Raw genomic sequence first — 111869 nt, forward strand, 5'->3', positions numbered from 1 at the left:
CACGGCGACGTGCTTCTGCACCGCGGCGAACGACATCTCGTATTCGGAGGCGAGGGTCGAGACCGACTGCTCACGCTCGATCGTCCGGCGCAGGATGTCGCGCCGGGTCGACGTCGCCAGTGCGTGGAAGACACGGTCGACCTCCGCTTCGCTCAGTTCTCTTTGTGCAACCATTTGGTTGTACGTTATGCCCGCGGAGCGGGTGTGTCAAGAGGGAAAGTGTGACTTGCGGCTTTAGATCGGACTAGATGCTTTACATCGGACTACCCGAGGCTGAGCCGGACTGAGTCCGATCTAAAGCAGAGTGCTGGGGGCCGCCTCCCTTCGGAGTGGCAATGAAGCCAGCTGCGGTCGCGAGGAAAGTCAGATCGTCAGGCCGACTCATGCAGGACGACGGTCAAAACGCGCGCACATCCAGACCCCGAATACGGATGGTTGGCGGTCGGCAGAACCTGCGCCGAAACCCATACACCACCCGTTTCGGCGCCCTAACGTTTCGGCAGGGGGTTACGGCGGGGCGACGCTCGGCGTGTCGCACTTCCCCTGTGACTTGCGGCGATAAGTGTCGTGGTTCCCGCGTCGATTATCGTCCGATGAGGAGTGCTTCTTGGGCGGCGTCGACGGCCTCGGGGATGAGGTGCGTCTGCTTGTTGATGTCGAGTATGCGGTTGAAGAAGCAGATCGCCGAGTTGGAGAAGGTGAACGAGATCCTCCGGTCAACGAGCATGTTTTTCGCGACCGAGCTCGGCCGCCCCTCGTAGAGATGATCGCGTTCGTCGACAAGATGCGTGGTCGTTTCGGGGTCGAGCTCGTGTGCCGTGTGTTGCGGCAGGCCGAGGTGGGGTTCCTCACCGCCCGCGGATACCGGGCCACGAAAGCGCGTTCGGCGTCGGCGCGGCAGCAGCGCGATGAGCTATCGCTGGAAGCCCTCCTGAACGCGACCTCCAGCACGGTCGAGTTCGATCTCGATCTGAGTCGCAAAACGATCGTGCTGACTCTCCGTTAGGGGAATGGACAAAGCGGAAGCGCGATCTGGATCGAACTCTGTGAGCCGTCGCGGGAGGTACTTGCCCGCGCCGATCCAACGCGAGTTCGAGAGCAGTATGAGTTCAGCCGTTTTCTCGTAGAGGAGGGCCGCAAGTATGTGACGTTCAACCGGGTCGGTTGCGTCTCGATAGTCATCCAGCAAGTCCGTTATGACGTAGCGACGGAACGTTGCTTCCGTAGGGTCAAGGGTCGGCCCAGCCTCGTATTTGCAAGACCACTCGTGTTTGTACCTCTCGTGTTCGGTTGCGCCACGGACAGCGATCCCATCAATAAGCATCTGGACAATCACTGGTCGATGCTGTTCGAACCCGCGGTTCGCCCAGACCGTGAAGCCCGCTTCGGTATACGCGAAGACCTCAAAGATCTCGTCCTCGAAGCGGTACGCCGCCGCCAGACTCGTGCGGTCGTCGGCGAAGATCTCTTCACCGAGAAGGAGAAGGTCGATGTCGCTGGTCGAGGTCCTCGTTCCGCGAGCCGTGCTTCCCGCGAGCAGCGCGACACTCGCGTGCGGAAAGTGGTGCGAGACGAAGCGTTCGACGATAGCGAGATAACTCATGAGATAAGAGCATAGGAGCTGGGCTCAAAGCCGCGTCACACCGCTTAGGCTTCCGCCGGAAACGATCGTTTGTGACGTGCCAGCGCTTGCTCCGCGAAAAGCGGGGTCAGAAACGTCCGCCGATACTTAGTTTCGACGGACGTTTGCGGTGCGGTCGGTGACGATGGGTTGGCCCGTGGGTTCAGGGCGGGCTTTGCGCGCTTGGAGTGTTGCGGCCGTGAGAGATCCAATGGCGATGGCAGAGAGGGTTACGGCTGCTGCTAGCAGACTTGCGCCTCCGAGCCATCCGGCGATCGGGTAGGTGATCAGGAAGCAGGCATGGGAGAGCGCGAACTGTGCCGTGTAGACGAGGTTCCGGTTCTGCGGTGTCGAGGCTTCGGCCAGCAACCGGGACGACGGCGTGTTCACCAGGGAGGTGCCCATGCCGAGCAGTATCCAGGTGAGAAGAGACGCGGGCCAGCCGGCTGTGGTGGCGGTGAGTAGCCCGGTGAGTGCCACGGCGGCGAGCAGCCCCACGACGATGAGCGGGTGCGGCGTCGCATGGCGACCTCTGCTGCCCGGTAGGTGCGCAACGTCTCGAGGGTTTGTCGGGCGAGGGCCTTCTGCTCCGAGACGTCGTCCTGCCAGTAGTGGCGCGTCGCTGAGCTCGCCGTCTCCGGCCGCGCAGGGATGGATAGAGGCTGCGTCGCGTTCGGGTCGAACGGGTGCGCGTCACTCATGCGAGGGAGAGGAAGAGCTTCTCCAACTCGTCCGGGGTGCTGGTGCCATCGGCGTCGGGATCGGTCATGCAGTCGCGCAGCGCGGTGGAGATGACGAGGAACCCTGCCCGGTCGAGAGCCTTCGAGACGGCCGCGAGCTGCTGGACGACGTCGCGGCAGTGTGCGTCGCTTTCCACGGCCGTGATGACGGCGGCGAGCTGCCCTTGAGCGCGCTTGAGCCGGTTGACGACCTTCCGCTTGGCCTCAGCGTCGTGGGCGAACTCTGCGATGGGGGTTTCGATTGCGCTCATCTTCGTTCCTTCCGGGGAGTTGACAATCACGATACCCCCTGGGGTATGCTGAGTCCACTCCAACCCAATACCCCCAGGGGTATTACAGATTGAGGATTCACATGTGCAGAGCAACGAAGTGCCGAACCTGCGGGAAGACCACGTGGACTGGCTGCGGGCAGCACGTCGCGTCCGTGCGCAAGGGCGTGCCGGCGTCGGATTGGTGCAACGGCCAACACACCCGCGGTGAGGTCCAGGCCGCGCAGTCGCAGCGTGGCGGGTTCCTCTCCCGCCTGTTCGGGAAGTGACGCGCATGGCCACGATCGATCTGACCGGTGAGAGCTTCGGCGGCACGGTCGCGGGGGAGGGCATCGCCCTCGTCGACTTCTGGGCGGCGTGGTGCGGCCCGTGCCGCGCGTTCGCTCCCGTGTTCGAGGCCGCGTCCGAACGTCACCCCGACGTCGTCTTCGCGAAGGTCGACACCGAAGCGGAAGTCGGTCTCGCCACGGCGAACCGCATCACTTCCATCCCCACGCTCATGGTCATCCGTGACGGTGTCCTGGTCTACAAGCAGCCCGGCGCGCTCCCCGAACCCCAGCTCGAGCTTCTGATCAGCAAGGCCCGCGAACTCGACATGGACGACGTGCGCTGGCAGATCGCCGAATCGCCCACCGCGGCCTGAAAGGACCCCCTATGTGTGCACAGATCACCTGCTCAACCTGCGGCAAGCCCACCTGGGCCGGCTGCGGACAGCACATCGAACAAGCCCTCGCGGGCATTCCCCGTGACGAGCGCTGCAGCTGCGCTCACTGACAGCGACACGAAAGCCGAACCATGCTCCTCGAACGCCTCTATGACGACGACCTCGCCCACGCCAGCTATGTCATCGGCTGCCAGCGCACCGGCGAAGCGATCGTGGTCGACCCGCGCCGCGACGTGCAGGTCTACCTCGACCTCGCCGCGAAGAACGGCATGACCATCACCGCCGTCACCGAAACCCACATCCACGCGGACTACCTCTCCGGCACCCGCGAGCTCGCCGCCCGCACCGGAGCGACGATGTACGTCTCCACTGAGGGCGGTCCCGACTGGCAGTACGGTTCGGGGTTCCAGGACGCCACCCGGATGATGCACGGACACCGCATAACCATCGGGAACATCACCGTTGACGCGGTCCACACCCCCGGGCACACCCCCGAGCACCTGTCGTTCCTGGTCACCGACGGCGCCGCCTCCTCCGAGCCGGGATACGTCCTGACCGGTGACTTCGTGTTCGTCGGTGACGTCGGGCGACCAGACTTGCTCGATGAGGCCGCCGGCGGTGTCGACACCCGCTTCGACGGTGCTCGCGACCTGTTCGCCAGCCTCCGCGACCGTTTCCTCACCCTGCCCGACTACGTGCAGGTGCTCCCCGCTCACGGGTCGGGATCCGCATGCGGCAAAGCGCTCGGCGCCGTCCCCAGCTCGACCGTCGGCTACGAACGGCGCTTCGCGTGGTGGGCACCGTACCTCGCGGCCGGCGACGAGCAAGGGTTCATCGACACGCTGCTGAACGATCAGCCCGACGCGCACGCGTACTTCGCGCGCATGAAGCGGCAGAACCGCGTCGGGCCGGCCCTGCGCGGCCAGCTCAGCCCGCTGACCGAGTACTCGGCGTCCGAGCTTCACGAGGACATCGAGGGCGACCGAGTCATCGTGGTCGACACCCGCCACCACTCCCTCGTCCACGAGGGCACCGTGCCGGGCGCGCTGAACGTCCCCGGGGTCGCGAAGGCAGCCAGCTACGGCGCATGGGTCTACGACCCCGACACCGAAACCCGTCCGCTCGTGCTGCTCATCGACTCCTCGAACACCGCAGCCCAGTTCCGGGACCACCTGCTGCGCGTCGGTATCGACCAGGTCGACGGGTTTACCACCACCCTCGACGGTCTTCCCACGGTGCAGCCTAAGACGATCGCCCCGACCGACCTCGACCAGGTCGACGCGGCGCTCCTCCTCGACGTCCGCAACCGCACCGAGTACACCGCGGGCCACATCCCCGGCGCCAAGCAGCTCTCCGGCGGCCGTGCCCTCTGGCACACCGACGAACTGCCCGCCGGCAAAATACTGACCTACTGCCAGAGCGGGGTCCGCAACAGCGTCGTCGCCAGCGCCCTCCGCCGCGCCGGGCACGACGTCATCGAAATCGAAGGCAGCTACAACGCCTGGGTCGCCGCCACCGCACCCCAGACCACCGCCGCCTGACCCGACAAGGAGCTCGAGTGAGTACGTCCATCGTCATCGCCATGACCCTCGCGGTCCTGGTCGGTGTCGCACTCGGGCTCCTCGGCGGCGGGGGCTCCATCCTCACCGTCCCCATCTTCACTCTCGTCCTCGGCACCGGAACGAGAGAAGCGATCGTCTCCTCCCTCTTCGTCGTCGCCACCACCAGCGCGGTCTCCACCGCGTTCCGGATCGGTCGACGCGAGGTGCGGTGGAAGGTCGCAGCGATCTTCGCCGCGACCGGGCTGGTCGGGGGCGTAGCTGGCGGGGTGGTCGGCCAATTCCTTCCGGAACCTGTCCTCACCATCTTGTTCGCGACGATCATGATCCTCACCGCGATCGCGATGATGCGGCCCCGACATGAGCACGCTGAACCTCGTCAGACGCCGCCCGTTGTCCGCGGGATTCGAACGGCAGCCACGGGCCTCGGGGTCGGAGTTCTCACGGGAGCTCTGGGAGCTGGCGGCGGGTTCCTCATCGTCCCCGCCCTTACCTTTCTCGGCCTCCCCATCGCCGCAGCCGTGGGGACGTCGCTCCTGGTCATCGCCGTGAACTCGTCCGCTGGGTTCCTCACGCAGATCAGCACCGCGGCTATCCACTGGCCCACCGTCCTCACCTTCACCGCCCTCGCCGTCGCCGGTTCCTTCATCGGGCTGGCCCTTTCGCACCGCCTCCCCGCAGCCAGCATCCGCACCGGGTTCGGGGTCCTGGTGCTGGCCGTGGGGCTGACCATGCTCACCACCCTCATCATCCAGGCCCTCTCCGCCTGACCACCGCAGAAAGCCCTTCATGCCCAACGCGACCGACACCGCGCCCCGCACCGGGGAACACGTCGACGGATACGAGGTGCCCGTCCTCGACGAGCACGCCATCCGCATCGCCGCCGGCATCCTCCTCGCCGCCGGCATCACCGCCCTCGCCCTCACCCTCGTCTCGGGCAGCATCCGGCCGCTGCAAACATTCGGCCTGTTCTTCCTCGTCGACATGACAACCCGCATCCTGATCAGCGACCGGCTGTCTCTCACCCTCGCCCTCGCCCGGGCGCTGAGGCGTCGCTGTCGCCCGCTCTGGGTCGGCGCGCCGCAAAAGGTCTTCGCATGGTGGCTGGCGCTTGGCATTGCCGCCGTGTCATGCGTAACGATGAGCGCCGGAATCGTCCCCCTCACCGTGACACTCGGTCTCTGCGGGATCTGCTTCACTCTCCTCTTTCTGGAAGCCGTCTTCGGGTGGTGCGCGGGATGCGCCCTGCACCAACGCCTCACCCGGCAACCCACCCGCCACTGCACCAACGGCGCCTGCGACAGATAAACCCCCACCCAAAGCTCGAAAGGACGCTCTCATGCGCCGCCTCGCCCTCACCACCCTCACCGTCATCGCCGCAATCACCCTCACCTCCTGCGCCGCCACACCCGCACCGCAGGCCGACCTCGACCCCAACGCGGTCATCATCGACGTGCGCACCCCCGCCGAGCACGCCACCGGACACCTTGACGGTGCCCTCCTGCTCGACGTCACCGCAGGCGAACTGCAACCCGCACTGCCCGACCTCGACCCCGAAGCCGCCTACCTCGTCTACTGCCGGTCAGGCAACCGGGCAGGAGCCGCCATCGACCTCATGAAGGAGGCCGGCTTCACCGACCTCCGCAACCTCGGATCGCTCGAGGACGCAGCCAGTGCAACGGGACTCCCCATCGTCCAGCCCTAAGACGTGCGCGCTCGTCCCCCCACGAGCGCGCACCCCTGCGCGCCTCGCGCGCACACCGCATCGCTCGAGCTGGTCTCGCGATGCACAACCTACGCTCCCACAGGTGCCGAAAACGATCGTTACCGGTCAGTTCGCGCGATGACGTCCAGGAAGTCCCGTATGTGAGGGGGCGGAGTCGTCCCGGCCCAGATGGCGGTGAGCGGGCGGGTGATCTGGAGATTGTTGATCCGAACTCGCACGAGTCGGCCGGCGCGGGCGTCCTCGGACACGGCGAGGGAGCTCAACGCGCCGGGGGCTATGCCGGCCATAATCGCGCTGCGAACGCCGAGCGTGGTCGTCAGCACGGCTGCGGGCTCGGCTGCGAGGGGAAAGCCCGCCTCGGTGAGGGCGTTCTCGAGCGCTTGTCGGGTGCCGCTGCCGGTCTCGCGGAGCACCAACCCAGTGCCCGCCAGTTCACGGACGGACACCTGGCGGGTCTTCGCCCATCGGTGACCGTGCTGCACAACGACTTCGATGGTGTCGTAAGCGACGGTGACTGACCGGAGGCCGGCGGGAACGACAGGGGTCTCGATGAGCCCGAGGTCTGCGGTTCCCTCGCGTATGGCCTCGACGACCGTGCTGCTGTTGGCGGCTGTGAGTTGAACGACCGGGCCGTCATTGCCGTGAGAGATGCGCCACCGGGCGATCCATTCCGGTAGGAGGTGTTCTGCGATCGTGAGGCTCGCGGCGATGCGCATCATCTTCCCGCGATCCGTGCGGAGCGAGTTGACAGCATCCGAGAACTCATCGGCCGCCGTCAGCAGCGTTGTTCCCCAGCCGACAATCAGCTCGCCCGCCGGAGTCAATCGCGAACCCCGTGCAGAACGCACCAGGAGTCGCACGCGCAAATCTTTTTCCAGTTTCCGGATGCGCAGAGACACCGCCTGCTGACTCACGCCCAACTGCGTGCTTGCCGCCGACATGCTGCTTTCCTTCGCGACGAGCGCCAAGGCTCGCAGTGCCTCCAAGTCCGGCTCGTGGCGCATCTTCCGCCTCCCAAGCACAAGCATAACTTGTATGGCGGACGGTATCTGCCTCTACTCGCACGAGCGGTCCGAGGAAATGATGGATGCATGACCCATGCCCAGGACGTTGCGACTGCCCGACCGGAACACACGCTGCTTGCCCGAGTCCGCGCGCTGCTGCCCGGGCTTGTCCTCTGCCTCGCCGCGGCCGGAGCATCGTACGGGGTCAGCCTGCTGCTGCCGGGAGTCAGCCCGCTCATTATCGCGATCGTGCTTGGCGTACTCCTGGCCAACGTCGTCCGGCTGCCAGCGGCAGCCTCCGACGGCATAGACTTCTCCGCGAAAAAGCTCCTGCGCGCCGGCATCGTCTTCCTCGGACTCCAACTGGTACTGACAGACATCCTCGAACTCGGAGCCCCGATGCTGGTCGTCATCGTGTGCATTGTCGCCGGCGGACTGTTCGGCACCGTTCTCCTGGGGAAGCTGCTACGGGTTCCATCCGGGCTCTCGCTGCTAATCGCCTGCGGATTCTCCATCTGCGGCGCGGCAGCCGTGGCGGGCGCGGCAGGGGTCACCGATCCGGACGACGAGGCCGAGGAAGACACCATCACCGCGGTCGCCCTCGTGGTGATCTTCGGAACGCTGATGATTCCCCTCGTCCCACTGATCACGGACCTGCTTGGCCTGGGCTCCGAGACGGCCGGGATGTGGGCAGGGGGTTCCATCCATGAAATCGCGCAAGTCGTCGCCGCTGGAGGCATCATCGGTGGCGGAGCGCTCACGGTCGCGGTCATCGTCAAACTCGCCCGAGTGCTGCTGCTCGCCCCTGTCGTGGCCATCCTTAGCATCCGGCAGCGCCGTCTCAGCCGTACGGCAGGCGAACCCAGTCAACAGAGGTCGAGTTCGAAGCTGCCGCCCATCGTCCCGCTGTTCATCATCGGGTTCATCGCCATGGTGCTCCTGCGTTCCTTTATCCCTCTGCCGGACTTCGTGCTGACGACCGGCGGGCTGCTGCAGACAGGGTTGCTGGCTGCAGCGATGTTCGGACTCGGCTGCGGCGTCAAGATTCGGAACCTCATCAAGGTGGGCCTCAAGCCCTTCGCCCTGGCCGCGCTCTCCACCCTCCTCGTCGCCACCATCGCCTATTGCGGAGTCACCCTCGCCGGCTGAACATGGCTGGCACCAGGGCGTCACTACGCGCCGCAAACGATCGTTTTTGGCGTTACTGGCCCGGTGGCTCCTTATGAGGCGCCGCAAACGATCTCCGGAATCCCCTTTCGGCAGGGAACTTCGGCGCACCACGTCAAAAGGCCTTGTATCGGTGATCGCTCAGACAGAACTAGCTGACAGCTGGAGGTGTGGGTGGCGTTCAGTTTGCGTCTGCGCTGCTGGGCTGATGTTCCACCGCTGGCGCGCGTCCTTCTTGGTACACGGAGGGTTCCGGTTCGGGGTGTCGTCGCCCCTGGACGATGAATAGGACGATGCCGAGGGCGACGACGACGAAGGATGCCCAGACGTTCGCGGGGATACCGATGAGGGCGTCGCTGGTGGGGTCGATTCTGATGGCCTCGAGCCAGCTGCGTCCGAGGCCGTACCAGATGAGGTAGAGGGCGAAGGTGCGTCCCCACCGGAATCGGTATTTGCGCTCGAGGAGGAGGATGATCGCGACGCCGATCAAGTTCCAGATGATCTCGTACAGGAACAGCGGGTGGAACAGTGTTCCGTCCGGGAGGCCGTCCGGGAACATGGTGTCTGTCGGCAGGATCTCGAGCCCCCAGGGAAGGGTGGTGGGGAGCCCGAAGAGTTCGTGGTTGAAGTAGTTGCCGATCCGACCCATGGACTGCGCGATGAGCATCGCGGGCGCGAGAGCGTCGGCGAAGGACCAAAGCCGGATGCCGGTTCGTCGGCAGCCGATGTACGCGCCGACAGCGCCGCCCAGGAGGGACCCGTAGAGGGCGTTGCCGCCGTCCCAGATGGCGAAGATGTTTCCGAGGTTCGCGCCGGGATAGAAGTAGTCTCCGACGTGGGTGAACACGTGGTAGAACCGGGCTCCGATGATGCCGATCGGGACCGCCCAGATGACGATGTCGATAACCACGCCGTCCTCCGCGCCGCGTGCTGACAGGCGTCGTTGGGTGATGATGACGGCGGCGATGATCCCGGCGATGATGCACAGCGCGTAAGTGTGGATCGTCAGGGGCCCGAGAGTGAACTGTGCCCAGGATGAAGGCGGGCTGGGAAGACTGGTTGGAAGCACTGCGTACCGCTCCTCATCTGGCATCGGTTCGAATGCCCTCATACATCATCGTCTAGGTCCAGGCTCGCCGGGACCGCACCTACCGGAAGGGTTCTCCTCTTACGTGGTCGTGGCTGACTCAGTGACCGGCGCCGAGGTTGCCGGCGAGGCGGCCGTGGAAGGCTGCTGCGGTGTCGTTGAGTCCTTCGATGGTGACGTTCGTTCCGTGGTTTTCGTACTTGGTGACGATCGCGTCGAGGGCTGCAACGGTGGATGCATCCCAGACGTGGGACCGGCTCATGTCGATGACCACCGTGTCGGGGTCGTCGGCGTACTCGAACTGGGTGGTGAGGTCGTTGCTGGACGCGAAGAACAGCTCTCCATCGACGGCGTAATGCGCTGTGGCGCCGTTGTCGCTGAGGGTGCGGGTGACACTGACGAAGTGGGCGACCCGTCGAGCGAACATGATCATCGCGGCGATGACCCCGAGGATGACGCCGACGGCGAGGTTGTGCGTCCAGACGGTCGCGATGACGGTGATGAGCATGACGGCGGTCTCGCTCTTCGGCATGCGCTTGAGAGTGCTCAGGCGGATGCTGTGCCAGTCAAAGGTCGCGATCGAGACGAGGATCATCACGGCGACGAGGGCTGCCATGGGGATGATCGACACCACGTCACCGAGCGCGAGCACGAGGACCAGCAGGAAGACACCGGCAAGGAAGGTCGAGATCCTGGTGCGGGCGCCAGAGGCTTTGACGTTGATCATCGTCTGGCCGATCATCGCGCAGCCTCCCATGCCACCGAACGCGCCGGACAGGACGTTCGCGGCGCCCTGGCCGAGTGCCTCGCGGGTCTTGCGGGAGTGGGTATCGGTGATGTCGTCGACGAGCTTCGCGGTCATCAGCGACTCGAGCAGGCCGACCACGGCCATCGCCAGCGCGTAGGGGGCGATGATCTGCAGCGTCTCGAAGGTGAGCGGCACATTCGGAATGAACAGCTCCGGCAGGCTCTCGGGGAGTTCTCCCTGGTCGCCCACGTTCGGCACGTTCCAGGCGAAAACGACGACTGCCGCGGTGAGCAGCACGATCGCGACGAGTGGCGCCGGGATGACCTTCGTGATCCGCGGCATCAGATACATCACCAGCAGGCCGACCGCGACGAGCGGGTAGACCAACCAGGGAACGCCGATGAGCTGCGGGAACTGCGAAGTGAAGATCAAGATCGCCAGGGCGTTCACGAAGCCAACCATCACCGAGCGCGGAATGAACCGCATGAGCTTGGCGACACCGAGCAATGCGAGGACGATCTGGATGAGTCCGCCGAGCAGGACCGTGGCGATGAAGTAGTCCATGCCGTACTCACGAGCGACGGGTGCGATGACGAGCGCGATCGCTCCGGTGGCCGCGGTGATCATGGCAGGCCGTCCTCCGAGGAACGCGATCGCGACGGCCATGATGAAGGACGAGAACAGCCCGACCCGGGGGTCGACGCCGGCGATGATCGAGAACGCGATCGCCTCCGGGATCAGGGCAAGTGCGACGACGAGGCCAGCGAGGACTTCGCGGGTGAGCAGTCGCGGGCTGCGCAGAGCCTGCATGACGGTGGGTTCGATGCGGTAACGCGACGCGGAGTCGCGGGTGGGGGTGACGGCAGTCATGTGCCCTCCGGGTGTTGGGCTCTCTCGTGAGAGCGCGGGAAACGAACGGGAGCGCAGCGGCGCGCAGGCGTCGGTCAGGCCGACACGGGAAGATATAGGGAGCGGGCGCGAGAGCCGCGCCGATCTAGACTCTAACGTAACGTGAGTGTTGTGGGGAAAGCAATGGAAGACGAACACGTGACCGTCGAGACGATGCGGATCGGCGAGGTCGCCGAGCGCACGGCGCTCTCATTCCGCTCGCTTCGACACTGGGACGACGTGGGGCTCGTGCAGCCGTCCGCGCGCACGGAGGGCGGGTTCCGGCTCTACACCGAGAAAGACGTCGAACGCATCCTCATCATCCGCAGAATGAAGCCGCTGGGATACACCCTCGATGAGATGCGCGAACTTCTCGACGTCGTCGACGCCCTCACCGTCGAACCCACGGACGCTGCGTTGCGCGCTCGCCTTGACGACATCCGCGAGAGCGCCGATCTGCGCCGGCAGAAGCTCACTGAACAGCTCGCCATGGCCGATGAGTTCGTTCAGCTGCTCGGCCAGCTGTAGCAACGACTAGCACCCTGCACTCAGGCTGATGTCGATCGAACGGAACGGGGCTCATGCCTGACTGGCTCGTAGGCGTGGCCGGCGTCATCGGCGGCCTGGTGCTTCTGTGGGTGGCCCTCGTGGTGTTCCTGTTGGTCCAGCAGCGCCGTGCCGGCAACGATGTCGACTGGCGCGACATCGCTCGACTCGCCCCCGATATCGTGCGGCTCATCAAGCGCCTCGCCACCGATACCCGCGTGCCGCGCGGCACCCGCGCGTGGCTGGTCGCATTGATGATCTATCTCGTGCTTCCGATCGACCTCATCCCGGACTTCATCCCCGTGATCGGGTACGCCGACGACGCGATCATCGTCGCCGTGGCACTCCGGTACGCCGTGCGGCACGCAGGACTCGTCGCGATCGAGAGGAACTGGCCGGGTACGCCGGCAGGGCTGCGCAGCGTCCTTGTGCTTGTCGGTCTCGCAGACGCGTGAGCGAGGGGGCCGCAGCAGCCCGTTCGGCCGCAGAGCTGGTGACTCGAATCGGGAGGCTACGGACATTCGACAGCGGATCTTCCCCGGCCGCGTCTAGAGGCTTTTCGTGGCATGAGGGCGAACCGCCCCAGTGGTGTCGACAGCTCGAGCTTGAAGGATGACGCTGATCAGGGCGACGACGGCCACCAGAGTCAGGGCGACTGCTGCGCCGGTGAGGTTCACCGCTCCCAGCCACCCCGCGATCGGGTAGGTGAGCAGGAAGCAGGCGTGGGAGAGCGCGAACTGTGCCGTATAGACGAGGTTTCGGTTTGCGGGCGTCGATGCGTCGGCGAGCAGCCGCGACGACGGCGTATTCACGAGCGACGTCCCCATGCCCAACAGCACCCAGACGCCGAGCAGCGGGATCCACCCGGCTCCGGTGTTCGTCGCGATCATCGTCACCGTGACGGCTGCGACGAGGCCGATCATGATCACCGTGGCTCCGACGACCATGGTGCGGATCACGCCGATCTTGTCGACTACCCAGGGGATGTTCACCGCGACGATGAGCGAGCCGACGCCGTAACAAGCCAGCGCGAGTGCGAGCGCGGCATCACCCAGATGGAAGACGCCGCGGGCATAGACAACGGAGTTCACGAGGACGATCGCCGTGCCGGCCGCGACCAAGATGTTCGTGAGCATCAGGAAGCGCAGGGTCGGCGAGCGAACGAAGACTTTCGCACCCAGGGGTGGCGCTGCCAGAACGTCATCGTCGGCCCCTCCGCAGTCGGGGCGGGTAGCCGCGACAGCAGCACGAGAATTGCTGAGCACGCGAACCCCACGGAGGTCCCTACGAACAAGTTGTTGTAACTGATCACTACGAGCAGCGCCGCAGCGATCGTGGGACTCAGGAGCGCCTCCAGGTCGTACGCCAGACGAGACAGGGACAGCGCGCGGGTGTAGTCCGCCGCCTCGGGCAACACCGCAGGGATCAGCGATTGAAACGCGGGGGTGAACGTCGCCGACGCGGATTGCAGAACGAACACCAGCACGTAGATCTGCCAGGCCTCGGTCACGAACGGAAGCAGCAGCGCGATCGCCAGACGCACGACGTCCGCGGTGATCAGCACTGCTTTCTTCGGCAGCCGATCGACGACCGCCGCGATCAAGGGAGCGACACCGACGTAGGCGACCATCTTGATCGTCAAGGCTGTACCGAGCACCGAGCCAGCGGCGTCGCCGGCGATATCGAACGCGAGCAACCCCAACGCGACGGTGAGAAGACCCGTGCCCAATAGCGCGATCACCTGCGCGGAGAACAACTTCGCGTAGGTGGGGTTGCGGAGAACCCGCAGCATCAGCGGGTGTCCTCCGGCGCGGGGTGCTCGCCGCGATGATGGGCCGGATCATTGCTCAACGAGTGCTGTGCCTGGAAGATCGCGTCAGCCACCAACTGCCTGGCATGTTCGTTCGCGAGCCGGTAGAACACCTTCGTGCCCTCCTGACGGGCCAACACAATCCGAGCCAGGCGCAGCTTCGCAAGATGCTGAGAGACAGCAGCGGGTGACTTGTCAACAATGTCCGCGAGATGGTTGACCGAGAGCTCCGCATCGCGCAACGCGAGGATGATCCGCACGCGACTGGCATCAGCAAGCATCGAGAACACCTCGACCGCGAGCTCGACGTACTCACTCTCCGACGACAGCGAACACTTCGTATCTGCATTCATACGCAGATTATTGCATACAGGCGACGGGGCGGGCGATGCGCAGGCGTGCCGAGAGCGCAGTCCTCAACGGTTCGCTTTTCCGGGTGAAGCGAGCTGCGAGGCAATTCTTGCGTGAGCAGCGCTGGGCGGCGCATGCAGCGAGGCTTGGGGCGCTACTCGGAAAGGAGTATGAGTTGTTCATGACTTCTCCCGCTCGGTTGTTGCTAGCTCGTCATGGTCGTACTGCGTTGAACGCCGAGGGACGGTTGCGGGGACTTGCCGATCCCCCGCTGGATGAGGTGGGTGTCCGTGAGGCGGAAGGCCTGGCGGATGCGCTCGCGCCAGCCCGCTTCTTCGTGGTGTTGTCGAGCCCATTGGTGCGCGCGGTAACCACGGCGCAGCACATTGCGCTGGCTGCTGGCGTCCCACATCGGATCGACGAGCGGCTCAACGATCGTGACTACGGCCCGTGGACCGGGCACCTGAAGGTGGACGTTGTCGAGGAGTGGGGGAGCGTCGACGCAGCGCCGGGAGTGGAGTCATCCGAAGCCGTCTTATCGCGGGTCCTGCCGGTGCTGCAGGAGTTGTGGACGTCTTCGAGCAGTGCCGTCATCGTCACTCACGACGCGATCATTCGACCCGTGATCGATCATCTTGATCGGGGGCGGCAATTGTCGGTGCCGACCGCGTCATGGTGCGTCATGGTGGCGGGGACATCGGGCTGGGAAGTCGTCGACGTGGATCAGGTCGCACCTAGACGGGAGCGCTAGTTCATTCGCGCCATCGTGTGGTCGGATGCTGATGACAATCGTGCGTAGCGGTGCTATCGTGGCGAGAACGCGAGAGCGTTTCGGCGGTGGGGCTCGCCGACCCAAACCTCGGATATCCCGACAACAGTCCCTATCTCAGCACTTTTACGTGCGCGGAGATAGGAGACCCTCGTGGACCAGGCCGGCGCTTCAGCCCCCGTTCTCGTCATCGGCGTGATTCCGATGCAGGCTCCGGCCGTCATCGATGCCGCGATCAGCGTTGCTCTTGCGCTTCGTGCCCGTGTTGTGTGTGCGCATGTCGACACGACCCGTTTCGTCGTGGACGAACACCCCGACGGGTCCACCACATCAAGGCCGGTTGATTCGGACGCGTACGATGACGATCCCTCTCCGTTTCCCTACACGCTCGCAGAGCACCTGAGAGATCGGTTCGCACGTGCCGGTGTGGAATGGGACAGGTGTGAGCTGGCGGGCAATCCGGCGACCGCTCTCTCCCATCTCGCAGAGCGCGAGAGCGCGATGATGATCGTGGTCGGGACTCGCCGTCCCGGGATCCGTGGGGCGATGGCAGAGTTCTTCGACGGATCGGTGGCGGCGCATCTCGCTCACCAGCAGCACCGCCCGGTCCTTGTGGTACCGCAGGCCCCGGTGCGTGATGGCGCGCTGCCGTGGGAGTCGACATGAGCGGGACAATCGTGTTGCTGCGTCATGGAGAGAGCACTGCCAACGCCGCGGAGACTTTCACAGGCGTCTCGGATGCTCCCCTGACGGCGAGGGGGCGTCGCGAGGCTGCACAGGCGGCCCGCTTGCTGCGCGCAACGGGGATGACCGTCGGCGCAACGTTCGCCTCTGAGCTGACCCGCGCCACAGACACCGCCGCGATCCTCGCTCAGGAGGGTGTGGGGCCGGATGTTGCGTTGCGGGACTGGCAACTCAATGAGCGCAACTACGGCGCTCTGACGGGGCGAAGCAAAACGGAGATCCTCGCCGAGCATGGCCCAGCCCTGTTTCGCGAGTGGCGGAGGTCTGTTCACGCGGCTCCACCACCATTGACCGCCCGACAGATCGAGATCCTGCGCCGGAAGGAGCCGTTCCGCCACCTTCCCGCTGCGGCCCTCACGGCCACCGAGTCCCTCTTTGACGTGATCGCCCGTGTTCGGCAGTTCCACGGGGAACGAGCACGACCGCGACTGCAGGTGGGTGTGAACGTGCTGGTCGTCGCCCATGGGAACTCGTTGCGCGCCTACTGCGCGGTTCTCGATGACCTCACCGAACCAGAACTCGAGGACCTGAACCTCCCTACCGGCCAGCCCCTCGTCTACCGGCTGACCGCTGACGGCGCCCCACGGGTGCGCGGCGGCGAATACCTCGATCCGATCACCGCACGGCAGGCAGCCGCCACCGTGGCCCGATAAGGAGGAACGTGACATGAACGACTACACCGGTGCCCACCCGCACACGCTTGCCGGCGGCGGGGACTACATCACTCACCACGGCGATCGGCCCGTAGGGTTCGAGATGGTCGCCGCTTCTCAGATTCTGGATTCCCGCGGATACCCGACGGTCCAGGTCACCCTGACGTTGACCGATGGGGACACTGTCGAAGCATCAGCCCCGGCGGGCGCTTCCACGGGGGAGCATGAGGCGGTCGAGGTGCGGGACGGCGGCCATGCGTTCTCGGGGCGTGGAGTGCGTCGAGCCGTCGCGAACGTCGACGAGGAGATCGCGCCCTTGCTCACCGCCCACGGGTGGACCTCCCTGCGCGACCTGGACGCGGCCCTGCGTCAGCTGGACGGCACTGGCTCGCTATCGAGGCTCGGAGCGAACGCGGTGATCGCCGTGTCGATGGCGGCTACCCGCGCGTTCGCACATGCTGCAAGCGTTCCGCTGCACCGCTACCTCAGCCACCTTTCCGGCGCGGAAGAGCGGCTCCCCGTGCCACACTTCAACGTGATCAACGGCGGCGCTCATGCTCCCGGCGGTCTACCGTTCCAGGAGTTCATGATCGCCCCGGTGGGTGCCGCGAACGAGGAGCATGCCCTGCAGATGGGGGCGGAGATCTATCACGCCCTCGCGGGACTCGTGCGTAGTCGTTTCGGAATGGCCGGGTTGGGTGACGAGGGCGGATTCGCGCCGCCCATCGACGATCCTGAACAGGCCCTCGACCTGCTGATGGATGCGATCGCCGCCGCCGGATACACGCCCGGGCTCGACCAGGTCGCGATCGCGATGGACCCGGCGGCGAACGGTTTCGCGGTGGACGGCGCCTACCGCATCGGCTCCCGCACAATGAACAGTGAACAACTCGGCGACTACTACACAGGACTCGTCAACACGTACCCCATCCGCAGCATCGAAGACGGATTCGCAGAAAACGATCACCCCGGCTGGGCCCTACTGTTCGAGCGCCTCGCAGACAGGATCCAGCTCGTCGGCGACGACCTGTACGTCACCGACCCGGCCCGCATCCGCGACGGTGCAGAGCACCACTACTCGAATGCTGCGCTGATCAAACCCAATCAGATCGGCACCGTCACCGACACACTCGCCGCGATCAGTGCCGCCCGAGAAGCCGCCATGGCCTGCATGGTGTCCCACCGCTCCGGTGAGACCCTCGACACCTTCATCGCCGACCTGGCCGTCGGTACCGGGGTCGGCCAGATCAAATCCGGTGCCCCCGCTCGCGGCGAGAGACTCGCAAAGTACAATCGCCTCGCTCAGATCGAGGCCTCCAACGCCCATCTGTCGTTCGGACTGCGATGACCGCCGGTGCACAGACGCCAGATACGTCTCCGTTGCCGCTGGACAGCGACATCGAGGTCGACGACGCACGCACACCCGCGCCCCGCCCGGTCCATCTCCACTGGCGCTATCTTGGGCTCGTCGCGCTCGGCGGAATGATCGGCACCGGATTGCGCGAGGCGCTCAGCCTCGCGATCCCTCCCGTGGCAGGCATCCCCTTCACCACAGCAGCGATCAACATCGTCGGTGCGTTTGTGCTCGGGTTCCTCCTCGAGACGCTCGCGCACCGCGGCGAAGATGCCGGCCGTCGACGAGTTCTCCGGTTGTTCGCAGGCACCGGGATACTCGGTGGATTCACCACCTATAGTGCGCTTGCCACCGACACAGTCCTCCTCCTCCAAGACACCCCCGCTGTCGGGCTCGCCTACGCGGTCGGCACCTTACTGATCGGCGGTGCAGCGACCGCAGGCGGGATCATCAGCGCGGGAGCGATCCGACGAAAGGGCGCACGATGACGCCCTGGCTGTTCCTCGCCATCGCCGCATCGGGCGGCATCGGCGCGGCACTGAGATTCCTCATCGACGGGCTCATCCGCACCCGCACCATCGGCTCGTACCCGTTCGGCACAATGTTGACCAACGTGACCGGATCCTTCTTTCTCGGTCTGGTGACCGGATTGGCCGCAACCGCAGCCCTTCCCGAGGACCTGCGGTTGCTGGTAGGGACCGGTCTCCTCGGCGGATACACCACCTTCAGCACAGCGAGCTTCGAAACCATCCGCCTCGCCCAGGACAAACGCACCATCGCGGCCGCGACCAACGGGATTGGCACACTCGTCCTCACCGTCGGCGCGGCCGCCGTCGGATACACACTCGGCGCGGTTCTGTGAGAGATCAAGCCAACTCCTACATCGACCATTCGCGGATCGCTTGGTTGCTTCGCTTGGTTGCCCGACATCCGATCACCGTGTTCATCTGGTACCGCATCGCGCTCGGATTTTTCGTCGCCGCACCTCCGGCAACCGGCGTTCTCTCTCTAACGTGACCCATGTCGCTCCTTACAACCGGGCTCACCGTGCTGCTGCTCACCGCCGTGACATTCGTGATCGTCGGACGGTTGAATATCCCGCAACCCTGGTTGCAGCCGTGGGCGATCGTCCGCGCCTGCGTGCAGCTCGGCATCCTCAGCCTTCTGCTCAACGTCATCATCACCGAGCCATTGTGGGTGGGGGTGTTCCTTGTTGTCATGGCCGGTGCCGCTACCGGTGTGGTAGCGGGTCGGCTCCGCGTCGGATGGCGGCGCATCCCCGCCATCGCCTTGACGATCACCGTCGCCGCCTTGGTCCCAATCGCGATCATTTTCTCTACCACTGCCGTCGATTTCACGACCCGGTACGCCCTGGCCCTTACTGGCATCGTGATCGGAAACACGATGACAGTCACGACTTTGATGGGGCGGAACGTGCAGCATGCGCTGGTCACGGATCACGACGAAATCGAGGGATGGCTCGCATTGGGCGCGACACCCCGCCGGGCCACGCACCACTCCATCAGAACCGCAGCAGCAACGGCGCTCATCCCCTCGACCGATCAGGCTCGAACCACTGGGATAGTCACTCTTCCCGGCGCATTCGTCGGAGCCGTTTTTGCTGGCGCCTCCCCACTGGACGCTGCACAGTTTCAACTTCTCGTACTCGCCGCCATCCTCACCGCAGCCGCGATCGCCGCCACTCTAGTCACAGCATTCTTTGGTGCGCCCACCCAACTCCCGTCCATTCGCGGCTGACATCGACCGCTCCTCGCTGCGAACGGAAGAGACGCCGAGTCGGCGCTATACGGTGAATACGAACACCACGATTGGATCCATACATGCCTCACACCAATGAACCTGATGAGGGGGTCCCCGGGGAGCTGACGCAAGATAGTCAGAGCCTTCCCCGGCGTAGTACGCCGCTGTGGAGTCGCCTCACGCAGGGTGCGCATGCGCTTAGCGAACGGCTCGGCCCCAACGGGGCGCTGATCCTGATCCTGGCGTTCGGGCTGGTTCTCGTTGTCGCTCTAAGCTTCGCCGCCGCGCAGGTGTACGACAACATCGTCGACGCCGATGGAGTCGCGGGGATCGACCGGCCCCTGCTCGATTTCGCGATGACACTCCGATCACCCTGGCTCGACATCATCCTCACCGGCTACACCGAGATCGCCGGCCCGCTTGGCATGCCCATCATTGCCATCGCTGCAGCCCTAGTCCTTGGTCTTCGTCGCCGATCCTGGACCCCGGTCATTCTGATCGTCGCTGCCGGTAGCGGGTCACTTCTGATGACGGTTGTCGGGAAGAACTTGTTCGGGCGGGATCGACCACCGCTCTCGGATGCTGTTCCACCCTATGAATATTCCGCATCCTTCCCGAGTGGGCACACTCTGAACGCAGTCGCTGTCGTGGGGGTGATCGCTTATCTGATCATCCTGCGGCAAACGAAACACCAAGCCGTAATCATCGGCGCTGCCGCGCTGTTCGCCCTCACCACAGGCCTCGATCGGATCTACCTCGGGCACCACTGGGCAACCGACGTCCTCGGAGCATGGGCGCTCGGTGCTGCCTGGCTCGCTTTGGTCATCACCGCGCACCAGCTGTACCTCACGGTCCGTCGACGCCGCGAGGCTCACGCACCCGACACACCCCTCAGCAGATAAGTCCCGACCCAACCGCCGGGATCGTCAACAGGGGCGAAGCTGAATCCCGTCTGCCGCTGCGGTGACTCTCAAACGACCGTTCATGAGTCATCCGGAATTTTGGTCGGCCAGTTCGGCGAGTCGTGTCTCACGACCCGTGTCAGCAATCTATGTAAAACAAGCGGCGTTCACGTTACACTGAGGCATGGCCACGATCGGTTACGCCCGAGTCTCAACCCGAGACCAGAATCCCGACGGCCAAACGGATGCGCTCAATGCGGCGGGCTGCGACAAGATTTTCGTCGAGCACGCATCCGGCACCCTGGCGAAACGGCCGGCACTGACGGAAGCCCTCGGATATCTGCGCGAGGGAGACTCGCTCGTCGTGACGAAACTTGACCGGCTCGGCCGGTCGGTGAGAAACCTCAAACAGGTCGCGGACGAATTGCAACAGCGCGGGGTCGGTTTGAAGGCACTCTCGCAGGGCATCGACACGACGACGCCGGGAGGTCGCCTGTTCTTCCACATGCTCGCTGCGATCGCGGAGTTCGAACACGACCTCATCGTCGAACGCACCCACGACGGCCTCGCGGCCGCCCGCGCCCGGGGCCGAAAGGGCGGCCCGAAGTTCAAGATGACGCCAACGAAGATCCGGCAGGCCCGGGCGATGTACGACGAGGGCGGCCACACCGTCCAAGAGATTGCCGACACGTTCGGAGTGTCCCGGCCCACGATCTACCGGCACCTGGCCGAGCACGTCGAGCGGGCCTAACGAGGAATCATGGCGCACCTCAGCGACCGGCAGAAAGCCGAGCTTGTGCGCCAACACCAGGACGGGGTGCCCTGGACGCTGCTCGCGGCGCACTCCGGTGTCGCGGTGCGGACCTTGCAACGATGGGCCGCTCGGATGGAAACGGGACAGCTCTCACGGGCACCTCGCAGCGATAAGGGTTCGAGGCGCATCGACGCCGAGCTGGTGAAGGCGATTGAGGCGCTTGCTGTGCGGCGACCCGCGCCGACGATCGCGTATATCCACCGCCGCATCGGTGATATCACCAGGGGCCGAGGACTATCCGTCCCGGGGTACACCACGGTCCGCGAAATCGTGCACGCGCTCGACCCGGGCCTGACTGCTCTCGCGGACGGCGGGGACGCGGCCTATCGAGACAAGTTCGAGCTGGTCTACCGCCGCACAACCTCTGCGCCGAATGAACAGTGGCAGATGGACCACACTCTGCTCGATGTGATGATTCTCGATGACCGGCAGCAGGCCGTCCGCCCCTGGCTCACGATCGTGCTCGACGACTACTCACGAGCGATCGCGGGCTACGCGGTCAGCGTCTCAGCACCCACGGCCGAGCATTCCGCATTGGCGTTCCACCAGGCCATTACTCGGAAACGAAACCCGAAGTGGGTGGTGTCGGGCCTCCCGGACATCCTCTACAGCGATCACGGGTCCGACTTCACCTCGACCAGGATCGAACACGTGTGCCTCGACGTGCACGTGCGCTTGATTCATTCACGGATCGGCGTCCCGCAGGGACGCGGCAAGATCGAACGGTTCTACCGAACGATCACGACCGAGCTGCTGCCGCACCTACCCGGCTTCATCCCGCACGGCACCGGTGGATCGCCCATCACCGAACCCAGGTTGACCTTGCACCAGCTCGACGACATTCTCGAGCGATTCATCGTCGACGAATACAACGAACGCATCCACTCATCGACGGGCGCTGCCCCGCACGAGCGATGGCGCAGCGACAGTTTCATCCCTCGAACACCCGCCCGCCCGGAAGACATCAATCTGCTTCTACTCACCGCAGCGACAACCCGCCGTGTGCAACGCGACGGGATCCGTTTCGCATCCACCCGATACATCTCACCAGTCCTCGCCGCATACGTCGGCGAAGACGTCACGGTGCGATACGACCCCCGCGACCTCGGAGAGATACGAATCTTCCACGACAACGCATTCCTCTGCCGCGCAATTGCCCCCGAGCGCTCCTCGGAAACCGTCTCTTTTGCTGATCTGCAAACCGCGAGGAACGCGCGGCGTCGCGCCCTGAAGCAGCAACTCCGCGAGCTCACCGCTCATGCGGGTTCCCTTCCCGAAGACACGCGCCACCAACCCTTGATCGCAACGATGCTCGACAGCACACCTGACCATCTCGCGACACCTCCCACGCGACACGGATTAAGGACCTACGCCAGTGACTGATCCAGACGCTAAGCCCCAGTCTCTTCTCTTCACGCCTGACGATGACGGACGCCGATTCCTCAACGGTCATTTCGACGAGTTCACCGATGCACCCCCGCCCCGCGCAGATACCTTGCCCACATTCGTGACCACACGTGAGCACCGACGCTTCGCCGAGTTCGCAGACACCGTCCGATCCCACCGCTACATCGGACTCTGCTACGGACCACCCGGCGTCGGCAAGACACGCTCCGCACGCAACTACGCCGGCACCGACGAATGGGAGCAGTGGTACCCGCTCTCCCGCAGCAAAGGCGCACTGCCACCCGTGCCCGAAGCGGTACAACGAAGCCGCACGGCGTTCTTCACACCCACCGTCGCCGCGTCCATCAAACAGATTGATCAAGGCCTGCCCCGGGCATGCCAGCACATCTCCTGGGCCATCGACTACGCCCAGCACGGGCACGTTGATCCTTTCGTGCACGCCGAGTCCCAACACAGCGGGAACACCGAACTGCTCATCATCGACGAAGCCGACCGACTCAAAACCGCCGGCCTCGAACAAGTCCGCGACTTCTACGACCGCCACCGGATGGGCGTCATCCTCATCGGCATGCCCGGCATCGAAAAACGGCTCGCCCGCTACCCCCAGCTATACAGCCGCATCGGGTTCGCTCACGAGTACCGGGCGCTACGCAGTGACGAGCTCACGGCCGTCGTCGCGCAGCGCCTCCCGGACCCCGACCCAGACGACTCCGGTCTCGCACACACCGCAGCTCTCGCCGCAATAGTCCGGGCCACCAACGGAAACTTCCGCCTCGCCGACAGGCTCGTCACCCAGATCAACCGCATACTCGACATCAATAGGCAGACGCACCTCATCCCTGAGGCCGTCGACGCTGCCCAAGAAGCGCTCCTCATCGGACGATAAGCGACGCGGTAAACACGACATTTTCTGGCGCAAGTCACAACTTCCCCAGCACCACCACGGGTGCCCGGCCGCAAACGATCGTTTTCGGTGGTAGCCCGGGCACGACATCAACAGCGAAGTCGAGGATGATTGAGTCGTGGAGATTGAGCTGCTTTATATCGCCGGTTGCCCCAGCTGGGTTGAGGCTGGCCGTCGTGTTTCTGAGGCGCTACGAGAAACAGGCCACGACGAATCGGAGGTTCACTACCGACTCATCCGGACGGAGGAGGACGCGGGCGCAGTCTCGTTCGCGGGCTCCCCCACGATCACCCTGGATGGCAACGATCTCTTTCCGGGGTCGGGGCGAAGCAATGACCTCGCCTGCCGTATTTACAGCACCCCTGCTGGGCTGGCCGGGATGCCAACGGTTGAACAGATTCGAGAGGCGCTCTCCGCTCATGGCGACTGACGAGGACGTTGCGTGCACGTGCTGCGGGCGACATCTGCCACGCAAGAAGCTGCACGCACTCGGAGACGATCGCGCTTTCATCTGTCGACGATGCGGCTGGTGGGTGGCTCTGCGCCTACATCGCGACCGCCCGCCTGCCTAAGCGTGAACTCACTCAACGGCTGCCCACGGCGATCGCGCCGATGTAGAGGGCGAGTTGATGGGTGTCCCACCACCGCACAACGGATCTCACTCGGTGCTCTCATCCCCGGCGCGGATCATGAAAACTGCTCCGGTGATCGCTGCGGCGAAGATTACGATGTCGGCGATGTTGCCGATGAACCAGTTTCCGTAGGCGAGGAAGTCCACGACGTGACCACGGGCGAATCCGGGGTCCCGGAAAAGGCGGTCGCCTGCGTGTGAGGCGGAAGCGCCGCCGAGCGCGCCGATGACGATCGCCCATCTCACGCGTTGCACTCGGAACGCGAACACGATCGCTGTGACCGTGGCGGCGACAGCGAGCAGCGCGAACACCCAGGTGAAGCCTTCCCCGAAGGAGAATGCCGCTCCGGGGTTATAGGCGAGCTGCAAACCCAGCAGGTCACCGATCAGCGGGATGCGCTCACGGTCGGTGAGGGTCGCTTCGGCCCACACCTTGGTTCCCTGATCGATCAGCACGACGACCACGGCGATCAAGAGCGCTCCACCAGTGAGCTGCCGCCGCCGGGTCGACGACAGCTTGCGCGCAGCGGGCGGATGAGCCTCTGACTGGGAGGAGGTCATGCGAGCACCTCGATCAGACGGACGATGACCCCAGATTCGATCAGGATGAACAGGCCCAGGCCGATGAACACGGCCGGTACGAGCCAGTGCTCGACGCGCTCCAGCCCCTCGGTAACAGCCTTGTTGGTGCCGATCAGCCGGCCGGCCGCGCACCAGACCGCGACGAGGATCAGGAATACGACGATCATGATCGCGACGTCGCTGGGGGCGCTGGTGCGGAAGATCGGCGTGTAGAGGGAGATGTTGTCGGCCCCGTTGGCGATCGTGATCCCTGCGACGCCCCATAGTCCGACCGCGGTGATCTTGGAGTCGTCATCATCATCGCTGTTACGGCGCAGGCCGCGAATGAGCGTCCAGATGCCGATGCCGAGCGGGATCAGACCCAGGAAACCGACCCATTCGTCCGGAACGATGGTGAGACCGAGAGCGGCGATCACGCTGATCACGACGAGGGTGATGAACCCGAGATACTGGCCCGCGACGATCTGCCACGGCCGGGGCTTCCCTCGACTGGAAGCCAGGAACAGCACGGTGAGCACGACAATGTCGTCGATGTTGGTTGCCGCGAACAGGCCGATCGCTGAACCGATAGTTGCGAGCATCAGCTTTCCAGTCGTGGCGTGCGGGTGCGTGCGGCGCGCAGACCGTTGAGGATCACGATGACCTCCGCGACCTCGTGGACCAGGACGACGGCCGCGAGCCCCAGGACGCCGAAGAGCGCGAGCGGGAGCAGTGCAGTGATGATCAGCAGCGACAGGATGATGTTCTGGTTGATGATCCGTCGACCGCGGCGGGCGTGATCGAACGCTCGCGGGATGAGGCGCAGATCATGGCCGGTGAAGGCCACGTCGGCGGATTCGATTGCCGCGTCGGAGCCGGTGGCGCCCATCGCGATACCGATGTCTGCGCCAGCGAGGGCCGGTGCGTCGTTGATTCCGTCGCCGATCATCGCGACCGGCCCCGCCTTTGACAGCTCGCCGATCGCGGTTGCCTTATCCTCGGGACGCAGTTCCGCGCGCACGTTGCTGATCCCGGCCTGCGCGGCCAGTGCACGAGCGGTGCGGGCGTTGTCTCCGGTGAGCATCGTCACGCCGACGCCTTGGTTGATGAGCGTCCGGACTACCTCGGGGACTTCAGGGCGCAGTTCGTCGCGGACGCCGATCGCGGCGACGGGGGTTCCATCGCGGTGGACGATCACGACGGTCATGCCCTGCTCCTCCAACTCCGCGACCTGCTTCCCGAGGTCGCCCGCGTCCAGCCAGCGAGGACTGCCGACGGTGATTCTCGATCCGCCGACAGTGCCGTCGATGCCGTGCCCGGCCTGCTCGGTCACATCTGCAGCTGCCGGTGTGCCCGGGGCCGCGGCGGTGATCGCAGAGGCAAGGGGATGCGTGCTGTGCTGCTCCAGTGCGGCCGCCCAGGCCAGCGCCTGTGTCTCGGTCACGCCGTTCGCAGTGAGCACCGCGGTGACCGCAGGTTCGTTGCGGGTGAGGGTGCCGGTCTTGTCGACCGCGACGTGGCGGACCGTGCCGAAGCGCTCGAAGACGGCGCCGGACTTGATGATCACGCCGAACTTGCTTGCTGCGCCGATCGCGGCGACGACCGTCAGCGGCACCGAGATCGCCAGCGCACACGGAGAAGCGGCGACCAGCACGACAAGCGCGCGGGTGATCCACACCTCTGGATCGCCCAGCAGCGACCCGATGATCGCGACGAGCGCTGCGAGGATCAGAACGCCGGGTACGAGCGGGCGGGCGATCCTGTCCGCGAGACGTGCACGCTCGCCCTTCTCGGTCTGCGCCTTCTCGACCAGCTCCACGATCGTGGTGAGCGAGTTGTCGGTGCCCGCAGCGGTCGTTTCGACCTCCAGCGCGCCGGCGCTGTTGATCGCACCGGCCGACACCGCATCGCCGGGCTCGACCTCGACGGGGATCGACTCCCCGGTGATCGCCGAGGTGTCCAGGCTGGAGCGGCCAGAACGGACGATCCCGTCGGTTGCGATCCGCTCGCCGGGACGGACCACCATGACCTGGCCGACCGTCAGCTCTCTCGCGGGCACCTGCGCAGAGACGCCGTTCTGCAGCACGGTCGCTGTCTCCGGCACGAGCTTCAGCAGCGCCCTCAGCCCGCCCCGGGCACGGTCCATCGCCTTGTCCTCGAGCGCCTCAGCAATCGAGTACAAGAACGCCAGAGCCGCAGCCTCCTCCACGTAGCCGAGGATGACCGCGCCGATCACGCTGATCGTCATCAGCAGCCCGATACCGAGCTTGCCCTTGAACAGTTTCCGGATCGCGCCGGGCGTGAACGTCGACGCACCGAGGAGCAGACCGGCCCAGAACAACACCAGCGCCGGGATCTCGAGGCCGGACCATTCAAGGATCAGACCGGCCAGGAATGCGACACCGGAGAAGACCGGCACCATAATCCCACGGTCCCTCCACCAGGGCCGCACAACCTCTTCGGTCTCATCCTCCGCCGCAGTGGCAGGCTGGGCAGGCTCGTGCTCGCAGCCACACGCCGCGCTCACGCGTCCGCCCCCGTCCCACAGCAGCCAGCCACCGTGCACGCAGAGTCCACGCACGGCGCGTGCTCATCGACCGCCAGCGTCACGTCCACGAGCGCGACGAGCGCAGCCGTAAGATGCGGGTCGGCGATCTCGTAACGAGTCTGGCGACCCTCCGGCTCGGCAACGACAATCCCGCAGTCACGCAGGCAGGTGAGATGGTTCGACACGTTCGAACGCGTCAGCTCCAGCTCACGAGAGAGCACAGCCGGGTAGCTCGGTCCACCGAGCAGAGACATTAGGATTCGGGAACGCGTGGGATCGGCCATGGCCCGGCCGAGCCGGTTCATGACATCGAGGCGTGAGGAAATAGTCAGCACACACTGAACTATACAGTGATTGATGACCTATTGGAACGGCTTCACCCCAGGCGACATCTCTGGGGCCTGGGTGTAAGTACATCCGGCTCACACCCCACCGAATACGCCTACCGAAACCCGCTTACGGCGCACGTTTCTGGCATTCGATCTGGTGTGCCTTCACTCACCGCGCCGCAAACGATCGTTTTCGGCAGCTCTCGCGTAAGGCTGAGGCGTAAGGTTGCCTGGTCGACCCGGACCCTGTCGACGGCGGTGATCCGGTCCGCTCGTCATGAGCGCGGTAGCCGGTCCACTCGTCGCAAGGGTGGTGCCGACGCCCCACTAATCGTCGAGACGGTCGAGAATCTCATTCATCTGGTCGATCTCTTCCTGCTGTGACGAGATGATCTGCTCACAGAGATCTTGGATCTCCGGGTCGCTGATGTCTGATTGCTCACACACCAGAATCGCTCGAGAGTGATGCGGGATCATGGAACGGAGGAACTGGTCGTTACCGACGAACGCTTCCGAGCGTCCCATGAAGAAGGCGACAAGGAAAAGCGCGGCGAAACCTACGAGCAAGCTGATGTTCGCGGCCTTGTTCGGGAACATCTTCCACATGACGATGACCATGATGATGCCCATGGGGAAGACCATCATCAGTGCCATGTAGAGGTTGCTGATGTTGAGGAAGAGATCGTCCAGGACGTTGATCATCGCAAACGTGAGGAAGTACATCACAACGAAGCTGAGCGATAGCGAGACGGCGAGCTTAAGGTAGCTCGACATCCCGCCCTGATTCTTCCCCTGGGAGTGGCCGGCCGGCGGGCGTGAACCGTTGTCGGCGTGCTGGCTTGTCATAGCGACTCCAGCAGTGCAACGCACGCCTGTTCGCAGCGTCGGCATGCCTCAGCGCAGATCGTGCAGTGTTCGTGCATGGTGTGCTGTTCACATTCGTTAGCACAGCTCAGGCACGCCGCTCGGCAAGCTTCGAGCGCGGCACGGGTGACGCTGGCGTCGTGCCCGGTGCGACGGGAGAGGATCCGGGCGGTGGTTATGCAAAGGTCTGCACAGTCCTGGTTCGCGCGAATGCACTTGATTAGGTCAGCAACCATGTCCTCGCTGAGGCAAGCGTCGGCACATGCGGTGCAGGCTTGCGCGCACGCGAGACACGCGTCGATGCAGTCGACGAGCTTCTTCTGATCAATTCCGCCCAGATCTTTCGGATACGTGCTGAGCATTTCTTCGGTGACGGTCATGAGAGAACTCCTTTCGTGAGCCACGAAAGTACGCTCGCATCGCCCGCGCACTGAGGCCCTTGAATACCCCGCTGGGGTCTGGTAACCCGGTATTGATAAGCCGCCGCGCTGCGCAGATCAGCCTGTGAGCTGAACAGAGTCGGCGACCACGTTCGCCTAGCGGGAATAGAAGCGAAAACATTGAGTTACATACCCCCAGGGGGTATGCTCGAGGCATGAACGGGTACGACGGAAGCAAGGACGACCTGCGCAAGCGGTTGAATCGCGTCGAAGGCCAGGTGCGGGGGATCTCCCGGATGGTTGATGAGGACAAGTACTGCATCGACATCCTTACGCAGGTCTCTGCGGCGACGAAGGCCCTGGAGACGGTGGCGTTGTCGTTGCTGAGCGATCATCTGAGTCACTGCGTCGCTCAGGCAAGTGCTGAGGGTGGCGACTTCGCAGCGGAGAAGGTTCGTGAGGCCAACGAAGCCATCGCCCGCCTGGTTCGTTCATGACCACACGTCTGTTTAGTAAAGGAGAACACCATGACTGATCGCATCGAGCTGGGACTGACGGATGCGAACGCTGGTTGCGCATGCTGCGCTGCCCCATCGAACACAGAGACAGCCGTCCACGACGATTCTGCGGTCACATCGGAGGTGCTCGTCGACGGGATGACATGCTCGCATTGCGCATCGAGCGTCAGTGAGGAGCTGGGCGCTGTCGACGGTGTCGAGTCCGTCACCGTGGATCTCAACGCGGGTGGCACCTCCCGGGTGACCATCCGCAGCACCGCCCCGGTTGACCCCGCCGCTGTGAAGGCTGCGGTGGAGGAGGCCGGCTACGCTCTCGCGACCAGCCAGCCCTGAGTTGCATCTTTCGGCGTCCGGCTTACCCCGGGCGCACCTGAGCAAGGAGTCTCCGATGAGCCAGCACGACGAACACACCGATCACACCGCGCACCGCAACCACACGGCGGCGGCAACGACGGAGCACGACCATGGGGCGATGAGCCACGATCACGCTGCACCGCACGAAGACACCGGGCACGGCGGCCACGAAGATCACGCCGGTCACGGCGGGCATGGCGGCCACGGGGATCATGTGGGGCAGTTCCGGCGCCTGTTCTGGATCATGCTGCTCCTCGCCGTGCCGGTGGTCGGATTCTCGACGATGTTCTCGATGATCCTGGGGTACCCGCTGCCGGACGCGGCGTGGGTCGCGTGGGTGTCACCGGCTCTCGGAACGGTGATGTACGTGTGGGGCGGTGCCCCGTTCCTGACCGGTGCGGTCGGTGAACTTCGTGCCCGCAAACCGGGGATGATGCTGCTGATCGCCCTCGCGATCACCGTGGCGTTCCTCGCCTCCTGGGGGGCGAGCATCGGGCTGCTGCACCACGAGCTGGATTTCTGGTGGGAGCTGGCGCTGCTGATCGTGATCATGCTGCTCGGCCACTGGATCGAGATGCGTTCCCTCGCCCAGACGACGTCGGCGTTGGATTCCCTCGCCGCATTGCTGCCCGACGAGGCGGAGAAGGTCGACGGAGACACCACTGTCACCGTCGCACCGGCTGATCTGCAGGTCGGAGACGTGGTGGTGGTGCGTCCGGGCGGGCGGGTCCCCGCGGATGGGCGGATCGTGCAGGGTTCGGCCAGCATGGACGAGTCGATGATCACCGGAGAGTCTCGGCCGGTGCGCCGCAGCGATGGTGACCCGGTAATCGCTGGAACCGTAGCCACCGATTCCGGGGTGCGGGTAGAGATCACCGCCATTGGTGAAGACACCGCACTCGCGGGCATCCAGAAACTGGTCACGGAGGCGCAGAGTTCATCGTCGCGGGCGCAACGACTCGCGGATAAGGCAGCGGGGTGGCTGTTCTGGTTCGCGCTCGGCGCTGCCGCGATCACCGCGATTGTGTGGACTCTCGTCGGCCAGCCCGAGGCAGCCGTGATCCGCACCATCACCGTGCTGGTCATCGCCTGCCCGCACGCGCTGGGTCTCGCGATCCCACTGGTCGTGTCGATAGCGACCGAACGCGCCGCCCGTGGAGGTGTGCTGATCAAGGATCGTCTCGCCCTGGAGAGCATGCGCACCGTCGACACGATCCTGTTCGACAAGACCGGCACGCTCACCAAGGGCACCCCCGCCGTGACCGCGATCGATCCCGTCACAGGGGCCGACGCCGATCAGCTGCTCGCGTGGGCGGCGGCCGCGGAAGCGGACTCCGAGCACCCCCTCGCCCGTGCGATCGTCAACGCAGCGAAAGAGAAGAACCTCACCGTTCCGCGATCGACCGATTTTGAATCCTCCCCCGCCGTGGGGGTGCGTGCCCGTGTCGACGGACACGTCGTGCAGGTCGGCGGCCCGTACATGCTCGAGCAAGAACACGCCGTTGAGCTGCCGGTTGCCGACGAGTGGCGCGGTGAGGGTGCGATCATCCTCCACGTGCTCGTTGACGGTCAGGTGACGGGCGCGCTGCGCCTGGCGGATGAGATCCGGTCCGAGTCGCGTCACGCGGTCGATGCGCTCCACGAACGGGGCGTGCAGGTGGTGATGATCACCGGTGACGCCGATGCGGTCGCCGCGTCCGTCGCCGGCGAGCTGGGTATCGACCGGTACTTCGCCGGGGTCCGTCCGGAGGACAAGGCCTCCAAGGTGAAAGAACTGCAACACGAAGGCCGCAAGGTCGCGATGGTCGGTGACGGCGTGAACGACGCCCCCGCCCTCGCCCAGGCGGACGTGGGGATTGCGATCGGTGCCGGAACGGACGTCGCGATTGCCTCAGCGGGTGTCATCCTCGCCAGCGACGACCCTCGATCGGTGATCTCCGTGATTGAGCTGTCGCGGGCGAGTTACCGGAAGATGAAACAGAACCTCTGGTGGGCCGCCGGGTACAACCTGCTCTCCGTCCCCCTCGCGGCCGGTGTGCTCGCCCCCGTCGGATTCGTGTTGCCGATGTCCGTCGGTGCGGTGCTGATGTCACTGTCCACGATCGTTGTCGCGCTGAATGCGCAGTTGCTGCGACGGCTGAACCTCAGCCCGGACGCCGTCGTCGACAAGTAGGCGTCAGGGGCGGCGGCGACGTACCCTGGAAGAAAGGGAGGTGGGACAGTGTTGATGACGATCGCACGGCGCGTGCAAGACCAGCGCACCCTCACCCGCACCCTCCTGACCGTCGTCGCCGTCGCCTTTTCCGTGATCTTCGGGCTTCTGGCGATGCACTCGATGAACACGCACACCATGCCCTCCGGGCACAGTGAGACCATCGCCGTCGCACCCGCGCATGCCGACGCTCACCCCGCGCACGCCTCAGGCGACGCCGCAGCGGTGGTCGAGGCGGGGTGCGCCACGTGTTCTGACGATCACGGCATGGCGTGGATGGCCTGCGTTCTCGCGCTCCTCATTGTCGTCGTGCTGCTCGCCCGGCCGTCCGCCTGGTGGCGAGCCGTCGCGCACTCCCTGGGAACGCCCGTGTCCCGCCTACACCTCCGGGATGCGCTGCATCCGCTGCGGCCTCCGTCTCTCACCGTTCTCTGCATCAGTCGCACGTGACGGCAGGCGCGCCCGCCTTCTGCGGGTAACGCCCTTGCCCAGCCTCTCTCGCTGGGCACCCTCATCGACTTTTGGAGAACCCATCATGAAGACCCGTTTTGCGGCGACCGCCGCACTCACCCTCGCCGCAGTGCTTGGACTCGCCGGCTGCGCCGGTAACACCTCGGGCGGCGGCGACATGCCCGGTATGAACCACGAAAGCAGCAGCTCCGCCCCGGCCTCCGCGGACGCCAATGACGCCGACATCATGTTCGCCAGCATGATGAAGGAGCACCACGCCCAGGCCATCGACATGTCCGACATGCTTCTCAGCAAGGAGGGCGTCGACGAACGTGTCGTCGCCCTTGCGGAAGAGATCAAGGCCGCGCAGGAGCCCGAAATCCAGAAGATGGACCAGTGGCTCGAAGAGTGGGGCGCTGACACTTCCGACATGGAGGGAATGGATCACGGCGGCGGCATGATGTCCGAAGAGGACATGCAGGCTCTCGAGGACGCCACCGGTGCGGACGCCAGCCGCCTGTTCCTCGAGCAGATGATTCAGCACCACGAGGGTGCCGTCGAGATGGCCCAAGAAGAGGTCGACAACGGCCAGAACAGCGACGCGATCGCTCTGGCCGAGACGATCATCGAGGCGCAGACCACGGAGATCGCCACGATGAAAGACCTCCTCGACACACTCTGATCTACCTTCGGGGGTGCGGCGCTCGCCCGCACCCCCGAACTGGCCTTCTCGCAGTAACCCACGCCACCGCGCTGGTGCCATGTCGCGACTCTCATTCGCGTACCGCTCGCGCACCTGCATGCATTTCTTCACGTCGGAGTCTCATGAACCGCCACTCGCCCCTACCCGCTTTCGCGATCGCTCTCGCAGCCGTCGCCCTCACCGGCTGCGCCGTGCCGCAGGCCTCCGGCACCAACGCGGTCCCCCCCGTTATCCAACACATTCACGGTGTTGCCGCTGACCCCCGCGGTGAGGACCTCTTCATAGCCACCCACGGAGGACTCTTCACCCTCACGCCCGAGGGTGCGATCACCGGCCCCATCGGAGGCCACGACTTCGACGCGATGGGCTTCACCGTCCTCGACGACGCCCTCTTCGCATCCGGTCACCCGGGCACACAGACACCCGCAGAGCTCGGCTCCCCGAACCTAGGTGTCATTCGTAGTGACGACTTCGGCGAATCGTGGTCACCGATCGCCCTCACTGGCAGTACGGACTTCCATGTCCTCACCGCCGGACCAGACGGCACTCTCTACGGGATCGCCTCCGATGGCGTCGATCTGCTCATCAGCACTGACGACGGTCTCGAATGGACCCGCGGCGCAACACTTGCCGCGGCAGACCTCGCCGCCACCGGCGACGGTCTCTACGCCGCCGCGGAAGAAGGACTGCTCCTCAGCACCGACAACGGCGCCACCTTCACCCCCGTCGCCGACGCCCCGCTGCTCTACACACTCGACGCCAAACCCAATGGCTCGCTCGCAGGAGTCGGAACCGATGGCGCCCTCTGGTCACAGAACACCGAAGGAACATGGCAACGCCTCGACGCGCTTCAAGGTGCCGCTCAGGCCTTCACCGCGATCGATGACGAACGCTTCATCGTTGTCGACGACCGCGGCATCGTCCAGATCACAGCCGACGACACAACCATCCTCGCCCCCGCCCGGTAGAGAACGCCACCACCAGAACGGCCACCCATGGTCCCCCGCCGCAATCCCTTCCGACGCATATCCGTCTTCATCGCGTGCGCCACAGTCCTCGCCCTGCTTCTCGCCCTTGCGAGCTTCTACCTCATCGGAGCCATATTCAGATGACCCGCCACCTGCACCCAGCTCGGCACCGTCCACGAGCACACGTTCCCACGCGCACCAGCCACATGTCCCCACAGCGGCGTCACGATCGCCTCGTACGTATCGGGGCCTTCCTTCTCCTGGCCGCCGTCGCACTGATCGCAACTCATCTCCTCATCGACACAACCGTTCCAGACCAACGGTCACTCTGGGCATACACGCTCGGAAGCTACGAAACAGCGTTCATCCTCGCGATCGTCGGACTGGCGCTCGTGCTGCGTGAACCCCCGGGAGGCGCGGATGAATCTCAATGACTACTGGACCAACGCCTTTTGGTCCGTCATCCCCACGATCGCCGTCGTCGCAGCATTCTGGTTCGTCCTGCGGTCCATCATCAGAGCCGACCGCAACGAACGAAAAGCACACGCCAAGATCGAGCAACAACTCCGCGCGGAACGAAACCATCCTCGCCAACTCGCATCGGCGGACGACGAGCGAGACCCGCTACCTGAACGCCGGAAACGTCTGCCGAAAGCAGATACCGGCGAACGTTAACGGCGGGCGCACGATGACGGGCGACGCGAACTCGCCGGAAACGATCGTTTTCGGCGGGTCGTCTGCTGCACGCTCCCTCCTGCTGTGCTCACTCGCGTCTTCAGCGGGAGATTTTGGAAAGCGGAGATGGGTCCGAGGCCTCGCTTGCGGCACCACCAGTAGAACCGAATGCGAAACCACGCCGCAAACGATCGTGTACGGCGGGCGGCACCGAACCGTGAGGTTGCTCAACATTTTCTTGCGAGAGGCGAGGGGAAGTCTGCAATGTCGGACATATGAGGGATCGTGGTGACTATGAGCTGACCAGGATCGTGAGGGAACGCTATGACCGGTAACGACGAGCCCGAAGGGCATTCGTCCCCCGATCGCGTTCCTACTCTCATCGCGTGGGCAACGGATCAGGCCTGGCTGGCCGAGGCAGACCGCGATCGCGCCGAGGAACGTTTCGACCGGCTCGCTGGAGACCGCGAACTCGCGACCGCACTCCAGGCCAGCGGATACCGTGGCCGGAACTACGATCTGTTCGCGAATGAGATCGCGAAGTACGGGTGGGCTGTCATCCGCGGGTGGATCTACAAAGGGCAGATTCGTGGCGAGGTGAAGCGAAAAGGCTTCGGCGCACTGGAGCCTGAGCCCCGCCCGGGCTCGATGATCGAAGAGGCCGAGAGCCTGGCGGATGAGACGATCGTGCTCGCCCTCACCGCGTTCCGAGACAAGGTGCTCGTCCCGGGCAAGTGGGACCCCGCCAAGGGAGCTTCCCTGCGCACGTTCTTCGTGGGCCAGTGCCTTCTGCAGTTCAGCAACGTCTACAAGCGTTGGCGTCGAGAAGAGCTGCGTTCATATGCGGAGCCGCAGGCTCCGCCGCCCGCAGCGGCCTGGGCCGACGACTTCGAGGAGGGTCCGTCGACGTCGGCTGCTCCCGACGCGAGCGAGGCGGCGCACATCAAGGACGAGCTGCGTCGTGCATTCGGGAGCATCAAGGACGAGCGTGTCCGCTCAGCCTTTTATCTGAACGTGACGCATGGCTTCACGCACGCGGAGATCGGCGAGAAGCTTGGCATGACCGCGAAAGCGGTGGAGTCGGCGATCGCGCGCGCACGTCAGCAAGTACGACAGAACCGGGAGTCCGCATGAGCAGTGAATTTCGAGGCAAGATCGAGCGCTCGTCCTTCGGGACCCAGAACGCGAAGGCGGCACGCCGAACCGTTTCCGCCAACAAAGCGCAGTCGCTCGTCTCGCGATCGATGACGGGCAAGACTCAATCGAAGCAGTTGAGAGGCCGCGAGGGGAAGTGACCAGCGGCGGACATATACCGAGATGTCGGGATCACAACGGAAAAGAGCCGCCCCGCGGTAACGGGACGGCTCACAAGCCCTGAGAAGGTCAGGTCTCATCCAGAGCACTGACTGTACCGGAGTTGGCAGCCGCAGACTAGCGGCGCTCCATCTCATGGCACCCCGGCACCAATCAGTGAAGGAGTTCCCATGGGAACCGTTCGTCGCTCTGCATCCACCGGTCGTTTCGTCTCCAAGGCCGCTGCGGCCCGCTGGCCCGGAAAGACCACCACCGAACGTGTCGGTTCCGGCACGAGCAACTCGACCACGGTGCACCGCTCCGCGTCGTCGGGCCGGTTCGTCACCGAATCGACCGCCAACCGCAACCCGTGCGGCACGATCAGCCAGCGCGTCTAATCGAACCTGAGGGCCTGCACGTGCACGTGCAGGCCCTCGTTGTGTAAGTCGAGGGCCTCCAGAACCCCGTCGGTGGCGGTCAGTAGTTCACCTTGTCGATGACGAGGTTCCCGTCGAGCATCTCGTGCGGGACGGGTCCTGCACTGGGGGAGCGGGATGGTCAGTCTCACGAGGTCGGGGTCCGCAACGGTCTCCGCGGACGCCAAGGCGTGAGCGCCCGGGACGGCAACGCCGACCGGCATCTCAATGTCTGCCGCAGCGCCGGAGCCGGCAATGTTCACCGGAAGCCGGCGGCGAGTACTGTTCACCCGAAGGCTAGTGGGGGAGCTTTCCCCTCGTTCGTTCAAGTCTGGCCTTGCGTTGCCTAGACCTTGCGACGGAAGCCGGTGGAGTCCCGAGTGACATCGGGCGACCAACGATGCGGTTCTCGCTTCACGTCGGGCCACTCGAGATCAGATCGAACGATATCCGGTCCGCGCCGGTGTGTCGGAAGCCCGTCGAAGCCGACCGGGCTGATCCTGGGCGCAGGCGACGAAGATGTGCCTACCGGCACTCCGCCTCCCTCCGGGAGTGATGATGAAGCCAGCTGAGATCGCACGGATGATCGCTCGTCGACGGTTCTCGAAAGAGTCGGAGCTGCACTGGGTGCCGCGTGATCATCGTTCGGAGACTGGCTATGCGAACAACACCTCGTTCGCACCGGTCGACCGAAGTCTCGGCCGTTTGGATTGGTCTGTCATCGACCCCATGAAGGTTCGAGTATCGAAGGGCGCCAGCCACTTCTTCACAGGATCTGAGTACTTCTGGAGTCGCACCCGCAGCCACGTGTGGTGTGAGTCTCAGTTCGAGCGCGACGAGTTGATGTGGCTCGATTATGGCGGACAGGCCGAAAGGGTGTGGTCGCAGCCGTTTGGCGTGGTGTTCGGCGTCCGCTCGCCGATGGCCGGTCATTGGCATGTGCCGGATTTCCTGTTGCAGATGTCGGACGGCTCTTATGCCGTTCGGGACGTGAGGCCAGAGGAACTCATCGACGAGTATGCGCAACTGCAGTTCGATGAGACGGCGCGAGTGTCGGCAACGCTCGGCTGGCAATATCAGGTGCTTTCCGGCCACAGCCTTCATGCGACCCGCGTGGTCGAATGGTTGTCGGCGTCGCGTCATGACCGCTGCAGGCCGCCTGCTGCCGTCAAGGACCGGATCCTCGAGGCGGCAACTCTCGGCAAGACTCGCCGGGAGTTATGCGAGCTGGCATCACCAGATTGCCCACCTCTTGCTTGCGCTTGGATTGACAACCTCGCCTGGCGCAGGCTGCTCGAGCTCGATCTGTCGGCGGTCTTCAACAGCAACACGCTACTGACTACCGCCCATCGGGAGAGAACGGACGCGATCGGTGTCTGACGAGAAGAAGCTGAAGCTCGGAGACACTTTCGACATTGACGGCGAGAGCTGGGTCTGGGTCCACATCATCCCTGGCCTAGAGGTGAAGCTCCGATCTGAGAGCGCACCCGATCGACACCTGATCATGTCCGTAGACGAGTTCCTGCTCCAGGCCGGAACAGCCCAACGGGATCGCATCGTATCTCTTCGGCCGGACGGGGATGCATGGCCGACCGACGTATGCGATATGGAAGCCCATCTCCTTGAGGCGTTCACTGGCAAGCCGATGGATCCGTTGGCCTCCGCTCCTCGGGCACAATATGACCCTGCACTGACAACTCAGAACGCACGTGTTGACGCGAAGCTGCTCGAGCTAAAAGGCACTTCACTTGGGCGAGCGCGCAGCACCTTTCACCTCCTGTGGAAGACGTACCAGCAAGGCGGTGCAGCCGGACTGAATGCCCGCATGCATCGCAAGGGCGAGCAGCGACTCGCCATCAGCCGGGCAGATCCACGGCTGGTGACGATCATCGATCGATTCCTCGATCGTCAGACGGACAAGTCGACGAGCAGCAAACGCCGGTGCGCTGTCTTGGTGAGGCGAGCGCTCGAGACCACCTACCCCGGCGATCCTTTATGTGAGATCAAGGCTCGCACCCTCCAGGGCTACATCAACGAGCGGGCTGCCGGCCGTTACAGCTTCGACAAAGCGACCACCCGGCGAAACACCGACAACAGCCCCAAGCGTCAGTACTACTCCGGGGCTGCCTATCAACTTGGGGAGCGATGCGAGATCGATTCAACGAAACTCGACGTTCTCGTCTGGGATGAGAACAGCGAGTTCCGGCCGACACTCACCGTGCTTCTCGATGTCGCAAGCCGGGTACCGCTCGCTTGGGCGATTCACGCGGACAGCCCCGGCGGATTCGACCATGCGCTCCTGCTCGCCCGGGCTGTCATCGGTCGCAAAGCCGTACCTGGTTCAGGAGCAGCCACCCTCGCAGGGTCAGCCACGTTGCCGTCCGATCTGATGAAGCAGGTGAACCCCTTCCTCACCGACGATTCTCTGGCCGTCCCATGGATCTTCCCGCGATCGATCACTATCGATGGTGGAGCAGATTTTCGGTCCCGCACGTTCAGAGATGCCTGCAGTGCGTACGGAATCCACAGGGAACTTGCCCCCTCCAGAACACCGACGGTAAAACCACACGTTGAACGCAACTTCGGCACCCTCTCGACAGACTTCGCCGCATGGCTGGCCGGTTTCGTGGGGAACTCCGTCGCCCATCGGGCCGCCAAAGACGACCCCACCCTCACCCTGGATTCGCTTCGCCTCATCCTCGACAGCTGGATAACGAACATCTACCTGAACAGGCCCCACCGTGGCTTGAAGTCGACGAGCTCCCCAGGGCGCATCTTCACCCCGAATCAGATGTACACCGAACTGTTCGCTGTAGGACCCGGCGTCCCCGTGCCCTTCGGAGTTGAGGAGTACCTCGCGCTCTTGCCCACGGAACGGCGCATGATCGGTCGCGCAGGGATCGAACTCCACAATCGCCGCTATGACTCACCCCACCTGGAAGATCTCCGCAATCGCTCCCTCACGGGCGCTGAACCGGGATCCGCGAAAGCCAGGAAATTCCCAGTGAGCTTCGACCCTTACAACGCCAATGCCGTCTGGGTGCGTCACCCAGAAACCGGTGTGTGGATCGAGTGCTGGGACATCGCTCTACGGGAGAAGACAGCACCGATGGTCGCCGAGATCGACATGAAACTCCTTGCGCGATACCCCGACGCCGCAGTCGACGATCCAGACCGCCGCCGCGAGTGGATCGACCGCGTCGAAAGTCGCGAACGAGGAGACAAACGGAAACGCACCCAGCACAAGCGAGAGCAACAGCGCCTCAAGGTCGAAGCGCAACGTGAACCAGGCCCCGCGACAACGACACCGATCCCACTACGGCAATGGGCCAAACCCATCGACATCAGCACCATCGATTGGGCATCCCCCGACATACATCTCGCCCAAGCAGAGGAGCTTGATTCATGAAGATCACCCCACTCGTCCTCCACCATGACCGCAAGACCAGCCTTGCAGGGCTTCGAGAAGCATTCGACGCCGAGCCCGCATCCCCGCCGAAGATCACCTTCCGTCAGTACACAGATCTGGACAGTGAAGCACGAGAGCTATACGACCAAGCTCGCGAAGACTTTCTCCGACTGACGCTGAGGGTGAAGACACGCGAGCAAACGGTCTGCGCTCGCATTCTGGAGGACCTCATCCGGATCAACCCTCGGCTGAAGAACTCGCGGCGCGGGCTGATGATATCCGCGCCGATGTTCTCCGGCAAGACAGAGCTCGCTCTCCTGTTGGCTCGATCCGTAGAACGAAGACACGCAGCCCAACACCCCGACTACCTCAGAGACGGAGACGCACCGGTCGTCTGGGTGGAGATGACCGAACACTCGACCGGGAAAGCTCTCCTTGCCCAGATCGTGGAGTTTCTCGCCCCCACCATCGTTCTCCCCAAACAGATCGCCACCGACAGGCTGCGGAAGCTTGCCGTCGAAGCCCTCCACCGTCACGGCACGAAGCTGCTCGTGATCGACGAAGCGCACAAGCTCGGCGGGACTGAACCCTCCAGTGTCATCAAAGCCCTCCAGAACGAGTCCTGTGCGACCGTCGTCCTGGTTGGAATCAATCTCGACCAAGCATTCAAGACGGGCGACGGCCTGCAAGTCAGCGCACGCTGCGACTTCGTCACACTCGACAAGATCGACCCCGCCGTCCAAGAGGACTTCGAACAATGGATCAAATGGGTCGCCACCTTCGACAGCTTCCTACCGCTCTGCGGGCACGCCCACGGCCTTCTCACCCGCAACGCCGGCACGCTAGTCCACGCCACCGACGGGAAACTCGCCGTTCTCGCGATGATCGTGGACCGCCTCGTCGCGTCCATCTTGCGCGACGAATCGCGCACCTCGGAGACCGTAACCCGCGAGCGACTCTTCGGGGTTCTCGATACTCTCCGGCGCACCACGCTCAACACACACAACGTCACCCTGGACGACCTGGTGGACGCCGCATGATCAGCACGCAGGCGTGGGCGAAACGACCCAAGTGGCATCATCTTGAGACGCCACGCTCCTACGCGCAGCGGCAATGCCGCGCCGCAGGAGTACCGTTCGACTTCGCCGAGAGGGCACTGACCAGCCGAGCGCAACCGAACATCCACCGCGTCTGGATCGACGACGAAGCGGCCGCTCGGACGGTCGAGGCGACGGCAGGGCGCCCAGCCGGTCATTACCTCCGCATGAAGCGTCTAGCGCAACCGGACTCCACACGGGCCTACCCGCAGCGCTTCCTGTGCCGCCTATGCAGTGCCGGGGAGACGATCGAGCAAATTCCCCACGATCGGGAAAACTTCTGTCTCCGACACCCGAGGCAGATGGTGTGGGTCGGTCCCGGAACCGAACCCGATACCCAGGTGATCGTTCCCTTCGATCCCACGCTTCGGAACGCGGAACTCTCCTTCCGTCGACTCGTCGCCACTGGTCGGGTCACCACACAACTGCACGGTCAAGTGTGGGCCATGGTGCGCGACAACGAAACGCTCTCCGCCCAGAACGCAGAGACCGGGCAGAATCCGTGCTTGATGAGCGCGGTACGCGAGATCGATCGCCGCGCACATCTGTACCGCGCGACGGTGCGCGTTCTGCAGATCTTGTCCAATCGTGCACACTGCGCACGATGGCGCACTCAGTCGGCGGCAGATCTACGACTCGACATCACCGCAACGTTGGGCCTCACCAACAGCGACATCCTCGTCGAACGCGTGATTCTCTGGCTCCGCCCCCTCCGCCGCCACACCATCCCCACGAAATTCCGCCCCCTGGAAGCCGCCCTCGACACCGTCGACGTCCCCCGCATCCTCGACACCACCGCCAACTACCCGCTGTGGATCCTCCGCCACCCGAAAGCCATCTCCGAATGGGACTGGGATCGCAACCCGCCCACCCGCGACCCCTGGTCCGGAGTCGATGTCTCTCACAAAGCGTGGTGGTTGTGCGAGGAGGGGCACTCCTGGGAAGCAAGCCCCCACGTGCGAGGCTCTGCCGAGACCAACTGCGAATATTGCATCGGCATGGACTTCTGGCCGGGACACACCGATCTCGGCACCCTGCGGCCAGACATCGCCGCGGAATGGGACACTACCCCAGGAGCCAACCGGGGGGACCCCCATCACGTGAGCGCCACCTCCGCCCGGAAAATCAACTGGAGGTGTACTGCTCACGAGCACACCTGGCCCGCCCAGGTGCGCTCCCGCACCACGCAAGAAAGCAAATGCCCCTATTGCAGCGGTAGCCGGGCGATACCGGGTGAAACAGATTTAGCCACTCTTCACCCCGGCCTCGCAGCAGAGTGGGATCACGAACTCAACGACAGCTCCATCACTCCGGAGACAGTCACCCCCGGATCGGACCGTGTCGTCTGGTGGCACGGCCACTGCGACCACAGCTGGGACGCGGCTGTCGGTGACCGTTGCTCAGGACACGGGTGCCCGTACTGCTCCAATCAACGCACCCTCGCCGGTTTCAATGACCTCGCCACCACTCACCCTCATCTCGCCGAACAATGGGACCGCGTCAACTCCAAGTCCGCTTGTGAGGTCACCGCGGGCTCGGATTACCCCGCAGTATGGCGCTGCGCGCTGAGTCACACATGGGAGCTCCCCGTCTGGGGCCGCACGAAGGACAAGACGGGATGCCCCGTGTGTGCGAATCGCGTCGTCCTCGCGGGGTTCAATGACTTGGGGACTCTCGATCCTCATTTGGCTTCGGAATGGGACCGCACCCCAGGAGCGAACGACCGGACACCGTCCGAAGTGACCGTCAGTAGTTCCTATGAAGCCCAATGGCGGTGCGCAGAAAACCACACCTGGCCAGCGACCGTCGCCAACCGACACGCAGGCTCAGGCTGCCCGTCATGCTCCGGCCGGGTCGCTATCCCGGGAGCCACTGACCTCGCGACACGCAGACCCGATATTGCCGCGCAATGGGATCCCAGCAACGACTGCTCACCGAATCAGGTCACGGTCTCCTCCCACGTGAAAGTGTCGTGGATCTGCCACCGCAATCACTCGTGGCCCGCGACAGTCAAAAACCGGACGTCCGGCTGCGGCTGCCCTTACTGCACAGGAAAGCTACCCATCCCAGGGGAGACCGACCTTGCAACCCTGCGACCCGATCTCGCAGCGCAGTGGGACTCCTCTAACGCCCTCTCGCCCACCGAGGTCACCGTGGGATCGGGGAGAAAAGTCACCTGGCACTGTGCCTGCGGGTATACATGGCCATCGAGAGTTCAGACCAGAACCCGCAGGCCTCACGCCCGCTGCCCCGAATGCCGCAAATAGCGACACTCCAGGTTCCAACGCCATCGAGCTCGCACTTGGCAATGCTGACCCCCTCGAGCACGAAGGACAAAGGCTCACGTGTTCGCTGCTCGCCCAAACGCGAGCGAGTCGAGAAGCGCTGAAGGCCTGACCAAGGTCGCACTGCCGACTCGCCGTTCACGTCAGCGTCGCGGATTGTCGAGCGCGTGCGCTTCTCAGAGGAGCTCGCTCACCAGCTGTTCGATGCGACCACGGATATCGTCGCGGATGGGCCGTACGGCGTCGATGCCCTGGCCAGCGGGGTCGTCGAGCTTCCAGTCTTCGTAGCGCTTTCCGGGGAAGAACGGGCAGGCGTCGCCACAACCCATGGTGATCACGACGTCAGAGGCCTGCACCGCCTCGGTGGTGAGGACCTTGGGCTGCTCGGCGGTGATGTCGATACCAAGTTCCTGCATCGCGTCGACGGCGGTGGGGTTGATCTGATCCGCAGGCATGGACCCGGCCGAGCGCACTTCGATACGGTCGCCAGCGATCTCGCGGAGGAACCCGGCCGCCATCTGCGACCGTCCGGCATTGTGAACGCAGACGAAGAGGACGGACGGCTTGACGGTGGTGTCAGTCATGTTTGCTCCTGAATGGGCGGTAGAGGGGTTAGCGGAGAAGGTCGTCGACGAGAACATGGACGCGTGCGGCGATATCGTCACGGATCGCTTCGACGCCTTCGCGAGACGCGAGAGCGGGGTCACCCACCGCCCAGTCGTCGTACCGAACGCCGGGGATGATCGGGCAAACGTCCCCGCAGCCCATCGTGACGACCACATCTGCCGCGCGCACCGCGTCGTCGGTGAGCGGCTTGGGATACCGATCGGCGGCAATGTCACCTTCGATGTCCGTGAGCAATGATCGCACATGGGGGTGGATGACGTCCGCGGGATTCGACCCTGCGGAGCGCGCAACGACCTTGCCGCCGCTGATCTGATTCACGAGTGCTGCGGCGAGCTGGGAGCGTCCGGCGTTCGCGACGCACACAAACAGCACCTGCGGGACGGAAGAGACGCGGTCTCTGGTGAGGTCAGCGAGGCGCTGCCGGGCGAACCTCTCGGTCAAGGGGATCAATGCAGAGGTGACGCGAGCAGTGCGGGCAAGGGACGTGTACGACTCGCGGACGATGGTGAGCACCACGTCCGCGTCAACCTCCGGAATCTCGGCGGCGAGCTCATCGGCAAGATGAGTCACGCGCGCGTCGAAGTCGGGTCGAGTGCTCGCATCCGTGCGCTCAACGCTCCACGGCTCACTCACGGTCGCAGGTGCGAACGAGTCCAGGAGAGCGGTGACCGCGCCTCGGCGGTTCGGGTTGATGCGGTACCAGACCCAGGTGCCACGCCGCTCGGAGACGAGGACATCCACGTCTTTGAGGACTTTCAGGTGGTGCGACACGGTGGGCTGGGAGACGTCGGCCAGTTCGGCCAGGTCGCACACGCACGATTCTCCGCGGGGATCGGAGGCGATGGCCGACAGCATGCGCAGCCTGAGCGGGTCGGACAGCGCTTTTAGCGTCGCTGCGACCGAGGTGGCAGCGTCGATGCCGATCGCGTGGGTGGCGACGGGACTGCAGGTGTCGCCGGTGGTCGTCAGTGTGACGTTCATGGCTACATCCTTTCAGCGGTGTACGGGTTGGTGTGGAACCAGCGTCGGGCCGCCCACAGGGAGACGTAAACGAGTCCGACGAGCACGGGGACCTCGATCAGTGGGCCGACGACGCCGGCGAGGGCCTGACCGGAGGTGGCCCCGAAGGTGCCGATGGCGACGGCGATGGCGAGTTCGAAGTTGTTGCCCGCGGCCGTGAACGCCAGCGTGGAGGATCGGGCGTATCCGAGCCCGAGCGCCTTCCCGGTGAACAGTCCGATGAACCACATCACGGCGAAGTACGCCAACAGCGGGAGGGCGATACGGGCCACATCCCACGGCCGGTTGGTGACCTGCTCGCCCTGCAGGGCGAACAGCAACACAATCGTGAACAGCAGGCCGTACAGCGCCCACGGTCCGATCTTGGGAAGGAACTTCTCTTCGTACCAGTCGCGGCCCTTCGCACGCTCCCCGATCAGGCGGGAGGCGAAGCCGGCGATCAGGGGGATGCCGAGGAAGACGAGGACATTGAGGGCGATCTGCCAGACCGAGATCTCCAGTCCCTGCGAGTCCAGTCCGAGCCATCCGGGGAGCACGGTGAGGTAGAACCAACCGAGCAGGGAGAAGGCGATGACCTGGAACACGGAGTTGATGGCGACAAGGACGGCGGCGGCTTCCCGATCGCCGCAGGCGAGATCGTTCCAGATGACGACCATCGCGATGCAGCGGGCCAGGCCCACGATGATGAGGCCGGTGCGGTACTCGGGGAGATCCGGAAGGAACGCCCAGGCGAGGGGGAACATCAGTGCCGGTCCGACGACCCAGTTCAGAGCGAGTGAGGAGATGAGTAGCTTCTTGTCGCCGGTGACAGCGGCGACTTTGTCGTAGCGGACCTTCGCGAGGACCGGGTACATCATCACCAGCAGGCCGAGAGCGATCGGCACAGAGATGCCGCCAACCTCAATGTGTGCGAGGAGGTCGGAGACGCCAGGGATGAAGCGGCCGACGAGGATTCCGGCGACCATAGCCAGTCCGATCCACAGCGGCAACCATCGGTCAAGGGTCGACAGGCGGCGGGTCGTCGTTGTGGGGGTGGGTGCGGTTGCGGTGCTCATGCGAGGAGCGCCTCCATCTTCTCTGCGATTACGGGCTTGGCGTGGGCGCCGATGAGCATGTCAACGCGCGCACCCTGGTTGTAGAAGACCAGCGTGGGGATCGAGGTGACGCCGATGGCGGTCACCGTGGCCGGGTTCTGGTCGGCGTCGAGCTTCACGATCTTGACCCGCCCGTCGTACTCGACGGCGAGCTGGTTCAGAAGCGGTGCGATCTGCTTACACGGACCGCACCAGGTGGCCCAGATGTCCACCACGACGGGGATCTCGGAGTCGGTGACTTCGTTGTGGAATGTGGCGTCGGTGACCACGATCGGGACACTCATGCGAGGACCTCCTGGGCATCGAATGCGGGCGCGGTGTCCGTGAGGGCCGCGAGGTAGTGCTGGGCGTCCTGGGCGGCCGCGCAGCCCGTACCGGCTGCGGTGATGGCCTGCCGGTAGGTGTGATCGACCAGGTCGCCGGCGGCGAAGACGCCGTCGAGGGTGGTGCGGGTGGACGGGTGGACGACCCGCACATACCCGTCGGCGTCGGTGTCGACGGAGCCCGCGACGAGCTCGGAGCGCGGGTCGTGCCCGATGGCGACGAAGACCCCTGTCACGGAGAGTTCGCGTTCCGCCCCGGAGACCGTGTCGCGCAGCGTGACCGCCTCGACCTTGTCCGTCCCGAGGATGCCGGCCACTTCGCTGTTCCAGGCGACGTCGATCGTCGGGTGCTCGAGCACCCGCTGCGCCATGATCTGTGAGGCGCGGAACGTGTCGCGGCGGTGCACCACGGTGACCTTCGACGCGAACCGGGTGAGGAACAGAGCTTCCTCCATCGCCGAATCGCCACCGCCGACCACGACGATCTCCTGGTCGCGGAAGAAGAAGCCGTCGCAGGTCGCACACCAGGAGACCCCGTGGCCGGTGAGACGCTCTTCGTCGGCCAGTCCGATCTTGCGGTACGCGGACCCCATGGCGAGGATCACCGCACGCGCCAGGTACGTGTCACCCGATCCGGTGCGCACCGTCTTCACCGGCCCTGCCAGGTCGACCGCGACAGCGTCGTCGAGAAGGATGCGGGCACCGAAGCGCTCAGCCTGCGCGCGCATCGACTCCATCAACTCCGGACCCTGGACACCATCGACGAAACCGGGGAAGTTCTCCACCTCGGTGGTCGTCATGAGCGCACCGCCGGCGGTGACGGAACCGGCAAGCACGACAGGGGCAAGGCCCGCCCGCGCCGCATACACCGCAGCCGTATACCCGGCGGGCCCGGATCCAATGATGATCAGCTCAACCTCTTGAATCGACATGCGTCTATATTGACACTTATCAATGCAACGTGCAAGCCTGGTGTCATACCAACGATCCGGCGAGTGTCTCGCCGGAGGAGAGAAGGATGACGTGACAGACCCTCAGACCGTGCTGTTCATCTGTACGCACAACGCGGGACGCTCGCAGCTGGGCGCGCACCTGCTGGCCCGGCATGCTGGCGATCGACTGATCGCAGACAGCGCCGGCGTACACCCCGCTGCCGCGATCAACCCCGCGGTCGCCGCGACCCTCGACGACCTCGGCATCGACACATCAGCGGCAGTACCGCGCGCCGTCACCCCGGACGACCTCGCGAACGCTGATGTGGTGGTGCTGATGAAGCCGGGCTTGGAACTACCCGGGCCGGTCTCCGGCGAGCTCGTGCAGTGGGAGTTCCCCGACCCTGCGGACTGGTCCGTGGACAGCGACTCGGTTCGTGACCTGCGCGATTCGGTCGATCTCAAGGTGCGGGCACTGGCAGCCCGACTGTTGGAGTAGCCAGGCCCCTCAAGGAAGATCCTCGCAGCGCAGGCACGCTCAACCTTCATCACCACTCCCGCCTGGGCGGTACACCTCAGAGCATGGCAGGCTTGCATCGACCTCAATACCTCTGGCCGTCGCGGCCGTCGCCTTCGGCGAGTTCAGACCATACCTAGACGCGTCGACAGCTCGCGCGCAGCTCGCGAGACGAGCGCGCCAAGCGCCTCAAGGCGGTGCCCGATTCGCGCCTTCGGGGCGCTTACGTTCACGGCTGCGACGATACGTCCCGTGAAGTCGATGATCGGCGCCGAGGCTGCCACCACCCCGAACTCGAGCTCCTCGTCCGATAGCGCGTAGCCCTGCTCGCGGATACGGCCGAGTTCGGTGTGCAGGCTCGCGAGATCCGTCACCGGAGAGTTGCCCGGCGGGGGAGAGTCCAGAACCGGGAATCCGGAGGGGTCAGCCTGGTCGAAACGGCCGACGAGGGGCTGATCCTGCCCGTGGTCGTCATACCAGCGTGCGAGGGACTCCTCGTCCCAGTCGCTCAGCAGCGCACGACCCGAGGGAGTGCGCCACGCGGCCGTGGTGGTGCCCGCCCAGCCGGTCGTGCGCACGTCGTGCGGGCTCAGCTCGCTAAGCAGCGTAAGCACGTTGCCGCCGCGCAGCACGCACAGGTGACTCGTCTCGCGCGTGGACTGCACAAGTCGTCGCAGGATGCTGCGCGAGGCGTGCACGAGCGTCGACGTGGCCGTGTGCGCCGCCAGGGCGTATAGCCGCGGCCCGAGCAGGTAGCGCAGCGACTCCTCATCGCGTTCGACGAGTCCGGTCTCGGCGAGCGTCGCGAGTGTGCGTGACACGACCGCCTTGTCCCGCCCGGTGAGCTGTGCCACCTGCGAGACGCCGAGTCCGCCGGAGCGCAACGCCTCGTCGCCGCCGAGCAGCTCGAGGATCTCGATGTCGCGTCCGAGGCCGGAGGAATTGCGGCGAGGGCCGCCGGAGGTGGTGGTCACGGTAAGAGTGTAGCGTCAGCGGTTGCCATATACACAACGCTCTTTGACGAAATGGCCACAAGGGCTACCGTGAGTCTCATCCCCGGTACCGGCCTCAACGACGAGACAGGAGCCCTCTTGACCGGATTCAACTGGGAAGACCTCATGGCCTTCCTCACGCGTCGCGCGGACGACATTCTTGAGCTCACCCGCGATCACCTCGTCGTCGTCGTCGTCTCAGTCGTCCTCGCGGCGATTATCGGCATCGGCCTCGGCATCCTGGTCCGCAACCGTCGCATCGCCCGCACCACCGTGCTCACGGCCGCCGCTGTCGCGATCACCATCCCGTCACTCGCCCTCCTTGCCCTCCTGAGCCCCGTCCTCGGCCTCGGGTGGCTGCCGACCGTCGTCGCCCTCGTTTTCTACTCGCTGCTCCCGGTGGTGCGGAACACCGTCGTGGGACTCCGCGAAGTACCGGTCTCGGTGCTCGAGTCGGCGCGGGGCATGGGCCTCGGCCCCACCCGCATCCTCTTCACGGTGCAGCTGCCGATCGCCTGGCCGGTCATCATGACCGGCATCCGTGTCGCCGCCCAACTCACGGTCGGGATCGCGGCGATCGCCGCCTACGTCGCCGGCCCCGGGCTCGGCGAGTACATCTTCAAGGGCCTGAGCTCGCTCGGTTCGAAGAACGCCCTCAACTACGCGCTCACGGGCACCGTCGCCGTGATCATCCTCGCGCTCGTCCTCGACGGCATCCTCGTGCTCGTCGCCCGCCTCACCACCTCAAGGGGTCTCCGTGCCTGACATCACAACGAACACCGGCGTTCTCACCTCCCTCGCGGCGCAGCAGGGCGGCGTCGACATCGTCCTCGACCACATCACCAAGCAGTACCCGGGTCAGCAGAGGCCCGCCGTCGAGGACTTCTCGATGCGTGTCGAGCCCGGCGAGCTGATCATGTTCGTCGGCCCCAGCGGCTGCGGCAAGACCACGACGATGAAGATGATCAACCGCATCATCGAGCCGACCTCCGGGTCGATCCGGATCAACGGCGATGACGTGCTGTCGCTCGACGGCAACGAGCTGCGTCGGCACATCGGCTACGTCATCCAGCAGATCGGCCTGTTCCCGCACTTCACGATCGCCGAGAACATCGCGATCGTGCCGAAGCTGCTCGGCTGGTCCAAAGCCCGTATCGCCGAGCGCGTGGACGAGCTCCTGCGCACCGTGCAGCTCGACCCGGGCACGTTCGCACAGCGATACCCCCGTCAGCTTTCCGGCGGGCAGCAGCAGCGTGTCGGAGTGGCCCGGGCACTGGCTGCCGATCCGCCCGTCATGCTCATGGACGAGCCCTTCGGTGCGACCGACCCGATCACGCGGGAGAAGCTGCAGGCGGAGTTCCTGCGCATTCAGGCCGACATCGGCAAGACCATCATCTTCGTGACGCACGATTTCGAAGAGGCGATCCGCATGGGCGACCGCATCGCAGTGCTGAGCGATCGCAGCCAGATCGAGCAGTTCGACACTCCGGCGCGCATCCTCGCCGAGCCTGCCAACGACTATGTACGATCGTTCATCGGCGAGGGGGCCGCCCTGAAGCGTCTCGCTCTGATCCCGGTGACGGACGCGCGAATCGGATCCGCGGATGCCGCAGCCCCGGCCGTCACGGTCGACGAGCACTCCTCGCTGCGCGAGGCCCTCGACACCCTGGTGCTGACCGGCGCCGCGCGCGTCAACGTCACCCGCGCCGGGGCGGTCGTCGGCTCGATCGACCAGGCGGCCATCTCGGCAGCGCTGGGCTCCGAAGGCCCCGCGCGTCGCGCCGAGGAGGCGTGACCGTGACCGGCCCCCAGGTCGTGCCCTCCGCGACCACGATGCTGCGCACGCAGTCCGCGCCCCGACGCGGCATGCCCGTGCTGCTGCGCCGCCTGATGCCGCTCATCGTCGTCGCGGTCGTGCTGGTGCTCACCTACGTGTGGGTGTCGAGCCTCGACCTCGACTCGATCGAGCAGCGCACGCTCAACGCCGACTACATCACGGCCCGCATCGGCGAGCACCTCGTGCTGTCGATCATCGCCTCCGTGCTCGTGGCTGTGCTGGCGATCCCCGCCGGCATCGCGGTGAGCCGCTCCCGATCGAAGGTGTTCCGCGGCGTCGTGATCGGCATCGCGAACATCGGTCAGGCGACGCCGGCGATCGGCGTCGTGATCCTGCTCGCAATCGTCTGGCAGACGGGATTCACGACGGCACTGCTCGCACTCGTGATCTACTCCTTCCTGCCCGTGCTGCAGAACACGATCGCGGGCCTCGCCCAGGTCGATCCCAGCATCCGCGAGTCGGCCCGGGGCATGGGCATGACCCCGTCACAGGTTCTGCGCCGAGTGGAGCTGCCGCTCGCCTCGCCCGTGATCCTCGCGGGACTCCGCACCGCGCTCGTCTTCGCGGTCGGTGTGGCCACGGTCGCGACCTTCATCAACGCCGGCGGTCTCGGCGACATGATCATCAACGGCCTGAAGCTGCAGCGCTATCCCGTTCTCGTCGTCGGAGCGATCCTCGTCGCCTCGATCGCCGTGCTCATCGACTGGGCCGCCGGCGTCGTGGAGGACATCGTTCGACCCAAGGGCCTCTGAGCACCACCACTCCACCACTAATTCACATGCACAGCACACTCCCTTCCCGAAAGGAACTTGCAATGAACACACGCACCATCGCCACCGCCTCGTTCGCCGCCATCGCCGCCGGCGCTCTGCTCCTCACCGGCTGCTCGTCCGGTGCCGGCGGAGGCTCCGGAGCCCAAGGCGACGAGCTGGAAGGTCTCACTGGCGAGATCGGCTCGAAGGACTTTTCGGAGCAGTACATCCTCGCCTACATGACGGCGGAACTGCTCAATGCGCACGGTGCCGACGTCGAGGCCAACACGAAGCTCGTCGGCTCCGCCAACGTGCGTCAGGCGCTCGAGAATGACCAGTTCCTCGGCTACTGGGAGTACACCGGCACGTCGTGGATCACGTACAACGGCAATACGACGCCGGTGCAGGGCGCCGAGGCGCAGTTCGATGCCGTCAAGGGAGCGGACGCCGAGAACGGCATCGCGTGGCTCGACCCCGCGCCGTTCAACAACACCTACGCCTTCGCGATCCGTAAGAAGGAGGCTGACGAGCTGGGCGTGAAGACGCTGAGTGATGTCGCAGCCCTGCCGAGCGCCGATCAGACGTTCTGCATCGAGAGCGAGTTCTCGACGCGCGACGATGGCTGGCCGGGTCTCAAGGCCGCCTACGGCTTCGATGCCCCGGACTCGAACGTCACGATGCTCGACACCGGCGTCATCTACACGGCGACCCAGAAGGGCGACGACTGCAACTTCGGCGAGGTCTTCCAGACCGACGGCCGCATCCCCGCCCTCGACCTCGTGGTGATGGAAGACGACAAGGAGTTCTTCCCCAGCTACCAGGGCGGCTTCACGCTCAAGCAGAGCACCCTCGACGAGTACCCGGCGATCGCCGACGTGCTGGCCGAGCTGAGCCCGCTGCTGACCACCGAGGTCATGCAGGAGCTCAACGCCAAGGCCGATGTCGACGGTGAGGACCCCGAGGACATCGCGATCGACTGGCTCGAGGAGCAGGGACTCATCTGATGACCTCGACCATCCAGCTCGGCGAGAGCTTCGTCGGCGACGGCGTCAACGCCGCACACATCAACACCGTGCTCGGCCACCGCGAGGGACCTGCGGGGACGGCGTGGGCCACTGCCCTCGCCAGCCCCAGCCAGGGGCACGTGCCCTTCGTGGCGGTGCTCCGCCCCTCCCTCCCGGTGAAGCCCCTGACGCTGTTCGTCACGAAGGCCGCACCGGCGGGTGACGAGCACGGCCTCCTCATCTGGGGCCCGGCGCAGGCCGGAGTCGCTGCGGGCGTGGCCGACGCCGTCGCCGACGGTGTGATCCCGCGCGAGGCTGCCGACACGCACGCCCTCATCGCCGCAGTGTGGGTCAATCCGGCGGCCGACGACGCCGACACGGTCTACCGCAACAACCGCGAGGCGACACGCACCGCGCTCGCGAACGGCGCGGCGGGCCTGCCCAAGCTCGACGCCGTGCTGGAAGCCCGGCACGCGCCGACCAATCCGTTCTACACCCCTTCCACCGCATCCGCCTGATCCACAAAGGACACGCATCACCCATGAGCTCTCCCACCCCCGTCCTCGACCCAACGCCGGTCGGGACCCGACCCACCGTCGGGTTCATCGGACTCGGCAACATGGGGTCAGGAATGACCCGCAACCTGCAGGCCGCGGGCTTCCCGCTGGTCGTGACCGATCTGCGCCGCGAGTCGGCGTCCGACCTGATCGAGGGCGGTGCCCGGTGGGCTGAGACCCCTCGCGAGGTCGCCGCCGCCAGTGACCTCATCATCACGATGCTGCCGACGCCCAAGCACGTCGAGGCCGTCGCCTCGGGGCCTGACGGCCTCGTGGTGGGGCTGCCGGACGGCGGTACCTGGATCGACATGTCGACCTCGGTGCCGGACGTGCTGGACGGTGTGCGCGCCGCGACCGCCGGCCGCGGACTGCACCTGCTCGACGCCCCCGTCAGTGGGATGTCAGTGGGCGCCGCGAACGGGATGCTGCAGATCTTCGTCGGTGGTGACGCCGACGATGTGCAGCGGCTGCGTCCCGTGTTCGAGGCGATGGGGGACCCGGAGCGGATCCTGCACGTCGGCGGGCCCGGCGCAGGCTACGCCGTGAAGCTCATGATCAACCAGCTGTGGTTCTCCCACCTGGTCGCGACGGCGGAGGTGCTGTCGGTCGGCGTCGCCGCGGGGGTCGACCTTGGCGTGCTGCGGGACGCGCTCATCGCGAGCCCCGCGAACAGCACCTTCGTCTCACGCGACGTGTTGTCGATCCTCGACCACGGCGACTACGACGAGGGCTTCGCGATCGCCCTCGCCTGCAAGGACCTCGGTCTCTCCGTCGATCTGGCCCGCTCGGTCGGGATGCCGGTCGAGCTGTCCTCCCTCGTCGAGCAGATCTTCCGTCGAGCCCGCGCGAGCTACGGCGACCGCGCCGGGGAGATGACGCCCGTGCGTCTCTACGAGGAACTACTCGGCCGCGACCTCCGTCGGGAGATGCCCGCATGACCGCGGCACGCGAGGCCGAGGTCATCGCCTCCGTCCCCACCGGCCTGCTGATCGGCGGTCAGTGGCGGGAAGCGACCTCCGGCCACACCTTCGAGGTGCACGACCCGTCGACGGGTGAGGTGCTCGCCCATGTCGCCGATGCGACGCCCGAGGACGGCATGGCCGCACTCGACGCTGCTGCTGCGGCGCAGACCGCCTGGGCCGCCACTGCTCCGCGACAGCGCGGGGAGATCCTGCGCCGGGCGTTCGAGCTCGTCACGGCCCGCGCCGAGGACTTCGCACTCGTCATGACGCTCGAGATGGGCAAGCCTCTCGCCGAATCGCGCGCCGAGGTCGCGTACGGCGCCGAGTTCCTGCGCTGGTTCTCGGAAGAAGCACCCCGCATCTCCGGGCGATACGCCACCGCTCCCGACGGCCGCAACCGACTGCTCGTCGCGAAGCGACCGGTCGGTCCGAGCCTGCTCATCACCCCGTGGAACTTCCCGCTCGCGATGGCCACGCGCAAGATCGCGCCGGCACTCGCGGCCGGCTGCACCTCGGTGCTCAAGCCCGCCGCGCTCACACCGCTCACCGCACTCCTGTTCGCCGAGGTGCTCCGCGAGGCCGGAGTGCCGGACGGCGTCGTGAACGTCATCCCCACGACCCGCGCCGGCGCGGTCACGGGCCCGCTCATCACCGACCCGCGACTGCGCAAACTCTCGTTCACCGGATCAACCGAAGTGGGGCGCCGCCTCATCGCGGACGCCGCGCACCAGGTGCTCCGCGTCTCGATGGAACTCGGAGGCAACGCCCCCTTCCTCGTGTTCGACGACGCTGACGTGGACGCCGCGGTCGAGGGTGCCCTGCTCGCAAAGCTCCGCAACGGCGGCGAGGCCTGCGTCGCCGCGAACCGCTTCCTCGTGCACGAGAGCGTGGCGGAGGAATTCACCTCGCGGCTCGTTGAACGCATGGCAGGGTACGTCAACGCCCGCGGCACCGACCCGGAGTCGACCCTCGGGCCGCTCGTGGACGAGTCGACCCGCAAGAAGGTCGCCGACCTCGTGTCCGGCGCGCTGGAGGACGGAGCGAGCATCGCACTCGGCGGCAGCATCCCCCAGGGGCGCGGCTACTTCTACCCGGCGACCGTGCTCGTGGACGTGCCGCAGGACGCCCGCATCCTCCAGGAGGAGATCTTCGGACCCGTGGCGCCCATCACCGTGTTCCGCGACGAGGACGAGGCCGTGCGCCTCGCCAACGCGAGCGAGTACGGGCTGGTGTGCTTCGCGTACACCCGCGACCTGAACCGGGCGCTGCGCCTCGCCGAGCGTCTGGAGACCGGCATGTTCGGCCTCAACACCGGACTCGTGTCGAACCCGGCTGCGCCGTTCGGTGGCGTCAAGCAGTCCGGCATCGGTCGCGAGGGCGGCTTCGAGGGCATCGACGAGTACCTCGAGACGACCTACATCGGCATCGCCGATCCCTTCGTCGGCACCCACTCCTGAAGGATCATCCGTGCACATCACCGACTTCTCCCTCGACCACTTCTCCCTCCGGGGCAAGCGGGCGATCGTCACCGGGGGCAACACCGGTCTCGGCCAGGCGTTCACCCTCGCTCTCGCCAAAGCGGGTGCCGACATGTTCGTTCCGACGCTGTTCGACGACGGCGGCGAGACCGCAGCTCTCCTCGCCGAGGCGGGTGTCGGCTACCGGGAACTCCGCGTCGACATCACGGCGGAGGGCGCACCCGCGCGCGTGATCGACGCATGCGTCGAGGCGTTCGGGGGCGTGGACGTTCTGGTCAACTCGGCCGGGATCAGCCGCATCGCCGACGTCACCGAGTTCGGGCGCGTGCAGTGGGACCCCATGGTCGCGGTGAACCTCACCGCCGCGTTCGAAATGTCGCACGAGGCCGCGAAGCGGATGATCCCGCAGGGCTCGGGCAAGATCATCAACATCGCCTCGCTGTTCTCGTTCCTCGGGGGACTCGGATCTCCCGCGTACGCCGCGACCAAGCACGGCATCGCCGGGCTCACGAAGGCGTACGCCGACGAGCTCGGCGGACACGGCATCCAGGTCAACGCGATCGCCCCGGGATACTTCGCCACCCCGATTACCTCCGAGACGCGTGGGGACGCGGAGGCGAACCGGCGCATCGTCGACCACACGCCGGCGGGGAGGTGGGGGGACGTCGCCGATCTCATGGGCGCGACCGTCTTCCTCGCGAGCCCCGCCTCCGACTTCGTCAACGGGCACGTGCTGTCCGTCGACGGCGGTTACCTGGTGCGCTGACCGCGGCGCCCCCACACCCTCAACGAACAGGACACCTTCCCCATGGTCACTTCACGATCCGCTCTCTCACGTGAGGAGATCGTCACCCGACTGCAGGAGATCCTCGGCACCGACCAGGTCGAGACCGAGGCGCAGGCGCTGCGCGAGGCGAGCGTCGACCGCTTCAAGAAGTACACATCCGTGCACGGCATCTTCGACGGTCCGATCCCCTCCGCGATCGCCTACGCGCGGTCCACCGCCGACGTGTCGGCGATCCTCGCGTTCGCGGACGAGAACCTCGTCAACGTCGTGCCCCGCACCGGCCGCACCGCGACCGAGGGCGGACTCGAGACGATCGTCGAGGATTCGATCGTGCTCGACGGCTCGCGAATGGACGCGATCCTCGACATCGACCCCGTCGACATGATGGTCACGGCCCAGTGCGGCGTTCCGCTGCAGCTGCTCGAAGACACCCTTCGGGCGCAGGGCCTCACGACGGGGCACTCACCGCAGTCGAAGCCGCTCGCGCAGATGGGTGGACTGGTCGCGACCCGGTCCATCGGCCAGTTCTCCACGCTGTACGGCGGGATCGAGGACATGGTGATCGGGCTCGAAGCCGTGCTGCCCGACGGCGAGGTCGTACGCATCAAGAACGTGCCGCGACGCGCCGCCGGACCCGACATCCGCCACATCATGATCGGCAACGAGGGCGCGCTTGCCGTCATCACCGAGGTCACCGTCAAGGTGTTCACCTACCAGCCGGAGAACAATCGTTTCCTCGGGTACCTCGTCGACTCGCTCCCGGCGGGCGTGGCAGGTCTCCGCGAGATCATCGTCGCCGGCTACCGCCCGTCGGTGGCACGCGCGTACTCCGAGGAGGACGCCGCGCAGCACTTCTCGCACTTCGCCGACGGCAAGGCCGTGGTCGTGGTCGTCGCCGAAGGACCGAAGGGCGTGGCCGACGCCACAGCCGCCGGCGTCGAGGAAATCTTCGCCAGCATCCCGCACGAGAAGGTCGACCCCGCACTGATCGAGAACTGGTTCGACAACCTCAATTGGGGGCAGGACAAGATCGACGCCGAGAAGCGCGAGATGCTCGAGAAGGCGCGCCTCGGCTACACGACCGAGGTATCGATCGACTGGTCAGGCGTCGAGGAACTGTTCGAGTCCGTCATGCGCCGCGCACGCACCGAGTTCCCGCGCGCGGCGGACCTGCGGATGCTCGGCGCGCACTCCTCGCACAGCTACCAGACCGGCACCAACTTGTACTTCGTCTACGACTACGACATCGCCTGCGAGCCGCGCGAAGAGATCACCGAGTACCACGAGCCCCTCAACGCGATCGTCGTGGAGGAGGCACTGCGCCTCGGCGGCTCCATGGTGCACCACCACGGCATCGGCAAGTACCGCACGCCGTGGACACATGAGGAGCACGGCAGCGCCTACCGGCTGCTGCGCACCCTCAAGGACGGGCTCGACCCGCGCGGGATCATGAACCGCGGGACCATCTATCCCCTGGACGACGTCGCCACGCCCGAGGCCGAGATGGCGACGCGGGCGTGAGCGCGTCGGCGGCGGGGTACGTCGTCGCGATCGACAACGGCTCGCAGAGCACGAAGGTCCTGATCGTCGACGGCGACGGGACCGTGCACGCGAGCGCCCGTGTCGCGCTGCGGCCGTATTCGTCGCCCGCGCCGGGTCGATGGGAGCATCCGGACGACGACCTGTGGGACTCGATCGTCGCCGCGACGCGCGCCGCGGTCGCCGACTTCGCGGGGGATCCGGCCGAGATCCGCGGCATCGGCCTGTGCACGATCCGCTTCTGCCGGGCCGTGCTGCGCGCTGACGGATCGCTCGCCCAGCCGGTCATGAGCTGGATGGACGAGCGTCTGCCGCGCGCGTACGAGCGTGAAACCGACGAGGCGGTGTACGTCACAACTTCGTCGGGGTACATCACTCACAAGCTCACCGGAGAGCGCCAGGATGCCGCGGGCAACGTACAGGGCAGCTGGCCTATCGACACTGCACACTGGGCCTGGAGCATGGATGCCGCCGAGTATGAGCGTGTGGGTCTGGGACGGGAGATGTTGTTCGACCTGGTCGCTCCAGGCGAGGCACTCGGCACTCTCGCCTCCGAGGTAGCACTGCTGCTCGGTCTGCCCGCGGGAATCCCCGTGATCGCGACGTCGAACGACAAGGCCGTCGAAGCCCTGGGTGCAGGGCTCCAGGACGAGGGGGACGCATTGTTGTCCCTGGGCACGTACGTCGCGACCATGACGCCAGGGGATCGTCCGCTGCCACCGCATCCAGACGTGTGGACGAACTTCTCGTCACAGCCCGGCGGATACCTCTACGAAAGCGCCGGAGTGCGACGCGGCATGTGGACGGTCAGCTGGTTCCGCGACGTCGTATCCGGGTCCATCGAGGCAACGTCGGAAGATGACCTCAACCGCGGTGCCGACAACGTCCCGGCTGGCGCGGGCGGCCTCGTCGCTGCTCTGGACTGGCTCGCGCCCGCGGATGAGCCGTGGCGGCGCGGGGCGCTGGTCGGCTTCGACGGCACGCAGGGACGGTTCCACATCTATCGGGCGATCCTCGAGGCGCTCGCGATCGAGACCGAGAGCGCTGACGCCCGTGCGCGCCGCGCGCTCGGGCGAGACCGTCGTTCCCTCATCGTCACCGGCGGTGGAAGCGAATCGGATCTCATGCTGCGCATCCTGGCTGCCGTATATGGGGTACCCGTGCGCACACCCCGTGTACGTGACGCAGCTGGTATGGGGGCAGCGATCTGCGCGGCCGTCGGGACGGGGCTGCACCCCACCTGGGCTGACGCCATCACTGCCATGGTGGGGACAGGACAAGAAATTCAGCCCGACCTCGAACTCGTCAGCGCGTACGGGGAAGTCCGTCAGACGTACAGACGAGTGATTCCCCGCGTGCGGACGCTGTTCTCCCCATAAGCCACTCACGGCAGATGTCCCGCGATACATGCAGAAGGGGAGCTCGCCCGAGGTGGAAGAGCTCCCCTTCGCGGGGCCGAGGTTCGACGTCCAGGTCTACTTGGAGCCGTATCCAACTGGGTTGCCCAGGGAGGGCGTGCGCGGCGTGCATGCACAGTCGGACAGATCCAGCTCGAGCTGGATGGTGACGGCGAGCGGGGTGCCGTCGCGGGGGTCTTCGATCGTGACGTTCTTCTCGATCAGCTGGTTGGCCATGTGAGTACTCCTTGGGTTGATTGCGCCCCGCGGGGCGCTGGGTGGTGGTTCGAGCGGCCGGTCAGCCGACGGCGACGCGGGTGGGCTCGAGCTGGATGACGGGCGCTGCGCAGCAGCTGCTGCCGGCCCCGTCGAAGTCTCCGGATCCGCCGCAGACGCCGGTGTCGGGAAGGACGAGCTCATTGCGCTCGGCGCCTGCATGGTCGCCCGCGAGGTGGGCGGCGACGCTGCGAACCTGCTCGAACCCGGTGAGAGCGAGGAAGGTGGGGGCGCGCCCGTAGCTTTTCGCGCCGACGATGAAGAAGTCCGGCTCGGGCTGGGTGAGGTCGCGGGCCCCGGTGGCGCCGATCGATCCGCAGGAGTGGACGTTCGGGTTGATCTCTTCCGCGATCCCGGCGACCGCCTCCAAGGACGCATCCAGGTCGATGCGCATCTCCGACAGGATGCTCACATCGGGGCGGAATCCGGTCAGCGCGAACACGCGGGACACCCCGTCGACCTCCTTGCCGTTCTCCGCGACGATGCGCAGCCCCGCCGCCTCGTCGTGGAACTCGGCGACGCGGAAGCCCGTCACCACCTCGACAACACCGGCTTCGATCACCTTGCGCGCTCGGGTGCCCAGAGCTGCACGCTCGGGCAGTTCATCGCCCGCTCCACCACCCAAGACGTTGCCCGTCGTACCGCGACGCAGCAGCCACGTCACCCGGGTGCCTGGGGTTCTGCGCGCCAGCTCGCTCAGCCGGAGGACGGCATGCACTGCGGAGTGCCCGGCACCGATCACGACCAGGTGCTGCCCCGCACACGCGGAGACATCCTCCGGGATGCGGTACGAGATCCGTGAGGCCGCGACCGCGGCCCGCTCGCCGAGCGCGGGCAGCCCGTCCGCCCCGGCAGGGTTCGGGAGCGTCCATGTGCCGCTGGCGTCGATGACGGCGCGCGCGGAGATCCGCCCTTCTGCCCCCTGCGTGTCCCGGGTATGCACGATGAACGGCTGCCCCTTACGGCCGCTGTCGACCATCAGATCCCGGCCCTTGCGGGCGACACCGGTGACGGTCGTCGAGTAGACGACGCGGTCACCGAAGACGCGGGCGAGCGGGTCCAGGTAGCCGGCGACCCATTCGGCTCCCGTGGGGTAGCCCGAGTGCGGTGCGGTCCACCCGGTCGGCTCCAGCAGACGCCGGGCGGCCGTGTCGGTGAGTTCCGGCCAGCTGGAGAACAGGCGCACATGCCCCCACTCGGACACCGCAGCAGCTGGCCCATCGCCTCGCTCAACGACCGTCACGGCGATGCCACGCTCCGTCAGGTGGGCGGCCGCAGCAAGCCCTTGGGGGCCGGCGCCGATGACTACGACGGGAAGCTCGTTCATCACATCTCCTCAAATCGAAAAACTTCAATATGAATAGCCTGCTCCTCCTATCGAAGTTTGTCAATGCGTGCGATACTGGTGTCATGAGTCTTCCTGCCACCCTCGACACCTCGACGTCCTGCTGCGCCCCTCGGGTGACAGCAGCGATCACGGTCGAGGACGCGGAGCGCGTCGCACGGGTGTTCAAAGCGCTCGGGGATCCGACACGGGTGCGCCTGTTGTCGCTGATTGCCGCCGGTGACGGTGGGGAGGCGTGCATCTGCGACCTCACCGCGCCGGTCGGACTGTCGCAGGGCACGGTGTCGCACCACATGAAGTTGCTCGCCGACGCGGGGCTTGTCACCCGCGAGCAGCGAGGGAAGTGGGCATACTTCGCGATCACCGACGGGGCGCTGGACGCCGCCGCGGACACCCTGCGTTCGGTGTGACGGCCCGGGCCCCGGGCTCCCGGTTCGGGGGGCGGCTTGTCGCGCTGTCGCTGGGGCAGGTCATCAGCTGGGGGGTTCTGTTCTATGCGTTGATCGTCGCCTCGCCCGCGATCGCGGACGCGACAGGGTGGCCCGTGGCGCTGGTGACGTTGTCGTTCTCGGGTGGACTCGCTGCGTCGGCGATCGCGGGCGTCGTTGTCGGGCGCTGGCTCGACGAGCGTGGGCCTCGGATGATCATGACCGTGGGAAGCATTGTCGGTGCGGGTGGGCTGGTCATCGTCGCGGCCGCACCGAATCTTGTCGTGTTCACGGCGGGGTGGATCGTGGCGGGGACCGCGCAGGCCGCGGTGTTGTACCAGGCCGCGTTCACGGTGATCGCTCGCCGGTATGGAGACCGCCGCCGGGGTGCGATGACGATCCTCACCCTCGCGGGAGGATTGGCGTCGACCGTCTTCGCTCCTATCGTCGCCGTGTTGCTGACGGTGATGGATTGGCGGTCGGTGTTTCTTGTCCTCGCCGTCGTCCTCGTGGTGACGACCACACCGCTGCACTGGTTCTTTCTCGAGTCGTCCTGGCCGCCCGTCGTCCATGATGCGTCGGCCGATCACCATACGGTGGCGAGCGTGGTGCGCACGCGGCGCTTCTGGATGCTTGAGGCGTCGATGCTCACCTTGGCGGCGGCGCTGTTCAGCGTCACACTCGCGATCATTCCTCTGTTCACTGAGAAGGGGATGACGTACGAGGTCGCCGCTTGGGCGCTGGGGCTGCTCGGCGCCGGCCAGGTGATCGGCCGACTGCTGTATGTCGCCATCCCACACGCCGCCGCACCCTGGGTGGCGTTGGCGGCGACGGCGGGGCTGAGCGTCATCGGGCTTGCTCTGCTCGCGATCGTGCCTGGGCCGCCGTGGCTGCTCATCAGTATCGGCGTGGGGGTCGGAGCCGTGCGCGGTGCACAGACGCTCGTGCAGGGCTCTGCCGTCGCTGACCGGTGGGGCACGCGGAACTACGGCTCGATCAATGGTGTCTTCGCCGCACCGATCACGGCGATCGGTGCGGTCGGTCCCGCACTCGGCCCGCTCATCGCGGTGGCGACGGGGTCGTACTCCGCCATGGCATGGGTTGCTGTCGGGTTCGCCGGGCTTTCACTCATTTTCGCCCGCTTCACCTGATCTCGCCGCCCGGTCAATGCCGCCCGCCTCCGAGCTGCGAGACGCACCGGCGTGGACAGGGGTCGTTGATCCCGCTGCGCGGGTTGACGTGCTCCACGCTTGGGTAGCGATCTGCACCGCATCCCAGGGGGAGCCGAGCGGCGGGGTATAGGACAGGTCGAGGTCGCTGATCGCGTCTACGGACATGCTGTGGTGCAGTGCTGTCGCGAACGTATCGACGCGCTTGGATATCTCGGCGCTGCGCGATCCGAGCAGTTGCGCGCCGAGGAGACGCCCCGATTCGAAGTCTCCGGTCACGCGGATGTGGATGGGGGTGGCACCGGGGTAGTAGCGCTTGTGGTCGTCGGCAGTGACGGTGTGGCTGTGCGGTCGATGCCCCGCGGTTTCGGCTTCGTGATCTCGAAGGCCCGTGCGGGCAGCCACCAGGTCGAACACCTTCACGACCTGGGTTCCCAGGCTGCCGTGGAATCGCGCATCGGCGCCGACCGCGTTCGCGCCCGCGACTCGCCCTTGTTTGTGCGCGGTCGTGCCGAGCGGAAGATACGTGTCGCCGAGAAGGCGATGACGGGTGATCACACCGTCCCCGCCCGCCCAGATCTGCGGGATCCCTGTCTGCATCCGTTCGTCCACGATGACGGCGCCGCCGGCTCCGGTTCGTGCCCCGATTCCGGTGAGGAGCTCCACATTGGGGCGCACACCCACCACGACGAGGACCAGCTCGGCGCGACGCACGAACGGGGCACCGTCGCGGGTGCCCTGGACCGCGAGGAGCCCGCTGTCGCGGCCGATATCGTGCACCTGCATGCCCGTTTCCACCGTGACGCCGTTGCGGTCGAGCTCGTCGCGCACGAGCGCTCCGAGTTCCGTGTCGAGGGTGGAGAGCACCTGGGGTCCGCGTTGCAGCTGCGTGACCTGGAGCCCGCGGATGGTGAGCGCTTCGGCCATCTCGAGGCCGACGTACCCCGCGCCGATGATGATTGCCGTCGACGGTTGATGCTCATCGAGGTAGTTCTCAAGAGCGAAGGTGTCACCCATCGTGTGGAGCGTATGCACCCGTCCGCAGGCCCGAGCCGGTCGGTCCCGTGGATACCCGCCGTCGAGGCGGATGCGCCCGTCCCGACGACGAGCGCATCGTAAGGAATGGCGGACTCCGCTCCACCGTTGTTCCGCACGGTGAGTGTGCGGGCATTGACGCTGATGCCCGTCGCGAGCGTGTTGGTGCGCACCTGGAGACCGGCCGCTTCCAGATCGGCAAGCGTGCGATGTGCGAGCGACTGCCACGGTTGCACCTCCCGCGAGAAGTAGTAAGGGATGCCACAGATCGAGAAGTTCGGGTATGCATCGGCAACGACGACCGTCACATCAGCGGATTCGTCCACCTCTCGGGCACGGAGCGCCGCGGAGATTCCTGCGTCACTTCCCCCGATCACGACCAGGTGCATGTGAGTCCTTTCTGTCGAGACCTCGCCGCCTGCGAAGCCTCACTGACGCGCGCGACGTCCGCGCACCTGATCATCGCGTCGATCACGGCACGATCCGACACCCGGGCGGGAAGATCAACGAACCCTTTCGCCCCCGTTAACCCCGCGTTCATATAGATAGCCTTCTATAACTACGTCGGATAGACAAGCATCTATGTGAAGTGGCGACTCGGCTGCTTCATCCCTCGAATACCTGAGATGAAGGAAGCACACGTGCGAAAGTCCACAGCAAAGATCTTCGCGTCCACCGCATTGGTCCTGGTCGGGGCACTAGCCCTGAGCGGGTGCGGCGGGCAGCCCTCCGGTGGTGACACCTCTGGATCCGGCGCGAGCGGGGGCGGACTGACCGGTTCGGTGAACACCGACGGTTCGTCGACCGTCGCCCCGCTGACTGAGGCCGCCGCTGACCTGTTCCGCGATGAGGAGAGCGGCGTGAACGTCTCGGTCGCGACGTCGGGTACCGGTGGTGGCTTCAAGACGTTCTGCGCCGGCGAGACGGATGTGTCCAACGCGTCGCGTCCGATCAAGGACGAGGAAGCTGCGGACTGCGAGGCCGCCGGCATCAAGTACACCGAGATCGTCGCCGCCAACGACGGCCTGTCAGTCATCGTGAACCCGGAGAATGACTGGGCGGAGGACTTGACCGTTGAGCAGCTCAACCTGATCTGGGGGCCGGAGGCGGAGGGCAAGATCACGAACTGGAACCAGGTCGATCCCAGCTTCCCCGACCAGGCCATCACGCTCTTCGGCGCCGGCACCGACTCGGGCACGTTCGACTACTTCACCGAGGAGATCAACGGCGAAGACGGTGCGATCCGCACCGACTACAGCCCCTCCGAAGATGACAACATCACCATCCAGGGCGTTGCGGGAGACGTCGGCGCGATCGGGTTCCTCGGCCTCAGCTACGTCGAAGAGAACGAAGGTGTCGTGAAGGCAGTCGCCGTCGACGGCGTGATGCCGAGCACCGAGACCGTGCAGGACGGCACCTACACCCCGCTGGGTCGCCCCCTGTTCATCTACGTGAACAACGCCTCGTACGTCGACAAGGAGCAGGTGAAGTCGTTCATCGACTTCTACGTCGCCAACTCCGCGGAGATCGCTGAGCGTGCACTGTTCGTGCCGTTGACCGAGGACCAGGTCACCACCGCCACCGACGAGCTCGCCTCGCTCGGCTGAGCACCGCACGCTCCATGACCGCCATCATTGAACGGCGTGGGGGTCCGGCTTCTGGCCGGGCCCCTGCCCCCGCCAGCAGTTTCGCCGGCCGCCGCCGCCCCGGCGAGTTCCTCATCAAGCTCGCCCTGCGCCTGGCTGCAGCCGTCACCGTCGTGACGACGGTGGGGATCCTCATCGCGCTGCTTATCCCGTCGCTGAGCTTCTTCGCCGAGGTCCCGGTCCTGGAGTTCCTGTTCGGCACCCGGTGGGCGCCACGCTTCGCGGACGCGTCGTTCGGCGTGCTGCCTCTGGTCACCGCGACCTTGTGGACCACGCTCATCGCGCTGCTCGTGGCGGTGCCGTTCGGGCTCGGGGCTGCAACGCTGCTCGCCGAGTACGCCCGCCCCCGCGTCCGCAAGGTTCTCAAACCGTTGCTCGAGATCCTCGCGGGCATCCCCACGGTCGTGTATGGGTTCTTCGCCCTGCAGTTCGTGCAAGGCACCGTCCTGCGGGACTGGCTTCACCTTCCAACCGGGGCGTTCAGTGTTCTCGCGGCGGGCCTCGTCATGGGTGTGATGATCATCCCGACGATCGCGTCGATCGCAGAAGACGCCATGTCCGCTGTCCCGCAGGCGCTCCGCCAGGGCAGCGCCGCGCTCGGGGCGAACCGGATGCAGACCACCCTCCGCGTCGTGTTCCCCGCCGCCCTGTCCGGGATCGTCGCGGCCGTCGTACTGGGCATCTCCCGAGCGGTCGGCGAAACCATGATCGTCGCCATCGCCGCCGGCAACCAAGCGCAACTCGTCACCAACCCGCTCGATCAGGGGCAGACGATGACGGGATTCATCGCCAACGCCGCGCTCGGCGACTCCCGGGTCGGGAGCCTCGAATACAACACCCTGTTCGCGGTCGGGCTGCTGCTGTTCCTCATCACCTTGCTGATCAACTTCATCAGCATCCGTTTCGTCCGCCGCTTCCGGGAGGCCTACTGATGTCCCCCACCTCGACGACCGCGACGCAGCCGTTGCGCGCTTCGGCCCCCATCGCGACCGGCCGCAACGGTGAGATGCGCCCGAGCGCACTGGCGTTCCTGCTGCTGTTGTGGCTCTCCCTGTTCGTCGCGTTCGCGGTGCTCATCACCCTTCTGATCACGATCTTCCTCACCGGGCAGAACAAGCTCTCCACGGCGCTGCTGTTCAACTTCCCCTCCGCCGACCCCGACGAGGCCGGAGCCCGGCCCGCCATCCTCGGATCCGTGTGGGCGATCGGTGCGACCGCCGTGATGACACTCCCGCTCGGGATCGCCGCCGCCGTGCACCTGGAAGAGTTCGCCGACCGGAAGCGGTGGTTCAACCGGTTCATCGAACTCAACGTGCAGAACCTCGCCGCAGTGCCCTCGATCGTGTACGGGCTCCTCGCGCTCGCGTTCCTCTCGATGCTCGGCGTCACCAACAAGAACATCGTCATCGGCGGGGCGTTCGCCCTGACACTGCTCATCCTGCCGGTGATCATCATCGCGACCAGAGAAGCACTGCGCGCGGTCCCGCGAGAGATTCGCGACGGATCTCTCGCACTCGGCGCCACACAATGGCAGACCACGTGGAGACAAGTGCTCCCCGCATCCGTTCCCGGGATCGCAACCGGCTCCATCCTCGCGCTCTCCCGCGCACTCGGGGAGGCCGCCCCGCTGCTCGTGCTCGGCGCGCTGGTGTACATCACCTTCGACCCGAACGGGCTCCTCAGCGGCTACACCACGCTGCCGATCCAGATCTTCAACTGGACCGGCCGCCCGCAAGAAGGCTTCCACGAACTCGCCGGCGCCACCAGCATCCTGCTGCTCGCCGTCCTCATCCTGATGAACGCGCTCGCGATCTTCATCCGCAACAAGTTCCAGAAACGGTGGTAACCATGAGCACTCCCACAGGCAGCGCCGCGACAGCGACGCACACGAACTTCCATGCCGCCGAAACACGACGGCTCGCCGCCACCCCCAGTGGCCTGATCCGCTGCGAAGACGTCAACGTGTACTACGGCGAGTTCCGGGCCGTGACCGGCGTCAACCTCGAGTTCGGGCGTAACGAGATCACCGCGCTCATCGGCCCCTCCGGATGCGGAAAATCAACGCTGCTGCGCTCCCTGAACCGCATGAACGACCTCGTCGACGGTGCCCGCGTGGAAGGCACCGTCCTCTTCCAAGACGAGGACATCTACGCCAAAGCCGTGGATCCGATCGAGGTCCGTCGGCGGATCGGCATGGTGTTCCAAAAGCCCAACCCGTTCCCGAAATCGATCTACGACAACATCGCCTACGGCCCTAGGGTCACCGGGATGAAAGTCGACAACATGGACGACCTCGTCGAAGAGGCACTGACCCGCTCCGCCCTCTGGGGCGAAGTGAAGGACAAGCTCAAGCAATCCGCGTTCGGCCTCTCCGGCGGTCAACAGCAGCGCCTGTGCATCGCGCGGACGATCGCTGTACAACCCGACGTGATCCTGATGGACGAGCCCTGCTCCGCCCTTGACCCGATCGCCACGTCTCGGATCGAAGACCTCATGCACGAGCTTCGCAAGGACTACACGATCATCATCGTCACCCACAACATGCAGCAGGCAGCGCGCGTGGCCGATCGCACCGCATTCTTCACCGCCCTCGCCGACGAGAGCACCGGTGACCGCACCGGCGTGCTCGTCGAATACGACCTCACCCGCAACATCTTCGAACAGCCACAAGACCAGCGGACCGAGGACTACATCAGCGGACGATTCGGATGACCGACACCGGCAGGGATGGGAACCCGCGGTTCGTGCTCCACGGACGCGGACCCGACGTACTGCGCGGGAGCTTTGCCGAGTTCCGCCATGCGGGAGTCCCCGTTACCGTCCACGCAGAAGTCGTCGAAGCGCTCGCTGACCTCGCGCACGACCATCACGCATCCCTCGTCCTCGGCAGCGGAGAACCATTCGAGAAGCTCGCCGCGATCATCCAGATCGCGGGTCCCGTGTGCGACGGTGCCCTATTCCTGGGTATCTCCGATGCGACGGAAACCGCGACAATCGCAGCGGCGATGAGTGCCGGAGTGCGCGGTACCGTCCGACTCCCCGTCACCCCGGACCGACTGCGCGAAGTGTCACGGCTGCATCCACGATCCGCCCCTCCAGATCGCACACTGCGTATCGGGGAATTGACGCTCGACGTCTCGCACAGAAGCCTGCGCTGGCAAGATCACGCGCTGCTGCTACCCGCACGAGAATTCGAGCTGCTGCATCAGATCATCCGCGCCTACCCAGACAGTGTGAGCATCGGCGCTCTAGCACTTTCCTTCGGATCCGACCTCGAAGATCCCCACGCCTCAGTGCGGGTAGCAATGACAAAACTCCGCTCGCGACTGGCCGCCTTCGCACCAGCACAGGCGCTGATCGAAACTGTCCGCGTCGCCGGCTACCGGCTCGCCTCCTGAGCCTCGATGCCCAGTTCCTGAAGAAGGTCAAGAACCCGTGAGCGGACCTCATCACGCACGGCGCGAAGACCGACATCATCGAGCTCGAGCGGATCGGCGAGATCCCATTCCATGTAGCGTCGCCCGGGGAAAATCGGGCACGAGTCGCCGCACCCCATCGTGATGACGTAGTCCGCCGCACGCACGACTTCATCCGTGAGCGGTTTGGGGAACTCGCCCCACAGCTCAACCCCGACTTCGCTCAGCGCCGCAGCCACGCGAGGATGCGCTGTGTCCGATGGAGCAGACCCGGCGGTGCGCACGTGAACACGTCCGCCCGCGAAATGCCGCAAGAACGCCCCCGCCATCTGCGACCTCCCAGCGTTCTGCACGCAGACGAATAGCACCTCCGGGGTGTCCCGTAGTACCAGGCCTTGGGCCGTGGCGAGAGCGTCTAGGCGGTCCGCGGCGTACCGCGCCGTCATCGTCAACAGGTGCTCACGGACCCGCGTCCGTTGGCTCAGCAGCCGATAGCTTTGAGCGACGTATCCTGCGACCGTTTCTCGACTGAACGTAGAACTGAAGCGATACGCGAGGTCTTCAACCACGGTGCCAACCGCACGAGGAAGCGCCATCACGGGATTCTCTGGGGATCCCGCTGTCAGAGAATCGCTGCTGAGCAGACGTCCGAAACGCACCCACGCGTCGATCGTTGGCATCCATGCATCGCTCTTCTCGCGCCGGATGAGACCGGCCATCTGCAATGACCTGAGCGCTTGATCGACACCGGTGGAATCGATACCGAGTTCGCCGGCAAGGTCAGATTCGTGCATACCGGATGCCAAGGCGCTCAGGGTGCGCAGGGTCTCGGGGTTACCGAGTACTGCGACCTGCACCGCGCGATCCCGAGCCGCCTGCTCGTCGAGTGGTCGCCCGACACGGTGCGTGTGCTTCTCGCTCATCGGAGAAAATCTTCGACCGCGGCACGACGCTCGGGATGGACGGAGATCCATCCGAGCTTGCCATCCTGCACCCTCGTGACGAACCCGTCATCAAGGAGTATCCGGACGTGGTGCGTCACCGTTGGTTGCCGCAAACCGAGCATGTCCGCCAGCTGCCCGACAGTCGCACGTTCGTCCGCGGATCCCAGAATGATGCTCAAGATCTGCAGGCGAGTCGGGTCGGCGACAGCTCGCAGCGTGCGGGCAAGTTCCTCGGCCGCACCGCGCTCGAGCGCACCTCCGAGCCGAGGCTTCGGTGCAGGCTGAGCGGTCACGGCATGATTCTAGTTGCCGAACGTTGCGTGCTTCTCAGCTGTGCTTGTGCTTGAGTCGTGCGCGACGGCGGTGTGACTACTTTGCGAACGTGTCGCCTCGAAGCTTCGACGCGGCGTGCAACCGGAGGAGCTCGATACTGAGGGCGGCGCTTGCCGGGCTGCTCTGAGACAAGCTCTTCGCGGCAGCTGCAAGGGCGGGGCGAGCGGCGTCTCTCTCAAGGGCAATCAGCATGTCGACCGAGACTCCGAGCGAACGTCCCCGCCAGACAGCACCAGGCGTCTGCAGTTGCTCGACAAGGAGTAGGACCTCCGCGCCTGGGTTGGATGCCCGGGCGAGAGCACGTGCGAGGATCGCCGCATCAGCGTGGATCGGTCCGGGTTCGGGTCTAATGTACTTCCGACCCTCGGTCAACGTCGTTCGTGCCTGCTTGGCGAGATCTGACATACCGGTGCGATTGTCGCTCAATGCGCGGGTGGCAAGGTTGGACGGGTTCTCGCGGCTGAGCTCGTGCAGGGCATCAAGCACGATGGCGTGCTCTCGCTCGCTTTGTTCCAACGCAGTCGCCAGAAGGTTCGCAACGCCGGCCGGCATGCCATCAGCGAGATCTGCGAACTGGTTCACAGCGGCGCTGAGGAGTTTGCGTCGTGTCGCCGGGAACTCGATCCCGAAGTTGTCTAGGTAGAGGTCGCCAGCGAGGCTCGCGCCGAGGGCTGTGATCGGCGACTCGGCAGATTGAATGTCGTATCGAACGACGATGTCGATGACGTCATCGATGAGGTGCTCTCGACGCTTCAGCAGGCGTCCCGCCGCGAGCAGCCACGTGTTGCGCCAGTGACTCGATGGAACGAGTTCGCGCAGGTTCTGCAAGACGACCTGTTCGTCACCATCGGTGATCGCGCGAGCCGCCATATATTCCTGCAACGATCGCACTTCGAACTCGTACTTCGATGTCTTCGGAGAGACGAGCATGACCAGTCGTTCCGTCGAAAGTTTGAGGAGGGTCGTCGCGATCGACTCCGATTCACTCTCTTCGAATCCGGCCGAGCTGAGCCGGTGGCGAAGAATACGCGAGATCTCGGATTTCGTGAGGACAGCGTCCGAGTTCCCTGGTCGCTCAGTTCGTGCCTGCAACTTGAGCCCGGCCTGCTCGTGAAGATGGTCGATGTGGGGGCGCAGCGACTTCAGTTCCGTGAAGGCTTCGCTTTTCGCCAGTTCACGGTCGTAGACGACGCGATAGTACCGGTCGAACAGCTCGAATCGATCCGTCGGAAGGTCGACTGCCTCTTCAGCGAGAGCCGTCATGATCGTCACCTGCAACGGTGTGGTCATCAGTCGTTGCGTGACTCGTTCGTGGACCGCCGTGATGAGCCTTTGTGCAACCTGCTCAGCGAGGTCTGGATCATTGGCTGCCCGCAACGCGGTGAGAGCTTCCGAGTAGCTGATCGCTTCCGTCTCGGTGAGTTCAGACAGGGTGATCTGCGTGCAGGGAAACGCGTCGTCGAACTCCCGTCGATACCCCTGTGGGCGTGTTGTGGCGACGAAGAGCACGTCCGCCTTCTCCGAGCTCAGCTCGCTCACCAGCGCTGTGACCGCCTCGATGAGCCGGCTGCGGATCTTCGCGTCAGGCACCTCATCAAGGCCGTCGAGCACGAGGCATGACGGCCAGGTGCGCAACCAGTCCAGCAACGCACTCGGGTCCGACTTCTTCCCCCGAATCAGTATGGAATCGGCGATGTAGGTGAGCAACGAAAACGTCGACGGGGAGGATGCGATCACGGCCCCCGCCTTCGCCAGTTCGATCACGAACGGCCATCGACGTTTCTGCGGGTTCGGGATACCCGCCTTCCTGAGCCGTGTGTCGAGGCCATCGAAGGCGCGCTTAGCCCTCTCGCCGTACTCCTCGACGTTCGTGTCAGCGAGGAAGGCGACACGATACGTGTGGGCGATCACTTGGGCGATCGTGCTCTTGCCCTGACCCGGGCCTCCGACGATGACCACCCCATGGGGCCCACGGCCGGCGGTGGTTGACAGGTGGAGGTCGCCGATGCGCACCGTCTCGGCGGCGGTCATCCTCCGCGACTGGCCTTCCGCGTCCGCGGTCACGCCCGCCGTGAAGGGCAGATCGATTGCAATGTCCGCGAGTGTCACTTTCGACGCATCGTTGTACCCCGCATCGCCCGTTCGAACCCATTGCCGGTTGATCAGCTCGGCGACGGCGTGCCCAGCGAGCCGATCCGCCTCGAGAGCCGTCTTCTCGGGGAGCAATTCGGCGACTTGCGCAAGAAAGTCGCCGGTGACGATCTGCTCTAGGTATCGCTGTCGAATAGACGTGTGGGTGTCGAGCATGACGCGAATCTCGTCGTAGTCCCACACGTACCATCCACGCAGCCCCAAGTCTTCTGCGTTGGCGGCAAGAAGCTGGTCGAACTGGTCACGACCGCCAGTGTCTTTCGTCCCGGTCAGCACGACGTTGGTGGAGAAAAGCAGGTACTCCGGCGTCTTCTCGCCGACCCTCTTCTTTACGAGCCAGCCACGCAGCTCGGAGCGGACCTCGTCAAGGAACCACCGCCAGTCAGCCGTCGTTGAGACCGGTTTCTCGTTGTACTTCATTTGAATGACGCCGTAGCCATCCCATTTCGCGCCCGCCCCGACCGGGAAGTCGACGCGGCCGTCGAACGTAGCGTCGCGCTGCGCGTCCCTACCTGAACCAAACGGCCTGACACCATTGCCCAACTCAGCCTTCGCGAGCGCCTGGAGCATGTGCTCGAATTGCTGCCAGCCCATTCGGTTGAGGTTGTAGTGGCCCACGAAGTCCTTCCGGGTCAACGTCGACGCCGAACAGGCGCTCCAGTGACATTCTGCACCAGTGCTGTTCTCCCATCCGGTTGAACCAAGCAAGCAGAGGCGTTCGATAGCGTCGGGGTTCTCTTGGGTAGCGAGCGAACGCGCCCCAACCAGACCCGCAGGCGCGCCCGGGCCCAGCAGACGACGTCTGCGATCTCGCCGACTGTCATCGGCTCTATGGGATGCGCGCCGTCGATTCCCCGGGAGACCTCCCCTTCCAGCGGAGGCTCATCTACGCTGTCGCACATGGATGAAACCAAAGGCCAGCCACGAACCCGCCCTTGGCAGGCACAGCCATCCACCGATGCGATCGCGGCGTTCGTCGACGCCGTCGGCCGGTTGAACGCGGACGGGGACTTCATCGTTCGAGCGCTGACTGACCAGCTCCGCGCAGAGCGACCGATCGCGGATCAGGAAGAGCTGACTCCGCAGGAGGTCAGCTATCTCATCCAGTCCAAGGCGTTCACGCCAGAGTCGCTCGAGGCGACATCGATCGAAGTTGCTCGCGGGGGTCTTCTCGCGAGTGTAGCGAGCACTCTTCTGACGAGCGTGCTCCAGACCGTATCTGCTTCCGCAGCCGCTGGCTTCTTGCATATGGACGAAGAGTCGCTCTTTGCTGCCGCCGACCGCGGCGAGTTGTACATGGTCGATGTTGCACAGTCCCGGCGTTTTCCGTCGTGGCAGTTCAGCCTCTCCTCGCCGGGGAAACTCCTACCGCACCTAACCGAGATCATCGACATCGTAAAAGACAAGGGATGGATGTCGGTATCTGCTCTGATGGCGACGCCGCAGTCGACCATGGTCACCGACGGTCAGCACAGCCCTGTGGAATGGTTCAGGCGTGGCGGCGACGTAGCAGCTCTGGCCCGGATTATCGAAGGTCAGAAGTGGCGATAGAGCTCGTGGCAACGCAACGGCGTAGCGCGCACCGCTCACACGTCGTCTAATGTGTGTGGCCTCGAGCTGCGAGAAACTCCGTCGCCGTCTCAACCTGAAACTGCTCGTCGACGTAGCTTGCCGGAGTGAGGTTTCGGGTTACGAAGAGGGTGCTTAGGTGAAACTCCTCGCCGTCAGGGGGGTCGCCGATCCCGAGACGCGTCGCAATGCTCGCGACGTGGGGCGCTAGTTCGCTCTCCTTGCGGGCGAGCTGAGTTGTGTAGCTGGGCTTGGTCCCGCGGTCTCCTACCTGGTCGCGGAAGAAGGTGCGCAGTTGTCGCGCCGTCTCAGCGAATCCATGCACCGACGCAGGGTCCTTCGCCTCGATCAACCAGATGGTGCTATCGCCAGGGCGTCCGCACACGAGGTCGACCTCGGTGGTGAGAGTCGGCACGCCGAGCCGCGCGTGGTCGTTGGGTTTCACGCGGGCGACCGTGGTGTAGCCGAGTTCCTCTAGCCGGTTCTGAAGGAATCTCTCGAACCGAATATTGCGGCGCGCACGGCGGTCCGCAAGCGCGTTGCTGACAGGCTGAGGAACGTCTCCCGCCCAGGGAAGAACCCCTTGGAGGAGGTGGCGGTAGTAGACCTGAAAGGAGGTCAGCAGGTACTGGGGGCTGACAATGAGTCGTCCATCCGAATCTTGCACCAGCGGTTGCACGAGGAGCCGATGGCGCCGAGTGCGCGTTTGCCAGGGCTTCCACTCCACGGCTTGCATCTGGACGGCCGTGCTCGTGAGCATCTCGATGGCAGCTTCGACACGCGATCTTTGCGACTCATCCGCGCCCGAGCCCAGCGCATCACAGACCCACACTGTGGCCTCGGCCACGGTGACGTGGGCAGTCGTCCTGCCTGGCTCAAACGTCTCCCACTTTGCGAGCGCGGCGAGGGTGGAGAACATGTCCTGCGACGTCGCTCCCCATGCCTGCTGGAACGCATCTTCGACGTGGTCTTCTTCGTTCGCCTGTTGCAGCGAGTCGTCGTCTTGCGTGCCGTGCAGCCGAATGCCCGCAGCTGCACGGGTCAGTTCGTCGTTTCGTAGGCCCCACGCCGATGCGTCGGGATGCGGATCGTCGTCCACGGTCAGCTCGTACATCGGGCTGAGGGTGATGACTGCGGGCGCGACTTGGTGATACATCCGCTCGCTCAATGTGGTCGCGGTGAGGTACGCATCTGCGGCGGCAAGGAGACCGCTCCATGCCTGAGGAGTGATCGGCTTCGTCGCCGCCGGCTTGTCCAGGATGCGCAGGGCGGCTTCCACCACGATCTCGTTACATTGACGAAGCTGAAGTGTCTCCGCCGAGAGTTCGGCCGTGCGGGTGAGCGGATCCCATTCGGTCGAGAGATTCGCTGCGACTCGGGATAGATCGTCTTGCTGATGAATGGCGCTGTCCATCACCCTCGCCAGTTGCTCCATACCCGTCAGCACCACCTCGCTCCCATCGTGGCTCTTGATTCCTTCAGTCAGGGTTTCGAGAGCAAGGGGCGCAAGATGTTCGCGGATAAGTCGATTCGCATCATCCGCTCGGTACTCGCCAGGTTGAACGCCGGCATCGTGGAGTCGTCGCCCCAACGCCGCAACCATACGGCTTTCGTCAGAGGGTCGTAGACGCCACGGATCAGGCAGGTGATTGAGAGTGGTCCGTGCCTGCTTCATCTCCAAGATGAGAAAGGGTTTCGCTGAGCGCCACTGGTCGCGGAGCGCCGCTGCGGTGTCGACATCCATGCCTCCCGCGCGGAGCAGATCGAACACTGCGTCCGCTGTTAGGAGATTCGCCGCCTGCGGATCTCCATTCGCTGAGTCGGCGAAGCCCTCGACATCGATGCGCCACAAAACGTTGACCGGTTCGTCGATGGCACGCACATGCGGGTCGAGATACGGCGTGACCACGCCGGACGATTCACCCGGGACTGCTTCCGATACGTGGAGGTAGAGGACGTATCCGGGCACATCGATCGCCTGGTGCGCGGAACGCCATCGATCACCAAGCGCAGCGAAGCCGTAGATTAGCCCGCCGCATAAGTCGAAGACGAACCGTCGGTGGTCGGTAGATGCTGCCTCTAGAACCCCCCGTGCCACGGCAACGGGGGGTTCGGTGAGAGCGAGCGACCACCCGTCAACACTCGGCGCGGTGTTGACACCGCGGGTGGCGTCATACGTGGGGTCGCCTGCGATTATCGCGACGTTTGCGACGGGCCCCGGGGCGACTTCTGCCGCTCGGAGGTCTCGAATCGGTGGAAGCCCAACCCCGATGAGCGCCACTTCGAGATCCGATAGCTCTACCGCTCGATCCCACTCGGCCTCGCCCGCGTGCGCTTCAAAGTAGACGGCATTGGGTACCACACCACCCTTGAAAAAAGACTTGCCATTAGCTTTCCACGGCTCCCAGTAGTTGATCGCCTCCCACCCGAAGCTCTCAGGGAAATCGGGAGCGCTCAGATCCCGCGCGAATGCGTAAAGATCATCGTCGGACGTGGCAGTTTCCGCAATCCATGTCAGGTCTTCAAGCGCGAGTTTTGCCTCGCCGACCGCCTGCGGCACAGCGATGTGACCGGGCGCCGCGAACACCGTCAACGGGATGACCTCCGCGCCCGACTTGATGGTTCCGCGTCGCCCGCCCGCCATCCGCACCGGCACAGGGCCGGATTGCGCCCTCACCTGTTTCGCCAGCTCCACTGAGCCGATGTATGGCGGCGGCGAGGCCCCCAGGTCGGGGACGTAGATGACCGAGACGGCGATGAAAGTGGACGGATTCACTGGTACCAACCACTGAACGTCAATCCCTCGAAGCGGGATGGCGGCGCCTTCGCTGGAGGGCGGGGGTTCGATCAACTGGTGGGAGAAACGCCACAGGGCTTGACGGATCTGGTTCAGGCAAGAGCTCCGGAGGGCCTTTCGTGCTTGGCTGTCTCGGTCGAGCGCAGACACCAGCTCTCGGGCGGCATGAGCCATGATCTCCGGGATGAAGAGTGGCGGCACCCATCGGTGTCCACCCGCCGTGTCAGCAAAGCGAAGGAACCTTTCGAACGGACTGGAGAGACTCTCCACGTCGAACGCGGCCCTACTTGCGGAGTTCGTCATCCATTCCAACGCCCTTTTGTCAGCCTCACCGAGTTCGATGTGGTCGAGGGGATCCAGGTTGAGGAAGGCCCGCGTCGCTTCATACTCAACGTCCGGCAATGAGACCTCATCGTTGAGCTCCAGGTCCGGGGCTGGTACCCATGCGTCCGCAAGGTGGCGCACGCAGAAATCGCCGTACCTCATCGCCACGTTCACCACGTTCGCGATACCGAATCGAAATCGCCGGTGGAGGCGACCGTCTACCGCTTCCGCCATTCTGAGCGCACGCGTGAGGTCGGCGACCGGCCGTTCGGTGAGGCCAGGCACCGCGCGCAGCGGCTCAGCGCCGACGGCGAGGAAGACAGTTCGGGTGGGGTCGGTGGCGATAAAATCTTCACGCTCCAGTCCGATCCCATAGGTGGTAGCCGCTAGATCGGACAGTGCTTGGATCGACGGCAGCGGTTGGTACTCGTCCGGCGCCGGAGCGGCGGAGGCTCGTAGCGCAGCCGCGAAGCTGCTTCCCAATGTCACCGACCGATGCCTGTTGCCCGGGGACGTGGCGGCGGCGAAAATCAACGTCCAGAGCTCGTCCGGATCGTACGCTGACAAGGCCAGTTCGAGTGCGTCTGGCTCCCGTTGCACGGTGCTCACCGCCGACCGTTGAGATCGAGGCCGCTTGTTTCTACGAGTGTTTTTGCTCTTCCCCACGCAAGCATTCAAGCGTAGGCCAACGACATCCTCGTTGATTGCTACGCGTTGAAAGCGTTGCGCCGGGCAGGAAGGTGGCAAGAGTTGGGGAGCCGCCTTGAAGGCGCACGACATGCCCCCTACAACGCCGCTGCTCCCGGTCCAGGAGCGCTTGACCGCTCTCACCTTCGGCACCACACGGGGATGCATACACGCAAAAGCGCGCGTAAGATAATGCGTGTACGCACTAACTAGATGCCGCCACGAGGAGGCAAGATGGCTGTGAAGAAGAGTCGCACCCGTGCCTCCTCAGCTCGCGTCGCCGCCCGCGAGACGACTGTGAACCGCGGCACCGCGACAGGTCGATTCCTCGACGGGAAACCGAAGCTCGTCGTGGCGACCAAGGCCCCAGAAAAGACCGACGTACAAGCCGGTGTTGAGCGCCTTGCACAGGTGGCGAAGACGTCAAACGTCGACGTATCCGTGTTCAACGCACTCATCGACGAGCTCGCCGATGCCATGACCGACCGTCAATCGACCGAGCTGGGCCTCACAGAGCAGCAAGCCGACTTCCTGATCGAGTCCGGCGATTTCACTCCGGAGGAGTTCGCCGAGGCAGCCGCATTCGTCACCAGCGGTGGGCTCGCCAAACTCGAACGCGAGACTCACGTGCGCGCCCTAACCAACACCTACACCGCATCCGAAGTCGCAGCGCTCCTCGGCATCGATGCCTCCAGTGTGCGTCACCGCCAGAGCAAGAACACCCTGTACGGCTTCCGGGCGGGAAGGATCCGCCTCTACCCTCGATGGCAGTTCATTCCCGGCGAAAAGGTCTCGACGATCCCCCACCTTCCCCTGCTCGTCCGAGCGATCCCGTCCGACTGGGATCCGGCCGACGTCGAAGGCTTCATGACTACACCTCAAGACGACTTGCGGTCGAGCGATGAGTCTGTCGACCCCCAGGAATGGATGACGCCGATCGAGTGGCTGGCTGCCGCGAAGGATCCTGCACCCGTAGTGGACATCCTCGAAGACGCCGACATCACGTGAGCCCGTCGAACGCGAAAGTCCCCGCAACACCCCCGGCGCCGCTCACACTCGACGCTCGTGAGCACCTGAGATCATTCGATGGGATCCTCTGGCGGGTCTTCGCTACAAGAGGTCCTCACCCGCAGGCGTGGGATGAGCTGCGGCACTTCGGGCCGATCAGAACCATGCGCTTTGACCCGCATCCCGAGCCACAGCAGCATCATGCTGATTATGGCGTGATGTACGCAGCTGCTGGATCTACGACAGCTCTCGGCGAGGTTTTTCAGAAGGGCCGACTAATCAATCGGCGCGTTCGTGGAAACACCCTCGCGGCTTGGCGTCCGACGCGTGAGCTTCGGTTACTGGATCTCACCAGCAACTGGCCTGTAATCAACGGGACGACCTCTTCGATCCAGATGGGGCCTAAGCGATACACACGGAACTGGGCGAATGCGATCCATGACCAACTTGGGTCGAGCATCGACGGGCTCTACCACGTGTCATCGATCGACTTCGGCCCGATGGTGACGCTGTTCTCGCCTGCCGAGGACTCGTTCCCGCAGCTGCCGTTGGTGCACACCCGACTGGACTCCTCCAGTGCGAACGTGTACCTCGCGAAAGCCGTGAAGAGACTCGGCTACCGCGTCAAGAAGTAGAACCACCCCAGGACGGCAATCTGCGATCTCGGATTATCAGATGACGCTCGATCCCCCCGTACGCTCAGTGCTATGACACAGCGTTCCACCTTGCAGACTCTCAGCGGTGCTGTCGAAGGATTCCGGGACTTCGCGGCGGCGATCAAGAGTGGAGTGCCCACGGTTCGAAAGGGGTCGATGGCGGAGGAAGATCAAGCCCTCGCAGGAAACATCGTCATCCCTCATGCCATAGTCTCCGGGCTCGTCCTCACCGTTGCAGACCACGTATCCGCCTGGGCGGAGCTTGCCGCCAGCCCCGAAGAGGACGTGTTGCTCCTTCATATGCAGGCTGACTACACCTTGTTCCGTCCTGTGTTGGAGGGGCTCGTGGAGGTGATCTGGATTCTGGATGGTACCGATTCCCCTTCTAGAGTCCGCAGGGCACTTGAGATTGCTCGTATCGAGCACAGGCACGGGCTGAAGCTGACCAACGCTCTGCGCAAAGCGCGAACGCCGGATGACAAGACCGAACAGGGAATAGCAGCACTCGGACGTTTTCTCAGGACCACGGCGAGCAACCTCGGATCCGATCCGGAAGACGTTCTCAGCGCACCATTGATCGATCCCTCCTCGATCACAAGGAAGATAGCGAGTCGCGTTCCGGGCCCCACATTGCAGACCTTCAACTATTGGGCGATAACCTCGGCCCACGCGCACGGGCAGTTCATCACCACTCTGCGCCACGCGATCGAGACGCCCCCATCTACGCCTCAGATGGGCGGGGCTCTGTACGAACCAGACGAGGAGCTGATTGCAGACCTCATCGAGTTCATTGGGACGCTGCTCGAGATCGCAATCAACCTACTAAACGAACAGGGTTACGAGCTTCGACGCTAGAGCTGTCCTGCTTGGCCGACGGGGAACGCTGGGTCGCCGAGATGCGCGCCATGGGGATTCAGAACTCCGTGAGGCGAGATGTCCGACCCGATCCGTATGATCGGATCAGCCCCTTCGTGAGGCAGTGAACTTAGCGCTTTACATCGGACTTAGTCCGATTTCATCGCGATTCTGACAGAAAGTGTCGAGATCGCACTCTCGCGCCATAGACGGGGTGGGTATACTCCCCGATCAACAGAATGGAACACTTAACATGTTACGTAATATTGATTCCGGGCCGACGCAGGGTTCCACGACGGCGGTGCGGGTCTCCGCCGCGGTCGCCCTGACGCTGGGTCTCGTCGCCACCTCGACCACGCCGGTCTTCGCCCAATCCCCGATGGGTCGCGGTGGAGCAGATGCCGCCCATCGCGCACTCGACGATCTCGAGGAGTCGCTGGTGTGGCGATCCGACGCGAAGACCACCTATGGCGCCGTCGTTCCCGCGGTGAACGAAGCGATCCTCGCTCTGGACGAAGATCGCTCGAGGATCCCGCAGTACGAGAGCTTCAAGACGGCGTTGGAGCGGCTTCAGGTGGAATCCACCTATCTGCTCGATCTCGCCACGCAGCCCGGATACCAGCCGGGCGTGCTCGATTCCGTGATGTTCCTTCAGGGTTCGGTGGCGGAATGGCAGTACCGCGTGGCATCGATGGACGACTCTCTGAAGAAGCGCGACAAGACCCGCCCGGCGCGAGTGGAAGGATCGCGTGCCGATGTCAGCGCTCAGACGCAACCGGGCACGGTGTTCCGTGATCTTCCCGGCCTCCCGGAGATGGTCGTGGTGCCGAAGGGCGACTACGTTGCGGGGGCGACAGCGGAGGAACAGCAGATCTGGAACGTCCCGGAGAACCGTCGTGATTTCGAGACGCCCCAGCGCGACGTCACGATCAGTGAGGCACTCGCCTTCGGCACGACCGAGGTGACGGTCGGTCAGTTCAGTGCGTTCGTCAAAGAGACGAAGTATCGTCCTCGCGGTGGAGCTCGATGGTGGAACCCGCAGGATCCTTCCGCCATGCAGTTCAACGCTGCGCTGGACTACCTGAATCCTGGATTCCCCCAGACGGCCGATTCTCCCGTCGTCGCGATCACGCGTGAAGATGCGAGCGCATACGCGTCATGGCTCAGTGCGAAGACGGGGGAAACCTATCGACTCCCCAGCGAAGATGAATGGGAGTGGGCGGCGCGTGGCGGTGCGACCACGACGTTCTACTGGGGTGACGACCTCTCTCGCGTGAACGAGTACGCGAACAGCTTCGACCTCTCGTCGAAGGAGACCAACGGATTCGGCTGGGACAGCACCGGCGTCGATGACGGCTACCCGTACACCGCGCCGGTGGCGAGCTTCGCGCCCAACGGGTACGGGCTGTACGACGTGACCGGGAACGCGCGTGAATTCGTCGCGGACGACTGGGTACAGGATCTCTCCGCCGCAGCGAACGACGGGAGCCCGCATGACGGCGGAGTACCGTTCCCCGTCGTGCGTGGGGGCGCGTGGAACTATCAGCCCCAGAATCTGCGACTGGACTATCGCAGTGCCTACTATTCGTCGGAGACCGCGACCAACATGTTCGGATTCCGCCTCGTGCGCGTGCTCTGAACGGCGACGAAGACCGTCCACCACATGCCGCGGAGCGTCCTCGCCGATCGGTCGAGGACGCTCCGTCGCGACGGGCGCGACCAACGACCGCCCCGGCCAGGCTCGTCGGGCTCGCCTGCTCCGGCAGAGTCCGCTGGTGCCGGCGGCCTCGCGTCGCCGACATCCATTCACGTGAATCCACTCCACATTTTGAGGCGTAGGCTGGAGTGAAGGACGGACCGTCCGAGAAGATCTCCCGGCACCGCGCCCGCCCGGAAGTGGAGTCACTCGTGGCTCAGTACGACGTCTCGAACCGCTCGGCTATCGTGACGGGAGCAGGCAGTGGAATCGGACGCTCGACCGCTCTCCTGCTGGCGAAGAACGGCGCATCCGTCGTCGTGAACGACCTGAACGCGGAGCACGCGAACGCGGTCGTCGAAGAGATCCGCGCGGCCGGCGGCACGGCAGAGGCTTCAGTCGGCGATGCGACGGATGCGGCCTGGATCGCTTCTTCCATCGAACTCGCCAACTCGCTCGCCCCGTTGCGCATCGGCGTCAACAACGCGGGCATCGGCGGCGCCAGCGCTCCGACGGCCGAGTACGAGGACGAGGCGTGGGACAAGGTCATCGCGATCAACCTCAACGCGGTCTTCCGCAACATGAAGGCACAGATCCCCTCGATCCTCGCGAATGGCGGCGGCTCGGTCGTGAACATCGCCTCGATCCTCGGCAGCGTCGGCTTCGCCGGCTCCCCCGCCTACGTCACCGCCAAGCACGGCGTGGTCGGCATGACCAAGTCGGCGGCGCTCGAGTACTCCGCCAAGGGCGTGCGTGTGAACTCCGTGGGTCCCGGTTTCATCGACACCCCGCTGCTCGCGAACATGGGCGACGAGGCGAAGGACTTCCTCGTGAGCAAGCACCCGATCGGACGCCTGGGCCAGGCCGACGAGGTCGCGAACCTCATCGCCTTCCTCGCCAGCGATGCGGCGAGCTTCATCACCGGCAGCTACCACCTCGTCGACGGCGGATACACCGCGCTCTGACAGAATCGACGCTCGGCCATCGGGACCCGATTCTCGATGGCCGAGCGTCAGAAGCGGCGACGCGAACCCCCCGGTTGCGTGGCCGCGCACCTCCCCGCCCGCGAGCTGCACTGCTTTGCCCAGGAGTGCATCGGCGAGGGAGGCGAGCTCGTCGTCAGGCGACGGCGTGCATCACCCTCGCGGAGGAGCTCAGCGGCGTGAAGTCGATGTCGGTGAGGTCGAGGCCCCCGGCGCCGCTCGCCGCCGCCATCATCTTGACCAGCACCGGCCGCTGCAACTCCACGTCGGCGTCGATCGTGAAGCGGACCGGGATCGAGGCGTGCATCCACAGCGTCTCGGTGCGCGAGTCCGACACACGCAGCGTGAGCGGGAACGACTCGCCGCGGCGAAGCTTGGTGACCGCCACGAGACGGAGGTGAGAGAGCACCTCGTCGTCGACCTCGAACGTCTGCGACTCTCCGGCATAGCTGAGCTGACCCATTACTCCTCCTCCGATTTATCTCTCGGAAAATAGATTACTAGTTTAGCTAGCTAATTGGAAGTCGGCTCAGGTCAGGTCCGAGATCTCCTCGGTGAGACGTCGCAGGAACCGTGAGATCACCGCGAGCTGGTCGGGTGTGAACTCGCTCTCGATCCCGTCGACCCGCCGCGAGATCTCGTCGGCGGGAGAATGCAGGTCACGCAACGACGGGCGCACGATCTTCGAACGCGCGTCCTGGGGATGGGTGGAGACGACCACCTGGCCCCTTTCCGCGAGTCGACGGAGCACCGATGTGACCGCGGCGGTGCTCACTCCCAGATGCCCGGCCAGATCCCGCGGGGTCACCGGACGATCGGCGGGCGCTTCCGCGATCAGACGCATGGCGGCACGATCGGTCTCGTTCGGCTGGCGCCCCGCAGCGAGCCGGCGCCCGAGCCGCGCGTCGGCACGGCGAAGCGCATCCACCTCCCGCGCGAGTTCCAGTGTCGCGATCTCCAGCCTCTGCCCCATGTCACCACTCCCCATCTCCGCCGCCCCATGTTACCTCGACGAGCTGATTACTGGACTGTCTAGCAAAATGTGCGATCATCAGGCGCTTCCGACGATGAGAGGATGGAATCACGACGAGAAGGGACGTCATGGTCGATCCAATAGACCTCAAGGATGAGAGATACGTCCGCTACGCCGACCTGCTCGACCAGCTGCACCAGCAGTTCCCCGCAGCCGGTCGCGAGCGGATCGCGCGCATCATCACCGCGGAGAACGATGCGATCACGGGCGGTTTCCTGCTCGTCGTCCCCGCCGAGGTCGCGACAGGGGCTGTCGAGATGCTCGAACGCGAGACGGCGCTCGGCGCAGACGGCGGAGAGGTGGTCGCCTGATGAACGACTCCCAGGAGTACGCACGTTCGGGCTACTGGTATCCGGACGGAGAGAGCGCCAGCACCGTCGACGTGCTCAACATGCTGCGGCGCTACCGCGCAGCCGAGACCGCCATGCGCGCACGCACGCGCTCCTCGATGGGCATGAACGAGACCGACCTCATGGCGCTGCGATTCCTGCTCAGGGAACAGCGCGCCGGGCGGATCGTGCGACCGATCGACATCGCCAGGATGCTCAACATCTCGACCGCATCGACGACCACGCTCATCGACCGCCTGGAGAAGGGCGGCCACGTCCGCCGAGAGGCGCACCCCACCGATCGCCGCGCGGGCGTCGTGGTCCCGACGGTGAGCAGCGACGAAGAGGTGCGCGCCACCCTCGGCGCGATGCATCGCCGCATGCTGACGCTCGTCGACGAGCTCTCCGATCAGGAACGTGCCGTGGTCACCCGGTTCCTCGCCGGGATGACGGCCGCGATCGAGGAGGCGTCCGACCTCGACCAGGAGCTTCGCGACGTGATCCGCGACCAGGAAGGCTCCGAAGCCGCGGAATGACGCCCTACAGCCCCTCTGCGATCTGCTTGATCGCGGCGAGGCGGCGGTCCCACTCGCGCCCGATCACATCGAGCCTCGCGGCGGTGGCGGAGAGCTCGGCGCCGACCACACGGAAACGCACCTCGCGCCCCACCGGCACCGGCTCGACGAGACCCACCTCCTGCAGGACGGCGAGGTGCTTCGCGATCGCCTGCCGAGACACCGGAAGGCGCCCGGCGAGGGCGGATGCCGACGCATCCCCCTCGCCGAGAGCCGTCAGGATGCTCCAGCGCGTCTCGTCCGCGAGCGCCGCGAACATGGGCAGCAGAGTCTCCGTGGTCACGCTTCGCCTTCCACCAGTGCGACCATCTTGTCGAGCTCCAGGTCCCAGCCGGTGCGGTGGGACTCGAGGTTCGAGTGCGGATCCGACGTGCGCTCGAATCCGCTCTCCACGACCGTGAGCCTGGTGCCGCCGTCGGCCTCTTCGAGGGTGAAGGTGAATACGGTCGAGGTCGACTCGTCGATGCTCTCCGGCAGCTTCCCGAGCGCATCGTCGTTGTTCCAGCGGTAGGTGATGCGTCGCGGTTCGTCGTACTCCTCGACGCGCAACGGGATCACGTCGTAGTCGGGGAAGGTCATCGTGCCGGTGGCTCCGACGCCCGCACCCTCCAGCACCGTGCGCCCGAACCAGCGGGAGATGTGCTCGGGCTCGGCCACCGCTCGCCACACCTTGTCGACGGGGGCTGCGATCTGGATGCTCCGCCGAACGGAGAAGGTCTCCTCATCGACGACGGATGCCTCGTTGTGGGTCATGTTCACCATGATGGGCCCTTTCTTGGTCACCTGCATGCTTCGCCGGCCGATCGGCCAGCTGCAACTCTAGAGTTGCACATGCGATCCTCTTGCGCAACCCCCGGGTTGCACGCAAGATCCCCAGCCGCGCCAGGCGGCGGGAGCGTTCCCGAATGCAGGACGAATCGCTGCGAGAACACCCTGCACCCGCCCTCCCGACATCCAAACGACACCCGCATCTCAGAGACGGAGGTCAGCTGCGCGGTCGGCGCTTCTCCAGGAACCCCGCCAGCAACACGGCGACGAGAGCGGCGACCGGGGCGACGAGGAGCCCGGCGCGCAGGCTCTCGTTCTCGGCGATGTATCCCACGAACGGCGGGGACAGCAGGAAACCGAGGCGCAGCAGCCACGAGACGACCGTGAGCCCCACGCCGGGCCGCAGCCCCGGCAGCTCGTCCGCGGCATGCATGGCCGCGGGGATCAGAGTGGCGATGCCGAATCCGACGGCGGCGAAACCCAGGATCGTACCGGGCACGGTGGGGAACGCGAGCGCAAGCGTCATGCCGGCCGCGGCGATGAGACCGCCGACCCTGGCGACCCACCGCTGCCCGAAGCGATCCGTGAGCGGATCGCCGATGATCCGGCCGACGAACTGCGCGCCGACCAGGGCGATGAAGCCGAGCGGCGCGATCGCCGCGGCGGCCCCGAGCGAATCGGCGAGGTACAGCGTCGCCCACGAGTTCCCCGCATCCTCGGCGACGGCACCCGCCATCGCGATGAGGGTCAGCGCGATGATCGCGATCACGGTGCGCGGGGTCACGCCGCGGCGCACCGCACCAGCGAGGTCGACGGGCTCCACTGCCGCCTCATCGGCGACCTCGTCGTCACGGCCAGGGAGGCAGAACCGCAGGGCGACGAGAGCGACCGTGGCGAAGACGACCGTGGAGATGCCCAGGTGCACACCGAGCGGCAGCTGCAACGCGATCGCGACTGCGGCCATCGCGCCGCCCAGGACCGCACCGATCGACCAGATCGCGTGGAAGCCGTTGATGATCGAGCGCCCGTAGCGCCGCTGCACCCGCAGGCCATGGGCGTTCTGCGCGACGTCGGTGATGGCGTCGGATGCTCCACCGAGGAAGAGCGCGACGGCGAACAGCACCCCGGACGGCGCGAGAGCCGCCGACAGCAACCCGAGGCTCGTGAGCACGGTGCCGATGACGGCGATGCGCGACGACCCGAAGCGCCGGATCAGCACCGCCGCGAAGAGCCCGGCAGCGATGGCGCCGGCAGGGAAGGCGGCGATCGCGAAGCCGTAGCCGAGGTTGTCCAACCCGAGCGCGGACTTGATCTCCGGGTAACGCGGCAGGATGTTCGCAAACAGGGCCCCGTTCGTGAGGAACAGCGCGGAGACGGCGATGCGGGCGCGCCGGGACGCCTGATCCGGCACGGATCGTCGAATCGATTCGATTGAAGCCATGTCTACGATCGTACGGGGCGACGAGGGGCTCTGGCCACACGGAATCCGCGCCCGGCTCCACGGACGCCGACGGCCGCCTGCGCACCGCCCTCCTACAGACCGCCGCCGCACCCCGCAACCCCGTTCCGCGCGTCGGACGCCCGGCCTACGCTCAGGACATGCCCGAACTCACCCAGCCCACCGGTCGCGAAGAGACGCTGCGCGCCATCCCCCGCGACGACGGCTCCGCGCCGCGCGCCCTCGTCCTCGGCGCGACCGGATACATCGGAGGGCGGCTGACCCCGCGCCTGCTGAACGCCGGATACCGCGTGCGCGCGCTGGTACGGGATGCGGCGCGGGCGGCATCCTTCCCCTGGGGTCCGGACTGCGAGATCGTCGAGGGGTCGGCGGATGACGCGGACGCCGTCGCCGCGGCCATGGACGACGTCGACGTCGTGTACTACCTGATCCACTCGATGTCTGCGGGCAAGGGCTTCGAGGAGAGCGACGAGCGAGCCGCGACGACAGTCGCCGAGGCGGCGGCCCGCGCGGGCGTGCGTCGGATCGTCTACCTCGGCGGCCTGCATCCGGACGACGCGAAGCTCTCACCGCACCTGCGCTCGCGCGTGCACGTGGGCGAGATCTTCCTGCGATCCGGCGTGCCGACGCTCGTGCTGCAAGCGGGCGTCGTGATCGGATCGGGCTCGGCGTCCTTCGAGATGATCCGTCATCTCACCGACGTGCTGCCGTATATGCCGGCGCCGAAGTGGGTGCGCAACCGCATCCAGCCGATCGCTGTGCGCGACGTGCTGCACTACCTGCTTGGAGCGGCGCGGGTCGACCCCGACGTGAATCGTGCGGTCGACATCGGTGGCCCCGACGTGCTGCGCTACGGACAGATGATGAACGGCTATGCGGTCGAGGCCGGGCTCCGACAGCGTGCGATCGCAGCCCTCCCGGTGCTGACCCCCGGCCTCGCATCGCACTGGGTGAATCTGGTGACCCCGGTGCCGCGGTCGATCGCTCGCCCGCTCGTCGCGTCACTGCAGAACGAGTGCATCATGAAGGACCACGACGTCGACGAGCTCATCCCCCGCCCGGAAGGCGGGCTGACTCCCTACCGCCGCGCGGTCGATCTGGCGCTCGGTCGAGTCCGGGGCGACACGATCGAGACGAGCTGGCAGGACTCCGAGGTCTCCGGCGCGCCCAGCGACCCCCTGCCGAGTGATCCGGAATGGGCCGGACGCACGGTCTTCACCGACTCCCGCTCGGTCACCACGAGCGCCTCCCGGGCGGAGCTGTGGCGCGTGATCCTCGGCATCGGCGGCGAGAACGGCTGGTACTCCTCACCGCTGCTGTGGGCGGTGCGGGGGTGGATGGACCGCATCGTCGGCGGCGTGGGCCTCAGCCGCGGACGCCGGAGCCGCACCGCCGCCCGCGTGGGTGACGCGATCGACTTCTGGCGCGTCGAGGCCGTCGAGACGACGGATGCCGGATCGCTCCTGCGCCTGCGCGCCGAGATGAAGGTGCCGGGCGAGGCGTGGCTGGAGTTGCGTGCCGTGCCCGACGACGAAGGCGCCCGCTACGAGCAGCGCGCGATCTTCTTCCCCCGCGGCCTGACGGGTCGGCTGTACTGGCTCGCCGTCCTGCCGTTCCACGGCGCCATCTTCGCCGGCATGGCCGCACGCATCACGGCCGCTGCCGAAGAGGCGAAAGAGGCGCAGGCATCCGTCGCGGCGACCGGCGATCCCGCCGATTCCGGCCGACCCTCGGAGAAGGTGCCTGGTCCGGCGTGATCGCCTGATCTCCGCGCCGCTCCGCTTCAGTCCGCGCGAGGCTGCTCCGGAGCGACCGCGGCATCCGGAAAGACGGGGCCGTCCTCCAGCGCCGCGTCGACGACCGCATCCACCTCGGCCGGCGGGATGATGTCGATCGCCTCGGTCGCAGCCTCGTACACCTCGGCGAGCGAATCGTCGACGGTCGACTCGTCGATCCAGTCGAGATCGTCCTCGGAGTGGTCGTACGCGACGGGCACCAGCGCGAAGTCGTCGCCGTACTCCTCGAGTCCCGCCATGACGCTGTGCCGCACCGCGGCCTTGGCGTAGCGCTCGCGCAGGATCAGCGGATCACGCCGCAGGTCCTTCATGAACGCGACCATCATGAAGGCCATGATGATCGCGAACGGCAGCGCGGCGATGATGGTCACGTTCTGCAGAGACTTCAGACCGCTCCCCTCCTCGCCGGTCACGAGCAGCACGGCGGCGATCACACCCACCAGCACACCCCAGACCACTGCGACCCAACGCGCCGGCTCCGGCCTCCCCTGCTGCGAAAGGGTGCCCATCACGAGCGACGCGGAGTCCGCTCCGGTGACGAAGAAGATCGCGATCAGCAGGATGAGCACGACGCTGGTGATCATCGAGAACGGGAGGTTCTCGAGCACGCCGAACAGAACCTCTTCCGGCGGATCGACCGTGAGGTTCGCTCCGCCCATCTGCTGCTGGATCGCCGTGGTTCCGAAGATCGCGAACCAGACGAGCGAGATGGCGGACGGGACCACGATGACGACCGACACGAACTGGCGCAGTGTGCGTCCGCGCGAGATCTTGGCGATGAACATGCCCACGAAGGGCGACCACGAGATCCACCAGGCCCAGTAGAAGATCGTCCAGCTCGACAGGAACGTCTGAGCAGCCTCGCCCTGCGAGGCCGAGCGACCGATCATCTGCGGAAGGTCGCCGATGAACTGCACGGCCACCGAGGGGATCACATTCAGGATGAGGAGGGTCGGTCCGACGAAGAAGACGAAGAACGCCAGCAGGAGCGCCACGACGGCGTTGATGTTCGACAGCGCACGGATGCCCTTCGAGACGCCCGACACGGCGGAGGCGATGAAGCAGGCGGTGAGCACGGCGATCGCCGCGATCAGCACGCCGTTGCCGAGCGGCCCCGCGCCGCTGACGATCTCGACACCGTGTCCGATCTGCAGGGCGCCGAGTCCGAGCGATGCGGCGGTGCCGAACAGCGTCACGATGATCGAGAAGATATCGATCGTGCGTCCGAGGGGCCCGGTCGTGCGTCCTTCGCCGAGCAGCGGGGCGAAGATCGAGGAGATGAGCGGGGTGCGACCGCGACGGAAGGCCCCGTACGCGATGGCGCCGCCGACGAGCGCGTAGAACGCCCATGCCTGCGGGCCCCAGTGGTAGAGCACCTGGGTCTGGGCCGTGTGCATCGCGTCGAGGGTGTTCGCCTCGACGGTGCCGGGCGGCGGGTTCTCGAAGAAGTTCAGCGGCTCTGCGGCGCCCCAGAAGACGAGACCGATCCCCATGCCCGCGGCGAACAGCATCGAGATCCACGAGAACATCGAGAACTCGGGCTCTTCGTCGTCACGACCGAGCGGGATGCGTCCGTAGCGGCTGAAGCCGACGAACAGCATGAAGACCAGGATGACCGTGGCGATGGTCGTGAAGAAGAAGCCGAAGTACTCCACCACCCAGTCGAGCACGGTGCGGGTCGTGCCGGCGAGGTTGTCGCCCGCGAAGACTCCCCACGCGATGAAGGCGAGGGTGAGGGCGACCGCGACGCCGAACACGAGCGGGTCGGTGCGATAGGTGCGCCCGGTCTCCTCGACCGAGACACCGGGCACGAGCGCCGGGTGCACGCTGCGGGGAGGGACGGCGGCGATGTCGCGGACGATCTTCCGTGCCGTCTCGGTGGCCTTGGCGGGGAGGCGGTTCGCTCCCGTACCGACGGCATCCGTGCGGGGGCGCGGAGGATTGTGTCCTGCGGAGCGTTCGTCGGGCTTCTCGTCAGGGGTCTCCATGGCATCCCATCCTGTCACGTGAGGTGGCCCGCACGGAGGCGAAAACCCAGACGACCCTCGCGATCCGCGGCGTGTCGGCGCACGGCACGCCGGACGGATGCCGGATGACCTGGGTTTCCCGGGCGTGCCGTTTCTACCGCGAGCGGCGCCCGCCGAACAGCGAGTGCAGCAGCGGGAGCACCGAGGCGCAGATCAGGGTGATGCCCAACGGCGCGACGGAGGGGACGAGCAGCGCTCCGCCGATGAGCATCGCCGCGAAGAGCACTCCCGACGCGATACGGCGGGCGATGCCCTCGAGCCGATCGAGGCGGCGTTCCAGACGGGAGGTGTCGAACGTGACATTGCCGTCGTCGATGCGCGTGATGATCTTGTCGATCCGGCCGGGCAGATTCCACGTGGTGGCCATCGTGCCCATCGCCTGGTTCGCGAAGGCCTGCACGATGTTCCCGCTCTCGTCGCGCAGCAGACGACCGGCATAGGGTTCGGCGGCATCCCAGACGTTGAAGGCGGGATCGAGCCCGCTGCACATGCCCGACGTCAGCGAGACGGCACGGATCAACAGCAGCATGTTCTCGGGCAGCTGCAGCGGGAGCGAGCGCACCATATCGCCGAACTCCTCCGCGAAATCGCGGAACTCGCGCGGATCGACCTTGCTCAGCTCGGCGAAACCCATGCCGCCGAAGCGGGCGAACAGCGTGCTCAGAGCCCGTTCGAGTTCGGCGGTGTCGGCGGAGGGCAGCAGCACGCCGATCTCCTGAGCCGCGGCGACGAGGCCGCGACTGTCACGCCCGGCGACCGCGATCAGGAGTGTGCGCAGCCCGTCGCGGAGACTCGCCGGGATCTCGGCCATCATGCCGAAGTCGATGAACGTGAGGCGGAATCCCGGCCCCGGCTCTCCGTCGATCGACGGCGCCGGAGTGACGAAGATGTTGCCCGGGTGGGGATCGGCGTGCACGAAGCTGTGCGTGAACACCTGGTCGAACATGACCTCGGCGAACACCGTGGCGACCTGCGCCGGGTCGATGCCGGCCGCGCGGAGGGCGTCGGTGTCGTTGATCTTGATGGCCGTGACATCCGACAGCGTGAGCACCCGACGGGTCGACCGCTCCCACACGATCTCCGGGGTATCGACGCGAGGGTCGTCGGCGAAGTTCTCGCGGAAGCGTTCGGCACTCGCCGCCTCGTGCAGGTAGTCGATCTCCTCGAGGCTGGTCTCGGCGAACTCCTCGACGAGCGCCGGGGCGTCCACCCGGTCGGCGACGATGCGCACGCGGGTCAACCAGCGAGCGACGCGCCGCAGCGCCGCGAGGTCGACGGCGACGATCTCGTCGATACCCGGCCGCTGCACCTTGACCACGACCGCTCCGAGACCGGTGTCGGCGGCGTCGAGGGCCGAGAGCCTGGCGCGGTGCACCTGCCCGAGCGAGGCGGCGGCGAGCGGCGTGTCGTCGAACCAGGCATACGCGCGCTCGAGAGGGATGCCCAGTTCGGCTTCGGCGAGAGCGCGGATCGCCGGCGTGGGCACGGGTGGGACCTCGTCCTGCAGCCCTTCGAGTTCCTTCGTGATCTCGGGCGGCAGCACATCGAGGCGCGACGACATGAACTGGCCGACCTTGATCATGAGCCCGCCGAGCTCGACCGCGAGCACATGGAAGCGCCGTGCGAAGGTCTGCATCCGCTGGCCACGGGTGCGCTCCGCGATCCTGCTCATCCCGAAACGCGGGAGGACGAGCTCGAACCACCAGATCTTGAGGAATTCCCGGCCCGCGAACGACAGGATGCGGCGGTACCTGGCGCGGTGAACGCCCTGTGCCGCAGCATCCGTCATCGCGTGGCTCCTTCGCAGGTCCCCGCTCGATGCCGCACTGCGCGGTCAGTCCTGCGCGAGGATCGAGTACAGCCTACGGCGGGCCTCGTCGAGGACCTCGATCGTCTGCTGCACCTGCTCGGGCGAACCGCTCCGGCCGACCTGGGCTGCGGCGGCGGCGAGGTCGACGCCCGCTTTCGGCAGAGCATTGAAACGGGCGCTGTCGCGGTGCCCGTCCTTGCCGGACGACGCCTCCCACGGAGCAGGGGTCTCGGAGTTCTCCTCGGACACGGCACGGCCGGCCTCGGTGAGGGAGTACGTCTTGCGACCGTTCTGCTCTTCGGCCTCGATGAGTCCTTCATCGGCGAGCAACTGCAGCGTGGGGTACACGGAACCGGCGCTCGGCTTCCAGGTGCCGCCGCTGCGCTCGGCGATCTCGTTGATGATCTGGTAACCGTGCATCGGCTTCTCGCCGAGCAGGGAGAGCACCGCCGCGCGAACATCGCCGCGGGCCATGCGCGAGCCGCCGGAGGGGCGGGACTCGAACGACTTGCGGAGCTGGTCCATGGCTTCGAAGATCGCGGATGCCGGGCCGCCGGGGCCCGTGCCGAAGCCGGATCCGCCGAAGAGTCCGCCGGGTCCGCCGTTGCTCCCGGGGCCGCCGTTGCCGCCGAACGGGTTGGAGGGGAATGCGTTGTTCATGATGACCTCCTGCTGTGGTGAACGATACTCAACGATATATCGTTCACCCTGAGGGTGGGGTGGGAGTTTCCGATGCGTCGACCCCGTGGATGACCCCCCATGTCTTCGTCTTCGCATCGATGAGAACGGGCAGCTCGGCGTTCGGCGCTGCACGCCCGGCGGCGATGCATCGGCGGTCGCCGCACGCGTGCACCAGGTACTCGCGGCCCTGCTCGGGCTCCGGAAGACGCAGCTGCAGCTGGTACCGCACAGCTTCGTCGGTCGTCTCGAACGCCCCGACGACCGGCAGCTCGACACGGACCCCCGACTCCTTCAGCGTGACGGTCTCGTCCGCGTTCACACTCGCGTTGATCCAGAGCCCGATCCCCAGCAGCACCATGAGCAGGCACCCGAAACCGAGGAGGGCCAGCTCCCACCACCACCCAGACAGTGAGGGGAAGCTCAGGGCGAAGCCGATCACTCCCGACGCGACCAGCAGGCCGGCCGTGATGCGCTGACCCCAGGCGCCGCGACGGCTCGTGAGATCCACCTGAGTCCAGTCGAGAGACGCCGCGTCGCGCATGGCACCCACTGTAGGGGCCGGGCCCCCGTCAGCGCGACGGCCGGTCAGCGCGAGGGGAGGGTGAGGATCTCCGCGCCGTGCTCGGTGATCGCGATCGTGTGCTCGCTGTGGGCCGCGCGGCATCCGGTCGCACTGCGCAGAGTCCACCCGTCCGCATCCGTGCGGAGTTCGTCGGTGTCGGCCATGACCCAGGGCTCGAGGGCGAGCAGGAGCCCCGGGCGGAGCGTGTAACCGCGGCCCGGACGCCCATCGTTCGCTACGTGCGGATCCTGATGCATGGTGGAGCCGATGCCGTGGCCGCCGAACTCGAGGTTGATCGGGTAGCCCTCGGCACTCAGGACCGAGCCGATCGCGTGCGACAGGTCGCCGATGCGCGCACCCGGGCGTGCGGCGGCGATGGCTGCGGCGAGCGCGCGCTCGGTCGTCGCGATCATCGCGAGGTCTTCGACTGCGGGGCTATCGCCGACCACGAAGCTGACGGCGGCATCGGCGGAGACTCCACGGAGCGTGAGGGCCAGGTCGAGCGTGAGCAGGTCGCCGTCGGTGAGTCGATAGTCGTGAGGCATGCCGTGCAGAACGGCGTCGTTCACAGCCGTGCAGACGTAGTGCCCGAAGGGGCCCCGCCCGAACGACGGCGCGTAGTCGACGTAGCAGGATTCGGCGCCGGCCTCCTCGATCATCTCGCGGGTCCATCGGTCGAGGTCGAGCAGGTTCACGCCGACCTCGGCGCGGGTCTTCAGCGCCTGCAGGATGTCGCCGACGAGCGCACCGGCGGCCCTGGCGCGGACGAGCTCCTCGGCGTTCAGGATCTCGATCATGGGTGTTCCTCCGTGTCGTTCGATGCGGCTTCGCTGATCCAATAACTATCCCGGTAATACTATCCCGGTATTAGAATGGGCGTCATGATGGTCCGCATGCCTCTGAGCCCGGCCGACGTCGAACGCGGCGAGCGTCTAGGAGCGTTGCTGCGCCGCGCACGCGGTGAACGATCGATGCTGGCGGTCGCGCTGGATGCGGGCATCTCCCCCGAGACGCTGCGAAAGATCGAGTCCGGCCGCGTGGCCACGCCGGCCTTCTCGACCATCGCGGCAGTGGCGGATGTGCTGTGCCTCTCGTTGGATGCGGTGTGGACCGAGGTCGGCTCGCGCTCTGCAGACTCGGGCGCGCAGCGAATCGCCTCCTGAGCTCCGGATGAGCACGGGCTTTCGTCCCCTCCTCTGCTCCAATTCTCCGTCGCGGCCGCCCGTCGTTCGATCCCCCTTCCTCGTGTCGCGTGAACCGCGCACACGCCCGGCCGTCGCGCAAGCCCGGTGACGCACACAGGAAGTCGTGTTTAGCTCGGGGGATTGTCGACTTGGGGGAGTGAGACGTTTGTCACAGAGTGATCGGCCGGAGAAGAGCAAGGCATCCGCGGACAACATCCGCGTGAGTGTGATCGTCCCGGTGTACCGGCCCGGGCCCTCGTTCGACGACCTCATCGCGTCGCTCGATCGACAGACCCTCGGCACAGCCTCGCTCGAGGTGCTCCTGTGCGACGACGGCTCGGGCGAGCCCACCGGTGCACGTCTGGCAGCCATCGCCCGCGACCGCCCCCATGTGCGGGTGCTGTCGCTGGAGCACTCCGGCTGGCCCGGCATGCCTCGCAACCACGGCGTCGACGCTGCTCGCGGAACGTATGTGCAGTTCGTCGACCAGGACGACTACCTGTTCGACGGTGCGCTCGAGAAGCTGTGCGATTATGCCGACCAGCACTCGTCCGATGTGATCGTGGGCAAGGAGGTGGGCATCGGCCGTCGTCTGCCGAGCCGGATCTTCAGCCACGACGTCCCCGACGCGGTCCTCGGAACCGACCCGCTCCTGGAGATGCTCACCCCGCACAAGATGTTCCGCACCTCCTTCCTTCGGGCGAACGGCATCCGCTTCCCCGAAGGAAAGGTGCGCCTCGAGGATCACCTGTTCGTGATGCAGGCGTACTTCGCCGCGTCGACGATCTCGATCCTCGCGAGCGAACCCTGCTACGCCTGGGTCAAAGAACCGGGCAGCGCGAGCTCTTCTCGCATCGACCCGGAATCTTACTTCCCCCATCTCGAGACGGTGCTCGACCTCGTCGAGGCGCACACCGAGCCCGGAAAGCTACGCGACCGGCTTTTGCGGCACTGGTTCCGCGGCAAGATCCTGAAGCGGCTCTCCGGTCGACAGATGGCCCGCTATCCGGACGACTACCGCGACCGCCTGCTCGACGTCGTCACTCCCCTGGTGCAGAAGAAGTTCGGGCCGGGCGTCGATGCCGGTCTCGGCCTGCCGCATCGGATCCGCGCGAGCCTGCTCCGGGCCGATCGACGCGAAGACCTGTTGGCGCTTGCGCAGTTCGAGGCCGGGATCACCTGTCACGCGGCGGTGACCGAGGCACGCTGGTCTCGTGGAGGCGGCCTGCACCTGACGCTGCGCGTGACCCTCACGAGCGAAGGGCATGATGCCTTCGTCTTCGAAACCACGGTCGTCGAAGTTCCTGTGGCGGAATCCCCCGACCCGGACCCCCGGGCATCCGTCTCCCAGAACTCCGTCCCCCGGAACTCCGTCTCCAAGAAGAAGAAGGTGACGCGCCTGACCTCGCTTCCCGTCTCGACGATCGACGGCCTTCCGGAGACGCTTCTCGTCGCCGACCGCGAGCTTCGCAATGATCGGGTCGACCTCTTCCTCACCGACGGTGAGACCGGTGCCGAGCGCCGCATCGGAGGCCGCCACCCTCGCAACCTCGACGCCGCCCGCGTATCGATCGACCCTGTGAGGGTCTTCGGCCCGGACGACGAATCGCGTGGAGGCGCTCTGACCGTGAAGGTCCGGCGCGCGGGATGGACCTTCGAGACGCCACTCGTCGCCGCCCCGGCGGTGCTCGCCCGCGCGGGAAAGTCGCCCCTGCTTGCCGGCCGAAGCTGCACGCTCGCGGCCGGGGATGACGGCACGGTCGAGCTTCGCCGCGAATGGCCGGGCGGTCGCGTCAAGGACTTCGCCGGACGCGCTGTCCGTCGGGTCCGAGCACTCGCGCGGCGCCGCTGACACCACCCCACTCCGGCGCTCTCCTTCACCATCCCCGCATCGGCGTGCCTGCCCGCCACCAGCCCTGCCCGCCGTCAGCCCTGCCCGCCACCAGCCCTGCCCGCCACCAGCGGAGTCACCGCAGAGCCGCTCGTGCGACGACGCGCATCGCTGGAGTGATCGAGCCGAACGCTCCCGGCGATGAGAGTGCGCACAGGATCTCGATCACCCGCCCCGCCGCGTCTCGGTGATCGAAACGGCGGTCCGCACCGTCCTCCTGACGCGATCGCAGCGACCATTCGAAGCCCCATGCTCCGCCTCGTCGCCCCTCCGCTACGGCCGCCTCACCGCGTTCGATGAACTCGGAGAGCTCATCGAACGTCGCGGCCGAGCCATCGGCGACGGCCAGCAGCGCCAGGGTGACCGTGCGCGGCTGCCCGCTGGGGAACATCCCTTCTCTTCCGATCGCGCGGACGGCCTCGACGATCCGCGCGAATGCACGCAGCTCGCCCTTCGCCAGCGCCTGCCCGCGGTGCGTGACCACGACGCGCCTGCGAAATCGGCGGACCGCCTTCGTGCGACGCGCGAGCAGCACCAGGGTCTCCGCGGGGTCGGGCCGGCCGGGAGGCGCCGCGTCCGGCCACCCGAGGGCCTCGACGGCGCGGGCTGCGACCGGGCGAGGCAGCCATCCGTCCGCCGGATCCTGCTCGACCCCATCGACACCGATCTGCGCCACCAGCGCCCGCACACCCTCCGTCACGGTCTCCACCGTCGTCGAGTCAGCCATCACCGAACCAGCCGTCACCGAATCACCCGTCACCGAATCGGGCGGTGCGGCGTCGATCAGCCCTGTGTCTTCGAGGTGCGCGAGAAGAGCCAGTCGACGCACCGGACTCAACGACTCGCACAGCGACGCCAGCGGTGAGGGGTCGCGCAGGGCGTCGCCGACCACTCCCCCCATCGACGGGTCGAGGCGCGGCTGCACCAGGCCGAAGCGCTGTGCGAGCTCGAACTCCACATGCTCCGCCCGGAACGGCGGTCGTCGCGTCTGCCAATCCCCCGGAACCCGCTCATCCTCGTCAGCAGGGCCCGCATCGACGACGGTGACCCGCGGATCGCCCATACGGGTCTCGAACGGACCGGTGATCGTCACGTCGACCGACTCGGCGACGCCGGGGATCGACACCTGCTGCGTGCGACATCGCCAGGGCAGGAGATCGATGAGGGGTGGCGGGTCGGATTCCTCCTCGCTCTCCGGGACGTCGGGTTCGCGCCCGAGACTGAGGCGGTACGCCTCCACGACCCAGTAGGAGGGGGCGTCGCGTGGCACGCGGATGACTCGGGTGAGTTCAGGACGATCGGCGACAGACAACCCGACGTGAAGGGCCCACGTCACGTGCACATGCTCAGAGAGGTTCATCCGCGCAACGCTAGAGCGCCGCCGCCTGCACTCCCCGCCCCGGAAGCACGAGGTGTCGACAACTCGTCGAACACGGAGGCTGTGCAGGAGAGCCGCAACGACGAGCAGCCGCGTGGCCGCACGCGGTCTATCGTTCGGCGAGCAGTTCCACGAGACGCGCCGCCTCGCCCTCCGGCATCCGGTACCCGTGCTCCGTTGCCGGGTAGACGCCAGCGCGCACCTCGGCCGTATACGCCTCGACACCCGTGATCGCGGCAGCGCGCAGATCGGCGTAGCGCTTCACGAACTTGGCCGCCCCGCCGTCGTAGAGACCGAGCAGGTCGTGGAAGACGAGTACCTGCCCATCGGCATCCGCACCGGCGCCGATGCCGATCACCGGGATGTCGAGCCGCGGCACGAGGGCAGCGGTCACCTCGGAGGGCACCGCCTCGACCACGAGCATCGAGCACCCGGCCGCCTGCAGCGCGAGGGCGTCGTCGATCACGGTCAGCGCGGTCTCGGCGGTGCGCCCCTGAGCACGGTATCCACCGAGCGCGGTGGCGGTCTGCGGCGTGAGCCCGACATGTCCGACGACCGGGATCCCCGCCTGCACGAGCGCACGCGCCCGGTCGACGGTCGTGCCGCCACGTTCGATCTTGACGAGGTCGCAGCCGGCCTCTTTGACGAAGCGCTGCGCGGTCGCGATGGCGATCTCGTCGGAGGCCTCGTACGATCCGAACGGCAGATCGCCGACGAGCAGCGGAGCAGTGAGTCCGCGCCTCACCGCCGCGGTCAGCATGAGCATCTCGTCGATCGTGACCGGCACCGTGCTGTCGTAGCCGAGCACGGTCATCGCCGCGGAGTCGCCCACGAGCACGACATCGACGCCGGCGGCCTCGACGATCTGCGCACTCGGGTGGTCGTAGGCGGTGACCATGACGATGGGTTCACGAGCCGACCTTTTCGCGGCGAGGGTCGCGAGGGTGACGCGGGGGCGGGGATCGGCGTGAGCACTCATGCGCGAGTCTCCGTATCGGTGGGGTTCGTGTCGATGGAGTCCGAGGCATCGGCGACGCGCAGGACGTGGTTGTCGATCAGACGGGCAGCGCCCACGTGCGCGGCGACCGCGAGAAGGGCGTCACGGTCGACACGAGCGAGGGGGCGGAGCGTCTCGGCGTCTCGGAGTTCGAGGTACTCGGGGTCGATCTCCGCCTCGCCGAGCACGTCGCGCGCGGCGGAGAGGATGCTGCCCGCGTCGCGGTCACCCGCCTCGAGTATCGCGAGCCCGGCGTCGAGGGCGCGGTTCAGCGCCACCGCCTGTGCACGAGCGGCGGAGTCGAGGTAGACGTTCCGCGAGCTCATGGCGAGTCCGTCCGCCTCCCGCACGATGGGACACGCCACGATCCGCACATCGAGATCGAGGTCGCGCACCACGCGGCGCACGACGAGCACCTGCTGCGCATCCTTCTGCCCGAAGTAGGCGGTGTCGGGACGGACGATGCCGAACAGCTTCGTGACGACCGTGGCGACGCCGTCGAAGTGGTGCGCCCCACGGCTCGCGCCGTCGAGAACGTCGGTGAGACCTGCGACGTGGATGTTCGTCGCGAACCCGTCGGGATAGATCTCGGACGCGTCCGGAGCGAAGAGGATGTCGACCCCCTCGGCTTCGGCGAGCGCGGCATCGCGAGCCTCATCGCGCGGATACGCACCGAGGTCTTCGGTGGCGCTGAACTGGGTCGGGTTGACGAAGAGCGAGACGACGACGAGGTCAGATCCTTCGCGCGCGGTGCGCATGAGGGAGAGATGACCGTCGTGGAAGGCGCCCATGGTGGGAACGAGGCCGACCGTCTTGCTCTCGGATCTGGCGTCGCGGATCGCGGCCCGGACCTCGGGGATCGTGCGGAGGATTCTCATGCGGATGCCTCCTCGGTTTTCGTGATGAGGGTGGTGGCAGCAGGGCGTGCGGCGATCGCACGGGTGGCTGCAGCGAGCGCGTCGAACAGATCGGAGAGATCGAGCTCTTCGGCGGCAACGCGTTGACGCGCGACCGTCGCCTCGTCGCCGCGGGCGATGGGTCCGGTCAGGACAGGTGCCGCGCCGTTCGTCGCCCAGTTCTCGACCGTCCGGCGGACCAGCGGGGCCAGGAGCGCCCGTGCTTCGTCGTGGGGGATGCCTGCCGCCGAGGCCAGGCCTTCCGCGGCGTCGAGCACGGTGAGGATGAAGTTCGAGGCGTAGGACGCGGCCGCGTGATAGCTCGCGCGCTGCGCGTCGTCGACCGCGAAGGGACGCGCGCCGAGGGCGACGGCGAGCTGCTCCCCGATTTGACGCGCTTCTGGTGTGCGGCCGGCGATCGCGGCACCGATGCCACGGAACGCCTCGGGGCCCTCCGCGCCGGTGAAGGTCTGCAGCGGATGGAGGCTGAAGTCCACATCCGTGAGCGCAGTCGCGCCGGAGACATGTCCGAGGAAGCGCGTGTGGGACCGGGCGACGGCCGCAGCCTCGGCAATGACCGCATCAGGGACGCACAGGAGCACGATGTCCGCATCCGGGATCCGTCCGTCGCGTCCGATCGGGCCGAGCACCTCGATCTCCGCCGCCCGCAGAGCCCGCACGAGTACGCGTCCGAGACGGCCGGCGCCGACGATGGCGATGGTCGTCCCTGGTGCGAGAGAGGCGGATGTGTGCATGTCGATTCCCGGGCCGGATCACGCGGTTCGGGTGCCAGAAGTATCCGCCTCGCGCAGCATTCGATCCAAATCGGGGAGCATAACGACAACACTTTCACGGATAAGGGTTGTTCATCTGCGCGATCAATTCGCTCGAAGATTGACTTTTCGCCTTCCGTGGGATCGACGGCCCCAGAGGCACAGGAAGAGCGATCGCTACTTCCGGCTCCTTCGTCTCATGACGATGGAGATGGCACTGAGCACCGCGAGAAAGATCAGCGTGAACCACATGATTTCCACGGTTCCACCATACGCACGCCTCTCAATCGCGCGGCACCGAGTCGAGCAACCCGGGGAAGAGCGCGTCGAGATCGTCGCGCCGCAGCGTCAGCATCCGGCCGATCCCTGCCGTTCTATCTCGTCGCGGCTGCCGCGACGGGCATGGGATTCGGCACGGCGTTCTCGGGCGTCGTGGCGTCGCTGGCACCGCGGATCCCGGCGACGCAGCGCGCCGACACGTTCGCCGTGATCTACCTGCTGGCGTACCTCGCGTTCGGAGTACCGGCGGTCACCGCCGGCTCGCTGGTCGGGATCGTCGGCCTCGAAACGGTGTGCGTGGGGTACGGGATCGTCGTGATCGCCCTGGCCGGGATCGCCTTCGCGCTGCGTATGCGCCGCGCGGCATAGAGGCTCGGGCGCCGCTCAGCGCACGACGAGCTCGGGGGCGATCAGTGCGTGTGCCGACCCCGCCTGCAGGGTGCGCGGGGCGACGATCTCGCCCGTCGGACCCATGAGGAGTTCGAGGACCGCCGTCGCCACGTCCTCCGGACGCTGCTCGACACTCGAGAAGCCCAGCGCCTCGGCGGTCGGCGTGTTGTCGAAGCCGATCACCGGCAGCGAGAGCCCCGCGGCGGCGACCGCCAGCAGCGCGCCGACCGCGAGCGAGTCGCTGGCGCACACCAGGGCATCCGGTGCCCGCCCCGCGGCGAGCGCCGCATCGACGACGGCGCGGGCGAACGGAACCCCCTCCTCCGCCGTCAACCGCGCGCCCTGGGCTCCCGCCGCGGCCATCGCCTCGCGCCAGCCGCGCTCCCGGTCGTCACCCGTGCCCGATCCCGTCGGCCATCCGAGGAACGCGACCCTGCTGCCGCGGGTCAGCGCGTGCTCGGTCGCGGCGCGCGTTCCCGCGGCGCCGTCGACATCGACCCAGAGGTGGCGCGGGTCGGCGATGTCGTCCTCCCCCCACGGCCGACCGAACGAGATGAAGGGCAGCCCGTCCTGATCGAGGCTGCGCACGCGCGGATCGTCGCGCGAGGTGCCGGTGATGATCGCAGCGTCGATCTCCGACCCCTCCCAGAGCTCCGACAGTCTCTGGATCTCTTCTTCCCGGGTGCGTGCGGCATAGACGAGCATCCGCATCCCCCGCTCGCTCGCGCGCTCGGTGATCGCGTGCACGAAGCGGTCGAGGACGACGCCGGAGATCCCGCCGAGGTACGGATCGAGGCGGATGCCGATCGTCGAGCTGCGCCGCAACCGCAGCTGTCGCGCGGCCGCGTGACGTCGGTAGCCGAGCTCGTGGATCGCCGCGATGACACGCTCTCTGGTCGCCGGGCGGACGATGTCGGGAGTGTTGAGCACGTTCGAGACCGTCTGCCGGGAGACGCCCGCGCGCTCGGCGACGTCTTCGACGGTCGGCGCCTTCGCCATCGCACCTCCTCGTTCACGCCCGGGTTGACACTTCCCGCGACTCCCGCTTAGCCTATTCCACGCAGAGTTTGATCGTTCAAATTTCTGCGACGAACCCGCACGGTCCTCCCGAGGCCGTCGCCCGCAGTGACTCATCAAAGGAGAGAGACCATGACACGGCACACCACTCGCGCAGTCCTCGGCACCGGGGCGGTGCTGCTCACGAGCGCGCTCGTGCTCACCGGCTGCGGCTCCGGTTTCGCCGGAGACGACACCAAGGCCGACGGCGAGGGGCTCACCTCCTCCGACGACGCGCTCACGGTGCTGATCGGCTCGTCCGGTGACGCCGAGACATCCGCTGTGCAGTCCGCCGTCGACGCCTGGTCGGCCGAATCCGGCATCAAGGCGAAGGTGCAGACCGCGACCAACCTCGACCAGGAGCTGTCGCAGGGCTTCGCCGCCGGCGACCCGGCCGACCTGTTCTACCTCTCCGCCGACCAGGCTTCGGGCTACGCGGCCAACGGATCGCTCAAGGCCTACGGCGACGAACTCGCCAACAAGGACGACTTCTACCCGTCGCTCGTCGAGAACTTCACGGTCGACGGCACGTTCTACTGCGCGCCCAAGGACTTCTCCACCCTGTCGCTCATCATCAACACGCAGATGTGGACCGACGCCGGGCTCACCGACGCCGACCTCCCGAAGACCTGGGACGACCTCGCCGCGGTGGCGCAGAAGCTCACGACCGCGGATCACGTCGGTCTCGCCTTCGGCGCCGAGTACCAGCGCGTGGGCGTTTTCATGGCACAGGCGGGCGGCGGTCTCGTCGACGACGGCACGGTCATCGCCGACGATGCCGCCAACGTCGAGGCCCTGGACTACGTGAAGTCGCACCTCGTCGACGGCACGTTCGCGTACGCCAAGGATGTCGGGGCCGGATGGGGCGGCGAAGCGCTCGGCAAGCAGTCCGCCGCCATGGTGATCGAGGGCAACTGGATCACCGGAGCGCTCTCGAACGACTACAGCAGCCTGCAGTACACGGTCGCCGAGCTTCCCGAGGGCGCCGCCGGCAAGGGCACGCTGCAGTTCACGAACTGCTGGGGCATGGCTGCCGACAGCCCGAACCAGCAGGCCGCCCTCGACCTGGTCGAATACCTGACGAGCGCCGACAGCCAGCTCGCCTTCTCGAAGGCATTCGGTCCGATGCCGTCCATCAAGTCCGCCGCCGCGGACTGGACCTCGGCGAACCCCGAGCTGGAGCCGTTCCTCGCAGGCGCGGAGTACGCGCAGTTCCCGCCGAACCAGGCCGGGACCGCCGACGTCATCGCCGACTTCAACTCGCAGCTCGAGTCGCTGAAGACGTCCGACCCGAAGACGATCCTCGACTCCGTCCAGTCGAACCTCGAAGCGGTCGTCAAGTAGCCATGGCGATCAAGGCAGCGCCTCGCCGCGGCAGGGCCTCCGGGCTCCGCCGCGGCGAGGCGGCAGCCGGATGGCTGTTCACGGCGCCGGTGATCGTGATCCTCGGCGTCTTCCTCCTCATCCCCGTCCTCATGGCGCTCTGGGTGAGCGTCTCGGACTGGGGCGGTCGCGGCAGCCCCCTCTCCGGCTCGGTCTCGTTCGTCGGCGCCGACAACTTCGCCGCCGTCCTCACCGACGGCGGTCTCGCGACCAAGGATTTCGGCACATCGCTGCGCAACAACGCCTGGTACGTGCTGCTCGTCGTCCCGCTGCAGACCGCGCTCGCACTGTTCCTCGCGATCCTCGTGAACCGCGCCATGCTCCGTGGCCGGGGATTCTTCCGCACCGCCTATTACTTCCCCTCCGTGACCAGCACCGTCGCGATCACCGTGCTGTGGATGTTCCTCTTCACCTCGAGCGGAGCCGTCAACGATGTGCTCTCCTGGTTCGGCATCAACGGCCCCAACTGGTTCAACGATCCACGCGGCATCCTGCATCTGGCGCTCGGCACGGTCGGCGTCGATGCCGGCCCCGCGGCCCTCACCCAGGGCGGCGCGCTCGGAGTGTCGTGGTGGGAATGGCTCGCCGGCCCCTCCGTCGCGATGAGCGCGTACATCCTGATGGCGATCTTCACGACCTCCGGAACGTTCATGCTCATCTTCCTCGCCGGTCTCCAGAACCTCGGCGCCGACGTCGACGAAGCCGCGATGATGGACGGCGCGAACGGCTGGCAGCGGTTCTGGCGCATCACGCTGCCCCAGCTGCGCCCGACCCTGTTCACCGTGCTCACCCTCGGCCTCATCGGCTGCTGGCAGGTGTTCGACCAGATCTACACGGGCACCAGGGGAGCACCGAGCAAGACCACGCTCACCCCGGCCTACCTCTCGTACCAGACCGCGTTCCAGAACCAGGAGTGGGGGCAGGGTGCCGCCATCGCGTTCATCCTGTTCGTCATCATCGTGATCTTCACGCTCCTGCAGCGATGGGTGCTGCGTGATCGGCCGGTCTCGAAGCGTCGCATCCGCGCGTACGCGTCATCGTCCTCGTACGCGTCATCGCCCCCGTCGAAGGGAGCCTCGTCATGAGGCGGCTCTCGTCGAAGCAGCTGACCTGGCAGATCGCGCTCTACGCGCTGCTGATCATCCTCGCGGTCATCTACATCTATCCCTTCCTGATCCAGGTCGCGACGAGCTTCAAGACCGATGAGGATGCCGCGTCCAGCGGGATCACGCTCATCCCCGACGTATGGACGTTCGCCGCGTACGAGCGCCTGTTCCGCAACTCCGACTTCCCCTCGTGGTTCGTGAACAGCGCGATCGTGACGATCTTCGTCACGGCCGGGCGCGTGTTCTTCAACTCGCTCGCCGGGTACGCACTGGCTCGACTCCGCTTCCGCGGGCGGGGTGTCGTCTTCGCCGCGCTGGTCGCCGTGATGTCGGTGCCGACCGTCGTGCTGCTGATCCCCAAGTTCCTCGTGATCAACCAGCTCGGCATCTTCAACTCGTATGCCGGGATGATCCTGCCGCTGCTCGTCGACGCGGCAGGGGTGTTCATCATGAAGAACTTCTTCGAGTCGATCCCCGAGTCGGTCGAGGAGCAGGCCCGCATCGACGGTGCCGGCACGTTCCGGTTGTTCTGGTCGGTGGTGCTGCCGATGGCGACGCCGGCGCTCGTGACGATCGTGATCCTGTCGTTCCAGGGCTCCTGGAACGAGCTCAGCCACTTCATCGTGTCCACCAACGACCCCGCCCTGACGACCCTGACCAAGGGCGTCGCATCCCTGGCCAGCGGCGGACTCAGCCAGGGCACCCAGTACCCGCTCAAGCTGGCGGCCGCACTCATCATGACGATCCCCGTCGCCGTGATGTTCTTCGTCTTCCAGCGCCGCATCATGAACTCCACAGAAGGAGCCGTCAAGGAATGACCCCCACCCCGCCCCTCCAGCCGCTGCTGGACGACGCCGTGATCATGCTCGAGGCACCGACCCAGGCATGGTCCGACGATGTCGGCCGCATGGGCACCGCTCCGATCCACGGCATCTACCACGGCGACGTGCGACACATCCGGAGCATCGAGACCACGGTCGACGGCACCGCGCTCGAATCCATCGGATGCACGTCGCCGGTGCCGCAGCAGGCGCTCCTGACGGATCTGCTCCGCGGGCTCGACGACGAATCGGCCGATCCGAAGGTGCGGATGGATCGCGACCGGCGGGTCGCCGCCGGTGCCTTCTCCGAGCGGATCACGGTCGCGTCGCACCTCGGCACCCCGGTTCCGATGACCCTCACCGTGCGCATGGTCCCGGACTTCGCGCCGATGCAGCAGGTCAAGGCCGGGCTCGCCGCCGATGCGGCCTGGACCTGGGACGGATCCGTCTGCCGCGCGGGAGAGGCGTCGTTCGCGCTCACCGCCCCCGAGGCCACGGTGGCCGAGGACGGAGACGCCCTGGTGCTGCGGTGGGATGTGGTGGTCCCACCGCGAGGCTCTGCCGCCATGGTCTGGACGGTTGACCTCGACGACCCCTCCCTCGTCGTCACCGCCGCGCTGTCGTCGCGCGCGCCGCAGCCGACCGTTCCCGCCGACTCGCGCGCGGCGCGCTGGATGGAGCAGGCAACCGCGGATCTCTCCGCGCTCCGCCTCGCCCTGCCCGCGCACCCGGAGGACGCGTTCTACGCCGCCGGAGCGCCCTGGTTCTTCACGCTGTTCGGACGGGACTCGCTCTGGGCCGCACGGCTCGCGCTCGCGATCGACCCCGACATGGCGGCCTCCACCCTGCGCGTGCTGGCGCGCCTGCAGGGCACCGCGCACGATGCGTCGACGGCCGAGGCACCAGGCAAGATCGCGCACGAGCTGCGGAGCGGCGCCCTCTCGCTGCCCAACGAGGGCGTGCATCTGCCGCCGCTGTACTACGGCACCGTCGACGCGACTCCGCTCTGGGTCTGCCTGCTCGCCGACGCCCATGCCGAGGGGATGTCCGAGCGCGAGGTGCGGGCATTGCTCCCGGCTCTTCGGGCGGCGCTCACCTGGATGACGGTGCACGGCGACGCGTCAGGCAGCGGCTTCATCGACTATGCGGACGAGTCGGGCCACGGCCTCGCGAACCAGGGGTGGAAGGACTCGGGCGACTCGATCCAGTGGCGCGACGGGCGCCTGGCCAAGGGCCCCATCGCCCTGAGCGAGGTGCAGGGCTACGCCTACGAAGCCGCCATCCGTGGTGCCGACCTGCTCGACACGTTCGGTGAACCCGGCGCGGCCGAGCTCCGGACGTGGGCCGCAGACCTGCGCGAACGCTTCCGCGCCGCCTACTGGGTGACCACGCCCGAGGGCCGCTACCCGGCCATCGCCCTCGACGCGCACGGCGCCCCCGTCGACACCCTCACGAGCAACATCGGACACCTGATCGGAACCGGCATCCTCGACCCGGAGGAGGAACAGGCCTGTGCGGCCCTGTTGACCGCACCGAGCATGTCGAGCGGCTACGGCATCCGCACGATGTCGACCGGAGCCGCCGGCTACTGGCCGCTGAGCTATCACGGGGGCAGCGTCTGGGCACATGACACCGCGATCGCCGTGCACGGCATGATGCGCGCCGGGCTCGACACCGACGCGCGGATGGTCGCCGAGCAGCTGCTCGACCTCGCGGAGGGCTTCGAGTACCGCGTTCCCGAGCTGCACGCGGGCGATGCCCTCGTTCCCGGTGGCGCGCCCCTTCCCTATCCCGCGGCCTGCCGCCCGCAGGCATGGTCGGCCGCAGCCGCGGTCGTCGTCGCGCAGGCTCTGGACTGAAGCGGGTCGATCGGCTGAGCGGGTCGATCGGCTGAGCGTTCGGCGGTTGGGCGGTCGGCGGTTGGGCGGCCGGCGGGGGTTCGGCCTCAGCCGATCGTCCGGCCGTCCTTCCAGACGGTGCGCACGAGCGGCACTCCCGGACGGTAGGCGAGGTGGATGCGCGTCGGTGCGTCCAGCAGCACGAGGTCGGCGCTGGCACCGGGCGCGATCATGCCGATGTCGTCCCGACGCAGCGCCTTCGCGCCGCCGGCGGTCGCCGCCCACACGGCTTCGGCCGGGGTCATCCCCATGTCGCGCACGGCGACCGCGATGCAGAAGGGCATCGATGAGGTGAAGCTCGAGCCCGGGTTCGTGTCGCACGCCAGCGCCACGGTCACTCCTGCGTCGATCAGACGGCGCGCGTCCGGATACGGCTGCCGCGTCGAGAACTCGACTCCCGGCAGCAGCGTGAGCACGGTGTCGGAGCCGGCGAGGGCATCGATGTCGGCATCCGTCAGGTACGTGCCGTGGTCGATGGATGCCGCGCCGAGCTCGACGGCCAGCCGCACGCCCTCGCCCGGGCCGAGCTGGCTCGCGTGCACGCGGGGCGCGAGTCCGCGCGCGATGCCAGCCTCCAGCACGCGCCGCGACTGCGCCACCGTGAACGCACCGGTCTCGCAGAAGACGTCGATCCACTTCGCGTGCGCAGCGCAGGCGTCGAGCATGGGACCCGTGACCAGATCGACGTACTCGTCGGCGCGGTCGGCGTACTCCGCCGGGACGACGTGCGCCCCGAGGAATGTCACCTCGGGCGTCACCTCGGCGGCCAGGCGCACCAGGCGCTCCTCGTCGGCGACGCTCAGCCCGTAGCCGCTCTTGATCTCGACCGTCGTGGTGCCCTGTGCGAGCATCTCGTCGAGGAAGCCCCGCAGACGTGCGCGCAGCTCGTCATCGCTCGCGGCGCGGGTGGCGGCGACGGTGGAGCGGATGCCGCCCGCGGCGTACTTCTGCCCCGCCATGCGCGCCTCGAACTCGGCCGCGCGGTCGCCCCCGAAGACGAGGTGGCTGTGGCTGTCGACGAAGCCCGGGATCACCGCGCGACCCCCGGCGTCCACGACCTCGTCGGCGGTCGGCGCCTCCGCGGCGGCGCCGACCCACGCGACCCGCCCGCCCTCGATCAGCACCGCGGCATCGGTCAGGGTTCCGGTGATGTCGTCACCCGTAGTGACGTTCGTGGTCAGTTCCGCGATGTTCGTGATGAGCGTTGCCATGTCCTGAGCCTCTCAGAGCATCGGCACCTTGAGGCCGCGCTCGCGGGCGACCTCGCGGGCGTGCTCGTAACCGGCGTCCACGTGACGCATCACGCCGGTACCCGGGTCGTTCGTCAGCACGCGCTCCAGCTTCTCGGCCGCGAGTTCCGTGCCGTCGGCGACGGTGACCTGACCGGCGTGGATGGAGCGGCCGATGCCGACACCGCCGCCGTGGTGCAGCGACACCCACGAGGCGCCGGAGGCCGTGTTGAGCAGGGCGTTCAGCAGCGGCCAGTCGGCGATCGCGTCGGAGCCGTCCTTCATCGCCTCGGTCTCGCGGTACGGCGATGCCACAGAGCCGGAGTCGAGGTGGTCGCGACCGATCACGATCGGAGCTGACAGCTCGCCCGACGCGACCATCTCGTTGAACTTGAGTCCGGCGAGGTGGCGCTCCTTGTAGCCGAGCCAGCAGATGCGGGCGGGCAGCCCCTCGAAGTGCACCTTCTCGCCAGCCTTCTCGAGCCAGCGGTGCAGGGCGGCGTCTTCGGGGAAGAGCTCGGCGATCGCGCGGTCGGTCTTGTAGATGTCTTCCGGGTCGCCGGAGAGTGCTGCCCAGCGGAACGGTCCACGTCCTTCCTCGAACTGCGGGCGGATGTACGCCGGCACGAATCCGGGGAACTCGAACGCGCGGTCGAAGCCGCCCAGCTGCGCCTCGGCGCGGATCGAGTTGCCGTAGTCGAACACCGCGGCCCCCGCGTCCTGGAAAGCCACCATCGCCTCGACATGAGCGGCCATCGACGCACGCGAGCGGCGGGTGAACTCCTCGGGGTCGCGCTCGGCTTCCGCCTTCCAGTCCGCCACGGCGATGCCGAGCGGGAGGTAGGCGAGCGGGTCGTGGGCGCTGGTCTGGTCGGTCACGATGTCGATCGGCACACCGCGACGCCGCAGCTCGGGGAACACCTCGGCCGCGTTGCCGACCACGCCGACCGAGAGGGCGTCGCCCGCCTCCTTGGCGGCGACCACGCGGGCGACGGCCGCGTCGAGGTCGGTCGTGTACTCGTCGAGGTAGCCGTGCTCCACGCGCCGGATGAGACGGGACTCGTCGACGTCGACGATCAGCACCACCCCGTCGTTCATGGTCACGGCCAGCGGCTGGGCACCGCCCATTCCGCCGGCTCCGCCCGTGAGGGTGAGCGTGCCACGGAGCGAGTCACGGCCGAGCGAGCGGGCGACGGCGGCGAACGTCTCGTAGGTGCCCTGCAGGATGCCCTGCGTGCCGATGTAGATCCAGGATCCGGCGGTCATCTGCCCGTACATGATGAGGCCGAGCTCTTCGAGCTTGCGGAACTCCGGCCAGGTCGCCCAGTCGCCCACCAGGTTCGAGTTGGCGATGAGTACGCGCGGTGCCCACTCGTGCGTGCGGAAGACGCCGACCGGCTTGCCCGACTGCACCAGCAAGGTCTCGTCGGGCTCGAGCTCGTCGAGGGTGCGCACGATCGCGTCGTATGCGTCCCAGCTGCGGGCGGCCTTGCCGGTGCCGCCGTAGACCACCAGGTCTTCGGGGTGCTCGGCCACCTCGGGGTCGAGGTTGTTCATCAGCATGCGCTTGGCGGCTTCCGCGCCCCAGCTCTTCGCGGTCCGCTGGTTGCCCCGGGCGGCCCGGACGACGCGGGGTCCGGAGACCGGAGCGGCGGATGCGGTGGTGTCGGATGCGGTGGTGTCGGATGCGGTGGACTCAGCCATGAGCGTGCTCCTTTGCGATGCGGGCGACGTCGCCCGACTGGACGAGGGCGGTGACGGCTTCCATCTCCGGCGAGAGGAAGCGGTCGGGTCCGGGGCCGTCGGCCACGGTGCGGACCAGGTCGCGCACGGCTCCGGTCGCGGGTCCGGCCTGCAGCGGGGCGCGCAGGTCGAGGGCGCGGGCGCCGGTGAGGATCTCGATCGCGAGCACGCGGCCGAGGCCGTCGATCGCCCGGCGCAGTTTGCGGGCGGCCGCCCATCCCATCGAGACGTGATCCTCCTGCATGGCCGAGGAGGGGATCGAGTCGACGGATGCCGGCACCGCGAGGCGCTTGAGCTCGGAGACGATCCCGGCGGCCGCGTACTGCGCGATCATGAGGCCGGAGTCGACTCCGACCTCGTCCGCGAGGAAGGGAGGAAGCCCGTGGCTGCGGGCCGGATCCAGCGCGCGATCCGTGCGACGCTCGGAGACCGAGGCGACGTCGGCGACCGAGATCGCGAGGAAGTCGAGGACCGCCGCGACCGGAGCGCCGTGGAAGTTGCCGTTCGACTCGATGCGTCCGTCGAGGGTGATGACGGGGTTGTCGATGACACTGGCGAGCTCGCGTCCGGCGATCAGTGTCGCATGGGCGAGGGTGTCGCGCGCGGCGCCATGCACCTGGGGCGAGCAGCGCAGCGAGTAGGCATCCTGCACCCGGCCGTCGTCCGGCCCCTTGTGGCTCGCGACCATGGGGGAGTCACCGAGGAACGCGCGCAGGTTGGCGGCGGATTCGGCCTGACCCGTCTGCGCACGAAGCGCCATCAGGTCAGCCGCGAACACCGCGTCGGTGCCGAGCTGCGACTCGACCGACATCGCCGCGGCGAGGTCGGCGGTGAGCAGGAGCGTCTCGAGGTCGTGGAGTGCGAGCACCAGCATGCCGAGCATGCCGTCGGTGCCGTTGATGAGCGCGAGCCCCTCCTTCTCGACGAGGGTGAGCGGCTCGATGCCGGCGGCGGCGAGGGCCTCGGTGGCGGGGAGCAGTGCGCCGGATGCATCGCGGACCTCTCCCTCCCCCATCGCAGCCAGGGCGATGTGGGCGAGAGGTGCGAGGTCGCCGGAGCAGCCGAGCGAGCCGTACTCGCGGACGACAGGCGTGATGCCCTCGTTGAGCAGCGCGGCGTAGGTCTCGACAACGACCGGACGCACGCCGGTGCGGCCGGAGGCGAGGGTCTGCAGCCGCAGGAGCTGGAGTCCGCGCACGACCTCGCGCTCGACCTCGGCCCCGGTGCCCGCGGCGTGCGAGCGGATCAGGCTGGCCTGCAGCTGCATGCGACGGTCGGGGGCGATGAAGGTGGTCGCGAGAGCGCCGAACCCGGTGGACACGCCGTAGTGCGGGTTCGGGTCCGCCGCGAGACCGTCGATCACGCGACGGGTGTCGGCGACGCGCGCGAGCGCATCCGCGTCGAGCTGCACGGGTGCGTTGCGACGGACGACGGCGACGACATCGGCGGGAGACAGCGGGGCCGCTCCGACCAGCACGGGGGCGAGTT

At 66.2% G+C, this 111869-nt stretch carries 115 protein-coding genes and 2 pseudogenes (2 of these 117 cut by a window edge); 68 read left to right on the forward strand and 49 right to left on the reverse strand.

Annotated elements, in window-relative coordinates:
• The 5 genes from ACLFA2_RS06760 to ACLFA2_RS06780 all read right to left on the reverse strand — a co-directional run.
• Nucleotides 1–174, reverse strand: partial view of an ArsR/SmtB family transcription factor gene (locus ACLFA2_RS06760; RefSeq protein WP_021198403.1) — the 5' end (the start) only. 216 nt of this gene lie to the left of the window's left edge; the window shows 174 of its 390 coding nt (coding positions 1–174); it begins with the start codon at nucleotides 172–174; the stop codon falls past the left edge of the window.
• Between the two features lie 409 nt (nucleotides 175–583).
• On the reverse strand, nucleotides 584–727 hold the full coding sequence (locus ACLFA2_RS06765; protein ID WP_241796841.1) for a hypothetical protein: 144 nt from the start codon (nucleotides 725–727) through the stop codon (nucleotides 584–586).
• 186 nt (nucleotides 728–913) lie between these two features.
• On the reverse strand, nucleotides 914–1603 hold the full coding sequence (locus ACLFA2_RS06770; RefSeq protein ID WP_153244294.1) for a nucleotidyltransferase domain-containing protein: 690 nt from the start codon (nucleotides 1601–1603) through the stop codon (nucleotides 914–916).
• Between the two features lie 126 nt (nucleotides 1604–1729).
• Nucleotides 1730–2119, reverse strand: coding sequence for a hypothetical protein (locus ACLFA2_RS06775; protein WP_194239251.1), 390 nt, complete (start codon nucleotides 2117–2119; stop codon nucleotides 1730–1732).
• Nucleotides 2120–2318: 199 nt separating this feature from the next.
• Complete coding sequence (locus ACLFA2_RS06780; protein WP_153244293.1) at nucleotides 2319–2612, reverse strand: metal-sensitive transcriptional regulator; 294 nt, start codon at nucleotides 2610–2612, stop codon at nucleotides 2319–2321.
• 292 nt (nucleotides 2613–2904) lie between these two features.
• On the opposite strand from ACLFA2_RS06780, the gene ACLFA2_RS06785 reads away from it, so the two are divergent.
• From ACLFA2_RS06785 to ACLFA2_RS06805, 5 genes are all read left to right on the forward strand, one after another.
• Complete coding sequence (locus ACLFA2_RS06785) at nucleotides 2905–3273, forward strand: thioredoxin family protein (RefSeq protein ID WP_241796840.1); 369 nt, start codon at nucleotides 2905–2907, stop codon at nucleotides 3271–3273.
• Nucleotides 3274–3425: 152 nt separating this feature from the next.
• Nucleotides 3426–4835, forward strand: a complete 1410-nt coding sequence (locus ACLFA2_RS06790; RefSeq protein WP_153244291.1) for an MBL fold metallo-hydrolase — start codon at nucleotides 3426–3428, stop codon at nucleotides 4833–4835.
• Between the two features lie 17 nt (nucleotides 4836–4852).
• Nucleotides 4853–5623 (forward strand): sulfite exporter TauE/SafE family protein, encoded by a 771-nt coding sequence (locus tag ACLFA2_RS06795; protein ID WP_153244290.1) that lies wholly within the window; start codon nucleotides 4853–4855, stop codon nucleotides 5621–5623.
• A 19-nt stretch (nucleotides 5624–5642) separates the two neighbouring features.
• On the forward strand, nucleotides 5643–6161 hold the full coding sequence (locus ACLFA2_RS06800; protein ID WP_153244289.1) for a DUF4395 domain-containing protein: 519 nt from the start codon (nucleotides 5643–5645) through the stop codon (nucleotides 6159–6161).
• Between the two features lie 31 nt (nucleotides 6162–6192).
• Nucleotides 6193–6558 (forward strand): rhodanese-like domain-containing protein, encoded by a 366-nt coding sequence (locus tag ACLFA2_RS06805; protein WP_153244288.1) that lies wholly within the window; start codon nucleotides 6193–6195, stop codon nucleotides 6556–6558.
• 119 nt (nucleotides 6559–6677) lie between these two features.
• Here ACLFA2_RS06805 and ACLFA2_RS06810 read toward each other — a convergent pair whose 3' ends face one another.
• Nucleotides 6678–7583 carry a LysR family transcriptional regulator gene (locus ACLFA2_RS06810; RefSeq protein ID WP_153244287.1) on the reverse strand — a complete coding sequence of 302 codons (906 nt, stop codon included), beginning with the start codon at nucleotides 7581–7583 and terminating at the stop codon, nucleotides 6678–6680.
• Nucleotides 7584–7670: 87 nt separating this feature from the next.
• Here ACLFA2_RS06810 and ACLFA2_RS06815 point away from each other — a divergent pair, with 87 nt between their 5' ends.
• Nucleotides 7671–8732: a YeiH family protein gene (locus tag ACLFA2_RS06815; RefSeq protein ID WP_196383414.1), complete on the forward strand. Its 1062-nt coding sequence runs from the start codon at nucleotides 7671–7673 to the stop codon at nucleotides 8730–8732.
• A gap of 199 nt (nucleotides 8733–8931) precedes the next feature.
• Here the strand turns inward: ACLFA2_RS06815 and lgt are convergent, their stop codons facing one another.
• Together lgt and ACLFA2_RS06825 are read right to left on the reverse strand one after the other, a co-directional pair.
• Complete coding sequence (gene lgt / locus ACLFA2_RS06820; protein ID WP_227991666.1) at nucleotides 8932–9819, reverse strand: prolipoprotein diacylglyceryl transferase; 888 nt, start codon at nucleotides 9817–9819, stop codon at nucleotides 8932–8934.
• A 118-nt stretch (nucleotides 9820–9937) separates the two neighbouring features.
• A complete protein-coding gene (locus tag ACLFA2_RS06825; protein ID WP_153244285.1) occupies nucleotides 9938–11455 on the reverse strand; it encodes a SulP family inorganic anion transporter in 1518 nt (505 codons plus the stop codon).
• A gap of 162 nt (nucleotides 11456–11617) precedes the next feature.
• Between ACLFA2_RS06825 and ACLFA2_RS06830 the strand changes: the two genes are divergently transcribed.
• Both ACLFA2_RS06830 and ACLFA2_RS06835 read left to right on the forward strand, forming a co-directional pair.
• On the forward strand, nucleotides 11618–12001 hold the full coding sequence (locus tag ACLFA2_RS06830; protein WP_194239250.1) for a MerR family transcriptional regulator: 384 nt from the start codon (nucleotides 11618–11620) through the stop codon (nucleotides 11999–12001).
• A gap of 53 nt (nucleotides 12002–12054) precedes the next feature.
• Nucleotides 12055–12474, forward strand: coding sequence for a YkvA family protein (locus ACLFA2_RS06835; RefSeq protein WP_153244284.1), 420 nt, complete (start codon nucleotides 12055–12057; stop codon nucleotides 12472–12474).
• 93 nt (nucleotides 12475–12567) lie between these two features.
• On the opposite strand, the gene ACLFA2_RS06840 is transcribed toward ACLFA2_RS06835, so the two are convergent.
• Genes ACLFA2_RS06840 through ACLFA2_RS06850 form a run of 3 tightly spaced genes read right to left on the reverse strand, consistent with a single transcriptional unit; the run spans nucleotide 12568 to nucleotide 14182 of the window.
• Nucleotides 12568–13155: an MFS transporter gene (locus tag ACLFA2_RS06840; protein ID WP_308220735.1), complete on the reverse strand. Its 588-nt coding sequence runs from the start codon at nucleotides 13153–13155 to the stop codon at nucleotides 12568–12570.
• A complete protein-coding gene (locus tag ACLFA2_RS06845; RefSeq protein ID WP_308220734.1) occupies nucleotides 13155–13811 on the reverse strand; it encodes an MFS transporter in 657 nt (218 codons plus the stop codon). Before ACLFA2_RS06845 ends, ACLFA2_RS06840 begins: the two co-directional genes overlap by 1 nt.
• On the reverse strand, nucleotides 13811–14182 hold the full coding sequence (locus ACLFA2_RS06850; RefSeq protein WP_153244282.1) for an ArsR/SmtB family transcription factor: 372 nt from the start codon (nucleotides 14180–14182) through the stop codon (nucleotides 13811–13813). The genes ACLFA2_RS06845 and ACLFA2_RS06850 overlap by 1 nt, the downstream gene beginning before the upstream one ends.
• Nucleotides 14183–14361: 179 nt before the next feature.
• On the opposite strand from ACLFA2_RS06850, the gene ACLFA2_RS06855 reads away from it, so the two are divergent.
• From ACLFA2_RS06855 to ACLFA2_RS06910, 12 genes are all read left to right on the forward strand, one after another.
• Nucleotides 14362–14931: a histidine phosphatase family protein gene (locus ACLFA2_RS06855; RefSeq protein ID WP_241796836.1), complete on the forward strand. Its 570-nt coding sequence runs from the start codon at nucleotides 14362–14364 to the stop codon at nucleotides 14929–14931.
• A gap of 171 nt (nucleotides 14932–15102) precedes the next feature.
• Nucleotides 15103–15615: a universal stress protein gene (locus ACLFA2_RS06860; protein WP_153244280.1), complete on the forward strand. Its 513-nt coding sequence runs from the start codon at nucleotides 15103–15105 to the stop codon at nucleotides 15613–15615.
• Nucleotides 15612–16346: a 2,3-bisphosphoglycerate-dependent phosphoglycerate mutase gene (locus ACLFA2_RS06865; RefSeq protein WP_426622461.1), complete on the forward strand. Its 735-nt coding sequence runs from the start codon at nucleotides 15612–15614 to the stop codon at nucleotides 16344–16346. The genes ACLFA2_RS06860 and ACLFA2_RS06865 overlap by 4 nt, the downstream gene beginning before the upstream one ends.
• A 13-nt stretch (nucleotides 16347–16359) precedes the next feature.
• A complete protein-coding gene (gene eno / locus ACLFA2_RS06870) occupies nucleotides 16360–17694 on the forward strand; it encodes a phosphopyruvate hydratase (RefSeq protein ID WP_153244278.1) in 1335 nt (444 codons plus the stop codon).
• The gene (locus tag ACLFA2_RS06875; protein ID WP_153244277.1) at nucleotides 17691–18188 is read left to right on the forward strand and encodes a fluoride efflux transporter FluC; all 498 of its coding nucleotides are present in this window, start codon (nucleotides 17691–17693) and stop codon (nucleotides 18186–18188) included. The genes eno and ACLFA2_RS06875 overlap by 4 nt, the downstream gene beginning before the upstream one ends.
• Entirely contained in the window at nucleotides 18185–18562 is a 378-nt protein-coding gene (gene crcB / locus ACLFA2_RS06880) for a fluoride efflux transporter CrcB (RefSeq protein WP_241796833.1), read from the forward strand. The genes ACLFA2_RS06875 and crcB overlap by 4 nt, the downstream gene beginning before the upstream one ends.
• Before the next feature lie 158 nt (nucleotides 18563–18720).
• On the forward strand, nucleotides 18721–19458 hold the full coding sequence (locus ACLFA2_RS06885) for an ABC transporter permease (protein ID WP_153244275.1): 738 nt from the start codon (nucleotides 18721–18723) through the stop codon (nucleotides 19456–19458).
• A gap of 83 nt (nucleotides 19459–19541) precedes the next feature.
• A complete protein-coding gene (locus ACLFA2_RS06890) occupies nucleotides 19542–20363 on the forward strand; it encodes a phosphatase PAP2 family protein (RefSeq protein ID WP_241796832.1) in 822 nt (273 codons plus the stop codon).
• A 184-nt stretch (nucleotides 20364–20547) separates the two neighbouring features.
• Nucleotides 20548–21114: a recombinase family protein gene (locus ACLFA2_RS06895; protein WP_047253623.1), complete on the forward strand. Its 567-nt coding sequence runs from the start codon at nucleotides 20548–20550 to the stop codon at nucleotides 21112–21114.
• A gap of 9 nt (nucleotides 21115–21123) precedes the next feature.
• Nucleotides 21124–22560, forward strand: a complete 1437-nt coding sequence (locus ACLFA2_RS06900) for a Mu transposase C-terminal domain-containing protein (RefSeq protein WP_426622270.1) — start codon at nucleotides 21124–21126, stop codon at nucleotides 22558–22560.
• Between the two features lie 124 nt (nucleotides 22561–22684).
• Nucleotides 22685–23470 (forward strand): AAA family ATPase, encoded by a 786-nt coding sequence (locus ACLFA2_RS06905; protein WP_227991656.1) that lies wholly within the window; start codon nucleotides 22685–22687, stop codon nucleotides 23468–23470.
• Between the two features lie 136 nt (nucleotides 23471–23606).
• Nucleotides 23607–23918 carry a hypothetical protein gene (locus ACLFA2_RS06910; protein ID WP_029153956.1) on the forward strand — a complete coding sequence of 104 codons (312 nt, stop codon included), beginning with the start codon at nucleotides 23607–23609 and terminating at the stop codon, nucleotides 23916–23918.
• Nucleotides 23919–24146: 228 nt separating this feature from the next.
• On the opposite strand, the gene ACLFA2_RS06915 is transcribed toward ACLFA2_RS06910, so the two are convergent.
• The 6 genes from ACLFA2_RS06915 to ACLFA2_RS06940 all read right to left on the reverse strand — a co-directional run bounded on the left by ACLFA2_RS06915 (nucleotide 24147) and on the right by ACLFA2_RS06940 (nucleotide 28801).
• Entirely contained in the window at nucleotides 24147–24680 is a 534-nt protein-coding gene (locus tag ACLFA2_RS06915) for a signal peptidase II (RefSeq protein WP_029264099.1), read from the reverse strand.
• Nucleotides 24677–25282, reverse strand: coding sequence for a cadmium resistance transporter (locus ACLFA2_RS06920; protein ID WP_426622271.1), 606 nt, complete (start codon nucleotides 25280–25282; stop codon nucleotides 24677–24679). The genes ACLFA2_RS06915 and ACLFA2_RS06920 overlap by 4 nt, the downstream gene beginning before the upstream one ends.
• Nucleotides 25282–27207 carry a heavy metal translocating P-type ATPase gene (locus tag ACLFA2_RS06925; protein WP_426622462.1) on the reverse strand — a complete coding sequence of 642 codons (1926 nt, stop codon included), beginning with the start codon at nucleotides 27205–27207 and terminating at the stop codon, nucleotides 25282–25284. The genes ACLFA2_RS06920 and ACLFA2_RS06925 overlap by 1 nt, the downstream gene beginning before the upstream one ends.
• On the reverse strand, nucleotides 27204–27563 hold the full coding sequence (cmtR, locus tag ACLFA2_RS06930) for a Cd(II)/Pb(II)-sensing metalloregulatory transcriptional regulator CmtR (RefSeq protein ID WP_036275916.1): 360 nt from the start codon (nucleotides 27561–27563) through the stop codon (nucleotides 27204–27206). The genes ACLFA2_RS06925 and cmtR overlap by 4 nt, the downstream gene beginning before the upstream one ends.
• 321 nt (nucleotides 27564–27884) lie before the next feature.
• Nucleotides 27885–28403, reverse strand: a complete 519-nt coding sequence (locus ACLFA2_RS06935) for a DUF305 domain-containing protein (protein ID WP_200838872.1) — start codon at nucleotides 28401–28403, stop codon at nucleotides 27885–27887.
• Nucleotides 28400–28801 carry a hypothetical protein gene (locus ACLFA2_RS06940; protein ID WP_058631433.1) on the reverse strand — a complete coding sequence of 134 codons (402 nt, stop codon included), beginning with the start codon at nucleotides 28799–28801 and terminating at the stop codon, nucleotides 28400–28402. The genes ACLFA2_RS06935 and ACLFA2_RS06940 overlap by 4 nt, the downstream gene beginning before the upstream one ends.
• A 215-nt stretch (nucleotides 28802–29016) precedes the next feature.
• On the opposite strand from ACLFA2_RS06940, the gene ACLFA2_RS06945 reads away from it, so the two are divergent.
• From ACLFA2_RS06945 to ACLFA2_RS07005, 13 genes are all read left to right on the forward strand, one after another.
• Nucleotides 29017–29298 (forward strand): metal-sensitive transcriptional regulator, encoded by a 282-nt coding sequence (locus ACLFA2_RS06945; protein ID WP_053095982.1) that lies wholly within the window; start codon nucleotides 29017–29019, stop codon nucleotides 29296–29298.
• Between the two features lie 30 nt (nucleotides 29299–29328).
• Complete coding sequence (locus ACLFA2_RS06950; protein ID WP_060921756.1) at nucleotides 29329–29652, forward strand: heavy-metal-associated domain-containing protein; 324 nt, start codon at nucleotides 29329–29331, stop codon at nucleotides 29650–29652.
• 55 nt (nucleotides 29653–29707) lie between these two features.
• Nucleotides 29708–31846 carry a heavy metal translocating P-type ATPase gene (locus tag ACLFA2_RS06955; RefSeq protein WP_426622463.1) on the forward strand — a complete coding sequence of 713 codons (2139 nt, stop codon included), beginning with the start codon at nucleotides 29708–29710 and terminating at the stop codon, nucleotides 31844–31846.
• Nucleotides 31847–31900: 54 nt separating this feature from the next.
• Entirely contained in the window at nucleotides 31901–32335 is a 435-nt protein-coding gene (locus tag ACLFA2_RS06960; RefSeq protein WP_067121011.1) for a DUF6153 family protein, read from the forward strand.
• Between the two features lie 85 nt (nucleotides 32336–32420).
• On the forward strand, nucleotides 32421–33017 hold the full coding sequence (locus ACLFA2_RS06965; RefSeq protein WP_067120987.1) for a DUF305 domain-containing protein: 597 nt from the start codon (nucleotides 32421–32423) through the stop codon (nucleotides 33015–33017).
• Nucleotides 33018–33160: 143 nt separating this feature from the next.
• Entirely contained in the window at nucleotides 33161–34006 is an 846-nt protein-coding gene (locus ACLFA2_RS06970) for a F510_1955 family glycosylhydrolase (protein WP_067120985.1), read from the forward strand.
• Between the two features lie 420 nt (nucleotides 34007–34426).
• Entirely contained in the window at nucleotides 34427–34681 is a 255-nt protein-coding gene (locus ACLFA2_RS06975; RefSeq protein ID WP_081859903.1) for a hypothetical protein, read from the forward strand.
• Between the two features lie 324 nt (nucleotides 34682–35005).
• Nucleotides 35006–35815 (forward strand): RNA polymerase sigma factor, encoded by an 810-nt coding sequence (locus tag ACLFA2_RS06980; RefSeq protein ID WP_061016258.1) that lies wholly within the window; start codon nucleotides 35006–35008, stop codon nucleotides 35813–35815.
• A gap of 350 nt (nucleotides 35816–36165) precedes the next feature.
• Nucleotides 36166–36372, forward strand: a complete 207-nt coding sequence (locus ACLFA2_RS06985) for an ABC transporter ATP-binding protein (RefSeq protein WP_241796831.1) — start codon at nucleotides 36166–36168, stop codon at nucleotides 36370–36372.
• A gap of 573 nt (nucleotides 36373–36945) precedes the next feature.
• Nucleotides 36946–37770 carry a TnsA-like heteromeric transposase endonuclease subunit gene (locus tag ACLFA2_RS06990; protein WP_061016260.1) on the forward strand — a complete coding sequence of 275 codons (825 nt, stop codon included), beginning with the start codon at nucleotides 36946–36948 and terminating at the stop codon, nucleotides 37768–37770.
• Nucleotides 37763–39799, forward strand: a complete 2037-nt coding sequence (locus tag ACLFA2_RS06995) for a Mu transposase C-terminal domain-containing protein (protein WP_061016263.1) — start codon at nucleotides 37763–37765, stop codon at nucleotides 39797–39799. The genes ACLFA2_RS06990 and ACLFA2_RS06995 overlap by 8 nt, the downstream gene beginning before the upstream one ends.
• Complete coding sequence (locus ACLFA2_RS07000; RefSeq protein WP_061016264.1) at nucleotides 39796–40839, forward strand: TniB family NTP-binding protein; 1044 nt, start codon at nucleotides 39796–39798, stop codon at nucleotides 40837–40839. Before ACLFA2_RS06995 ends, ACLFA2_RS07000 begins: the two co-directional genes overlap by 4 nt.
• Nucleotides 40836–43163, forward strand: a complete 2328-nt coding sequence (locus ACLFA2_RS07005) for a zinc-ribbon domain-containing protein (RefSeq protein ID WP_192576810.1) — start codon at nucleotides 40836–40838, stop codon at nucleotides 43161–43163. The genes ACLFA2_RS07000 and ACLFA2_RS07005 overlap by 4 nt, the downstream gene beginning before the upstream one ends.
• A gap of 194 nt (nucleotides 43164–43357) precedes the next feature.
• Here the strand turns inward: ACLFA2_RS07005 and ACLFA2_RS07010 are convergent, their stop codons facing one another.
• Genes ACLFA2_RS07010 through trxB form a run of 5 tightly spaced genes read right to left on the reverse strand, consistent with a single transcriptional unit; the run spans nucleotide 43358 to nucleotide 47177 of the window.
• Entirely contained in the window at nucleotides 43358–43765 is a 408-nt protein-coding gene (locus tag ACLFA2_RS07010; RefSeq protein WP_017201945.1) for an arsenate reductase ArsC, read from the reverse strand.
• Between the two features lie 28 nt (nucleotides 43766–43793).
• Complete coding sequence (locus ACLFA2_RS07015; protein WP_124894638.1) at nucleotides 43794–44789, reverse strand: metalloregulator ArsR/SmtB family transcription factor; 996 nt, start codon at nucleotides 44787–44789, stop codon at nucleotides 43794–43796.
• 2 nt (nucleotides 44790–44791) lie between these two features.
• Nucleotides 44792–45883: an ACR3 family arsenite efflux transporter gene (gene arsB, locus ACLFA2_RS07020; protein ID WP_426622272.1), complete on the reverse strand. Its 1092-nt coding sequence runs from the start codon at nucleotides 45881–45883 to the stop codon at nucleotides 44792–44794.
• Entirely contained in the window at nucleotides 45880–46206 is a 327-nt protein-coding gene (gene trxA, locus ACLFA2_RS07025) for a thioredoxin (protein ID WP_061015350.1), read from the reverse strand. The genes arsB and trxA overlap by 4 nt, the downstream gene beginning before the upstream one ends.
• A complete protein-coding gene (trxB, locus tag ACLFA2_RS07030; RefSeq protein WP_426622273.1) occupies nucleotides 46203–47177 on the reverse strand; it encodes a thioredoxin-disulfide reductase in 975 nt (324 codons plus the stop codon). The genes trxA and trxB overlap by 4 nt, the downstream gene beginning before the upstream one ends.
• Before the next feature lie 91 nt (nucleotides 47178–47268).
• Here trxB and ACLFA2_RS07035 point away from each other — a divergent pair, with 91 nt between their 5' ends.
• Nucleotides 47269–47676: a low molecular weight phosphatase family protein gene (locus ACLFA2_RS07035; protein WP_061015352.1), complete on the forward strand. Its 408-nt coding sequence runs from the start codon at nucleotides 47269–47271 to the stop codon at nucleotides 47674–47676.
• A gap of 143 nt (nucleotides 47677–47819) precedes the next feature.
• Here the strand turns inward: ACLFA2_RS07035 and ACLFA2_RS07040 are convergent, their stop codons facing one another.
• Nucleotides 47820–48668, reverse strand: coding sequence for an IclR family transcriptional regulator (locus ACLFA2_RS07040; protein ID WP_017201951.1), 849 nt, complete (start codon nucleotides 48666–48668; stop codon nucleotides 47820–47822).
• Nucleotides 48669–48737: 69 nt separating this feature from the next.
• On the opposite strand from ACLFA2_RS07040, the gene ACLFA2_RS07045 reads away from it, so the two are divergent.
• The 10 genes from ACLFA2_RS07045 to ACLFA2_RS07090 all read left to right on the forward strand — a co-directional run bounded on the left by ACLFA2_RS07045 (nucleotide 48738) and on the right by ACLFA2_RS07090 (nucleotide 58981).
• On the forward strand, nucleotides 48738–49451 hold the full coding sequence (locus tag ACLFA2_RS07045) for an ABC transporter permease (RefSeq protein WP_017201952.1): 714 nt from the start codon (nucleotides 48738–48740) through the stop codon (nucleotides 49449–49451).
• Complete coding sequence (locus ACLFA2_RS07050) at nucleotides 49444–50481, forward strand: ABC transporter ATP-binding protein (RefSeq protein WP_017201953.1); 1038 nt, start codon at nucleotides 49444–49446, stop codon at nucleotides 50479–50481. Before ACLFA2_RS07045 ends, ACLFA2_RS07050 begins: the two co-directional genes overlap by 8 nt.
• Nucleotides 50478–51275 carry an ABC transporter permease gene (locus ACLFA2_RS07055; RefSeq protein WP_017201954.1) on the forward strand — a complete coding sequence of 266 codons (798 nt, stop codon included), beginning with the start codon at nucleotides 50478–50480 and terminating at the stop codon, nucleotides 51273–51275. The genes ACLFA2_RS07050 and ACLFA2_RS07055 overlap by 4 nt, the downstream gene beginning before the upstream one ends.
• A gap of 62 nt (nucleotides 51276–51337) precedes the next feature.
• Complete coding sequence (locus ACLFA2_RS07060; protein WP_017201955.1) at nucleotides 51338–52279, forward strand: glycine betaine ABC transporter substrate-binding protein; 942 nt, start codon at nucleotides 51338–51340, stop codon at nucleotides 52277–52279.
• On the forward strand, nucleotides 52279–52797 hold the full coding sequence (fae, locus tag ACLFA2_RS07065) for a formaldehyde-activating enzyme (RefSeq protein WP_017201956.1): 519 nt from the start codon (nucleotides 52279–52281) through the stop codon (nucleotides 52795–52797). The genes ACLFA2_RS07060 and fae overlap by 1 nt, the downstream gene beginning before the upstream one ends.
• A gap of 23 nt (nucleotides 52798–52820) precedes the next feature.
• Entirely contained in the window at nucleotides 52821–53774 is a 954-nt protein-coding gene (locus ACLFA2_RS07070; RefSeq protein WP_017201957.1) for an NAD(P)-dependent oxidoreductase, read from the forward strand.
• On the forward strand, nucleotides 53771–55255 hold the full coding sequence (locus tag ACLFA2_RS07075; RefSeq protein WP_017201958.1) for an NAD-dependent succinate-semialdehyde dehydrogenase: 1485 nt from the start codon (nucleotides 53771–53773) through the stop codon (nucleotides 55253–55255). Before ACLFA2_RS07070 ends, ACLFA2_RS07075 begins: the two co-directional genes overlap by 4 nt.
• A gap of 10 nt (nucleotides 55256–55265) precedes the next feature.
• The gene (locus ACLFA2_RS07080) at nucleotides 55266–56042 is read left to right on the forward strand and encodes an SDR family oxidoreductase (RefSeq protein ID WP_017201959.1); all 777 of its coding nucleotides are present in this window, start codon (nucleotides 55266–55268) and stop codon (nucleotides 56040–56042) included.
• Nucleotides 56043–56084: 42 nt separating this feature from the next.
• Entirely contained in the window at nucleotides 56085–57584 is a 1500-nt protein-coding gene (locus ACLFA2_RS07085) for an FAD-binding oxidoreductase (RefSeq protein ID WP_017201960.1), read from the forward strand.
• Nucleotides 57581–58981: an FGGY-family carbohydrate kinase gene (locus ACLFA2_RS07090; RefSeq protein WP_017201961.1), complete on the forward strand. Its 1401-nt coding sequence runs from the start codon at nucleotides 57581–57583 to the stop codon at nucleotides 58979–58981. The genes ACLFA2_RS07085 and ACLFA2_RS07090 overlap by 4 nt, the downstream gene beginning before the upstream one ends.
• 96 nt (nucleotides 58982–59077) lie before the next feature.
• Here ACLFA2_RS07090 and ACLFA2_RS07095 read toward each other — a convergent pair whose 3' ends face one another.
• Both ACLFA2_RS07095 and ACLFA2_RS07100 read right to left on the reverse strand, forming a co-directional pair.
• Complete coding sequence (locus tag ACLFA2_RS07095; protein WP_017201962.1) at nucleotides 59078–59236, reverse strand: hypothetical protein; 159 nt, start codon at nucleotides 59234–59236, stop codon at nucleotides 59078–59080.
• 61 nt (nucleotides 59237–59297) lie between these two features.
• A complete protein-coding gene (locus ACLFA2_RS07100; protein WP_241796829.1) occupies nucleotides 59298–60602 on the reverse strand; it encodes an FAD-dependent oxidoreductase in 1305 nt (434 codons plus the stop codon).
• 83 nt (nucleotides 60603–60685) lie between these two features.
• Here ACLFA2_RS07100 and ACLFA2_RS07105 point away from each other — a divergent pair, with 83 nt between their 5' ends.
• Nucleotides 60686–61030, forward strand: a complete 345-nt coding sequence (locus ACLFA2_RS07105) for an ArsR/SmtB family transcription factor (RefSeq protein WP_017201964.1) — start codon at nucleotides 60686–60688, stop codon at nucleotides 61028–61030.
• Complete coding sequence (locus ACLFA2_RS07110; RefSeq protein WP_017201965.1) at nucleotides 61027–62199, forward strand: MFS transporter; 1173 nt, start codon at nucleotides 61027–61029, stop codon at nucleotides 62197–62199. Before ACLFA2_RS07105 ends, ACLFA2_RS07110 begins: the two co-directional genes overlap by 4 nt.
• Here ACLFA2_RS07110 and ACLFA2_RS07115 read toward each other — a convergent pair.
• Nucleotides 62173–63234 carry an FAD-dependent oxidoreductase gene (locus ACLFA2_RS07115; protein WP_426622274.1) on the reverse strand — a complete coding sequence of 354 codons (1062 nt, stop codon included), beginning with the start codon at nucleotides 63232–63234 and terminating at the stop codon, nucleotides 62173–62175. The two genes, ACLFA2_RS07110 and ACLFA2_RS07115, sit on opposite strands and share 27 nt — an antisense overlap.
• 83 nt (nucleotides 63235–63317) lie before the next feature.
• Nucleotides 63318–63641: pseudogene (locus tag ACLFA2_RS07120) on the reverse strand (FAD-dependent oxidoreductase); the annotation flags it as partial.
• Nucleotides 63642–63893: 252 nt separating this feature from the next.
• Between ACLFA2_RS07120 and ACLFA2_RS07125 the strand changes: the two are divergent.
• The 5 genes from ACLFA2_RS07125 (at nucleotide 63894) to ACLFA2_RS07145 (ending at nucleotide 68296) form a co-directional block, all read left to right on the forward strand.
• Nucleotides 63894–64859, forward strand: a complete 966-nt coding sequence (locus ACLFA2_RS07125) for a PstS family phosphate ABC transporter substrate-binding protein (protein WP_231728788.1) — start codon at nucleotides 63894–63896, stop codon at nucleotides 64857–64859.
• Nucleotides 64860–64873: 14 nt separating this feature from the next.
• The gene (gene pstC / locus ACLFA2_RS07130) at nucleotides 64874–65830 is read left to right on the forward strand and encodes a phosphate ABC transporter permease subunit PstC (RefSeq protein ID WP_017201968.1); all 957 of its coding nucleotides are present in this window, start codon (nucleotides 64874–64876) and stop codon (nucleotides 65828–65830) included.
• Nucleotides 65830–66744 (forward strand): phosphate ABC transporter permease PstA, encoded by a 915-nt coding sequence (pstA, locus tag ACLFA2_RS07135; protein ID WP_061016800.1) that lies wholly within the window; start codon nucleotides 65830–65832, stop codon nucleotides 66742–66744. Before pstC ends, pstA begins: the two co-directional genes overlap by 1 nt.
• A 92-nt stretch (nucleotides 66745–66836) precedes the next feature.
• On the forward strand, nucleotides 66837–67610 hold the full coding sequence (pstB, locus tag ACLFA2_RS07140; RefSeq protein ID WP_082738487.1) for a phosphate ABC transporter ATP-binding protein PstB: 774 nt from the start codon (nucleotides 66837–66839) through the stop codon (nucleotides 67608–67610).
• Nucleotides 67607–68296 carry a winged helix-turn-helix domain-containing protein gene (locus tag ACLFA2_RS07145; protein WP_426622275.1) on the forward strand — a complete coding sequence of 230 codons (690 nt, stop codon included), beginning with the start codon at nucleotides 67607–67609 and terminating at the stop codon, nucleotides 68294–68296. Before pstB ends, ACLFA2_RS07145 begins: the two co-directional genes overlap by 4 nt.
• Here the strand turns inward: ACLFA2_RS07145 and ACLFA2_RS07150 are convergent.
• The 3 genes from ACLFA2_RS07150 to ACLFA2_RS07160 all read right to left on the reverse strand — a co-directional run bounded on the left by ACLFA2_RS07150 (nucleotide 68278) and on the right by ACLFA2_RS07160 (nucleotide 72378).
• Complete coding sequence (locus ACLFA2_RS07150; RefSeq protein ID WP_231728787.1) at nucleotides 68278–69237, reverse strand: three-helix bundle dimerization domain-containing protein; 960 nt, start codon at nucleotides 69235–69237, stop codon at nucleotides 68278–68280. The two genes, ACLFA2_RS07145 and ACLFA2_RS07150, sit on opposite strands and share 19 nt — an antisense overlap.
• Entirely contained in the window at nucleotides 69234–69551 is a 318-nt protein-coding gene (locus ACLFA2_RS07155) for an ArsR/SmtB family transcription factor (protein ID WP_061016796.1), read from the reverse strand. The genes ACLFA2_RS07150 and ACLFA2_RS07155 overlap by 4 nt, the downstream gene beginning before the upstream one ends.
• Before the next feature lie 76 nt (nucleotides 69552–69627).
• Entirely contained in the window at nucleotides 69628–72378 is a 2751-nt protein-coding gene (locus ACLFA2_RS07160) for an NACHT domain-containing protein (RefSeq protein ID WP_149084206.1), read from the reverse strand.
• A 264-nt stretch (nucleotides 72379–72642) separates the two neighbouring features.
• Between ACLFA2_RS07160 and ACLFA2_RS07165 the strand changes: the two genes are divergently transcribed.
• Nucleotides 72643–73293, forward strand: coding sequence for a hypothetical protein (locus ACLFA2_RS07165; RefSeq protein ID WP_061016790.1), 651 nt, complete (start codon nucleotides 72643–72645; stop codon nucleotides 73291–73293).
• A gap of 46 nt (nucleotides 73294–73339) precedes the next feature.
• Here ACLFA2_RS07165 and ACLFA2_RS07170 read toward each other — a convergent pair whose 3' ends face one another.
• Nucleotides 73340–77041, reverse strand: coding sequence for a hypothetical protein (locus ACLFA2_RS07170; protein ID WP_426622276.1), 3702 nt, complete (start codon nucleotides 77039–77041; stop codon nucleotides 73340–73342).
• A 312-nt stretch (nucleotides 77042–77353) separates the two neighbouring features.
• On the opposite strand from ACLFA2_RS07170, the gene ACLFA2_RS07175 reads away from it, so the two are divergent.
• The 6 genes and pseudogenes from ACLFA2_RS07175 (at nucleotide 77354) to ACLFA2_RS07200 (ending at nucleotide 82299) form a co-directional block, all read left to right on the forward strand.
• The gene (locus ACLFA2_RS07175) at nucleotides 77354–78127 is read left to right on the forward strand and encodes a hypothetical protein (RefSeq protein WP_061016786.1); all 774 of its coding nucleotides are present in this window, start codon (nucleotides 77354–77356) and stop codon (nucleotides 78125–78127) included.
• Nucleotides 78043–78591, forward strand: a pseudogene (locus ACLFA2_RS07180) (RES domain-containing protein); the annotation flags it as partial. The gene ACLFA2_RS07175 and the pseudogene ACLFA2_RS07180, both read left to right, overlap by 85 nt.
• 12 nt (nucleotides 78592–78603) lie before the next feature.
• Nucleotides 78604–78762: a hypothetical protein gene (locus ACLFA2_RS07185; protein WP_231728786.1), complete on the forward strand. Its 159-nt coding sequence runs from the start codon at nucleotides 78604–78606 to the stop codon at nucleotides 78760–78762.
• 72 nt (nucleotides 78763–78834) lie between these two features.
• A complete protein-coding gene (locus tag ACLFA2_RS07190; RefSeq protein WP_061016784.1) occupies nucleotides 78835–79638 on the forward strand; it encodes a hypothetical protein in 804 nt (267 codons plus the stop codon).
• A 253-nt stretch (nucleotides 79639–79891) separates the two neighbouring features.
• Nucleotides 79892–81277: a formylglycine-generating enzyme family protein gene (locus ACLFA2_RS07195; RefSeq protein WP_426622277.1), complete on the forward strand. Its 1386-nt coding sequence runs from the start codon at nucleotides 79892–79894 to the stop codon at nucleotides 81275–81277.
• A gap of 269 nt (nucleotides 81278–81546) precedes the next feature.
• On the forward strand, nucleotides 81547–82299 hold the full coding sequence (locus ACLFA2_RS07200) for an SDR family NAD(P)-dependent oxidoreductase (protein WP_029265225.1): 753 nt from the start codon (nucleotides 81547–81549) through the stop codon (nucleotides 82297–82299).
• A 154-nt stretch (nucleotides 82300–82453) separates the two neighbouring features.
• On the opposite strand, the gene ACLFA2_RS07205 is transcribed toward ACLFA2_RS07200, so the two are convergent.
• The gene (locus ACLFA2_RS07205) at nucleotides 82454–82780 is read right to left on the reverse strand and encodes a hypothetical protein (protein WP_021198419.1); all 327 of its coding nucleotides are present in this window, start codon (nucleotides 82778–82780) and stop codon (nucleotides 82454–82456) included.
• Between the two features lie 66 nt (nucleotides 82781–82846).
• Nucleotides 82847–83290 (reverse strand): MarR family winged helix-turn-helix transcriptional regulator, encoded by a 444-nt coding sequence (locus ACLFA2_RS07210; protein ID WP_426622278.1) that lies wholly within the window; start codon nucleotides 83288–83290, stop codon nucleotides 82847–82849.
• Nucleotides 83291–83418: 128 nt separating this feature from the next.
• Between ACLFA2_RS07210 and ACLFA2_RS07215 the strand changes: the two genes are divergently transcribed.
• Nucleotides 83419–83661, forward strand: a complete 243-nt coding sequence (locus ACLFA2_RS07215; RefSeq protein WP_426622279.1) for a hypothetical protein — start codon at nucleotides 83419–83421, stop codon at nucleotides 83659–83661.
• Nucleotides 83661–84215 (forward strand): MarR family winged helix-turn-helix transcriptional regulator, encoded by a 555-nt coding sequence (locus ACLFA2_RS07220; RefSeq protein WP_021198422.1) that lies wholly within the window; start codon nucleotides 83661–83663, stop codon nucleotides 84213–84215. Before ACLFA2_RS07215 ends, ACLFA2_RS07220 begins: the two co-directional genes overlap by 1 nt.
• A 4-nt stretch (nucleotides 84216–84219) precedes the next feature.
• On the opposite strand, the gene ACLFA2_RS07225 is transcribed toward ACLFA2_RS07220, so the two are convergent.
• The 3 genes from ACLFA2_RS07225 to ACLFA2_RS07235 form a co-directional block, all read right to left on the reverse strand.
• Nucleotides 84220–84537: an ArsR/SmtB family transcription factor gene (locus ACLFA2_RS07225; RefSeq protein WP_021198423.1), complete on the reverse strand. Its 318-nt coding sequence runs from the start codon at nucleotides 84535–84537 to the stop codon at nucleotides 84220–84222.
• The gene (locus ACLFA2_RS07230) at nucleotides 84534–85007 is read right to left on the reverse strand and encodes an SRPBCC domain-containing protein (RefSeq protein WP_426622280.1); all 474 of its coding nucleotides are present in this window, start codon (nucleotides 85005–85007) and stop codon (nucleotides 84534–84536) included. Before ACLFA2_RS07230 ends, ACLFA2_RS07225 begins: the two co-directional genes overlap by 4 nt.
• A 232-nt stretch (nucleotides 85008–85239) precedes the next feature.
• Nucleotides 85240–86463: an MFS transporter gene (locus ACLFA2_RS07235; protein ID WP_292765988.1), complete on the reverse strand. Its 1224-nt coding sequence runs from the start codon at nucleotides 86461–86463 to the stop codon at nucleotides 85240–85242.
• A gap of 158 nt (nucleotides 86464–86621) precedes the next feature.
• Here ACLFA2_RS07235 and ACLFA2_RS07240 point away from each other — a divergent pair, with 158 nt between their 5' ends.
• Nucleotides 86622–88238: an SDR family oxidoreductase gene (locus ACLFA2_RS07240; protein WP_426622281.1), complete on the forward strand. Its 1617-nt coding sequence runs from the start codon at nucleotides 86622–86624 to the stop codon at nucleotides 88236–88238.
• 26 nt (nucleotides 88239–88264) lie between these two features.
• Here ACLFA2_RS07240 and ACLFA2_RS07245 read toward each other — a convergent pair whose 3' ends face one another.
• The 5 genes from ACLFA2_RS07245 to map form a co-directional block, all read right to left on the reverse strand.
• Nucleotides 88265–90265, reverse strand: coding sequence for a BCCT family transporter (locus ACLFA2_RS07245; protein WP_426622282.1), 2001 nt, complete (start codon nucleotides 90263–90265; stop codon nucleotides 88265–88267).
• Between the two features lie 133 nt (nucleotides 90266–90398).
• The gene (locus ACLFA2_RS07250; protein WP_426622283.1) at nucleotides 90399–92093 is read right to left on the reverse strand and encodes an ABC1 kinase family protein; all 1695 of its coding nucleotides are present in this window, start codon (nucleotides 92091–92093) and stop codon (nucleotides 90399–90401) included.
• A 45-nt stretch (nucleotides 92094–92138) separates the two neighbouring features.
• A complete protein-coding gene (locus tag ACLFA2_RS07255; protein WP_426622284.1) occupies nucleotides 92139–92774 on the reverse strand; it encodes a PadR family transcriptional regulator in 636 nt (211 codons plus the stop codon).
• Nucleotides 92775–92817: 43 nt separating this feature from the next.
• On the reverse strand, nucleotides 92818–93336 hold the full coding sequence (locus tag ACLFA2_RS07260; protein ID WP_426622285.1) for a hypothetical protein: 519 nt from the start codon (nucleotides 93334–93336) through the stop codon (nucleotides 92818–92820).
• A gap of 44 nt (nucleotides 93337–93380) precedes the next feature.
• On the reverse strand, nucleotides 93381–94154 hold the full coding sequence (gene map / locus ACLFA2_RS07265) for a type I methionyl aminopeptidase (protein ID WP_426622286.1): 774 nt from the start codon (nucleotides 94152–94154) through the stop codon (nucleotides 93381–93383).
• A gap of 87 nt (nucleotides 94155–94241) precedes the next feature.
• On the opposite strand from map, the gene ACLFA2_RS07270 reads away from it, so the two are divergent.
• Nucleotides 94242–94520 carry a helix-turn-helix domain-containing protein gene (locus tag ACLFA2_RS07270; RefSeq protein WP_426622464.1) on the forward strand — a complete coding sequence of 93 codons (279 nt, stop codon included), beginning with the start codon at nucleotides 94242–94244 and terminating at the stop codon, nucleotides 94518–94520.
• A gap of 178 nt (nucleotides 94521–94698) precedes the next feature.
• The gene (locus tag ACLFA2_RS07275) at nucleotides 94699–96393 is read left to right on the forward strand and encodes a glycosyltransferase family 2 protein (RefSeq protein WP_426622287.1); all 1695 of its coding nucleotides are present in this window, start codon (nucleotides 94699–94701) and stop codon (nucleotides 96391–96393) included.
• Between the two features lie 115 nt (nucleotides 96394–96508).
• On the opposite strand, the gene ACLFA2_RS07280 is transcribed toward ACLFA2_RS07275, so the two are convergent.
• The 4 genes from ACLFA2_RS07280 to ACLFA2_RS07295 form a co-directional block, all read right to left on the reverse strand.
• Nucleotides 96509–97792 (reverse strand): hypothetical protein, encoded by a 1284-nt coding sequence (locus tag ACLFA2_RS07280; protein WP_426622288.1) that lies wholly within the window; start codon nucleotides 97790–97792, stop codon nucleotides 96509–96511.
• A gap of 127 nt (nucleotides 97793–97919) precedes the next feature.
• On the reverse strand, nucleotides 97920–98789 hold the full coding sequence (panB, locus tag ACLFA2_RS07285) for a 3-methyl-2-oxobutanoate hydroxymethyltransferase (protein WP_167253521.1): 870 nt from the start codon (nucleotides 98787–98789) through the stop codon (nucleotides 97920–97922).
• Nucleotides 98786–99685 (reverse strand): pantoate--beta-alanine ligase, encoded by a 900-nt coding sequence (gene panC, locus ACLFA2_RS07290; RefSeq protein WP_426622289.1) that lies wholly within the window; start codon nucleotides 99683–99685, stop codon nucleotides 98786–98788. Before panC ends, panB begins: the two co-directional genes overlap by 4 nt.
• Nucleotides 99682–100458, reverse strand: a complete 777-nt coding sequence (locus ACLFA2_RS07295; protein WP_426622290.1) for a DUF2520 domain-containing protein — start codon at nucleotides 100456–100458, stop codon at nucleotides 99682–99684. The genes panC and ACLFA2_RS07295 overlap by 4 nt, the downstream gene beginning before the upstream one ends.
• Nucleotides 100459–100878: 420 nt before the next feature.
• On the opposite strand from ACLFA2_RS07295, the gene ACLFA2_RS07300 reads away from it, so the two are divergent.
• A complete protein-coding gene (locus ACLFA2_RS07300; RefSeq protein ID WP_426622291.1) occupies nucleotides 100879–101124 on the forward strand; it encodes a hypothetical protein in 246 nt (81 codons plus the stop codon).
• Between the two features lie 15 nt (nucleotides 101125–101139).
• On the opposite strand, the gene ACLFA2_RS07305 is transcribed toward ACLFA2_RS07300, so the two are convergent.
• Nucleotides 101140–102144, reverse strand: coding sequence for a LacI family DNA-binding transcriptional regulator (locus tag ACLFA2_RS07305; protein ID WP_426622292.1), 1005 nt, complete (start codon nucleotides 102142–102144; stop codon nucleotides 101140–101142).
• Between the two features lie 150 nt (nucleotides 102145–102294).
• On the opposite strand from ACLFA2_RS07305, the gene ACLFA2_RS07310 reads away from it, so the two are divergent.
• Genes ACLFA2_RS07310 through ACLFA2_RS07325 form a run of 4 tightly spaced genes read left to right on the forward strand, consistent with a single transcriptional unit; the run spans nucleotide 102295 to nucleotide 107370 of the window.
• Nucleotides 102295–103545 (forward strand): sugar ABC transporter substrate-binding protein, encoded by a 1251-nt coding sequence (locus tag ACLFA2_RS07310; RefSeq protein WP_347124468.1) that lies wholly within the window; start codon nucleotides 102295–102297, stop codon nucleotides 103543–103545.
• Between the two features lie 2 nt (nucleotides 103546–103547).
• On the forward strand, nucleotides 103548–104669 hold the full coding sequence (locus ACLFA2_RS07315) for a carbohydrate ABC transporter permease (RefSeq protein ID WP_426622293.1): 1122 nt from the start codon (nucleotides 103548–103550) through the stop codon (nucleotides 104667–104669).
• The gene (locus ACLFA2_RS07320) at nucleotides 104666–105508 is read left to right on the forward strand and encodes a carbohydrate ABC transporter permease (RefSeq protein WP_021198443.1); all 843 of its coding nucleotides are present in this window, start codon (nucleotides 104666–104668) and stop codon (nucleotides 105506–105508) included. Before ACLFA2_RS07315 ends, ACLFA2_RS07320 begins: the two co-directional genes overlap by 4 nt.
• Nucleotides 105505–107370, forward strand: a complete 1866-nt coding sequence (locus ACLFA2_RS07325; protein ID WP_426622294.1) for a glycogen debranching N-terminal domain-containing protein — start codon at nucleotides 105505–105507, stop codon at nucleotides 107368–107370. Before ACLFA2_RS07320 ends, ACLFA2_RS07325 begins: the two co-directional genes overlap by 4 nt.
• An 86-nt stretch (nucleotides 107371–107456) precedes the next feature.
• Here the strand turns inward: ACLFA2_RS07325 and hutI are convergent, their stop codons facing one another.
• The 3 genes in view from hutI to hutH are tightly spaced (at most 12 nt apart) and all read right to left on the reverse strand, a layout consistent with a single transcriptional unit that may run on beyond the window.
• Nucleotides 107457–108620 carry an imidazolonepropionase gene (hutI, locus tag ACLFA2_RS07330; RefSeq protein WP_426622295.1) on the reverse strand — a complete coding sequence of 388 codons (1164 nt, stop codon included), beginning with the start codon at nucleotides 108618–108620 and terminating at the stop codon, nucleotides 107457–107459.
• A gap of 12 nt (nucleotides 108621–108632) precedes the next feature.
• The gene (hutU, locus tag ACLFA2_RS07335) at nucleotides 108633–110342 is read right to left on the reverse strand and encodes a urocanate hydratase (protein WP_426622296.1); all 1710 of its coding nucleotides are present in this window, start codon (nucleotides 110340–110342) and stop codon (nucleotides 108633–108635) included.
• On the reverse strand, nucleotides 110335–111869 hold the 3' portion of the coding sequence (gene hutH, locus ACLFA2_RS07340) for a histidine ammonia-lyase (RefSeq protein ID WP_029260162.1). It continues 7 nt past the right edge of the window; the window shows 1535 of its 1542 coding nt (coding positions 8–1542); the start codon falls outside the window, past its right edge; it ends in the stop codon at nucleotides 110335–110337. The genes hutU and hutH overlap by 8 nt, the downstream gene beginning before the upstream one ends.

Source organism: Microbacterium sp. As-52, assembly GCF_049949185.1.
Classification (GTDB): domain Bacteria; phylum Actinomycetota; class Actinomycetes; order Actinomycetales; family Microbacteriaceae; genus Microbacterium; species Microbacterium maritypicum_A.

Coding starts and splice junctions, on each gene's coding strand:
- ACLFA2_RS06765 (WP_241796841.1), bottom strand. CDS start 727: ATGCTCGTTGACCGGAGGATCTCGTTCACCTTCTCCAACTCGGCGATC.
- ACLFA2_RS06770 (WP_153244294.1), bottom strand. CDS start 1,603: ATGAGTTATCTCGCTATCGTCGAACGCTTCGTCTCGCACCACTTTCCG.
- ACLFA2_RS06780 (WP_153244293.1), bottom strand. CDS start 2,612: ATGAGCGCAATCGAAACCCCCATCGCAGAGTTCGCCCACGACGCTGAG.
- ACLFA2_RS06785 (WP_241796840.1), top strand. CDS start 2,905: ATGGCCACGATCGATCTGACCGGTGAGAGCTTCGGCGGCACGGTCGCG.
- ACLFA2_RS06790 (WP_153244291.1), top strand. CDS start 3,426: ATGCTCCTCGAACGCCTCTATGACGACGACCTCGCCCACGCCAGCTAT.
- ACLFA2_RS06800 (WP_153244289.1), top strand. CDS start 5,643: ATGCCCAACGCGACCGACACCGCGCCCCGCACCGGGGAACACGTCGAC.
- ACLFA2_RS06805 (WP_153244288.1), top strand. CDS start 6,193: ATGCGCCGCCTCGCCCTCACCACCCTCACCGTCATCGCCGCAATCACC.
- ACLFA2_RS06810 (WP_153244287.1), bottom strand. CDS start 7,583: ATGCGCCACGAGCCGGACTTGGAGGCACTGCGAGCCTTGGCGCTCGTC.
- ACLFA2_RS06815 (WP_196383414.1), top strand. CDS start 7,671: ATGACCCATGCCCAGGACGTTGCGACTGCCCGACCGGAACACACGCTG.
- ACLFA2_RS06825 (WP_153244285.1), bottom strand. CDS start 11,455: ATGACTGCCGTCACCCCCACCCGCGACTCCGCGTCGCGTTACCGCATC.
- ACLFA2_RS06830 (WP_194239250.1), top strand. CDS start 11,618: ATGGAAGACGAACACGTGACCGTCGAGACGATGCGGATCGGCGAGGTC.
- ACLFA2_RS06835 (WP_153244284.1), top strand. CDS start 12,055: ATGCCTGACTGGCTCGTAGGCGTGGCCGGCGTCATCGGCGGCCTGGTG.
- ACLFA2_RS06840 (WP_308220735.1), bottom strand. CDS start 13,155: ATGCTCACGAACATCTTGGTCGCGGCCGGCACGGCGATCGTCCTCGTG.
- ACLFA2_RS06845 (WP_308220734.1), bottom strand. CDS start 13,811: ATGCTGCGGGTTCTCCGCAACCCCACCTACGCGAAGTTGTTCTCCGCG.
- ACLFA2_RS06850 (WP_153244282.1), bottom strand. CDS start 14,182: ATGAATGCAGATACGAAGTGTTCGCTGTCGTCGGAGAGTGAGTACGTC.
- ACLFA2_RS06855 (WP_241796836.1), top strand. CDS start 14,362: ATGACTTCTCCCGCTCGGTTGTTGCTAGCTCGTCATGGTCGTACTGCG.
- ACLFA2_RS06865 (WP_426622461.1), top strand. CDS start 15,612: ATGAGCGGGACAATCGTGTTGCTGCGTCATGGAGAGAGCACTGCCAAC.
- eno (WP_153244278.1), top strand. CDS start 16,360: ATGAACGACTACACCGGTGCCCACCCGCACACGCTTGCCGGCGGCGGG.
- ACLFA2_RS06875 (WP_153244277.1), top strand. CDS start 17,691: ATGACCGCCGGTGCACAGACGCCAGATACGTCTCCGTTGCCGCTGGAC.
- crcB (WP_241796833.1), top strand. CDS start 18,185: ATGACGCCCTGGCTGTTCCTCGCCATCGCCGCATCGGGCGGCATCGGC.
- ACLFA2_RS06885 (WP_153244275.1), top strand. CDS start 18,721: ATGTCGCTCCTTACAACCGGGCTCACCGTGCTGCTGCTCACCGCCGTG.
- ACLFA2_RS06890 (WP_241796832.1), top strand. CDS start 19,542: ATGCCTCACACCAATGAACCTGATGAGGGGGTCCCCGGGGAGCTGACG.
- ACLFA2_RS06895 (WP_047253623.1), top strand. CDS start 20,548: ATGGCCACGATCGGTTACGCCCGAGTCTCAACCCGAGACCAGAATCCC.
- ACLFA2_RS06900 (WP_426622270.1), top strand. CDS start 21,124: ATGGCGCACCTCAGCGACCGGCAGAAAGCCGAGCTTGTGCGCCAACAC.
- ACLFA2_RS06915 (WP_029264099.1), bottom strand. CDS start 24,680: ATGACCTCCTCCCAGTCAGAGGCTCATCCGCCCGCTGCGCGCAAGCTG.
- ACLFA2_RS06920 (WP_426622271.1), bottom strand. CDS start 25,282: ATGCTCGCAACTATCGGTTCAGCGATCGGCCTGTTCGCGGCAACCAAC.
- ACLFA2_RS06935 (WP_200838872.1), bottom strand. CDS start 28,403: ATGACAAGCCAGCACGCCGACAACGGTTCACGCCCGCCGGCCGGCCAC.
- ACLFA2_RS06940 (WP_058631433.1), bottom strand. CDS start 28,801: ATGACCGTCACCGAAGAAATGCTCAGCACGTATCCGAAAGATCTGGGC.
- ACLFA2_RS06945 (WP_053095982.1), top strand. CDS start 29,017: ATGAACGGGTACGACGGAAGCAAGGACGACCTGCGCAAGCGGTTGAAT.
- ACLFA2_RS06950 (WP_060921756.1), top strand. CDS start 29,329: ATGACTGATCGCATCGAGCTGGGACTGACGGATGCGAACGCTGGTTGC.
- ACLFA2_RS06955 (WP_426622463.1), top strand. CDS start 29,708: ATGAGCCAGCACGACGAACACACCGATCACACCGCGCACCGCAACCAC.
- ACLFA2_RS06960 (WP_067121011.1), top strand. CDS start 31,901: ATGACGATCGCACGGCGCGTGCAAGACCAGCGCACCCTCACCCGCACC.
- ACLFA2_RS06965 (WP_067120987.1), top strand. CDS start 32,421: ATGAAGACCCGTTTTGCGGCGACCGCCGCACTCACCCTCGCCGCAGTG.
- ACLFA2_RS06970 (WP_067120985.1), top strand. CDS start 33,161: ATGAACCGCCACTCGCCCCTACCCGCTTTCGCGATCGCTCTCGCAGCC.
- ACLFA2_RS06975 (WP_081859903.1), top strand. CDS start 34,427: ATGAATCTCAATGACTACTGGACCAACGCCTTTTGGTCCGTCATCCCC.
- ACLFA2_RS06980 (WP_061016258.1), top strand. CDS start 35,006: ATGACCGGTAACGACGAGCCCGAAGGGCATTCGTCCCCCGATCGCGTT.
- ACLFA2_RS06985 (WP_241796831.1), top strand. CDS start 36,166: ATGGGAACCGTTCGTCGCTCTGCATCCACCGGTCGTTTCGTCTCCAAG.
- ACLFA2_RS06990 (WP_061016260.1), top strand. CDS start 36,946: ATGATGAAGCCAGCTGAGATCGCACGGATGATCGCTCGTCGACGGTTC.
- ACLFA2_RS07000 (WP_061016264.1), top strand. CDS start 39,796: ATGAAGATCACCCCACTCGTCCTCCACCATGACCGCAAGACCAGCCTT.
- ACLFA2_RS07005 (WP_192576810.1), top strand. CDS start 40,836: ATGATCAGCACGCAGGCGTGGGCGAAACGACCCAAGTGGCATCATCTT.
- ACLFA2_RS07010 (WP_017201945.1), bottom strand. CDS start 43,765: ATGACTGACACCACCGTCAAGCCGTCCGTCCTCTTCGTCTGCGTTCAC.
- ACLFA2_RS07015 (WP_124894638.1), bottom strand. CDS start 44,789: ATGAACGTCACACTGACGACCACCGGCGACACCTGCAGTCCCGTCGCC.
- arsB (WP_426622272.1), bottom strand. CDS start 45,883: ATGAGCACCGCAACCGCACCCACCCCCACAACGACGACCCGCCGCCTG.
- trxA (WP_061015350.1), bottom strand. CDS start 46,206: ATGAGTGTCCCGATCGTGGTCACCGACGCCACATTCCACAACGAAGTC.
- trxB (WP_426622273.1), bottom strand. CDS start 47,177: ATGTCGATTCAAGAGGTTGAGCTGATCATCATTGGATCCGGGCCCGCC.
- ACLFA2_RS07060 (WP_017201955.1), top strand. CDS start 51,338: ATGAACACACGCACCATCGCCACCGCCTCGTTCGCCGCCATCGCCGCC.
- fae (WP_017201956.1), top strand. CDS start 52,279: ATGACCTCGACCATCCAGCTCGGCGAGAGCTTCGTCGGCGACGGCGTC.
- ACLFA2_RS07070 (WP_017201957.1), top strand. CDS start 52,821: ATGAGCTCTCCCACCCCCGTCCTCGACCCAACGCCGGTCGGGACCCGA.
- ACLFA2_RS07075 (WP_017201958.1), top strand. CDS start 53,771: ATGACCGCGGCACGCGAGGCCGAGGTCATCGCCTCCGTCCCCACCGGC.
- ACLFA2_RS07085 (WP_017201960.1), top strand. CDS start 56,085: ATGGTCACTTCACGATCCGCTCTCTCACGTGAGGAGATCGTCACCCGA.
- ACLFA2_RS07095 (WP_017201962.1), bottom strand. CDS start 59,236: ATGGCCAACCAGCTGATCGAGAAGAACGTCACGATCGAAGACCCCCGC.
- ACLFA2_RS07100 (WP_241796829.1), bottom strand. CDS start 60,602: ATGAACGAGCTTCCCGTCGTAGTCATCGGCGCCGGCCCCCAAGGGCTT.
- ACLFA2_RS07105 (WP_017201964.1), top strand. CDS start 60,686: ATGAGTCTTCCTGCCACCCTCGACACCTCGACGTCCTGCTGCGCCCCT.
- ACLFA2_RS07115 (WP_426622274.1), bottom strand. CDS start 63,234: ATGGGTGACACCTTCGCTCTTGAGAACTACCTCGATGAGCATCAACCG.
- pstC (WP_017201968.1), top strand. CDS start 64,874: ATGACCGCCATCATTGAACGGCGTGGGGGTCCGGCTTCTGGCCGGGCC.
- pstA (WP_061016800.1), top strand. CDS start 65,830: ATGTCCCCCACCTCGACGACCGCGACGCAGCCGTTGCGCGCTTCGGCC.
- ACLFA2_RS07145 (WP_426622275.1), top strand. CDS start 67,607: ATGACCGACACCGGCAGGGATGGGAACCCGCGGTTCGTGCTCCACGGA.
- ACLFA2_RS07150 (WP_231728787.1), bottom strand. CDS start 69,237: ATGAGCGAGAAGCACACGCACCGTGTCGGGCGACCACTCGACGAGCAG.
- ACLFA2_RS07165 (WP_061016790.1), top strand. CDS start 72,643: ATGGATGAAACCAAAGGCCAGCCACGAACCCGCCCTTGGCAGGCACAG.
- ACLFA2_RS07175 (WP_061016786.1), top strand. CDS start 77,354: ATGGCTGTGAAGAAGAGTCGCACCCGTGCCTCCTCAGCTCGCGTCGCC.
- ACLFA2_RS07190 (WP_061016784.1), top strand. CDS start 78,835: ATGACACAGCGTTCCACCTTGCAGACTCTCAGCGGTGCTGTCGAAGGA.
- ACLFA2_RS07195 (WP_426622277.1), top strand. CDS start 79,892: ATGTTACGTAATATTGATTCCGGGCCGACGCAGGGTTCCACGACGGCG.
- ACLFA2_RS07205 (WP_021198419.1), bottom strand. CDS start 82,780: ATGGGTCAGCTCAGCTATGCCGGAGAGTCGCAGACGTTCGAGGTCGAC.
- ACLFA2_RS07210 (WP_426622278.1), bottom strand. CDS start 83,290: ATGGGGCAGAGGCTGGAGATCGCGACACTGGAACTCGCGCGGGAGGTG.
- ACLFA2_RS07215 (WP_426622279.1), top strand. CDS start 83,419: ATGGTCGATCCAATAGACCTCAAGGATGAGAGATACGTCCGCTACGCC.
- ACLFA2_RS07220 (WP_021198422.1), top strand. CDS start 83,661: ATGAACGACTCCCAGGAGTACGCACGTTCGGGCTACTGGTATCCGGAC.
- ACLFA2_RS07230 (WP_426622280.1), bottom strand. CDS start 85,007: ATGACCCACAACGAGGCATCCGTCGTCGATGAGGAGACCTTCTCCGTT.
- ACLFA2_RS07235 (WP_292765988.1), bottom strand. CDS start 86,463: ATGGCTTCAATCGAATCGATTCGACGATCCGTGCCGGATCAGGCGTCC.
- ACLFA2_RS07240 (WP_426622281.1), top strand. CDS start 86,622: ATGCCCGAACTCACCCAGCCCACCGGTCGCGAAGAGACGCTGCGCGCC.
- ACLFA2_RS07245 (WP_426622282.1), bottom strand. CDS start 90,265: ATGGAGACCCCTGACGAGAAGCCCGACGAACGCTCCGCAGGACACAAT.
- ACLFA2_RS07250 (WP_426622283.1), bottom strand. CDS start 92,093: ATGACGGATGCTGCGGCACAGGGCGTTCACCGCGCCAGGTACCGCCGC.
- ACLFA2_RS07255 (WP_426622284.1), bottom strand. CDS start 92,774: ATGAACAACGCATTCCCCTCCAACCCGTTCGGCGGCAACGGCGGCCCC.
- ACLFA2_RS07260 (WP_426622285.1), bottom strand. CDS start 93,336: ATGCGCGACGCGGCGTCTCTCGACTGGACTCAGGTGGATCTCACGAGC.
- map (WP_426622286.1), bottom strand. CDS start 94,154: ATGATCGAGATCCTGAACGCCGAGGAGCTCGTCCGCGCCAGGGCCGCC.
- ACLFA2_RS07270 (WP_426622464.1), top strand. CDS start 94,242: ATGGTCCGCATGCCTCTGAGCCCGGCCGACGTCGAACGCGGCGAGCGT.
- ACLFA2_RS07280 (WP_426622288.1), bottom strand. CDS start 97,792: ATGAACCTCTCTGAGCATGTGCACGTGACGTGGGCCCTTCACGTCGGG.
- panB (WP_167253521.1), bottom strand. CDS start 98,789: ATGAGTGCTCACGCCGATCCCCGCCCCCGCGTCACCCTCGCGACCCTC.
- panC (WP_426622289.1), bottom strand. CDS start 99,685: ATGAGAATCCTCCGCACGATCCCCGAGGTCCGGGCCGCGATCCGCGAC.
- ACLFA2_RS07295 (WP_426622290.1), bottom strand. CDS start 100,458: ATGCACACATCCGCCTCTCTCGCACCAGGGACGACCATCGCCATCGTC.
- ACLFA2_RS07300 (WP_426622291.1), top strand. CDS start 100,879: ATGGGATTCGGCACGGCGTTCTCGGGCGTCGTGGCGTCGCTGGCACCG.
- ACLFA2_RS07305 (WP_426622292.1), bottom strand. CDS start 102,144: ATGGCGAAGGCGCCGACCGTCGAAGACGTCGCCGAGCGCGCGGGCGTC.
- ACLFA2_RS07310 (WP_347124468.1), top strand. CDS start 102,295: ATGACACGGCACACCACTCGCGCAGTCCTCGGCACCGGGGCGGTGCTG.
- ACLFA2_RS07315 (WP_426622293.1), top strand. CDS start 103,548: ATGGCGATCAAGGCAGCGCCTCGCCGCGGCAGGGCCTCCGGGCTCCGC.
- ACLFA2_RS07320 (WP_021198443.1), top strand. CDS start 104,666: ATGAGGCGGCTCTCGTCGAAGCAGCTGACCTGGCAGATCGCGCTCTAC.
- ACLFA2_RS07325 (WP_426622294.1), top strand. CDS start 105,505: ATGACCCCCACCCCGCCCCTCCAGCCGCTGCTGGACGACGCCGTGATC.
- hutI (WP_426622295.1), bottom strand. CDS start 108,620: ATGGCAACGCTCATCACGAACATCGCGGAACTGACCACGAACGTCACT.
- hutU (WP_426622296.1), bottom strand. CDS start 110,342: ATGGCTGAGTCCACCGCATCCGACACCACCGCATCCGACACCACCGCA.